The 113,782-nt window shown below is 67.6% G+C and carries 107 protein-coding genes, 1 tRNA gene, 1 other RNA gene and 1 pseudogene (1 of these 110 cut by a window edge); 48 read left to right on the top strand and 62 right to left on the bottom strand.

Annotated elements, in window-relative coordinates; genetic code table 11:
• Positions 1 to 143: 143 nt before the first annotated feature.
• Positions 144 to 312: pseudogene (locus ABGB19_RS24275) on the top strand (helix-turn-helix domain-containing protein); the annotation flags it as partial.
• 56 nt (positions 313 to 368) lie between these two features.
• Here the strand turns inward: ABGB19_RS24275 and ABGB19_RS24280 are convergent.
• The 6 genes from ABGB19_RS24280 to ABGB19_RS24305 form a co-directional block, all read right to left on the bottom strand.
• Positions 369 to 764 carry a nitroreductase family deazaflavin-dependent oxidoreductase gene (locus ABGB19_RS24280; RefSeq protein WP_347688656.1) on the bottom strand — a complete coding sequence of 132 codons (396 nt, stop codon included), beginning with the start codon at positions 762 to 764 and terminating at the stop codon, positions 369 to 371.
• Positions 765 to 866: 102 nt separating this feature from the next.
• Positions 867 to 1,937, bottom strand: a complete 1,071-nt coding sequence (locus ABGB19_RS24285; protein ID WP_347688551.1) for an NAD-dependent epimerase/dehydratase family protein — start codon at positions 1,935 to 1,937, stop codon at positions 867 to 869.
• 77 nt (positions 1,938 to 2,014) lie between these two features.
• On the bottom strand, positions 2,015 to 3,130 hold the full coding sequence (locus ABGB19_RS24290; RefSeq protein ID WP_347688552.1) for an NDMA-dependent alcohol dehydrogenase: 1,116 nt from the start codon (positions 3,128 to 3,130) through the stop codon (positions 2,015 to 2,017).
• Complete coding sequence (locus ABGB19_RS24295; protein WP_347688553.1) at positions 3,127 to 3,327, bottom strand: ferredoxin; 201 nt, start codon at positions 3,325 to 3,327, stop codon at positions 3,127 to 3,129. The genes ABGB19_RS24290 and ABGB19_RS24295 overlap by 4 nt, the downstream gene beginning before the upstream one ends.
• Positions 3,328 to 3,376: 49 nt before the next feature.
• A complete protein-coding gene (locus tag ABGB19_RS24300; protein ID WP_347688554.1) occupies positions 3,377 to 5,725 on the bottom strand; it encodes a CoA transferase in 2,349 nt (782 codons plus the stop codon).
• 217 nt (positions 5,726 to 5,942) lie between these two features.
• Complete coding sequence (locus ABGB19_RS24305) at positions 5,943 to 6,632, bottom strand: TetR/AcrR family transcriptional regulator (protein WP_347688555.1); 690 nt, start codon at positions 6,630 to 6,632, stop codon at positions 5,943 to 5,945.
• 301 nt (positions 6,633 to 6,933) lie between these two features.
• On the opposite strand from ABGB19_RS24305, the gene ABGB19_RS24310 reads away from it, so the two are divergent.
• The 6 genes from ABGB19_RS24310 (at position 6,934) to ABGB19_RS24335 (ending at position 13,646) form a co-directional block, all read left to right on the top strand.
• Positions 6,934 to 8,160 carry a cytochrome P450 gene (locus tag ABGB19_RS24310; RefSeq protein WP_347688657.1) on the top strand — a complete coding sequence of 409 codons (1,227 nt, stop codon included), beginning with the start codon at positions 6,934 to 6,936 and terminating at the stop codon, positions 8,158 to 8,160.
• Between the two features lie 224 nt (positions 8,161 to 8,384).
• Complete coding sequence (locus tag ABGB19_RS24315; protein ID WP_347688556.1) at positions 8,385 to 9,590, top strand: amidohydrolase family protein; 1,206 nt, start codon at positions 8,385 to 8,387, stop codon at positions 9,588 to 9,590.
• A 23-nt stretch (positions 9,591 to 9,613) separates the two neighbouring features.
• A complete protein-coding gene (locus ABGB19_RS24320) occupies positions 9,614 to 11,137 on the top strand; it encodes an aldehyde dehydrogenase family protein (RefSeq protein WP_347688557.1) in 1,524 nt (507 codons plus the stop codon).
• A gap of 68 nt (positions 11,138 to 11,205) precedes the next feature.
• Positions 11,206 to 12,378 (top strand): CaiB/BaiF CoA-transferase family protein, encoded by a 1,173-nt coding sequence (locus ABGB19_RS24325; RefSeq protein ID WP_347688558.1) that lies wholly within the window; start codon positions 11,206 to 11,208, stop codon positions 12,376 to 12,378.
• A gap of 111 nt (positions 12,379 to 12,489) precedes the next feature.
• Positions 12,490 to 12,921 (top strand): signal peptidase II, encoded by a 432-nt coding sequence (locus tag ABGB19_RS24330; RefSeq protein ID WP_347688559.1) that lies wholly within the window; start codon positions 12,490 to 12,492, stop codon positions 12,919 to 12,921.
• Complete coding sequence (locus ABGB19_RS24335; protein ID WP_347688560.1) at positions 12,918 to 13,646, top strand: prolipoprotein diacylglyceryl transferase family protein; 729 nt, start codon at positions 12,918 to 12,920, stop codon at positions 13,644 to 13,646. The genes ABGB19_RS24330 and ABGB19_RS24335 overlap by 4 nt, the downstream gene beginning before the upstream one ends.
• Here ABGB19_RS24335 and ABGB19_RS24340 read toward each other — a convergent pair.
• The 14 genes from ABGB19_RS24340 to ABGB19_RS24405 form a co-directional block, all read right to left on the bottom strand.
• Positions 13,636 to 14,595 (bottom strand): LamG-like jellyroll fold domain-containing protein, encoded by a 960-nt coding sequence (locus tag ABGB19_RS24340; protein WP_347688561.1) that lies wholly within the window; start codon positions 14,593 to 14,595, stop codon positions 13,636 to 13,638. The genes ABGB19_RS24335 and ABGB19_RS24340 overlap by 11 nt on opposite strands.
• Entirely contained in the window at positions 14,592 to 17,168 is a 2,577-nt protein-coding gene (locus ABGB19_RS24345; protein WP_347688562.1) for a hypothetical protein, read from the bottom strand. The genes ABGB19_RS24340 and ABGB19_RS24345 overlap by 4 nt, the downstream gene beginning before the upstream one ends.
• A gap of 136 nt (positions 17,169 to 17,304) precedes the next feature.
• Positions 17,305 to 17,685 (bottom strand): helix-turn-helix transcriptional regulator, encoded by a 381-nt coding sequence (locus tag ABGB19_RS24350; protein WP_347688563.1) that lies wholly within the window; start codon positions 17,683 to 17,685, stop codon positions 17,305 to 17,307.
• Between the two features lie 82 nt (positions 17,686 to 17,767).
• Positions 17,768 to 18,115 carry a hypothetical protein gene (locus tag ABGB19_RS24355; protein WP_347688564.1) on the bottom strand — a complete coding sequence of 116 codons (348 nt, stop codon included), beginning with the start codon at positions 18,113 to 18,115 and terminating at the stop codon, positions 17,768 to 17,770.
• A gap of 121 nt (positions 18,116 to 18,236) precedes the next feature.
• Positions 18,237 to 19,748, bottom strand: a complete 1,512-nt coding sequence (locus ABGB19_RS24360; protein ID WP_347688565.1) for a long-chain fatty acid--CoA ligase — start codon at positions 19,746 to 19,748, stop codon at positions 18,237 to 18,239.
• A 2-nt stretch (positions 19,749 to 19,750) separates the two neighbouring features.
• Positions 19,751 to 20,527, bottom strand: a complete 777-nt coding sequence (locus tag ABGB19_RS24365) for an alpha/beta hydrolase (RefSeq protein ID WP_347688566.1) — start codon at positions 20,525 to 20,527, stop codon at positions 19,751 to 19,753.
• On the bottom strand, positions 20,524 to 21,603 hold the full coding sequence (locus ABGB19_RS24370) for an alpha/beta fold hydrolase (RefSeq protein WP_347688567.1): 1,080 nt from the start codon (positions 21,601 to 21,603) through the stop codon (positions 20,524 to 20,526). Before ABGB19_RS24370 ends, ABGB19_RS24365 begins: the two co-directional genes overlap by 4 nt.
• The gene (locus ABGB19_RS24375; protein WP_347688568.1) at positions 21,600 to 21,914 is read right to left on the bottom strand and encodes a hypothetical protein; all 315 of its coding nucleotides are present in this window, start codon (positions 21,912 to 21,914) and stop codon (positions 21,600 to 21,602) included. Before ABGB19_RS24375 ends, ABGB19_RS24370 begins: the two co-directional genes overlap by 4 nt.
• Positions 21,915 to 21,995: 81 nt before the next feature.
• A complete protein-coding gene (locus ABGB19_RS24380; RefSeq protein ID WP_347688569.1) occupies positions 21,996 to 23,372 on the bottom strand; it encodes an MFS transporter in 1,377 nt (458 codons plus the stop codon).
• Positions 23,373 to 23,562: 190 nt separating this feature from the next.
• A complete protein-coding gene (locus tag ABGB19_RS24385; protein ID WP_347688570.1) occupies positions 23,563 to 24,396 on the bottom strand; it encodes an NAD(P)-dependent oxidoreductase in 834 nt (277 codons plus the stop codon).
• 9 nt (positions 24,397 to 24,405) lie between these two features.
• Entirely contained in the window at positions 24,406 to 24,864 is a 459-nt protein-coding gene (locus tag ABGB19_RS24390) for a carboxymuconolactone decarboxylase family protein (RefSeq protein WP_347688571.1), read from the bottom strand.
• Positions 24,861 to 26,240 (bottom strand): NAD-dependent succinate-semialdehyde dehydrogenase, encoded by a 1,380-nt coding sequence (locus tag ABGB19_RS24395; RefSeq protein ID WP_347688572.1) that lies wholly within the window; start codon positions 26,238 to 26,240, stop codon positions 24,861 to 24,863. Before ABGB19_RS24395 ends, ABGB19_RS24390 begins: the two co-directional genes overlap by 4 nt.
• 45 nt (positions 26,241 to 26,285) lie before the next feature.
• Complete coding sequence (locus ABGB19_RS24400; RefSeq protein ID WP_347688573.1) at positions 26,286 to 27,917, bottom strand: NAD(P)/FAD-dependent oxidoreductase; 1,632 nt, start codon at positions 27,915 to 27,917, stop codon at positions 26,286 to 26,288.
• A 52-nt stretch (positions 27,918 to 27,969) separates the two neighbouring features.
• The gene (locus ABGB19_RS24405; protein WP_347688574.1) at positions 27,970 to 28,905 is read right to left on the bottom strand and encodes an alpha/beta hydrolase; all 936 of its coding nucleotides are present in this window, start codon (positions 28,903 to 28,905) and stop codon (positions 27,970 to 27,972) included.
• A gap of 184 nt (positions 28,906 to 29,089) precedes the next feature.
• Here ABGB19_RS24405 and ABGB19_RS24410 point away from each other — a divergent pair, with 184 nt between their 5' ends.
• Positions 29,090 to 30,898, top strand: a complete 1,809-nt coding sequence (locus tag ABGB19_RS24410; RefSeq protein ID WP_347688575.1) for a helix-turn-helix domain-containing protein — start codon at positions 29,090 to 29,092, stop codon at positions 30,896 to 30,898.
• A gap of 22 nt (positions 30,899 to 30,920) precedes the next feature.
• Here ABGB19_RS24410 and ABGB19_RS24415 read toward each other — a convergent pair whose 3' ends face one another.
• The 4 genes from ABGB19_RS24415 to ABGB19_RS24430 all read right to left on the bottom strand — a co-directional run bounded on the left by ABGB19_RS24415 (position 30,921) and on the right by ABGB19_RS24430 (position 35,212).
• Positions 30,921 to 31,991 (bottom strand): alcohol dehydrogenase, encoded by a 1,071-nt coding sequence (locus tag ABGB19_RS24415; protein WP_347688576.1) that lies wholly within the window; start codon positions 31,989 to 31,991, stop codon positions 30,921 to 30,923.
• Positions 31,992 to 32,085: 94 nt separating this feature from the next.
• Complete coding sequence (fabG, locus tag ABGB19_RS24420) at positions 32,086 to 32,814, bottom strand: 3-oxoacyl-ACP reductase FabG (protein ID WP_347688577.1); 729 nt, start codon at positions 32,812 to 32,814, stop codon at positions 32,086 to 32,088.
• Complete coding sequence (locus ABGB19_RS24425; RefSeq protein WP_347688578.1) at positions 32,808 to 34,037, bottom strand: CaiB/BaiF CoA-transferase family protein; 1,230 nt, start codon at positions 34,035 to 34,037, stop codon at positions 32,808 to 32,810. The genes fabG and ABGB19_RS24425 overlap by 7 nt, the downstream gene beginning before the upstream one ends.
• Entirely contained in the window at positions 34,034 to 35,212 is a 1,179-nt protein-coding gene (locus ABGB19_RS24430; RefSeq protein WP_347688579.1) for an acyl-CoA dehydrogenase family protein, read from the bottom strand. The genes ABGB19_RS24425 and ABGB19_RS24430 overlap by 4 nt, the downstream gene beginning before the upstream one ends.
• Before the next feature lie 91 nt (positions 35,213 to 35,303).
• On the opposite strand from ABGB19_RS24430, the gene ABGB19_RS24435 reads away from it, so the two are divergent.
• A complete protein-coding gene (locus tag ABGB19_RS24435; protein ID WP_347688580.1) occupies positions 35,304 to 36,200 on the top strand; it encodes a LysR substrate-binding domain-containing protein in 897 nt (298 codons plus the stop codon).
• 5 nt (positions 36,201 to 36,205) lie between these two features.
• Here ABGB19_RS24435 and ABGB19_RS24440 read toward each other — a convergent pair whose 3' ends face one another.
• From ABGB19_RS24440 to ABGB19_RS24465, 6 genes are all read right to left on the bottom strand, one after another.
• Positions 36,206 to 36,577, bottom strand: coding sequence for a DUF732 domain-containing protein (locus tag ABGB19_RS24440; RefSeq protein ID WP_347688581.1), 372 nt, complete (start codon positions 36,575 to 36,577; stop codon positions 36,206 to 36,208).
• Positions 36,578 to 36,673: 96 nt separating this feature from the next.
• Positions 36,674 to 37,069 (bottom strand): hypothetical protein, encoded by a 396-nt coding sequence (locus tag ABGB19_RS24445; RefSeq protein WP_347688582.1) that lies wholly within the window; start codon positions 37,067 to 37,069, stop codon positions 36,674 to 36,676.
• Positions 37,070 to 37,169: 100 nt separating this feature from the next.
• Entirely contained in the window at positions 37,170 to 38,006 is an 837-nt protein-coding gene (locus tag ABGB19_RS24450) for a hypothetical protein (protein ID WP_347688583.1), read from the bottom strand.
• A gap of 12 nt (positions 38,007 to 38,018) precedes the next feature.
• The gene (locus ABGB19_RS24455; RefSeq protein ID WP_347688584.1) at positions 38,019 to 39,581 is read right to left on the bottom strand and encodes a sigma-70 family RNA polymerase sigma factor; all 1,563 of its coding nucleotides are present in this window, start codon (positions 39,579 to 39,581) and stop codon (positions 38,019 to 38,021) included.
• 155 nt (positions 39,582 to 39,736) lie between these two features.
• Positions 39,737 to 40,555, bottom strand: coding sequence for a hypothetical protein (locus tag ABGB19_RS24460; protein WP_347688585.1), 819 nt, complete (start codon positions 40,553 to 40,555; stop codon positions 39,737 to 39,739).
• A gap of 171 nt (positions 40,556 to 40,726) precedes the next feature.
• A complete protein-coding gene (locus ABGB19_RS24465) occupies positions 40,727 to 41,032 on the bottom strand; it encodes a DUF732 domain-containing protein (protein WP_347688586.1) in 306 nt (101 codons plus the stop codon).
• A 113-nt stretch (positions 41,033 to 41,145) separates the two neighbouring features.
• On the opposite strand from ABGB19_RS24465, the gene ABGB19_RS24470 reads away from it, so the two are divergent.
• The 4 genes from ABGB19_RS24470 to ABGB19_RS24485 all read left to right on the top strand — a co-directional run bounded on the left by ABGB19_RS24470 (position 41,146) and on the right by ABGB19_RS24485 (position 46,136).
• The gene (locus ABGB19_RS24470) at positions 41,146 to 42,426 is read left to right on the top strand and encodes an acyl-CoA dehydrogenase family protein (protein ID WP_347688587.1); all 1,281 of its coding nucleotides are present in this window, start codon (positions 41,146 to 41,148) and stop codon (positions 42,424 to 42,426) included.
• Positions 42,427 to 42,472: 46 nt separating this feature from the next.
• Positions 42,473 to 42,661 carry a hypothetical protein gene (locus tag ABGB19_RS24475; RefSeq protein WP_347688588.1) on the top strand — a complete coding sequence of 63 codons (189 nt, stop codon included), beginning with the start codon at positions 42,473 to 42,475 and terminating at the stop codon, positions 42,659 to 42,661.
• 158 nt (positions 42,662 to 42,819) lie between these two features.
• On the top strand, positions 42,820 to 44,433 hold the full coding sequence (locus tag ABGB19_RS24480; RefSeq protein WP_347688589.1) for a hypothetical protein: 1,614 nt from the start codon (positions 42,820 to 42,822) through the stop codon (positions 44,431 to 44,433).
• Between the two features lie 59 nt (positions 44,434 to 44,492).
• Positions 44,493 to 46,136 (top strand): alkaline phosphatase D family protein, encoded by a 1,644-nt coding sequence (locus ABGB19_RS24485; protein ID WP_347688590.1) that lies wholly within the window; start codon positions 44,493 to 44,495, stop codon positions 46,134 to 46,136.
• A gap of 77 nt (positions 46,137 to 46,213) precedes the next feature.
• On the opposite strand, the gene ABGB19_RS24490 is transcribed toward ABGB19_RS24485, so the two are convergent.
• Positions 46,214 to 46,954, bottom strand: a complete 741-nt coding sequence (locus ABGB19_RS24490) for an SDR family NAD(P)-dependent oxidoreductase (RefSeq protein WP_347688591.1) — start codon at positions 46,952 to 46,954, stop codon at positions 46,214 to 46,216.
• A gap of 14 nt (positions 46,955 to 46,968) precedes the next feature.
• On the opposite strand from ABGB19_RS24490, the gene ABGB19_RS24495 reads away from it, so the two are divergent.
• Together ABGB19_RS24495 and ABGB19_RS24500 are read left to right on the top strand one after the other, a co-directional pair.
• The gene (locus tag ABGB19_RS24495) at positions 46,969 to 47,382 is read left to right on the top strand and encodes a DUF2254 family protein (RefSeq protein WP_347688592.1); all 414 of its coding nucleotides are present in this window, start codon (positions 46,969 to 46,971) and stop codon (positions 47,380 to 47,382) included.
• A complete protein-coding gene (locus ABGB19_RS24500; RefSeq protein ID WP_347688593.1) occupies positions 47,379 to 47,534 on the top strand; it encodes a hypothetical protein in 156 nt (51 codons plus the stop codon). Before ABGB19_RS24495 ends, ABGB19_RS24500 begins: the two co-directional genes overlap by 4 nt.
• Before the next feature lie 21 nt (positions 47,535 to 47,555).
• Here the strand turns inward: ABGB19_RS24500 and ABGB19_RS24505 are convergent, their stop codons facing one another.
• Genes ABGB19_RS24505 through ABGB19_RS24520 form a run of 4 tightly spaced genes read right to left on the bottom strand, consistent with a single transcriptional unit; the run spans position 47,556 to position 52,532 of the window.
• A complete protein-coding gene (locus ABGB19_RS24505) occupies positions 47,556 to 49,175 on the bottom strand; it encodes an ABC transporter ATP-binding protein (RefSeq protein WP_347688594.1) in 1,620 nt (539 codons plus the stop codon).
• A complete protein-coding gene (locus tag ABGB19_RS24510; RefSeq protein ID WP_347688595.1) occupies positions 49,172 to 50,053 on the bottom strand; it encodes an ABC transporter permease in 882 nt (293 codons plus the stop codon). The genes ABGB19_RS24505 and ABGB19_RS24510 overlap by 4 nt, the downstream gene beginning before the upstream one ends.
• Complete coding sequence (locus ABGB19_RS24515) at positions 50,050 to 51,015, bottom strand: ABC transporter permease (RefSeq protein ID WP_347688596.1); 966 nt, start codon at positions 51,013 to 51,015, stop codon at positions 50,050 to 50,052. The genes ABGB19_RS24510 and ABGB19_RS24515 overlap by 4 nt, the downstream gene beginning before the upstream one ends.
• Positions 51,015 to 52,532, bottom strand: a complete 1,518-nt coding sequence (locus tag ABGB19_RS24520; RefSeq protein ID WP_347688597.1) for an ABC transporter substrate-binding protein — start codon at positions 52,530 to 52,532, stop codon at positions 51,015 to 51,017. Before ABGB19_RS24520 ends, ABGB19_RS24515 begins: the two co-directional genes overlap by 1 nt.
• A gap of 137 nt (positions 52,533 to 52,669) precedes the next feature.
• On the opposite strand from ABGB19_RS24520, the gene ABGB19_RS24525 reads away from it, so the two are divergent.
• Positions 52,670 to 53,215: a hypothetical protein gene (locus ABGB19_RS24525; RefSeq protein ID WP_347688598.1), complete on the top strand. Its 546-nt coding sequence runs from the start codon at positions 52,670 to 52,672 to the stop codon at positions 53,213 to 53,215.
• A 97-nt stretch (positions 53,216 to 53,312) separates the two neighbouring features.
• Positions 53,313 to 54,350, top strand: a complete 1,038-nt coding sequence (locus ABGB19_RS24530; RefSeq protein ID WP_347688599.1) for a DUF4185 domain-containing protein — start codon at positions 53,313 to 53,315, stop codon at positions 54,348 to 54,350.
• Between the two features lie 4 nt (positions 54,351 to 54,354).
• Here ABGB19_RS24530 and ABGB19_RS24535 read toward each other — a convergent pair whose 3' ends face one another.
• Positions 54,355 to 55,098 (bottom strand): 3-oxoacyl-ACP reductase family protein, encoded by a 744-nt coding sequence (locus ABGB19_RS24535; RefSeq protein WP_347688600.1) that lies wholly within the window; start codon positions 55,096 to 55,098, stop codon positions 54,355 to 54,357.
• A 112-nt stretch (positions 55,099 to 55,210) separates the two neighbouring features.
• Here ABGB19_RS24535 and ABGB19_RS24540 point away from each other — a divergent pair, with 112 nt between their 5' ends.
• From ABGB19_RS24540 to ABGB19_RS24550, 3 genes are all read left to right on the top strand, one after another.
• Positions 55,211 to 56,287 carry a dihydrodipicolinate reductase gene (locus ABGB19_RS24540; RefSeq protein WP_347688601.1) on the top strand — a complete coding sequence of 359 codons (1,077 nt, stop codon included), beginning with the start codon at positions 55,211 to 55,213 and terminating at the stop codon, positions 56,285 to 56,287.
• Between the two features lie 63 nt (positions 56,288 to 56,350).
• Complete coding sequence (locus ABGB19_RS24545) at positions 56,351 to 58,117, top strand: Hsp70 family protein (protein WP_347688602.1); 1,767 nt, start codon at positions 56,351 to 56,353, stop codon at positions 58,115 to 58,117.
• A 27-nt stretch (positions 58,118 to 58,144) separates the two neighbouring features.
• Positions 58,145 to 59,923, top strand: a complete 1,779-nt coding sequence (locus ABGB19_RS24550; protein ID WP_347688603.1) for an acyl-CoA dehydrogenase family protein — start codon at positions 58,145 to 58,147, stop codon at positions 59,921 to 59,923.
• 4 nt (positions 59,924 to 59,927) lie between these two features.
• Here ABGB19_RS24550 and ABGB19_RS24555 read toward each other — a convergent pair whose 3' ends face one another.
• Entirely contained in the window at positions 59,928 to 61,019 is a 1,092-nt protein-coding gene (locus ABGB19_RS24555) for an SAM-dependent methyltransferase (protein WP_347688604.1), read from the bottom strand.
• Between the two features lie 117 nt (positions 61,020 to 61,136).
• Here ABGB19_RS24555 and ABGB19_RS24560 point away from each other — a divergent pair, with 117 nt between their 5' ends.
• Positions 61,137 to 61,880 (top strand): SHOCT domain-containing protein, encoded by a 744-nt coding sequence (locus tag ABGB19_RS24560; RefSeq protein WP_347688605.1) that lies wholly within the window; start codon positions 61,137 to 61,139, stop codon positions 61,878 to 61,880.
• Between the two features lie 20 nt (positions 61,881 to 61,900).
• Here the strand turns inward: ABGB19_RS24560 and ABGB19_RS24565 are convergent, their stop codons facing one another.
• Together ABGB19_RS24565 and ABGB19_RS24570 are read right to left on the bottom strand one after the other, a co-directional pair.
• Positions 61,901 to 62,530, bottom strand: a complete 630-nt coding sequence (locus tag ABGB19_RS24565) for an MBL fold metallo-hydrolase (RefSeq protein ID WP_347688606.1) — start codon at positions 62,528 to 62,530, stop codon at positions 61,901 to 61,903.
• Complete coding sequence (locus ABGB19_RS24570; RefSeq protein WP_347688607.1) at positions 62,527 to 63,621, bottom strand: S-(hydroxymethyl)mycothiol dehydrogenase; 1,095 nt, start codon at positions 63,619 to 63,621, stop codon at positions 62,527 to 62,529. Before ABGB19_RS24570 ends, ABGB19_RS24565 begins: the two co-directional genes overlap by 4 nt.
• 81 nt (positions 63,622 to 63,702) lie before the next feature.
• Between ABGB19_RS24570 and ABGB19_RS24575 the strand changes: the two genes are divergently transcribed.
• From ABGB19_RS24575 to ABGB19_RS24590, 4 genes are all read left to right on the top strand, one after another.
• Positions 63,703 to 64,482, top strand: a complete 780-nt coding sequence (locus tag ABGB19_RS24575; RefSeq protein WP_347688608.1) for a class III extradiol ring-cleavage dioxygenase — start codon at positions 63,703 to 63,705, stop codon at positions 64,480 to 64,482.
• A gap of 81 nt (positions 64,483 to 64,563) precedes the next feature.
• A complete protein-coding gene (locus ABGB19_RS24580) occupies positions 64,564 to 65,640 on the top strand; it encodes a class I SAM-dependent methyltransferase (protein ID WP_347688609.1) in 1,077 nt (358 codons plus the stop codon).
• Positions 65,641 to 65,688: 48 nt separating this feature from the next.
• The gene (locus ABGB19_RS24585) at positions 65,689 to 66,513 is read left to right on the top strand and encodes a serine hydrolase domain-containing protein (protein ID WP_347688610.1); all 825 of its coding nucleotides are present in this window, start codon (positions 65,689 to 65,691) and stop codon (positions 66,511 to 66,513) included.
• A 109-nt stretch (positions 66,514 to 66,622) separates the two neighbouring features.
• A complete protein-coding gene (locus ABGB19_RS24590) occupies positions 66,623 to 67,135 on the top strand; it encodes a DUF3145 domain-containing protein (RefSeq protein WP_347688611.1) in 513 nt (170 codons plus the stop codon).
• On the opposite strand, the gene ABGB19_RS24595 is transcribed toward ABGB19_RS24590, so the two are convergent.
• Together ABGB19_RS24595 and ABGB19_RS24600 are read right to left on the bottom strand one after the other, a co-directional pair.
• A complete protein-coding gene (locus ABGB19_RS24595; RefSeq protein ID WP_347688612.1) occupies positions 67,107 to 68,015 on the bottom strand; it encodes a diacylglycerol kinase in 909 nt (302 codons plus the stop codon). The genes ABGB19_RS24590 and ABGB19_RS24595 overlap by 29 nt on opposite strands.
• Positions 68,012 to 69,592, bottom strand: a complete 1,581-nt coding sequence (locus ABGB19_RS24600; protein WP_347688613.1) for an FAD-binding oxidoreductase — start codon at positions 69,590 to 69,592, stop codon at positions 68,012 to 68,014. The genes ABGB19_RS24595 and ABGB19_RS24600 overlap by 4 nt, the downstream gene beginning before the upstream one ends.
• A gap of 59 nt (positions 69,593 to 69,651) precedes the next feature.
• Here ABGB19_RS24600 and ABGB19_RS24605 point away from each other — a divergent pair, with 59 nt between their 5' ends.
• Both ABGB19_RS24605 and ABGB19_RS24610 read left to right on the top strand, forming a co-directional pair.
• A complete protein-coding gene (locus ABGB19_RS24605) occupies positions 69,652 to 70,230 on the top strand; it encodes a TetR/AcrR family transcriptional regulator (protein WP_347688614.1) in 579 nt (192 codons plus the stop codon).
• Entirely contained in the window at positions 70,227 to 71,768 is a 1,542-nt protein-coding gene (locus tag ABGB19_RS24610; RefSeq protein WP_347688615.1) for a glycerol-3-phosphate dehydrogenase/oxidase, read from the top strand. Before ABGB19_RS24605 ends, ABGB19_RS24610 begins: the two co-directional genes overlap by 4 nt.
• A 50-nt stretch (positions 71,769 to 71,818) precedes the next feature.
• On the opposite strand, the gene ABGB19_RS24615 is transcribed toward ABGB19_RS24610, so the two are convergent.
• The 7 genes from ABGB19_RS24615 to aceE form a co-directional block, all read right to left on the bottom strand.
• On the bottom strand, positions 71,819 to 73,240 hold the full coding sequence (locus tag ABGB19_RS24615) for an acyl-CoA carboxylase subunit beta (protein WP_347688616.1): 1,422 nt from the start codon (positions 73,238 to 73,240) through the stop codon (positions 71,819 to 71,821).
• A gap of 16 nt (positions 73,241 to 73,256) precedes the next feature.
• Positions 73,257 to 74,519: a 3-oxoacyl-ACP synthase KasB gene (kasB, locus tag ABGB19_RS24620; protein WP_347688617.1), complete on the bottom strand. Its 1,263-nt coding sequence runs from the start codon at positions 74,517 to 74,519 to the stop codon at positions 73,257 to 73,259.
• Positions 74,520 to 74,541: 22 nt separating this feature from the next.
• Positions 74,542 to 75,792: a 3-oxoacyl-ACP synthase KasA gene (kasA, locus tag ABGB19_RS24625; RefSeq protein ID WP_347688618.1), complete on the bottom strand. Its 1,251-nt coding sequence runs from the start codon at positions 75,790 to 75,792 to the stop codon at positions 74,542 to 74,544.
• Positions 75,789 to 76,091, bottom strand: coding sequence for a meromycolate extension acyl carrier protein AcpM (acpM, locus tag ABGB19_RS24630; RefSeq protein WP_347688619.1), 303 nt, complete (start codon positions 76,089 to 76,091; stop codon positions 75,789 to 75,791). The genes kasA and acpM overlap by 4 nt, the downstream gene beginning before the upstream one ends.
• 61 nt (positions 76,092 to 76,152) lie before the next feature.
• The gene (locus tag ABGB19_RS24635; protein WP_347688658.1) at positions 76,153 to 77,082 is read right to left on the bottom strand and encodes an ACP S-malonyltransferase; all 930 of its coding nucleotides are present in this window, start codon (positions 77,080 to 77,082) and stop codon (positions 76,153 to 76,155) included.
• Between the two features lie 151 nt (positions 77,083 to 77,233).
• Complete coding sequence (locus ABGB19_RS24640; RefSeq protein ID WP_347688620.1) at positions 77,234 to 78,511, bottom strand: PucR family transcriptional regulator; 1,278 nt, start codon at positions 78,509 to 78,511, stop codon at positions 77,234 to 77,236.
• 127 nt (positions 78,512 to 78,638) lie between these two features.
• Entirely contained in the window at positions 78,639 to 81,428 is a 2,790-nt protein-coding gene (gene aceE / locus ABGB19_RS24645) for a pyruvate dehydrogenase (acetyl-transferring), homodimeric type (RefSeq protein ID WP_347688621.1), read from the bottom strand.
• Between the two features lie 251 nt (positions 81,429 to 81,679).
• On the opposite strand from aceE, the gene ABGB19_RS24650 reads away from it, so the two are divergent.
• From ABGB19_RS24650 to ABGB19_RS24665, 4 genes are all read left to right on the top strand, one after another.
• Positions 81,680 to 82,180 carry a hypothetical protein gene (locus tag ABGB19_RS24650; protein WP_347688659.1) on the top strand — a complete coding sequence of 167 codons (501 nt, stop codon included), beginning with the start codon at positions 81,680 to 81,682 and terminating at the stop codon, positions 82,178 to 82,180.
• 105 nt (positions 82,181 to 82,285) lie between these two features.
• A complete protein-coding gene (locus ABGB19_RS24655) occupies positions 82,286 to 82,711 on the top strand; it encodes a DUF3052 domain-containing protein (RefSeq protein ID WP_347688622.1) in 426 nt (141 codons plus the stop codon).
• 93 nt (positions 82,712 to 82,804) lie between these two features.
• A complete protein-coding gene (locus tag ABGB19_RS24660) occupies positions 82,805 to 83,269 on the top strand; it encodes a peroxiredoxin (protein ID WP_347688623.1) in 465 nt (154 codons plus the stop codon).
• A 47-nt stretch (positions 83,270 to 83,316) separates the two neighbouring features.
• Positions 83,317 to 83,388 (top strand) — tRNA-Val (locus ABGB19_RS24665).
• A 1-nt stretch (position 83,389) separates the two neighbouring features.
• On the opposite strand, the gene ABGB19_RS24670 is transcribed toward ABGB19_RS24665, so the two are convergent.
• Positions 83,390 to 83,785, bottom strand: coding sequence for a VOC family protein (locus ABGB19_RS24670; RefSeq protein WP_347688624.1), 396 nt, complete (start codon positions 83,783 to 83,785; stop codon positions 83,390 to 83,392).
• A gap of 544 nt (positions 83,786 to 84,329) precedes the next feature.
• Between ABGB19_RS24670 and ABGB19_RS24675 the strand changes: the two genes are divergently transcribed.
• On the top strand, positions 84,330 to 85,775 hold the full coding sequence (locus tag ABGB19_RS24675) for a cellulase family glycosylhydrolase (protein WP_347688625.1): 1,446 nt from the start codon (positions 84,330 to 84,332) through the stop codon (positions 85,773 to 85,775).
• Positions 85,776 to 85,884: 109 nt separating this feature from the next.
• Entirely contained in the window at positions 85,885 to 86,853 is a 969-nt protein-coding gene (locus ABGB19_RS24680; protein WP_347688660.1) for a cobalamin biosynthesis protein, read from the top strand.
• Here the strand turns inward: ABGB19_RS24680 and ABGB19_RS24685 are convergent.
• Genes ABGB19_RS24685 through ABGB19_RS24695 form a run of 3 tightly spaced genes read right to left on the bottom strand, consistent with a single transcriptional unit; the run spans position 86,807 to position 88,825 of the window.
• Complete coding sequence (locus tag ABGB19_RS24685; protein WP_347688626.1) at positions 86,807 to 87,628, bottom strand: SURF1 family protein; 822 nt, start codon at positions 87,626 to 87,628, stop codon at positions 86,807 to 86,809. The two genes, ABGB19_RS24680 and ABGB19_RS24685, sit on opposite strands and share 47 nt — an antisense overlap.
• Entirely contained in the window at positions 87,628 to 88,122 is a 495-nt protein-coding gene (locus ABGB19_RS24690; RefSeq protein WP_347688627.1) for a low molecular weight protein-tyrosine-phosphatase, read from the bottom strand. Before ABGB19_RS24690 ends, ABGB19_RS24685 begins: the two co-directional genes overlap by 1 nt.
• A 22-nt stretch (positions 88,123 to 88,144) precedes the next feature.
• Positions 88,145 to 88,825, bottom strand: a complete 681-nt coding sequence (locus ABGB19_RS24695) for an HAD-IA family hydrolase (RefSeq protein WP_347688628.1) — start codon at positions 88,823 to 88,825, stop codon at positions 88,145 to 88,147.
• 55 nt (positions 88,826 to 88,880) lie between these two features.
• Between ABGB19_RS24695 and cobC the strand changes: the two genes are divergently transcribed.
• The 4 genes from cobC to ABGB19_RS24715 are packed head-to-tail and all read left to right on the top strand — an operon-like array spanning position 88,881 to position 92,914.
• The gene (cobC, locus tag ABGB19_RS24700) at positions 88,881 to 89,903 is read left to right on the top strand and encodes an Rv2231c family pyridoxal phosphate-dependent protein CobC (RefSeq protein WP_347688629.1); all 1,023 of its coding nucleotides are present in this window, start codon (positions 88,881 to 88,883) and stop codon (positions 89,901 to 89,903) included.
• Positions 89,904 to 89,963: 60 nt separating this feature from the next.
• Positions 89,964 to 91,082 (top strand): Nif3-like dinuclear metal center hexameric protein, encoded by a 1,119-nt coding sequence (locus ABGB19_RS24705; RefSeq protein ID WP_347688630.1) that lies wholly within the window; start codon positions 89,964 to 89,966, stop codon positions 91,080 to 91,082.
• A 3-nt stretch (positions 91,083 to 91,085) separates the two neighbouring features.
• Positions 91,086 to 91,823 (top strand): C4-type zinc ribbon domain-containing protein, encoded by a 738-nt coding sequence (locus tag ABGB19_RS24710; protein ID WP_347688631.1) that lies wholly within the window; start codon positions 91,086 to 91,088, stop codon positions 91,821 to 91,823.
• Positions 91,820 to 92,914, top strand: a complete 1,095-nt coding sequence (locus ABGB19_RS24715) for a bifunctional RNase H/acid phosphatase (protein WP_347688632.1) — start codon at positions 91,820 to 91,822, stop codon at positions 92,912 to 92,914. The genes ABGB19_RS24710 and ABGB19_RS24715 overlap by 4 nt, the downstream gene beginning before the upstream one ends.
• Here ABGB19_RS24715 and ABGB19_RS24720 read toward each other — a convergent pair.
• Positions 92,905 to 93,477 carry an XRE family transcriptional regulator gene (locus ABGB19_RS24720; RefSeq protein WP_347688633.1) on the bottom strand — a complete coding sequence of 191 codons (573 nt, stop codon included), beginning with the start codon at positions 93,475 to 93,477 and terminating at the stop codon, positions 92,905 to 92,907. The two genes, ABGB19_RS24715 and ABGB19_RS24720, sit on opposite strands and share 10 nt — an antisense overlap.
• Before the next feature lie 47 nt (positions 93,478 to 93,524).
• Between ABGB19_RS24720 and ABGB19_RS24725 the strand changes: the two genes are divergently transcribed.
• Together ABGB19_RS24725 and ABGB19_RS24730 are read left to right on the top strand one after the other, a co-directional pair.
• Positions 93,525 to 94,478 carry an NAD(P)/FAD-dependent oxidoreductase gene (locus ABGB19_RS24725; RefSeq protein ID WP_347688634.1) on the top strand — a complete coding sequence of 318 codons (954 nt, stop codon included), beginning with the start codon at positions 93,525 to 93,527 and terminating at the stop codon, positions 94,476 to 94,478.
• Entirely contained in the window at positions 94,465 to 95,091 is a 627-nt protein-coding gene (locus tag ABGB19_RS24730) for a class I SAM-dependent methyltransferase (RefSeq protein ID WP_347688635.1), read from the top strand. Before ABGB19_RS24725 ends, ABGB19_RS24730 begins: the two co-directional genes overlap by 14 nt.
• On the opposite strand, the gene ABGB19_RS24735 is transcribed toward ABGB19_RS24730, so the two are convergent.
• The 5 genes from ABGB19_RS24735 to ABGB19_RS24755 all read right to left on the bottom strand — a co-directional run bounded on the left by ABGB19_RS24735 (position 95,092) and on the right by ABGB19_RS24755 (position 98,397).
• On the bottom strand, positions 95,092 to 95,808 hold the full coding sequence (locus ABGB19_RS24735; protein WP_347688636.1) for a 2OG-Fe(II) oxygenase: 717 nt from the start codon (positions 95,806 to 95,808) through the stop codon (positions 95,092 to 95,094). It abuts the gene before it with no gap.
• A 148-nt stretch (positions 95,809 to 95,956) separates the two neighbouring features.
• Positions 95,957 to 96,856: a GAF and ANTAR domain-containing protein gene (locus tag ABGB19_RS24740; protein ID WP_347688637.1), complete on the bottom strand. Its 900-nt coding sequence runs from the start codon at positions 96,854 to 96,856 to the stop codon at positions 95,957 to 95,959.
• Positions 96,857 to 97,001: 145 nt separating this feature from the next.
• Positions 97,002 to 97,493, bottom strand: a complete 492-nt coding sequence (locus tag ABGB19_RS24745) for an isoprenylcysteine carboxylmethyltransferase family protein (protein WP_347688638.1) — start codon at positions 97,491 to 97,493, stop codon at positions 97,002 to 97,004.
• Entirely contained in the window at positions 97,494 to 97,931 is a 438-nt protein-coding gene (locus ABGB19_RS24750) for a VOC family protein (protein ID WP_347688639.1), read from the bottom strand.
• 10 nt (positions 97,932 to 97,941) lie between these two features.
• Positions 97,942 to 98,397: an AraC family transcriptional regulator gene (locus ABGB19_RS24755; protein ID WP_347688640.1), complete on the bottom strand. Its 456-nt coding sequence runs from the start codon at positions 98,395 to 98,397 to the stop codon at positions 97,942 to 97,944.
• 60 nt (positions 98,398 to 98,457) lie between these two features.
• Between ABGB19_RS24755 and rnpB the strand changes: the two genes are divergently transcribed.
• An RNA gene (gene rnpB, locus ABGB19_RS24760) (RNase P RNA component class A) lies at positions 98,458 to 98,862 on the top strand.
• Positions 98,863 to 98,961: 99 nt separating this feature from the next.
• Here the strand turns inward: rnpB and ABGB19_RS24765 are convergent.
• Together ABGB19_RS24765 and ABGB19_RS24770 are read right to left on the bottom strand one after the other, a co-directional pair.
• Positions 98,962 to 99,300, bottom strand: a complete 339-nt coding sequence (locus tag ABGB19_RS24765) for a hypothetical protein (RefSeq protein ID WP_347688641.1) — start codon at positions 99,298 to 99,300, stop codon at positions 98,962 to 98,964.
• Positions 99,301 to 99,616: 316 nt separating this feature from the next.
• A complete protein-coding gene (locus tag ABGB19_RS24770) occupies positions 99,617 to 101,101 on the bottom strand; it encodes a CYTH and CHAD domain-containing protein (RefSeq protein WP_347688642.1) in 1,485 nt (494 codons plus the stop codon).
• Positions 101,102 to 101,197: 96 nt separating this feature from the next.
• On the opposite strand from ABGB19_RS24770, the gene ABGB19_RS24775 reads away from it, so the two are divergent.
• Entirely contained in the window at positions 101,198 to 101,977 is a 780-nt protein-coding gene (locus ABGB19_RS24775) for an enoyl-CoA hydratase-related protein (RefSeq protein WP_347688643.1), read from the top strand.
• On the opposite strand, the gene panB is transcribed toward ABGB19_RS24775, so the two are convergent.
• Positions 101,974 to 102,846: a 3-methyl-2-oxobutanoate hydroxymethyltransferase gene (gene panB / locus ABGB19_RS24780; RefSeq protein WP_347688644.1), complete on the bottom strand. Its 873-nt coding sequence runs from the start codon at positions 102,844 to 102,846 to the stop codon at positions 101,974 to 101,976. The genes ABGB19_RS24775 and panB overlap by 4 nt on opposite strands.
• A 162-nt stretch (positions 102,847 to 103,008) precedes the next feature.
• Here panB and ABGB19_RS24785 point away from each other — a divergent pair, with 162 nt between their 5' ends.
• From ABGB19_RS24785 to ABGB19_RS24795, 3 genes are all read left to right on the top strand, one after another.
• On the top strand, positions 103,009 to 104,400 hold the full coding sequence (locus ABGB19_RS24785) for a wax ester/triacylglycerol synthase family O-acyltransferase (RefSeq protein ID WP_347688645.1): 1,392 nt from the start codon (positions 103,009 to 103,011) through the stop codon (positions 104,398 to 104,400).
• A gap of 45 nt (positions 104,401 to 104,445) precedes the next feature.
• Positions 104,446 to 105,957: an alpha/beta hydrolase gene (locus ABGB19_RS24790; RefSeq protein ID WP_347688646.1), complete on the top strand. Its 1,512-nt coding sequence runs from the start codon at positions 104,446 to 104,448 to the stop codon at positions 105,955 to 105,957.
• Between the two features lie 63 nt (positions 105,958 to 106,020).
• Entirely contained in the window at positions 106,021 to 107,505 is a 1,485-nt protein-coding gene (locus ABGB19_RS24795; protein WP_347688647.1) for an alpha/beta hydrolase, read from the top strand.
• 6 nt (positions 107,506 to 107,511) lie between these two features.
• Here the strand turns inward: ABGB19_RS24795 and ABGB19_RS24800 are convergent, their stop codons facing one another.
• Positions 107,512 to 108,318 (bottom strand): hypothetical protein, encoded by an 807-nt coding sequence (locus tag ABGB19_RS24800; protein WP_347688648.1) that lies wholly within the window; start codon positions 108,316 to 108,318, stop codon positions 107,512 to 107,514.
• 189 nt (positions 108,319 to 108,507) lie between these two features.
• Between ABGB19_RS24800 and glnA the strand changes: the two genes are divergently transcribed.
• The 4 genes in view from glnA to ABGB19_RS24820 are tightly spaced (at most 38 nt apart) and all read left to right on the top strand, a layout consistent with a single transcriptional unit that may run on beyond the window.
• Positions 108,508 to 109,848, top strand: coding sequence for a type I glutamate--ammonia ligase (gene glnA, locus ABGB19_RS24805; protein ID WP_347688649.1), 1,341 nt, complete (start codon positions 108,508 to 108,510; stop codon positions 109,846 to 109,848).
• A 38-nt stretch (positions 109,849 to 109,886) separates the two neighbouring features.
• A complete protein-coding gene (locus ABGB19_RS24810) occupies positions 109,887 to 112,847 on the top strand; it encodes a bifunctional [glutamine synthetase] adenylyltransferase/[glutamine synthetase]-adenylyl-L-tyrosine phosphorylase (protein WP_347688650.1) in 2,961 nt (986 codons plus the stop codon).
• 18 nt (positions 112,848 to 112,865) lie between these two features.
• On the top strand, positions 112,866 to 113,501 hold the full coding sequence (locus ABGB19_RS24815) for a PaaI family thioesterase (protein ID WP_347688651.1): 636 nt from the start codon (positions 112,866 to 112,868) through the stop codon (positions 113,499 to 113,501).
• A 7-nt stretch (positions 113,502 to 113,508) separates the two neighbouring features.
• Positions 113,509 to 113,782 carry the beginning of a TIGR03619 family F420-dependent LLM class oxidoreductase gene (locus tag ABGB19_RS24820; RefSeq protein WP_347688652.1) on the top strand. 584 nt of this gene lie beyond the right edge of the window, so the window shows 274 of its 858 coding nt (coding positions 1–274); it begins with the start codon at positions 113,509 to 113,511; the stop codon falls past the right edge of the window.

Below are 113,782 nucleotides of genomic sequence, written 5' to 3' on the forward strand. Positions count from 1 at the left end.
GAGATATCTGAGGCCTCCATCGTGGTCTCCAACAACCGCAACGCACGCTGCCGAAACTCCGGCGAATACTGACGGGGCATTCTTCCAATCCTCCTATAGGGATCGGAACAAAACCTGGGGTACTTCACCTTGACACTCCCTGAATGCGGGAGTTGAGCGTGGCTGGGCCGCGGTATCAGGTCGTGTTGGCGGTGATCAGCGATGGGTTGTCGATCTCGCAGGTCGCTTCGAAGGTAGGGGTGTCGCGTCAGACGCTGCATTTGGTGGTTGGCCCGTTATGAGGCCGAGGGCGTTGAGCGCTTGGTGGACCGGGTCGCACCGCCCGTGCTTGCGTCGGGGACGGCATTCGAATCGAACGACTGATGACGTCACGGCGTGTGGGCGGTTTTCGTCAGCACCAATGCTGCTTCGTTGTAGGGGAACAGACGATAGAACAGCCGTGACGCCGGGGTGATGAGAGTTGCGGCCTCAGCCTTGCTGACGATATGCGGGTTGCCCAAACTGACAGCCCTGCCCCGCTTGTGCAGGACTGTCGGTCCGCCGGCCAATACGTTTTTGAGCCAGTCCGATCCAAGCCCATAGCCGATGAGAATGACGAAGCCGTCTTGGGTCTTGAAAATCAACAGGGGTGTTCGATGTCGCTTGCCTGACTTGCGTCCGGTGTGCTCCAGCGTTCCCAAGCCGGGAAGCCACGGTGTAAGCGAGCGAGCCACAGGATTTGTGACGCGACGATTGAAGTTTGCGACAGCACGAGGCACTCGCATGAATGTCCTTTCCTCACCGTCCTGAGTTCCTTGAAACCCGCCCCTGATGACCGCATTGCGCCCTTGGCAACTCTCCACGGCGCGAACACTATGGCGTCGGGTTCACGCTTTGGGCCGATCCCATGCAGGCTCGCCCAACTTGGCGCGTATTGCACCCCACGGGTCGGCGTACTGACCCGGTGCCTTCCGGTAGGGCGACCGTCGAGCCGTGACCAGTCGCACGATCGGAGCGACGAGCCGGCCCGGGTAGCGCATCCACCGGTACTTCTCCGCCAACTCGGCCGTCATGTCGGACCACGAATGATGCTGAAACCGCAACGCCTCCTGGGCGCGGGTGGTGTCAATCCAGTCGGTGACGAACCAGTCGTCGTCGCTGTTCGGATCGCCGTGCCGGCCCGGCGGCATGGCGCCCGGCATGCCCAGAGCCGCGACGAGGTCCGCGGTGACGGCGTCATAGGTCAGTCGGTGGGAATCGTCACCACCGATCAGCAGGATTTCGTGAGCGACGTCGGCGGTGGTCGCCGCAGCAAACGCCCATGCGACGTCCCGAACGTCGACGGTCTGCACCCGACCGTCGCTGGGCAGCGCGGCCTTGAAGTACATCGCGTCGGTGGTGACCGGGAGTGCCGCTAGATCCGCGGTGAGCACGGCCCCGAGTCGCAGGACCACCCATTCGAGCTTCGAGCCCCGGACGATCTCCTCGGCCTCGGCCTTCTGGCCGCTGTAGACGTCGTAGGGCCGCATCGGATCATCTGCGGTCAGGGGAGTGGTCGTGCGGTGCGGATTCCGGGGACCGAACACGGTGATGCTCGACGCATGGACGAATCGCGGCGGTTCATGTTGTCCCTCCGCAACGCGAACCAAGTGTGCGGTGGCGTCCACGTTCACGCGTCGCGCGACTTCGGGTATCGGGTAGATCGCCGGTGCGATGACCGCTGCGAGATGGACGATTGCGTCTGGGGCGGTGTCGGAGACGAGACGTTGCACCTGTGCGGAATCGGTGAGGTCGGCCCACCGGGACTCGACGCCTTCCGGTAGTTTCTCAGCCGCCTTCCGGTTGGCGGGCGTATCGAGGTCCGTCGCCACCACCCGGCGGCCGAGTTCGGCCAGTCTGCGGACGGTTGCCGAACCCACCAGACCGAAGCCGCCGGTGACGAGGACGGTGTTCGACATGATTCTCCCGGTTGTGCCACTCGTTTGTTGGGCGCCCTTTCGCGGCAAGGAAAACCGCGGGTTCGCCCCCGCTGGTCTCAGTGCTCGTGGATGATCACGCCGCGGATGTTGCGGCCGGCGAGCATGTCGTCGTAGGCCTCATTGATGTCGTCGAGCTTGTACTCGGTGGTGACCGTTTCGTCGAGCAACAGCTTGCCGCTGCGATACAGGCTTGTCAGTCGAGGGATGTCGGCCCGCGGGTTGGCTTCGCCGTACAGGCTACCCAGGAGGCGTTTTTGGAACAGCGTGAACAAGGTCAGCGGCAACGTCGGCGTCACGTCGGACATCGATGCCAGGGCGGTGACCACCACGGCGCCGCCCTTCCGCACCGCATCGAGCGCGTCATTGATCATCGCGCCTTCGAGCACGCCTGGTGTGAGGATGGCCGAGTCGGCCATGACTCCACGCGTAATGTCGCCGACTAGTTGGGTTGCTTCCTCCATCGAGTCGGCAAAGTGAGTGGCTCCGAACTGAAACGCTTTGTCGCGCTTGCCCGGCTCGATATCGACGACGACGATGTGCTCCGCTCCTGCCAGTCGCGCGCCCTGAATGGCACCGCTGCCGATCCCTCCGCACCCAACCACGACAACCACGTCGCCGGGACTGACATTCGCGGTATTGACGGCCGAACCCCAGCCGGTGGTTACGCCGCAGCCGAGAAGACATGCGCGCGACAGCGGCACATCGTCGTCGATCTTGACCACCGAGGCCTCCGACAACACGCCCCACTGCGCGAAACTGCCGACGCCTGAGAGGGCTCCGATGCCTCGTCCTCTGGCTCGGCGCCGGAAGGTGCCATCGGCCTGGACTCCCGCGAGGATGGTGGCGCCGAAATCGCAGAGGTTCTGACGACCGGTGGCGCACCAGCGGCAGCGACCGCACGCCGGCAGGAAAGACGTGACCACATGGTCTCCGACCGCTACATCGCGCACGCCCGGACCAACCTCGTGAACGACGCCCGCTCCTTCGTGTCCACCTATCAGGGGAAAGTTCACCCCGAACATGTCGCCGGTGCGGATGTGGTGGTCGGAATGGCACAGACCGGTGGCTTCGAACTCGACGAGCAGTTCACCTTCCTGCGGCGGATCGAGTTCGATCTCTTCTACCGACCACTTCTCGTTCAGCCCCCACAGGACGGCTCCCTTGGTCTTCACGGCGACTCCTTGACGATATGTATGGCACGTTCAGGGCAATTCGCGATTGCGTTGTGCGCCCGGTCCTCCCATTCGGGAGGAATCTCCTCCACGGTGACGAAGGCGGTCCCTTCGTCGTCGATGTCGAACAGCTCGGGATACGTTGCTTGACAGCGGCTGTGGCCTTGGCACATTTCCGCGTCGACTTGAAGTTTCACGCCTCTCTTCTCCCAATACATCCGCTGTCCGCATTTACAGCAGATCCGTCTAGCCCAATCCGCCCGGTCTAGTTCCGATGACTCCTTTTTCTGTGAGCGCTGCAATCGATGCGGCGTCGAGGCCGAGTAGGTCGCCGAGGATGCTCGCGTTGTGTTGCCCCAACGTCGGCGCCGTTGTGCGATACCACTTGTCAACGCTGTGGTACTTGAAGGGGATCGCCGGCACGTGATGCCGTCCGACGATTGGATGGTCGAGGCCTTCGAAAAAGCCTCTTGCGGCCAGCTGAGGGTGCGTCGAACCGACCCTGGCGTCTGTCAAATCCGCGGCCGGGACACCATATTTGACGAGTAACTCTGCAGCAGCCGAGGAATCGTGCTGGCAAGCCCATTGCTCGAGATGCTTGTCGATCACGTCATGTGCCCGCGCACGCCCTTCGTGGGTGTCGAGCGCGGGATCATTCGCCCAATCCGGTTCGCCAAGAGCTGATTTGAACAGGGCCCATTGCTTGTCGGTGGCGACCGAAATCGCCAGCCATCGCTCGGTCCCCGCGCATGGATAGAGCCCCTGTGGGGCGGCGTCACGGCTGCGATTTCCCAGCCGCGATATCAGGTTCCCGTAGGCGGTGAATTCGACAACCTGCTCGGCTGCTGCGTTGAGCGCGGACTCAACCATCGATACTTCGATGAGGGCCCCCTGGCCGGTCTCGTCGCGTCGCCGGAGCCCGGCGAGCATGGCGAATGCGGAGTGCATTCCGGCCAGTGGGTCACACGGGCCACGGGGAATTCGCGGCTGGTCGTACTCGTGGCCGGTCACCCACGCCATTCCGGTCATCTGTTCCATCGTTTGTGCGAAGCCCACGTTGTTGCGCCATGGTCCGTCGAGCCCGAACGCGGGCATACGGACCATCACTATTCGGGGGTTCTGCTCACTGACGGCCTCCCACGTGATGTCGAAATTGTCGAAGACGCGCGGCGAGAAGTTCTCGACCAGAATGTCCGAGCATTTGACCAGTCCGAACAACAGTTCCCGCCCTTCGGAACAGGACAGGTCGAGGGTGAGTCCTCGCTTGTTGGTGTTGGTCGCCAGGTACATCCCCGAGCGCTCCCACCACTGAGACTGATCGGCGAACGCCGCGGCTGCCATCCGCGCGCCGTCAGGGTGGCCTGTTGACTCCAGGTGAATGACGTCAGCGCCCAGTGCGGCGAGAATGTGGGTGGACGACGGCCCCGCCCACCATGCCGTCGCGTCGAGGATTCGTACGCCGTCCAGCGGAAGTCGCGGAGCACGGTCGGTCGCGGTCGCAATCCTGCTGTGCGCGGGCACTTTCGTCATTTCCCCGAGCGAAGGAGCACCGGCGGTTGGGGTGGGTCGTCGGCCATTGATCTGATAGGGCGCCAACGGGTGAGTGAAGCCGCCGTCGGCATAGGTGCCCCACACGCCGCGCGCCGCGAACTGAGGGTGGTCCAACACCGTCTGGCCATTGTTGACCGGCGAGACGGGGATCCGCAGATCGGAGGCCAACGCGACGATCTCGTCTGTGGAATGTCTCGTCGCCCATTCCCGCACAATCTGATTCCACTCATCGCGGCGTTCCCACCGGGTCGTGGCGAAGGCCCAGGCCTGGTCGTCATCGAGCAGGTCCAGTCGGCCGATCATCGCCAGGAACGACTCGAATTGCTGGCGGGTATTGGTGTTGAAGCCCACCCACCCGTCCGCAGTCGGTTCGATTGAGGGGATCTCCACCTGTCGAGCCGGCCCGGTCAAAGGGGGACGACCGGCCAGCTCGTGGTAGATGTCAGCGAAGCCGCTGGCGCTGAGGTGGCAAGCCTCCAACAACGAGCAGTCAACGATCTCACCCGGTCCACCGAATTGAGCGCGACGCAACGCGCCGAGCGCCCCGACGGCGGCATAACTGGCCATGACCCACTCGAAGACTCGACCACCCGCTTGAACGGGCGGTTGGTCCGGACGACCTCGTATCGCCAGGGTTCCGCTCTCGGCCTGGATTGTGAATTCCGTTGAGGGGCGGTCTCGGTACGGCCCGGTCAACCCGTACGCAGACAACGCCACGATCACCAGGTGCGGCGCACGCCGTAAGAGGGCCTCGCGGTCTAGTGCCTTCGGGCCGAGAGAATCGACGAACACGTCGGCCGAAGCGATCAGCGCCTCCATGCCGGGCAGCGATGTGCCGACGACTGAACGTTTGCCGGCGTTCAGGAATTTGAATAGCGCGTCGGCGTCATGTCGGTCACCAGATATCCTGTGGCGCAGCGGGTCCCCTTCGGGCGCTTCTATCTTGATGACCTCTGCTCCGAGGTCGGCGAACAATTTGGTGCAGTACGGACCGGTGATTTCCGTCGCCCACTCGACAACCCGAACCCCACGCAGAACGTTCATCGCCTTGCGACCTTCCGCGTCAGCGCTTTCGGAAGAGAGCTACTTGCGCCGATGTGTACACACACGCGACCTTCTGTCCTCACGCTCGCGCCGTTCGAGCAAGGTGTTCTGCATCTGCATGGCTGCAGCCTGGCTGGCAACGACGCTAGCGACGGGGAAGCGACGGTGTCAAGTGTGACTCGATAACAAACGGCCGCGGTTGAGTCCGGCGGAGCGTTCAGTCGGCCGAACGCACCTTCGGGGGCCGTCCTACCCGTCCACCTCGCTTGGCGGGTGGCTTCGTAGTTGACGTGCTTACGCCTTTGGCGAGGATCTGCGAACCCAGTTCGATCTGCGCGCGGATTTCTGATTCGTCCGTGCCGAACCAGCGTGGCCCGAGACTCGTTGTGAAGATGATGAAGTTGGCCAGCAACTCGGCGAACAGGTCGGCGTCGACCTCGGCTCCGATCTGCCCTGCAGCCTGGTAGTGGCGAACGCCTTCGGCGATGACGGCTGTACGGCGTGCGTGATTGGGTTGCAGCACGCGCCGTGAGAAGTCCGGATCCGACAACGCCCGACCGGAAATGTCCCAGCCGGGTACGCCGGTGTTCCGGTCATCGGTCCTAAGTCTTGCAAGGAATAGCTGCTCGATGTAGTCCTCGAACCGAGCCGGCAGGGCCGCCACGACCTGCTCTTCGGCCTCACTGACGAGGTCCGCGATCTGTCGAGAAACAACTTGCTCAAAAATCCCCCGCTTGTCCCCGAAGTAGTGGAACAGCATTGACTCCGAGCAGTCGGCGCGACGGGCGATCGCCTTTGTCGCCGCAGCCGCGTATCCCGCTTCGGCGAAGACCTCGGCAGCCGCTTTAAGGAGGGCTCGTTGTTTGCCGTCCTTGTCGCGAATTCGCCGTCGCGCGCCTGTCGTCATCCCACATACTTTAGCGAGCGCTCGTCGACGGAGGTGAAGCTTGTATGCGCGCCGTCCACATCCCCGGGTAGTTATCGAGTGCCACTTGACTCCGGGTGACCGACGATTTACTGTGCTGCCAAAGCAAGATTCGGCGTGTGCGAGGAAACCGAGGGCCGGCGTAGATGGCACATCGACCGTGGCGCGATCGCGGTGTGGCTGGAATGTGGACGGCCGTTCGGTGGGGGCTGTCTGATCAGGCTGACCGCTGTCGTTGTCCCGAAGTCGGCCTGCCCGCGTCCGGGGGCGGAAAGGACTATCCATCTTGAGCAAATCGCCGGAGGAACACGCCCGGAATCTCGATCTTCGTCACGAAGATTTCAACGATCAGGAGTTCCTCTACGAGGTCTACGCAGTGATGCGGGAGAACGCACCGTTCAGTCACCAGGAGGTCCCTTTCCTGGGCCCCACGCCGGGGGGCGCCTGGGTCGCCACCCGCTACGACGACTGTTACGAGATCTTGCGTGATTGGCGCAGCTTCTCAAGCAAACCCATTGGGCTGGAAGGTAACCCGATGTCATTTGGCGACATCGTGATCACCTTGGATCCTCCACGGCAGCAGCAACTTCGCAAAGTCCTCAACCCGTACTTCTCTCCGGGCCGCATGAAAGAGCTGGAGCCCCAGGTGCGCGCCGTCACCGATGGGTTGATCGACAAGTTCATCGAAGCTGGCCGCGGTGATCTCGCCGACGTCGCATGGCAGCAACCTGGGATCGTGTTCTTCCGGTACCTACTCGGCATGCCCGTCGAGGACGTACCGCTCTATATCGAGACAGCTGATCTGGCAATCAACGGTGAGAGCGAAGAGATCCGAAACGGATCGATGACGAATCTCTACCTCCGGGTACGCGAGGAGATAGACAAGCGTCGTAGAGAACCGCCGCGTGACGACCTCATCGACGTTCTGCTTGGCGCCGAGATCGATGGCGAGAAACTGAGCTTTGACGACGTTGTCGCGAATGTAATGCTTCTTGTGCAGGCCGGACTCGAAACAACTTCTAGTGCAATGTCATTCGCCTTATTCTATCTGGGCACCCATGCTTCAGAGCGTGACCGACTCGTGCGCGAAGCCCAGTTGGTGCCCACGGCGATAGAGGAATTCATCCGGTTCGCCGGTTCGGTCCACGGACTGCATCGCTCAGTCGCCGAAGAGGTTGAACTGAGCGGCCACAAGTTCTGTCCCGGCGAGACAGTCGTCGTGAACTATGCGGCCGCCAACCGCGACGCGCGCGAGTTCGATGAGCCGAACAAGTGCCTCCTCGATCGGCAGACGAACCGCCACCTCGGGTTCGGCGCGGGCGTCCACCGCTGTCTAGGCTCCAATCTCGCCCGACTCGAGTTCCGGGTGGGCGTCGAACAGACCCTGAATCGGATACCCGACTACATCATCCCCCCGGGGGCGAAAGTCGATTTCCACGGTAACTCGGTCACTCGCGGCTACCGCGCCCTGCCCGTCGTCTTCACCCCGGGTGCCCGCGTCGCCCAGTGAGGGGCGGGCGCCCGCCCATACCATCTCGCGGCCAACGTAATAGCGGATTATCAAGAGATGCTTGACCAGTTATCAAGTGCTACTTGACAACATGTCCGAGCCGCTTCTAGCATCAGGTCAGCCGGCAATCGGTATCCATCTTGCACGACGCCGCGCCCCTCGCTGCACCCGTTGCTCGCCCGCCAGGCCCGATGAACCGGTTCGGAGAAATCAGGGAGGAACCTGTGGACAAGCAAGATCTTCAATGGATGATCTCCGTCGATGACCACATCATCGAGCCGCCGAACCTATGGGTCGACCGCGCGTCGGCGGCCGACCGCGATCGAGTGCCACACGTCGAGCGCATCGACGGCGTCGATACGTGGGTCTACGACCAAGCGCGCGCGTCGGTGATGGGCATCTTGGTGGCGGCTCACCAACGACCGGCCGAGTATTCCCCGCTTCCGGTTAATTACGACGAGATGCCTCGTGCATACTTCGACCCGGTCGCCCGGATCGCTGACATGGACGAGGATCATGTGATCGCGGGATTGAACTTTCCGTTCTTCCCCCGGTTCTGTGGGCAGATGTTCGCCCACCTCGGTGACCGCGACCTAGCTCTCAATTGCGTGCGCGCCTACAACGACTTCGTCATCGATGAGTGGTGCGCTGCGGCGCCGGGCCGCTATATCCCGATGATCATCATTCCGTTGTGGGATACCCAACTGGCCGTCGATGAGACGCTACGGTGCGCCGACAAGGGCGCCAAAGCCATCGCCTTCGCGGAGAACCTGCACCCGCTCGGATTTCCGTCCATCCACTCTGGAGCATGGGACGGTTTCTTCGCCGTGGTGAACGAGACGAAGATGCCGCTGTGCACCCACATCGGATCGTCCTCGGTCAGCCCGAACACGGCACCTGACGCACCTTTTGGGGTTCAGGCGGTCAACATCAACCTCAATCTTGCGAACTCAACCACCGATTGGCTGTTCTCGGGCAAGCTGCAGAAGTACCCCGACCTGAAGATCGTGCTCGCCGAGGGCGGCATCGGCTGGATTCCATACCTCATCGAGCGTGCTGAACATGTCGCCGCCGACTACCAATATCTGCGCGCCAACAACTGGGCGGTTGACCCGGCCACGATGCGCTTGACACCTGTACCCACCGATCCTGACATTTTTCCGGAGTCGCCGCGCCAGCTGTTCCGCGACCACATGTACGGCTGCTTCATCGAAGACGACTTCGGGGCGGCGAATCTCGACTCCATCGGCGTAGACAATGTGATGATCGAAACCGATTATCCGCACACCGACAGCCTCTGGCCCAACTCCCTTCGGGCCGCTCACAAGGCGCTCGACGGACGGTCCGACCTCGACAAGTACAAAGTGCTGCAGGGGAATGCTCGCCGGGTGTTCGACTTCGAGCCCGCCCCGTATCCGACGCTGACGTAGTCAACGGCTGACGGATTCGTTTGATGCGGGAATATCAGAGCTTCATCGACGGTCAGTGGTTGAGCGACAACGCTCTCGGCACCATCGATGTTATCGATCCGTCCAATGAAGAGCTGATCGGCCGTGTCGTCGACGGTGGACCGAAGCAGGCGGGCATGGCGATCGAGGCGGCCCGGCGAGCTTTCGACGAAGGTCCGTGGCCGTGGAAGTCGGTTCGGGAGCGGGCAAAGATCATCAAGCGGTTCGCTGAAATCCTCGACGAGCGCAAAGCGGAACTTCGAGAGCTAGTCGTCGCCGAGATCGGCTCGACCGGCTTCATCACCGACCTCATTCAGGTTGGCGGCGCCATCGAGGCGGCACACTACTACGGCGAGTTCGTCGAACACGATGTGACGTGGGTGGAGACACCGGGTGGGCCCATGGTTTCGCCGACTGGCCTGGGCGGCGTGACGGTGGTCCGCGAACCCGTCGGGGTGGTCGGAGTCATCACGCCGTTCAACTTTCCTTTTTCGATCAACATTCAGAAGTGCCTGGCCGCTTTGGCCGTCGGCTGCACTGTGGTGCTCAAGCCCCACCCGTGGACTCCAATGAACGCCCTGGAGTTGGCCAAGGTTGGTGCGGAAGCGGGCCTCCCACCCGGAGTGTTCAACGTCGTTGTGGGCGGTGCCGACACCGGAGAGGAGCTGTGTACGCACCGAGGCGTCGACATGATCGGCTTCACCGGTTCGACGGCGACCGGTCGACGCATCCGCGAACTATCGGCGGCAACCATGAAACGCGCACAGCTGGAACTAGGCGGCAAGAGCGCGCACATCGTTCTGGAAGATGTCACCGAAAGTGACGTTGCAGGAATAGGATTCGGGCAGGTGCTGATGCATGCCGGACAAGCATGCACCGTCACGTCGCGACTTCTGTTGCCCGAGCATCTGCTGGACGCGTATGTCGAGGGCCTCAAAGCGATGGCTCCGATGATCACGGTCGGGGACCCGCGTGATCCCAGCACTGTCGTCGGTCCGCTCATCAGGGATCAGCAGCGTCAACGAGTCGAGTCCTTCGTGATGGCCGGGGTGCAGGAAGGCGCGCGGCTGGTGGTTGGCGGAAAACGCCCCGAACATCTCGAACGCGGCTTCTATTACGAACCGACGGCGTTCGTCGACTGCCGCAGCGACATGCGTTTGTGCCAGGAAGAGGTGTTCGGGCCTGTGCTGGCGGTGATGACCTACCGTTCCGAAGACGAAGCCATCCGCATCGCGAACGACTCCATCTACGGTCTGGCAGGTCTGGTGATGACCCGCAACGCCGCCAAGGGATTCAACGTCGCGAGGCAGGTCAGAACGGGCACCATCATGGTGCAGACGGTCGCGCCCGGCGTCGACCTCGGTGCCAATCCGGGTGGTGGACAGGGCCCCGGCTGGTCTCTACCTGCGCGCGGCATGTTCAACGGCGGGGGGCCCTTCGGCGGCTTCAAACAAAGTGGACTCGGCCGAGAGCAGGGACGTTGGGGCTTCGAGGAATACACCGAGCTGAAATCGATCACCATGATGTAGCCGCGCCGCACTTCTGAGGACGCGCCGCGCCTGGTTGCGTTCGGACTAAGGTCTGGAAAGGTCGCGTTATGGAACTTCTCAAGGATGTCCGGGTACTCGAGGTGTCGCTCTTCTCCGCGGATGCTCTGGGGGGACATCTGGCGGATCTCGGCGCGGAGGTGATCAAGGTGGAGCCGCCTGGCGGCGGCGGTTTCCGCGGTTCGGCGGTTTCCGGCGGTGAGCTGCAGGACTCTCACTGGAACCGCGGCAAGAAGAGTGTGGCAATAAATTTGAAAACGACTGAGGGTCAAGATGCGCTTCGTCGCCTGGCCGCGACATCGGCGGTGGTGATCGACGGACTACGTTACGGAACCGCGCACCGGCTCGGCTTCAGCTACGACGACATCGTCGCAGTCAACCCGACGGTTGTCTACTGCGTTCTCAATGGCATGGGCAGCTATGGGCCCTACACCCGATTAGCGACACACGGGCTGTCCTTCGACTGTTTCGCCGGCTTGAGTCCGCCGATAATCGAGGAAGATGGAACGCCACGCCTTTCGGGGGCAGCCACCGGAACGACGGGTGTTCTGGCGGGACCGCTGTACGCAGCGATGGGCGTACTCGCCGCGTTGCACGCCGCTGGGCGCGACGGCAAGCCGCAGTACATCGAAGTAGCGCAGGTCGATGCGGCGATCAACTGGAATTTTCAGCACCTGACGGCGTTGGCGAACGGTCAACCGGCCTACGGTGAGGGAATCCGTGCCTCGCTTCGCTACCAGTATTACGAAACGAGCGACAACAACTACGTGGTCTTCAACGCCTTGGAGGACAAGTTCTGGCTGAGATTCTGCGAGTCACTCGACAAAATGGATCTCTACGAACCGGGGCGCCAGAAGCCGGGGGAGGATGTCGAGACAGAGGCCTGGCTGCGCAAGGAGTTGACGGCGATCTTCAAGCAACGCACACGCGAGGAATGGACCGACTTCTTCATTGCGACCGATATCGGGGGAGCGCCAGCCTTTTTGGGAGCAGACCTGTTCGACGACGATCACGCGAAGGCTCGTCGACTCGTCTACGAGCAGGCCCGGCCGGACGGGACCTCGCAGCGATTGATGGGAACGTGCATAAAGACCAAACCCGACGAAGGTTTTGCACCGCCGGCAGCGCCGCGCGTTGGGCAGCAGACGGAGGAGTTACTCACCGCCCTGGCCGGTTACGATGCGGCCGGAGTTGAGCGTCTTCGTTCGTCGGGTGCAATCTGAACACCGGCGCATGCCCGTAGCGGGCGTTCTGGCGGTACTCGCAGAAATTGCCGATCGATCCGTGCACGGCGCGATACGTTGTCCTGGGACCAGAGAGATCGGACACGCCGGATGTCGTTGGTGCAGTTCACCGCAGCCGCCGTGATGACTCTCGCCCTGATCCTCGACCAAGTTTCGAAGGTTGCCGCCCAGGCGCTCCTGCCCGAGGCAGCGCCACGACCGGCGAATGGCCCGCTGCGGCTCGAGGTCGTCCGCAACCACCGAGTGGGCCTCGGCCGGATCACCGTCCGGCGCCATCTCCGAGTGGCACTAGGCGTCCTCGCCGCCGCAGCAGGCCTCCTGCTCGTTGTCCTTGCGCCGCTGTCCTCGGTGTCGGCGCTCGGGCTCGGTCTGGCGATCGGTGGGGCGGCTGGCAACCTGACCGACCTGCTGACCCGCGGACACGTCGTCGACTTCATCTCGATCGGCCGGTGGCCGACCTTCAACCTCGCCGACTTCGCACTCTGTTGCGGCGTGGCGCTGGCACTGATCGGGTTGACGTGACAGCACCGCAGCGGACCCACTCGTCCCGCTGGCTCGGCCGGCCCTACCTCTTCAGCGTCGGACGCTTCCGCGTGTCCAGCTATGCCGCGCTGTTGTACCTCGGCTTCGTGCTTGGCACGGTCGGCGGCGCGTGGGAAACCGGCCTGGATAACACCCGTTTCGCCGCATGTGCGGTGGTGCTGCTCGTGCCGGCCCTACTCGGGGGCCGACTGTGGTACCTGGCTCAACACGGCCGTACTACGAGCGGCGCGGGCCTGTACGGCGGTCTGGTGCTCAGCTTCCTTCTGTCGTGGCCCGTCGTGCGGCTGGCGGGGCTGGACTTCTGGCGGTTCTGGGACGGCGCGGCCGTCGTGCTCCTCGTCGGCATGATCGTCACCCGCTTCGGTTGCCTGATGACCGGATGCTGCGCGGGCCGTGAGACGCAAGGCTCTTGGGGCGTGTGGCTGCCCGACTCCTCCGGCGAGTGGAAGCGCCGCTACCCGACCCAACTCCTCGAATCCGGCGTCTCCGCAATGATATTGGTCGTCGGCCTCGCTCTGTACACGCCCTCTGGTCCGCCGGGCGTGTTGTTCTTCGGCTCGGCAGCGGCCTACGGTTGCGCGCGCGTGGTCCTGGAGTCGCTGCGTGCCGACGCCCACGTCTCGGCGCGGTCGACACGGATGAACGTCGCGTTCTCCGCCTTGTTGGCAACCGGCGCACTCATCGCCCTGCTTCTCACGCGCTGAGCGCAATCGCCCGATGGTCATCGACCGTCGCCTTGGGCATGTACTGGCCGTACAACGCCACCTCGTCGAGCGAGCCGTTGAACGTCGTCAGATTCAGCCCCGTCGTCACGGCGAAGCGCAGCGGTTGCTGGCCGGCCAGTTTGAGCGTGCACTTTCCGTTCGCGATCGCCATCTGGTCGTCGACGTACAACTCCGCTTTCTCCTGACCGAGGGTCATGTTGTAGGTCAGCACGACGTAATGCCAACCGGCCGCGGTGGGGTGCTTCACCTCGAGCGCGGTGCTCATCCCGCCGAACATCCCCTGCACCAGCAGGACCGAAGCGCCTGACTCCAGGACCGTCCTGGCGCGCAGCCGGAAACCGCGCGTCAGCAGGGTGTCGTTGAACGGTGGGGTTTCGAAGTAGCCCACCACCGTTCGCAACGGCGTGTCCGGCGCGTCGATTTTCAGCCAGAGCTCGAGCGCGACCTCGTCCAGCTGCAGCACCGGCTGGAAGGGCACCTCGACGTATCCACCGTCGAACCGCGCGGCTCCGTCGTCCCCCTTGGCCAGGGCGCCCTTCACTTCGAGTTCGACAGCCCCCGGCGACATGTAACGGCCGTTGAGATTGGGCGTATTGCTGAGATTCTGGGCCAGCGGTTGCGGTTTGAGCAACTCGGCCTGCGCTTCTCCGAGACGCCAGTAGCCGACCAGGCCGACAGTGTCGAGAACCGTACTGGCATAACTGCGTTTGAGCTCTACCTCGATTGCCAAGCCTGCGGACGCTTCGATTCTCGGGTCCGGCTTCTTCGTCGCGCTGCCCGGACCGGTCCCTTGGGGTGGGGTCTCGGGGGCCGGCGTCGCCACGTCGTCGGCGGCCGGGGCCAGGACGGTCCCGCAGCCGGCGGTCGCAAGGACAAGCACGATGGGTACGGCCAGGACGGCCAGCGCAACCCACACCGCCTCGGTCATGACGCATCCCCCTCGCCGGAAAGCTCCGCTGGGCGCCGTTCGACGGATTCGCCGAAATCGAAGGCGCCCTGCCGGATTTCTCGCACGGTCCCGTTCTCATCGATGGCAAGAAACGTGGGCCAGATGCGCACACCGAAGAGGTCGGCGATCGCGTCGTCCGCATCGGCCACGATCGTCATCTCGGGATGTCGCTGCGAGAGTTCTTCTGCCTCTTCGTCATCGCCGTCCAGCACCACCACCAGCCCGGGCGCTTCCGCCGGAAAGGCACGCCACGCGTCGGCGGCTGCGGCGAGTTGCTGCTCTGAAGTGTGCGTGCGCTGCATGACGAACATGAGGCCCTCGCTCGCCTGCGGCAATCGCATCGGCGGGCAGGGCCGGCCCCGGCGCCGCTGTATGACGATCGGGGGTGCCTTGGCGCCCACCGTGATGCCGGTACCGAGCCGGCGGTAGGTCGGCGGGGGGCTCGGCCGCAGGTGATCGTCGAACACTCGGCCCAACTCTTCTGCGCTGATCTCGCCGTCGTGCGACCACGTGAATGCGCCGTTGGGGGTGATCAGTCGCCACGAGGTGGCGTCCGGAGGTATCGCCAGCCGCCGCGTCCACGATCGATCGACGTCGTCCACCAGCTCGACGGCTGCACCGATCCGCTGCGCGAGCATCTCGGCCTGCGCGGCCGAATCCGCCTGCAGCGCATCCTCGCCGACCAGCAGCAGCACGGTCAATCCGGCGTCGTCACGGGACGTGGCGTCGAGACCGGCGGCCAGCGTGTCGGCAGTCTCGCGGTCGAACCGGCCTCGCGCGTAGACCACCACGGTATTGGCCGCGGCCGGATCGACCTCCGTCGTACCGACGTTCATCACCGCCGTGGTGTCGGTGCCCGACCGCACGGTCTGCAGCAGCTTGCCGGCGACGGAGAGCGGGTGCCCATAGCGGGTGCAATGCCTGGTGTTGAAGACGACCCGTCGGCCGGTCACGCTGTCGATCTGAAACCCGTGAATCTCCAGGCACAACGAGCCCGGCCGGTCCAAGCCGGGCAGCGGATTTCCGCCCTCGCCGGGTGTCGTCAGACCCCACTTCGAGACGGTGGCTTTGGGCCTGGACAGGGTGTAGCGCTGGTGTACCGTCGCCGACTCCTGGCTGCCCCCGTCGTTTCGCCAGCTCCAGACGAAGCGTTCGATCCAACCGCCGGGCGCCCAGGAGTGGAAGGCGGTAAAGCTCTGTCCGCCCGCAGATTTGGCGAAGTCGATGACCGGGGGTTTGCGAGGGGACAGCGTGACCCTGCCGCGAAGCACGACGGCGTCGGCCCGGAACCTCGCCGACCTCATGCTCACGTCGGCCGCGCCGTCGAGGGTCCTCAGCTGCTCGACGAGAGTCTCCCGGAACGGCGTCAGGTCGACCCAGACGTTGTTGAGTTCCTGGAGGTAGCCCGCAACCGTGCTGGCGAACCGTGCCTCGATCTGCTGTTTGGTATCCGGCGCCAACAGCCCGACGGGCGACGGCAGGTCCGAGATGGTCACGGCGACGTGGTAACTCGGCAGGAATTCGAAGACGTCGACCAGTTTGCCCTCCGCGACGTCGTCGAGGTGGTGCAGGCCGTCGTTGACATGCTTGGTGAAGGACACCGTGGTTCGGTGCTTCAGCGAGAACGTGACCACCACCGAGCCGTCTTCGTCGGTGATGTCGCCGAAGGCGGTCAACGTGATCGAACCGAACGGGTCGTTGTTGCCCTCCCAGGCCGCGTCGATCTTCGTCGCCTTCACCGTGAAGCGCAACGTCTTCGTCACCTGCCACCACAGCGCCGTCATCACCACCGGAACCGTCACCTCGACCGGGTGGTACAGCGCGTCCAGGATCGGCTTCAGCTTCTTCTTCAGCGCATCGGTGCTCAGCGCGACCGCGACATCGTGACCGTCGAGGAAGATCGTGTCCATCGAGGAGATTTGCCCCACGGGGGTGGCGCCGGCCAGGCTGACGGGCAGCGCCACCGCTTCCCCGGCATTCGACCTGAGGCTGCGCATCTGTCCCGGGCGGAAGCGCTTGTACACCTTGTGCGGAGCCATCTCGAAGCGGCGCTCGAGCAGATCGGCGACGAGTCGGTCGATTCTGGAGCGCACGTCGGGATCGTCGACGCCGCTCACCGTCCCGGAGAACCGCACCGTGTCCCTGAGCGCTCGGGCCCACAGGTAGTCGTCGGCCGCCTTCGCCCATCCGGCGCAGCGAGGGTCGATCGGCTCGATCTTGTAGGTGGCACGCACGGTGCCGTGAATGGCTTGCGGCAGATACGCGGAGTCGGCGTCGGTGTCGCAGTGTGCCCGCACGTCGACGATGAGGTCGAAGCGGTCGGTCGCACCGTCGAGTAATTCGACCCGGGGGACGCCGAGTTGGGCGTGCACCCAGCCGAGCACACCGTCGTCGGAGTCGCCGGCGACGAGATGCAACGACGTGGTGTGAGGGTGGCTCGGCAGTCCCTGAGAGTCGCCGGCGTTCTGGTGGAGCGTCGCCATCAAGCGGTTGACGACGCTGCCGGACACCTGCAGAACGGCTTCGAAGTCTCCGGTCAACTCATTCGCCACGACGCCCCCCGAGGCAGTGCCCAGCCGCTCGATCCGTGCTCAACGGTAGCCAGAATCGATTGAGAACGTCGGCGATTGACGGGTTCGGGGGTCGGCGGTCGGCTTCGCCGCACGTCACCCGCTTCGCTGCGCTTCGTTACGTGCTCGAGTCCGACCCACCCCCGGCGAGGTAGCTCGAGTACACGGCGAGCAGCGCCTCCTTCTGCGCCTGGGTAAGCCGCGGCTCGGACCGGATCGCCGCGGTGACCGCATCGACGCCGGCGCCAGGCTTGGCGGCGTCGGCATTCGGACGCCCCTGCGCCATGAGCTCCTCGAGGGGCACCGACAGCGCGTCGGCCACCGCCGCGAGCACCCGCAGCGACGGTTCGTGGATGCCGCGCTCGACTTGGCTGAGATAGGCGTTCGACACCTGCGACATCCGGGCCAACTCCCGTAGCGACAGTCGCGAAAGTTCGCGCTGGGTCCGGATGTACGAACCGATCGTTGCCTTCGCGGCGGACCACTTTTCGTCGGGCATTGAGGTGTCCTCTCGAATCCGAAAGGGGGCCAGTGTCATCGACTGGCCCCCGATCGGGTGATGCGTTCAGAGCGCGGCTCGGTCAGGCGTTGGCCTTACGCGCCGAATTGGACTTCTTGATGGGGGTCGGCGCGGCGGCGGCCGACTCCACGACCGGCGTGAGAACCTCCGAGATCCTAGTATGGAAGTCCAGCCACGCGTGCGCCCACTCTTTGTTGTTCTCGGCGATCGAGTGGAACACCTCGGCCGGGTTCCCGACGAGCGACTCGAAGGGCTCGACCACGTCCTGGACCGCGCGCGGCGCCTCCTGCTTGCGGTCGAGGTACCCGGTCGCCTGCTTCACCAGTTCGACGACCGTGTCCTGGCCCTCGGCGACGATCTTCAGCTGGAACTCGTTGATCTTGCTGGCGGCGTCAGTGACATATGACATCTGTTTTCCTCCTGTGAGTTATCGGGGTGACACTCTGCTTGACTGTCATGCTCAGTAAATCATGCATATGCGTGGGATACCAAGCGAACCGGCTGTGAGTGTGCTCACGCCGTGGGGCGCCTCAGCCCGTCGGCCTCCCCACGGACGCGGAAACGTCTGCGGGAGGCTCGATTTCGCGCTTCAGTATCTTGCCGGTAGGGCCCTTGGGCAGCGCGTCGACAAGCCACACCAGCCGCGGGTACTTGTAGGCGGCCACCCGGGCCTTGACGTAGGCGCGCAGTTCGTCAGCGGTCGCGACGGCGCCGGGACGAAGCGCGACGGCGGCGGCGACCTCTTCGCCGTGCGTGGCGTGCGGCACCCCGATCACAGCCGCCTCGCGGACGGCGGGGTGTTCGTAGAGGACCTCTTCGATTTCGCGCGGATAGACGTTGTAGCCACCGCGGATGATCATGTCCTTCTGCCGGTCGACGATGTAGTAGAACCCGTCCTCGTCGCGGGTCGCCAGGTCGCCGGTGTGAAACCAGCCGTCGATGATGGCGGCCTCGGTGGCCTCCGGGCGGTTCCAGTAGCCCTTCATCACGTTGTGCCCGCGGATGACGATCTCTCCGATCTCGCCCGGCGCGGTCGCAGTGCCGTCCGGGTTGACCAGATCCATCTCGACCCCGTCGAGCGGCAGCCCGATCGACCCCGGCTTGGACCGCCCGGGGCGGTTGTAGGACGCGGTCGGCGACGTCTCGGACAGTCCGTACCCCTCCAGGATCGGCGCCCCGAAGGTCTGCTGGAAGCCGTTGAGAATTTCGACCGGCAGTGCGGCACCACCGGATACGCAGATCCGCAGCGTTGAGGTGTCGACGCCGGTGGCGTCCGCATGCAGCAACGCGACGTACATCGTCGGCACTCCTTCGAAGACGGTCACCCGGTGGCGCTCGATGAGTTGGAGTACCGCCGTGGGCTCGAAGCGCGGAACCAGCGACACGCATGCCCCGACGGCGATCGACGCGTTCAGTCCGTTGCTCTGGCCGAACGCGTGGAACAGCGGCAGGGTCCCGAGCACGACGTCGTCGTGGTTCAGGTCGAAGAGGTCGGCGAAGACCGTGGCGTTGCGATGCAGATTGGCATGGGTGAGCTGTGCGCCTTTCGGGGCGCCGGTGGTGCCCGAGGTGTAGAGGATGACCGCGGTGTCGTCGTCCTCGCGGTCGACGACCTCCGGCGCGCTCGGCCACTGTGCCGCCGCGGCAAGGGTGTCGTCGTCGACGGTCACGACGTCGGTGCCGGTCGCCTCGGCGGCGGACTCCGCTTCGGCGGTGACGGTGCTCCACACCAGCGCCAGCTTCGCGCCGGAATCGCTGAGGTGGTGCTCGATCTCGCGTGCCTTGAGAAGCGGATTCATCGGCACCACCGTGGCCCCCGCGCGCAGCACCCCGTAGTAAAGGATCGGAAACTGCACGACGTTCGGCAGTGCGATTCCCACCCGGTCGCCGGCTTCGATGCCGCGCTCGCGCAACCAACCAGCCGCACGAGCGGTCAGCGCGTCGAGTTCGGCGTAGGTGACGAGGGCGTCGTCGAGGCGGATCGCCGCCCGGTCGGGATGACGCCGGGCGGATTCGGTCAGGATGTTGGCGAGGTTGGTCATGATCAGCTTCCGGATATGAGATAGGCCGCCCGCAGCAGCGGCGGCGGTTGAAACGGTTTCCACTCATCGGCGGGTTGAGCGAGACGGTCCGCGATCACCCACAGTGCCGCAGGGTGATAGGCGATGCCGAGGTGGCTGGCGAGAACGGCGATGTTCTCCGACTGGGGCGACGGCTCGTCCAGGCAGGTTCGCCAGGCAACGATCCCGTCGAGCGGGGTGTAGATCGATGTTGCGGGGACCGGAAGCGGTCCCTCCCCGCGTTCGAGTGGCAGATTCAGCGGCTCGATGTGCTCGTGGGCGTAGAGATGGAACAGCCGATTGGCCCGGCTCTGCTCGTGTCGCGCCAGCCGGATCGGGCTGCCCAGAGTGATGACCTGTCGAACCGCCTGCGGGTTGCGGCGGGCGAGCTGGCGGGCGTAGATGCCGCCCAGACTCCACCCGATGATCGTCACCGGGCACTGATGGTGGTTCGTCAGATAGTCCAGCCGCGCCCGAATGCCATGTACCACTTTGCTTGTGGGGCCGATGTTGAAGCCGAGCTGCCACCCGTAGGTGCGGTAGCCGAGCCCTTTGAGGATCGTCCGCAACGGGATGGTGGAGATGTCGGTTCCGTGCAGTCGGGGGAGCACGAGAACAGGATGGCCGTCGCCGCGCGGCAGGGCGGCCAGCAGCGGCATCGAGTAGGTCAGCAGCGAGTAGTCGTAGACCGCGCGCGCAGGATCGGTGAGGTACAGCAGATAGCCCGGTGCGGCGTGGCCGCGGTGCGGTGCGGTGATCACTGCGGTATCTCGCTTCGGCGGGTGAGGAACTCGACGATCTCGGGTGTGGTCTTGGCGGCGGCCCGGCCGACGAGCAGTCCGACGTGGCCCGCATCGAGGCGCACCTCGTGTTTGTCGGGAGAACCGACGAGCTCGATCAGTGGTGCGGCGGAGGCTTCGGGCACGATGTGGTCGCGGGCGGCCAGCACGTTGAGGAACGGCACAGTGATCGCCGAAAGGGTGACGCGGTCGCCGCCGAGGACCAGCGTGTCGTTGACGAGGGGGTTGTCCTGCACCATCTGCGCCAGTTGCTTTGCGACACCGCCGGGCAACGGCACGTGGTCGCCGGCCCATCCGGCCATCGCCTGATGCGCCGCCACGTAGTCCTCACCCCACATCCGGTCCCACAGATCCACGAGCTGGGTCATCTGTGCGGTCGGCTTGAGAACCTGGAAGGCCTGGCGGATGATCTGCGGCGGCAAATTGCCGTCCGCGTCGAGCATCGTCTCGACATCCAGCCCGTCTCTGCCGATCACACCGGTCAACGGTCCCAGGTGCTGCATGTCCACCGGTGTGGCCATCACGCTCAGGCTGCGCAGCGGCGCGTCGAGATGGTGCGCGGCGTACAGCAGCGACAGCACGCCGCCGAAGCAGTAGCCGAGAAGATTGACGTGGTCGGTGCCGGCCAGTCGGCGCACCCGCTCGACCGCGGCAGGCAGGTAGTCGTGGACGTAGTCCTCGAGCTGGTTCGCCGCGTCACGCTCGTCGGGTACTCCCCAGTCGAGGAGGTAGACGTCGAAGCCCGCGGCAAGCAACCGTTCGACGAAGCTGTTACCCGACTGCAGGTCGAGAATGTAGCTGCGGGAGAACAGGCTGAACACGATGAGCAGGGGCGGCGAGAACCGCACCTCGTCGTTACGGTAGTGCCACAGCTCGGACCGGCCACAACGCCACACCACGTCCTTGGGGGTGGCGCCCACCTTGGGGCGCGACAGACCCGCTGCCATCCGAATTCCGTTGCGCGCGCGTAGCGCATTGCGTTCGACCTCCAGCAGGACGCGCTCGAGGAGGCCGGAAGAACTCACTGCCGTCGTCATTGCCGAGCACCCTCCGCGCGGGCCCTACGGGCCTGTTCGAGCTCGAGCTGCAGCGTCAGGCGGCGCACATCCCGGTCGAGCGTTCCAATCTGCTTGCGCAGCCGGTGTACATCGGTGCCCGCGGGCAGGTTCACCAGGTGCCACACCCGGGCGGCGAGTCCGTTCACGCCGTCGCCCACCGCACGCCGGACACCGAACAGCGCCGCCGCGATTTGCGCGAACTCGCCGCTGTGGACCACTTTCTCGGCTACCGGCGCCAGCATCTGCTCCACCGTGTCGTAGGACTTGCGCCACTGCGGTTGGCTCGTCATCGGTCTCGCCTGCCAGCCATGGGTGTCTTCTTCCTGATTGTCTCGAAAATCGTTGAGGCGTATTGCACCGCGAACGCGGGCCTACGTGGCCAGGGCCCCGGCGCCGACCGGCACAGCGGGCTCGGCCGGCACAGTGGGCTTGACCGGTGTCGCCGGAACGGCCCTCGCGTGGTGCCCTTTCGGGACCATCAAGGTCAGGGCGACGCCCACGACGGCCAGGCCGGCCAGCACGTAGAAGACTGCGTTCACGCCCAGGCCGGCGGCCAGGAACAGTCCGCCCAGCAGTGGGCCGCTGACCCCGCCCAGTCGGCCGAATCCCGCCGCCCATGCGACCGCCGCACCCCGCATCTGGGTGGGGAAGTGGTTGGCCACCAACCCGTAGATGAGGATCGACGTTCCGGTGGTGCCGAATCCGACAACGGCGACGAACGCCAGCCGAACGGCCAACGGGAGGTCCAGTGTCAGCAGGGCGATGAACGCCGCACCGATCAGGAAGCAGACCGCCACAACGGGTTTGGGACCGAACCGGTCGGCGCACCGGGAGCCGGCCACCGCGCCGATGATGGCACCGCCGCTGAGCACCAGGAGAAAGGCCAGCGATCCCTTGGCGTTGAACCCCGCCTGTTCCATCAGCACCGGCAGCCAGGTGTTGAGGTAGTAGTTGAGGAACTGGGCGAGGGCACCCATCAGCCCGACCACCACCGTCGACAACAGGAAGCCGCGGCTGAACAGCCCTGCGACACCGACCCGCTGGGTGTTCTCCGAAACGGGGACGCTGTCGGGCATCGGGACGCCGGTTCGCTCCGAGACCACCCGGGCCTCGTCGATTCGGCCGCGGGCGACCAACCAGGGCACCGACTCCGGCATCTTCACGATCGCCAGGGGCAACAATGTGAGTATCGGCAGTGCCCCAACCATGAACAGCCCGCGCCAGCCGATGGCGCCCAGGAGCAGGATCGCCAGGAGCGCGCCGAGCAGGCTGCCCAGCGGCACCCCGGAGTACGTGATGGCGCTGCACAGGTTCTTCTTGCCGGGCGGAGCGATCTCGGTGACCAGCGTGGCGGTGGTGGCGATCAGCGCACCGATACCGAGGCCGGTGAGGAAGCGCATCACGCCGAAGGTGGTCGTAGTGCTCATCAACGCGGTGACGAACATGCCGACGGAGAACCACGCGTAGGAGATGAGCATGACCTTGCGTCGACCGAGGATGTCGCCGAAAGCCCCGGCGAGCAGGGCGCCGACCATCATCCCCAGCAGCGCATAGCTGCCGAGGGTGCCGGCCATCGCCGGCGTGACCTCGCCGAGCTGGCTCGGGTCCTTCAGAAAGGTCGACACCACGGCGCCGTAGACGACGAGGTCGTACCCGTCGAAGATCAGGCCCACGGTGGCGAGCGCGACGACCCACAGCACCGTTCGTCTGCGGCGGGTGTCCTGGTCGGTGGCTACGGGGAACGTCATGTCAAGTCTCCTTCGTGCGGACTTCCGTGGTGCGGTTCACGTTCTGAATCAAGGGTGAGGGGAGCAACCCGCGAGGCGGTGTTCCGATGTGAAACACATGGGTTGGGGATCGGGTGGCCGGCTTGCGGTCGGTGCGCGCACGCTCACACCGAACCTGTTGCTGGGCAACAGGTTCGACAGCCGGTCGGCGCTACGCTTGTGGTCCCGCTTTGCCCATGGAATCGAACAACTGCGTCGAGGACAATGCGTTGAAGGGCAGACTGATGTTGTGCGAAAGCCCTTGGTTGTAGGTCGCCTTCAGATCTTTCTGTAAGACCGACAACGCAGTTTCTGGCGTCCACTGGGAGATGTCAGACCAGTTTCTGACCACCCAACTGTCGCCGGTACTCACCTTCAAGAGGTTGAACAGTTCCTCTTGCGGCAGGTCGTAGTGTTTTCCGAACTTGAGACCCTCGGCGACGGCGTTCATGGTGATGCCCAGGATCATGTTGTTGACCAATTTCGCGACTTGGCTGTTCCCGGGTTGCTCGCCGTAGAAGAAGACGTGCGATCCGATCGCGTCGAAATAGGGCCGACAAGACGTGACGATGCTTTCGGGACCCGCTGTCATGATCGACAGGGTGCCGGCTCGAGCACCCGAGGCGCCGCCGCTCACCGCCGCGCTGATCAGGTTCAACGCGCTCTCGTCTTCGACTTTCCTGCCCAGTTCGTTCATCGTCTCCGGGTCCAGCGTGCTCATGACGATGATCGTCTTGCCCTTGGGCTGCGCGGACAGCAGACCGTTTTCACCGAAGATGATCTCGACATTCTGCGCGTGGTCGCGAACCATCGAGATGATCGCGTCGTCAGCCTGCTCCGCCACCTCTGCGAGCGTGTCCACCATGGTGATGCCGGCTGACTCCGCTTTCTCGTAGACGCCCTTGTAGGCGTCGTATCCGATGACGTCGAAGCCGGCCTTCGTCAAGTTGACCGCCATCGGGAAGCCCATTGTTCCCAGTCCGACAAATCCTATCGCCGTACTCATCGCCGACCCTCAGTCCGTGGTGTCCGGCGTCAGACCCCGCTCCGCCATGACCTGCTTGACCAGGGTCAGGGCGTTGAGCACGCGGGGGAACCCGACGTAGGGGATGCAGTGAATCAGCGCGCCGACGATCTTCTCCTTGGTCAAGCCCACGTTGAAGCCGACGTTGATGTGCAACTTCAACTGGGGCTCGGTGCCCAGTCCGACCAGGGTGGAGATGGTGACGAGGGTCTGCTCCTGCTGGGTCAGGCTGGTCCGCGAGTAGATGTCCCCGAAGGCGAAAGAGACGATGTAGTCGGGCAGGTCCGGGTCCAGCGTCTTGTAGGACTCCACGAGCTTGGCGTGATCGAAGGTATCGGCCTGCTCGGTGGAGACGAGGTCCATCATGCGGTCCAGGCCGCGCTGATAACGATCGCTGACCATCGCGGTGCTCCCGTTCGGTGTGTCGTCAGTATCGGTCGTGGTGGTCATCGCTGTTGTCCTTTCGGGTTTCTCACGAGCTTCTTGTTGGCGAATTCGTCGAATCCGAACCGGGCCAGCTCTCGGCCGACGCCGGAGCCCTTGACCCCGCCGAACGGCAGGTCCGGAGAACTCTTGCTGGTGCTGTTGATCCACACCATGCCGGTCTCGAGCTCCTCGGCCACCCTGTCGGCCCTTTCCGGGTCGGAGGTGAACACGCTCGACGCGAGGCCGAACGGGGAATCGTTGGCCAGATCGATCGCCTCGCCGACGGAGCCGGCGCGGTAGACGACGGCCACCGGGCCGAACAGCTCTTCGCTGTAGGCACGCATCCCCCTCGTGACGCGTGCCAGGACAGTGGGGGCATACCAGGCCCCGTTCGGGCGGTCGCCACCCAGCAGGACCTCGGCTCCGTGCGAGATCGCCTCTTGCACCAGCTCGTCCAGCTCCTTGGCGCCCGAGTCCGACGCCAGCGGTCCCAGCTTCGTCTCGGGGGCGGTCGGGTCGGCAGGCTGCCAGCCCGCCATCCCCTCGACGAGCTTTGAAACGAACTCGTCGTACACCGCATCTTCCACGATGAACCGCTTCGACGCTGTGCACGCCTGCCCGCCGTTGGCAAGCCGGCCGACGACGGCGGCCTTGGCGGCCGCGCCGACATCGGCGTCGTCAAGCACGATGAACGGGTCCGAGCCGCCGAGCTCGAGCACGACCTTCTTCATGTGACGGCCGGCGACCTCGCCGACCGCGGAACCGGCCTTCTCGGATCCGGTGATCGAGACGCCCTGGACGCGTGGATCTGCGATGGCATCCGCGACCTGGACCGAGGAGATGAACGCGTTGACGTACACACCCTCGGGCAATCCGGCCTCCGCGAGAACCCGTTCGACAGCCAGAGCGGACTGGGGACAGTTGCGCGCGTGTTTGAGGATGATCGTGTTGCCCAGGGCGATGTTCGGGGCGGCGAAGCGCGCGACCTGGTAGTAGGGGTAGTTCCACGGCATGACTCCCACCAGCGGGCCGATCGGCTCGGTGCGGACGACGGCGGTGCCGGGTCCTGCGATGGTGAGTGGTTCGTCGGCCATGAATTCGGCCGCGTGGTCCGCGTAGTACTGGTAGATCGACGCGACGAGTTCCACCTCGCCCCTGGCCTGTGCGATCGGCTTGCCCATTTCGAGGGTGATCAGCTCGGCCAGCTCGTCGGCCTGTTCCCGGTGGATCTGAGCGGCGCGAGACAGGACCGCTCGGCGCTGGTCGAGCGGCGTGGTCCGCCAGGACCGGTATGCCGCCGCGCTGCGCCCGATGAGATCATTCAGCTCGCCGTCCGTGATCTCCGGATATTGCGCTAACTGTTCCCCGGTGGCCGGGTCGATGGTGGTGTACACACCCATGGGTGCTCCTTGTGTGAGTCGTCTTGTTAGGTAATGGATCTGGCGTCAGGCCGCGACCATGTCGGCCGACCTCACCTCGAAGCCGCGGAACCCGTCGGCGCTGACGTCGGCCAAGATCGCGCGGTAGTTACCCAGGCCGCCGAGGTAGAACAAGACGCTGGGCTTCTTGCCCGGGATGTTCGCGCCGAAGATCCACGAGTCGCCCTTGGTGAACAGGGTCGCATTGGCCACCCCGGTGCAGGTCTGCGTCCATTCGGCCTCGGCCTCCGGTGTGGGCTCGACCGATTGCACGCCGTTGCGTTCGGCGAAATCGATTGTGTCGCTGATCCACTCGACCTGGGTTTCGATGGTGGGCGGCAGGTTCGTGAACGGGCCGTTGGGACCCAGCACCATGAACCAGTTCGGGAAATTCGTTGTGGTGACGCCCAGGTAGCTGGTCGGCTGGCCGTTCCAGTGGTCGTTGATGTGCAGGCCGTCGCGGCCGCGGATTTCGATTCGCCGGTAGTTGCCGTCCACGGCGTCAAACCCCGTGGCGAAGACCAGCACGTCGAGTTCGTGCAGGACTCCGTCCTCGGTCACTACACCCTTGGCGGTGACCTCGCGGATGGGGTTCTCCTTGATGGCGACGGCCTCCACGTTGGGCCGGTTGTAGACCTTGTGGTAACCGTCGTCGCACAGCGGACGCTTGGCGAACAACCCTGTGGGCATCAGTTTGCGGGCCGTCTCCGGGTCCTCGATGATCTCGGCGATCTTGGACCGGATGAAGGAAGCGGCGGCCTCGTTGGCCTGCTCGTCGGTGGCGATGTCACCGAAAGTGCCGAACATGAACCGGAATCCGCCGCCGTGCTGCCAGGCCTTCTCGAAGATCCGCTGCCGCTCGTCGGCGGAGACACTCATCGCCGGCACGGTGCTCTCTTCGAAGCCGAAGGCGAAAGCCGAACTCTTGGCCTGAGCCCAGATGTTGTCGTAATCGGCCTTGATCGCATCGATCTGCTCCTGGGTCGCGGGGCGGTTGCCGACCGGGACCGAGTACTGCGGTGTCCGGACGAACACGGTCAGGTGCTCGACCTGCGGCGCTAGCGCCGTGATCACCTGCTGGCCGGTGGAACCGGTGCCGATGACGCCGACGCGGCGGCCGGTGAGGTCCTTGCCCTCGGGCCAGGCGGCGGTGTGGATCATCTCGCCCTCGAAGTTGTCCAGACCGGGCAGCTTCGGGAAGTTGATCGCCGACAGCAGACCGACGGCATTGATGACGTACGTGGCCCGGTACACCTCGCCCTCGGCGGTGGTGACCTCCCATGTGCCCTCGTCGTCTGAGTAGATCGCGGAGGTGACCTCGGTGTTGAACCGGAAGTGGCGGCCCAAATCGAAGCGGTCGACGACGCTCTCGAGGTACTCCAGGATCTCGGGCTGGGTGACGTAGGTGGTCTTCCAGCTGCCGTCGGCCAGCAAATCGCGGTCGAAGGAGTACCGGTAGAGATGGCTCTCGGTGTCGGACAGCGCGCCCGGGTAGCGGTTCCAGTACCAGGTGCCGCCGGGTCCGCCTGCCTTGTCGAACCCGACCACGGTGAGGCCGAGTTCGTTGTGCAGCTTGTGGACGGCATAGATGCCGCCGAACCCGGCGCCGATGACGACGGCGTCGACGGTGTGGGGCGCGGTGTGGGTGGTCGTGCTCATCGGGGTGATCTCCTTGTTGTTGAAGAGGGAATTGGATTGGGGTAGTAGGGGGTCAGTTGCGGTACCAGGTGGCGAGCTTGTCGAACTCCTCGGCGACGATTGCGGAACGTCCGGCCAGGAACGGGTAGACGTGCTGCTGGCCCTCACCGATCGACAGGGTGACGTCGACGCCTGCCGCCCTCGCGCGCTCGACCAGCCGGGTGGAGTTGTCGAGAAGCGACTCGACGCTTCCGGCCGTGACGTAGAGCCGGGGGAAGCCGGTGAAGTCCGCGTAGAGGGGGTTCGCCAGCGGAGCCTTCGGGTCGACGGTGTCGCCGAGGACGCCGGCGATCATGCCCTCGAGCAGCTCCGGGGTGATCAGCGCGTCGGTGTCGTTGTTGGTAACCAGCGTCTCGCCCTTGTTCTCCATGTCGAGCCACGGGGAGAACGCGACGACGCTGCCGGGCCCCGGCCTGCCCTGAGCTTTGAGTGACAGCGCGATGGCGATGGCGAGGTTGCCGCCGGCGGAATCGCCGATCGTCGTGATGTCCTGCGGCGCGATTCCGGAGGCGACGAGCGCGTCGAATGCGGCCACCCCGTCCTCGACCTGTGCGGGGTGCTGGAATTCGGGTGCGCGCCGGTAGTCCAGCACGAAGCTGACGGCACCGACGGCCCTGGCGACGTGACCTGCCAGCTTGCGGTGGCTGGCGGCCGAGCCGACGGCGAATCCGCCACCGTGGGTGTACAGCAGCACCTTGGACTTGTCCGCGCCCTCGGGGAGGCACCAGATGCTGGGGACGCCGCCGACGGTGTCCTCGCGGTACGTCACACCCTGCGGTTCGACCGTGGGCTGGTGCCACTCGTCGAACAGGGAGCGCAGCAGGCGGATGCCGAGGTCCGGCGTGGCCGCCATGATCGCCGACCAGTCGGCGTACAGGTCGCGCAGCACGTCCTGGCTCGCTGGGCCGGCGTGGGTGCCGGCGGTCTGTTCGGAGGTGGAGGTGGTCATCTGTTGCCTTCGTTCCGTGTGTCGTATCCGCCGCGGTCTGCTCGTTGTGCGAGCTGCCACGGTGTCTGAATTCACGGTATGAGCGGGTACGGAGTCCAAAGCGTTCCAATGTGAAACACCTGCGGCCCCGGACCGGCAGCGCCGGATAGTGGACGCCTGCTGGTTATCGGCTGACAATGGGCTGGTGACGGCGAGGTCACCTCGCGAGGACGAGGTACGGAGCGTCCGCGAGCGGTTGATCGCGGACGGCCTGTTGCGCGCCGACATTCCGCCCACGCTGGTCGCCAAGGAGATCGAGCAGAGCTGGCGCCGATCGGTCTCGTCGCATATCGATCCCGACGCCGGGCCGCAGATCGTCGGGGAGATCGATCCTGACAGCACGATCCTGCGGGCCGCGGGTCGGGTGATGGACCAGTGGCAGACGAACCTCGCCGAGTCGCGGCTGACGTTGTTCCTGGCCGACGAGGCCGGCCGCATCGTGTCCCGCCGCATCGTCGACCCTCAGGACGAGCGGACGATGGATCGGGCGAACGCCGTCGAGGGTTTCGACTTCTCCGAACAGTCACTGGGCACCAACGGGCTCGGCACTCCCATCGAGGCGCGCGGGGTCGTCTTCGTCCGTGGCGCCGAGCATTTCAACTCCGCGCTCGCCCAACTGGCGTGCGCGGGCGCCCCGATCAAACATCCGATCACCGGCCGGATCGTGGGTTCGCTGTCGCTCACCTCCCATGTCGACGGCGCTAGCCCGCTGATGGTTTCCATGGCGCGCCAGGCCGCGCAGCAGATCGCTGAAGCGCTCGAAAGCATGGCCGACGCAAGGGACTTGGAACTGGCGCGGACTTACCGCCGATTCCGCTCCTCGAAGCGCCCGGTGCTGGTGATGAATTCGGGCACCGTCATGACAGACCTACCCGCGTTGGCCCGCGTCGACGCCGAGTCCTACGCCGAGCTGTGGGAGAGGCTGCGTCTGAATCCATGGGATCACAACGAATTGCGCTTCGAGGTGCCGATGCTGGGCAGCGAGGTCATGGTGCAGCGCTTCGGCCGCCCCGGTCAGGACGCCATCTTCGCGCTGGAATTCCTGGAGCCGTCGGAGCCGGGTGACGGCGGGCCCGTCCGCGGCGCAGAGCCGGTGGTGGCCGATCTGCACGAGGTGTCCGACGGTGCGGCCGCACACCGCCCCCGCCCGCGCCCGTACGACGAGGTTCAACGGCAGCTCACCGCCGTCGCCGCCGCGGACGGGCTCATCCGGGTCGTCGGCGGCCCCGGCAGTGGCAAGCGCTTCCAAGCTTCTCGATGGCTGCGGGCGCGCACCGGTCAGGAGCCCAGGGTCGTGGCCGCCCGCGACCTGCCCGCAGATGACGGTATCTGGGGCGACGGTGTAGCCGCGCTGCGCGAGGGTCGCGGGATCATCGTCGTGGGAGGGGAGAAACTGTCCCCGGAGTCGAGGGAACGACTCGACGAGTTCGCCAGACTTCCCCGTCCCGGCGTCGACCCGGGCGTCCGCGTCGTCCTCACCGAGCGCGTCGGCGCGGGCGGCGACCAGGTGGACGACGCCATGCCGGTGCGCGTCCCTTCCCTCGCGGGCCTGCGCGGCGAGCTGCTCGACGTCGTGAGCGAGGTTGCCGCCAAACTCTTCCCCGGCGAACCGACGCCGCGCTTCTCGCCCGCGGCGCTTCAAGGCCTGCTGGCGTGGCCGTGGTCCGGCAATGTCGCAGAGTTGACCAGAGTGGTCGCCGCCCTGCCGGATCACGCGCGCCGAGGTCTGGTCCAGGCCAAGGACTTGCCGATGCCGATGCAGCAGGCGCCCCGGCATTCACTGAGTCGCTACGAGCAGGGCGAGCGCGACGCCATCGTGAGCGCCCTGCAGGAGGCCGGCGGGAACAAGGCCCGCGCGGCGGACATCCTGGGCATCGGGCGCACTACCCTCTACCGCAAGATGCGGTCCTTGAAGATCGATGCCGACGAGCGAATGATCGCACCGGGTAGGTGATCTCGGCCCATCGGCCGGTCGCTCACGCGCTGCTCGGGGAGGCCTGCAGGACGATGCGGCCGGCGACCCCGCCGTGCACCAACTTGTCCAATGCGTTGTTGACCGAGGTGGCGTCGAGCGGTTCCTCGATGATCGGGATGGCGGGTAGCGCACCCTGCTTGGCCAGCGCTGCGACCGCACGCAGTTCGTCGAGACTCCCGACGAAGCTGCCGCTGATGGTCAGCATCTTCAGCGCCATCAGCGCGGTCGGGATGACGAACTCACCGCCGAACAAGCCGACCTGCACCAGGTGTCCGCCTTTGCGCAGGCTGTCGAACGCCGCGCGGGCGGTGGTGTCGTTGTTGACGAAGTCGATGACGGCCTCGACCGGCCCCCCGCACGTCTTGACGATCTCCCTGGCCGTGTCGTCGCCGGACAGGACAGTGTCGGACGCCCCGAGTCGGATGGCGATGTCAAGGTTGCCCGGTGACACGTCGACGACACAGATCCGGTTGTGGCCCAACGCTTTGAGCGTGGCCACCGCCGTCAACCCGACTCCGCCCGCGCCGATCACGACGATCGGCTGGTCGGGCGGTAGGGGCAGCACCTTATTGGCGGCGCTGTAGGCCGTCAGCCCGGAACAGGCCATCGTCGCCGCCCAGGACGGATCCAATCCGGCGATGTCGATTAGGTACTTGGCATCCGGCACCAGGATGTGGTCGGCGTATCCGCCGCGTCGTGCCACGCCCAGGTTCTTCCCGGCGGCGCAGTAATTGTCCCGTCCCGCTTGGCAATGGTGGCACTTTCCGCAGCCGACCCACGGGTAGATCAACCGGACGTCACCGACCTTGACGTCGACGACGTCGGGACCGACTTCTTCGACGACCCCCACCACCTCGTGGCCCATCACCAACGGATATGTGACGCCGCGATCGGAAAGGCGCATCTTGCCTCGGCGGCCGAGGTCGTAGCCGCCGTCGCGCAGATGGGTGTCCGTGTGGCAGACCCCGCAGCGGATCACCTTCAGCAAGACCTCCGTCCCGCTGGGTTGTGGTGTCGGCAAATCGAGTTCGGTCACGGTCGAACTGCCCTCCGTGACGGCGAATGCGCGCATGTCAGCTCCTGTCTTCCGCGGATGCGGGTTGTAGTCGTTCGCCGATCGTGACTGTTCACAGGCGTAACCCGGTGTTCCACTTTGAAACACCGACCTACATGTAGCGGCCGCCGGTGACCTCGGCGACGGTGCCCGTCATGTACGACGAGAGATCCGAGGCGTAGAACAGGGCGACAGAGGCGACTTCGTCCGGCTCGCCGGCGCGTTGCATGGGAATCTCGCTCATCTTCTGGTCCCAGGCCTTCTGCGGCATCGCCTCGGTCATCGCAGTGCGGATGAGGCCGGGTTGAATGACATTGATCCGCACGCCCAGGTGCGCCACTTCCTTGGCCGCCGCCTTGGACAGACCGACGATGCCCGCCTTCGCGGCGGAGTAGTTCGTCTGGCCGATGAACCCGACCTTGGCGGAGATCGACGACATGTTGATGATCGAGCCGCCGCCGGTTTCGCGCATGATGGCCGCGGCCTGTCGTGTCCCGTTCCAGCAGCCCCGCAGATGCACGTCGATCACGTCGTCGAATTGCTGCTCGGTCATCTTGCGCATGGTGGCGTCGCGGGTGATTCCCGCATTGTTGACCATGATGTCGAGCGAACCGAAAGCGGTTGTCGCAGTGACGAGGAGATTGTCGACGTCCGCGGCGGAGGTGACGTTGCACCCGGTTCCGAGTGCGTCGGCATTCAACGAGGCCGCCGCCTCCTTGGCCCTGGCTTCGTCGAGATCACCGATCACGACGTGTGCTCCGTGCTCGGCGAAGGTCCGGGCGATCGCGAACCCGATTCCCTGTGCGCCTCCGGTGATCACGGCGGTGCGTCCGTTCAGCATGAGAGTTCCTTTTCGGTGGGTGCAGGCTCGACGGTGTCGGCTTGGTGGGCGACTCCGCGGGTCACGGCGTCAGCAGCGGCGGCCTCATCGAGGCCGGATTCGACCAGCAGGGCAAGCGTGTGTTCCCCTAACGCGGGCACGTCGCCCATCGCCAGGTCGGTGTCGGAGAAGGTCGCAGGGGGCAGCAATGCCCGGACGCTGGCGTTCTCGGTTCCGATGGTGCGCCAGCGGTTTCGCTCGCGAAGCTGGGGATGGTCCACCACCTGGCTGAGCTCCTTGACCTGCGCGGCGGGAATTCCCGCCGCGGCCAATCGCGCATCGAGGTCGACGGTGGACCATCGCTGCGTCCGTGCGCCGACCTCGGCGTCGCACTGCGCGCGGTTGCGCACGCGGTCGACATTGGTGGCAAAGCGCGGGTCGTCGGCCAGTTGCGGGGCGTCGAGGACGTCGGTGACCAGCGCGCGCCAGCCAGAATCGTTCTGCACCCCGATCAGCACTTGCCCGTCGCTGGTGGGGTAGGCGTCGTAGGGCGCGATCGAGGTGTGGCTCAACCCCATTCGCGGCGGCGGCGCGCCGGCGTGCATCTGCGTGTACAGGGCGTGGCCCATCCATTCGACCGTCGCGTCGAGCATCGACACGTCGATCGTCGCTCCTTCGCCGGTGCGCAGCCTGCGGAGCAGTGCGGCCAGCACCGCCTGTGCGGCGTACATGCCGGACGCGATGTCGGCGGTCGGGATGCCGGTCTTGGCGGGGTGATCCGGGGTTCCGGTGATCGAGATGAGGCCGGCTTCGGCCTGGATCAGCATGTCGTAGGCCTTGCGCTGCTCGAACTGGCCGCCGACGCCGAATCCTGATATCCCCACCGCGATGAGTTCGGGTCTCTGCGAACGCAATTCGTCGGCGCCCAGTCCCAGGCGGTCAGCCGCTCCCGGTGCGAGGTTCTGCAGGAAGACATCGGCGCGGCCGATCAGGCGCCGCACGATCGAGCGCCCCTCCGCGGACTTGAGGTCGACGGCGATCGACTCCTTGCCGCGGTTGAGCCAGACGAAATGGGCTCCGGTGCCGTGGACGACGTGGTCGTATCCCCGGGCGAAATCACCGCCGTCGACGCGTTCGACCTTGATCACCCGCGCGCCGAGGTCCGCGAGGTTGCGGGTGGCAAGTGGTGCCGCCACGGCCTGCTCGATGGCCACGACCGTGAATCCCTCGAGCGGCAGGCTCACGATGGTTTCCTCTTGGCCTGGCGTACCAGCCCGCCACCGATGATGAGCCGCTGGATCTCGCTGGTGCCCTCGTAGAGGCGCATCAGACGGACGTCGCGGTAAATGCGTTCGACGGGAACCTCACGCATGTAACCGGAGCCGCCGTGTACCTGGACGGCGAGATCGGCTGCCTTACCTGCCATTTCGGTGCAATACAGCTTGGCGACCGACGGTGCGATACGCCGATCCTCACCGGTGACGTACATCCGTGCCGCATCCCGCGCCAGCGCACGGCCGGCCATCACTCCGGTCTGCTGGTCGGCGATCATCGCCTGCACCAGCTGGAAGTCGCCGATGGCCGTGCCGCCCTGGGTGGCCGTGGCGGCGTAAGACACCGACTCGTCGAGAGCACGCTGGGCGCAGCCCACCGCCAACCCGGCCATGTGGATGCGGCCCCTGGCCAGCGAGGTCATTGCGGCGCGGTAACCGACGTCGCCGTCGCCGCCGACGAGGGCCTCGGCCCCGACCTGCACCGCGTTGAACGTGACGTCAGCGGTGCGCGATCCCTCCTGCCCCATCTTCGCGTCCTTCGGACCGACCTCGATGCCCGGGGCGTCGGCGGGAACCAGGAACACCGCGATGCCGGTGCTCTTCGCCGACGCCGGCGCCATGCGCGCGAACACCACGAACAGGCCGGCTTCGGTGGCGTTGGTGATGAACTGCTTGCGACCGTCGATGATCCAGCCGCCGTCTGACTGCGTGGCAGTGGTGCGCAGACCCGATGGGTTGGACCCGGCCCCGGGTTCGGTGAGCGCGAACGAGGCCACCACCTCGCCGGACGCTATTCCCGGGAGCCAGCGCGCCTTCTGCTCGTCGGTGCCGAAACCGACCAGCACCTGGCCGGCGATGCCGTTGTTGGTGCCGAACATCGACCGCAGCGACAGTGAGGTGTAGCCCAGTTCCATGGCAACGTCGACGTCCTGCACGAGATCCAGGCCGAGCCCGCCCCACTCCTGCGGAATCGCGTAGCCGAACAAGCCCATCTCGGCGGCCTGGGTGCGCAGGTCGGATGGAATCGCGTCGGAAGCCATGATCTCCAGCTCGCGCGGAACGACGCGGTCACGCACGAAGTGGTTGATCTGCTTGAGAACGTCGGCGAAGACGTCGGCGGGAACATCGGGATTGCCGGAGTACATGTCACTCACTATCGGTGACAGATTGAGTACAGTCCAATACTTAATCGCTCTTTCTGTGATACCAATAGTGAAAGGAACGGTCGGAGACGGTATGGACGTGCACCAGCTGAGGGCATTCCTGGCGGTGGCCGAGGAGCTGCACTTCGGCCGTGCGGCCGAACGACTGCACGTGGCGCAGCCGCCGCTGAGTCGCACCATCAAACAGCTCGAACGCCAACTCGGGACGCAACTTTTCGATCGCAACACCCGATCGGTGCGGCTCACGGCCAGCGGGCAGGCGCTCGTCGCGCCTGCCAAAGAGGTGCTCGCCGCGCTGCGGCGCGCGGACACCGCGGTGCGATCAGCAGACGAGGGAGCGGCCGGATTGGTGCGGATCGCCTTCGCGGGTATGTCGACGCATCCCCACGTCGCCCGGTTGGCTCGCGTCGTGCGATCTCAGCGACCGGGCATCGAGCTCGAGTTGTCCAGTCAGAACTTCGCGCAGCCGGCAATGAGGAAACTCATCCAGGGCGACACCGACATCGCCCTGGGGCGCTGGGACGTCATCCCCGCCGAGGTGTCGTCGCGAATCGTGATGCGCGACGAACTGGTTCTCGCACTGCCGGACACCCATGCGCTGGCGGCCATGCGCCAGGTCTCGATCGCTGACTTCGCTGACGACGGGTTCGTCTCGCTGCCGCCGGAGGAGGGCTCAGTGCTGTCCGATCGGTTGCGCCGACTCGCCCACGACTGTGGTTTCGTGGCCGATGTGGTTCAGGTGGCGCCGGACACTCAGACCGCGTTGGCGTTGGTCAGCGCCGAGGTGGGTTGTCATCTGACCTTTGCGTCCGTGGCGCGCAACGCAACTGATCCGGGCGTGGTCTTCGTGCCGCTTGACGGGGCGGCGACTCCCGACCTCGATGTGGACCTGCGGGCCGTATGGCGGCGAGACGATCGAACGCCGGCGGTGCGCTCGGTCCTGGACTGTCTGTTCACCCTCGATGAATAGGGTCCTCACCCCATCGTCGGGCAGTACCGCTGCTCGGCGGTATTGATGAAGAACGTCACCTGGTCGTCGGTGAAGTCGGGTTCGCTGTTGCGCACCAACTCCTGCGGCGCGTCGGCCGGCAGGTTCTCCTTGATCATGTCGCACACGCCCTGAGCCACCGCGACGGCGTAGTCGTCGCTGTCGATCGGCAACCCCGCGTTGTGCACCGCGGTGAGGAAGTCACCGCCGTCCGCGGCCATGGCCGGCGCTGATGCCGATGCGGTCGCGGGGGCCGGCGACGCGGCGGGTGAGGACGTACTGGCTTTCTCATCACTGCACCCCGCCATCGCGAGCGCGAGCAGGCACACCGCCGCCATCGACGTTCCCTGAATTTTCATGCTATGCACTCCTTATGTCTGTTTATGTCTGTTCGTGGTCCTTCGGGCGCCCAGTCCGCACCAGGCGCCCGAAGGCAATCGATGAGTGCGGGTGGGTCAGAACCGGGGCAGCAGCCGCAGGAAGGGAAGGCGCAGATCCGGACCCGGCGGCAGCGGCTGCGGATTGAGGGAGACGCTGTCGCCACGATCCGGACCGGGAGGCAGGGGCTGAGGATTCAGGGCGACGCTGTCGCCGAGGTCCGGGCCCGGCGGCAGCGGCTGAGGGTTCAGGCTGACCGTGTCGCCGCGGTCGGGACCCGAAGGGAATGGCGCGTCCCACGGCATCTGCAGCGAATACCGCGGCTGGTCGGGGGTGAACGGTACTGCGGGGTCGAAGGTGTCTGCCGCGGCGTTCCCGACGGCGCCCAAGCCGGCGAGTGCTGTGCCTGCGCCCAAGGCGACCAGCACGCCGAGCCGGCGCAGACCGGTCTTGTAAGTGGCGGTGAGGGACATGGTGTTCTCCTATCGGTGCTCGCCGCTCCGATTGAGCGACGTTCACTGGTAAGGGCCACATCACATCGATGCCGTCACACTTTTTTCGAGTTTCCTCCGCTCACCCCAAGAATTCGGTCGAGTCGATCTGCAGCGAGTTGTCCGGTGCCGGCTCGAATTCCGTTGCGGGGTCGTAGATAGGAGCGGGGCCGTCGAGGAACTCGGTCGCGGAGATGTCGGGCATGCTGGGATCGAAGCCGATGGTTTCGGGTCCAGGCTCACCCACCTGATACGACAGCGACGTGCCGCTGTCGCCCGCACCGTCGGTGAACACGGACGCCGGCTCAATCGACGGGCTACTCGCCGGGGCCGGTTCACTGCCCGCGCCACCAACAGGTTCGACGTGCTCGACGGTCTCGGGCTGGTCAAGACCACGCGGTTCCGACCGGTCGGGCGATCGCTCGGAGAAGGGGAACGAGACGCTGGTGTCATCGCGGGCCTCGCTGAACGGCCTTGCGAAATCGAAATCGGCCGGCGGTTCACTCGGCGGGGCATCCGGCGCCGGCGGGCCCACCTGACTGACGCTTTCCGCCCAGTCGAAGTCCTCGGCTTCCAATGAGCTCAAGCGAGCGACATTCGAGACTTGATCCGCGTCCTCGAGCGCACCGGCAACGGATCTGGCAGCCCACTCGAAGCTGAAGTCGTCGAAGTCGCCGAGACTCTTTGCGAACGGCGAGTATTCAGGTTCGGCGGGTGGATCCTGCTGACGGTTGTCCGAGCCCTGATTCTCCCAGAACTCGATATCGGCCGCGTAGGCCGCGGCCAGTTCGTCGGCCTGCGCGCGGTCCGCATCTCCCTTGGGCTGTTGCTCCCCATACTCCTCGTCGAACTCGTCCTCGTGCGAGTCACCGCCCGACTTCGGCTCGTCGTAATCCGTGCCATCCTCATCCCACGGCATGGCTCCTCCTCATCACCTGGGTGGCGGTATCAGTCCCGGGTCCGGCGCCGGCGCAACGGTTGTCGTCGGGATCAGTCCGGAATCTCCGAGGCCGGGCTGGGGTAGGGGTTCGTTGGGCGGCGCCGGCTGGGGGGCGGGCAGCCACGACGAATCACCGGGCGGCGGCGGAGCCGGTGCGGGTAGTTGATTGGGCAACAGCGGTGGCGGCGCCAACACATTCGGCAGCAGCGGCACCTGCGGCACCAGCACATTCGGCAGTGGCGGCGGCAGTGGCGCGGCGGGTGCCGGCTGCGGCGCCATGACATTCGGTTGTTGCGCCGGAAGCGGTTGCGGCGCAGTCCCTGCGCTCGGAGCCTGGGGCGCGACCCGCGTCGGTGGCGGCGCGCCCGGCCGGTTCGTCGCTGCCGCAGGTGCGCGTGCGGGCGGGGCGCCCGGCGGAGCGACGGCCGGCGGTGGGCCGACTGGTGCCGGGACACTCTGCGGCGCAGCCGGTTCTGTCCCGCTGCTCGGGTCGACCGCCACGCCGGGCAGGTACATCCACGAGATCGTCAGCACCAGCACGGCCAACGGAACCCCGGCGAACAACCCGATCAACAGGACGAACCTGTGCCTGGCCTTCCCGTCGTCTTCCTCGGAAGGGGCGCTTCCGTGCACCTTGCGCGGTTGCGGTCTCACCGGTGCTTCGTCTCGGCGCCAACGAATCTCGGGGCGAACCGGTTGCGTGAGTGGAGCGACGCTCATCATGCCGGTACCCGAGCAGGTCAGTTGCACCTCGCGCAGTGTGCGGTCGCGTAGCCACGCCGGGGCCGGGATGAAGATCGGTGCGGCACCGAGCAACGCGACCGGGTTGACCATCCGCCGCCGCTCCGAATCACAGAACTGACATGACTCGATGTGATGCGCAATGCGTTTGCGCATCAGAATCGTGAACTGCCCGTCCCAACCCTTGAGCACCGCCGCCAACTCCGGGCAGCGATGGGGATTGGATCGCGCGCGGCGGGCGACAAGCAGTGCGCCGAGGCACTTTTCGATAGTTTCGCGCAGCCGGTAGACCATCGTGTTGGCGTTGGTCTGACTGACGCCCAGGGCCTCGGCCAGCTCGGGTCCGTCTAGTCCGTGTCGATAGGCCAGTTCGAGCACGCTGCGGTCACGGTCGGACAGTCCGCCCGCGGCCTCGGCGATCAGGTTGGCGAGTTCCGAGCGCCCGGCCATGGTGTCCGGGCCGGCGTCGCCCGACGCGATGTCTGGCAGGTCGTCGGACAACTGCTCCTTGCGTCGGTCGCGGATTCGGCGCAGCGCCTGATGACGGGCGATTCCGTAGAGCCAGGCACGGAGCCGGTCGGGGTCGCGCAGATCGCCGAGACAGGTCGCGGCGGTGCAGAACGCGTCCTGCACACAATCGGCGGCGGCATCTCGATCGGCCAGCATCCCGGCGCAGAAGTCGTGCAGCCGGTTGGCGTAGCGGTCGTACATGACGGCGAAGGCTTGGCGGTCACCGGCGACTGCCGCGCGGACGAGCTCTGCGTCGGTGCTGCGTGGGCCGACGAGATTCCATTTCGGTACTGCTGCGGTCATGACACTCCACCCGATGTCGACCGGTATTTCGCCACGCTAGACCTGCGAACGCAAAGGCGTGAACGCATTGAATCGATTCGAGTTGCCCTCTTTGATCTGGCAACGACTTCCGGGCACAGGGTGACCTGTGCCCGGAAGCTGCGGTTCGGCGACTGCTAGCAATTTCGGAGGCCGGCGGGGTCAACGCAGTCCTGGAGATCCGGTAGGCGGATCGTGGCGGACCCGGCATCCTGCTTGGACGTGCCGAAATCGCTCATGTCCGGCTTGGAGCCACCTGCCCCGCCGGTGGGCTCACCGCCCTTGTCCTGACCGCCGGTGCCCTCGCCCCCCTTGTCCTGGCCGCCCTGGCCGCCGTCGCCCTGGCCACCTTCGCCGCCCTTGCCGGCTTCGTCGCCGCCCTTGTCCTCACCCTCGTTCGCGGGCGGCTGCCCGGGCGTGAGGATCGGAATCGGTATCCCCTCGATGCGGATCTGCGGTGCCGCAGCGGGTGCGGGTGCCGGTGCGGGCGGCGGGGGGGCCGGGACAGGCCGCGGCGCGGGCCGAGGGGCCGGCGCCACGACGGGAGCCGGGCCGCGGTTGGCCGGCGGAACGATCACCGTCTGGGTCGGCGCACGGCCCGGCACCACGATGGTGTTGGGAGCCGGAGCCGGCGCGGGAGCCGGGGCCGCGGCTGGGGTGCTGGTCTCCGGAACCATGTACACCGACGGGCTGGGCTCGGACGCGGAATTGCTCAACACGAAGGTCCCCAGCAGGGCGCCGCCGACCACCGCGGCCAACAAGCCCGCGACCATCGCGCCCTTGTGCAGCGATGTCGAGCTCGACGCGGCGACGGGTGCCGGGGCGGGCATGAACTGCGGGCGGTAGTCGTCGTAGTAGGCCGGTCGCGCGGCGGGCGCGGCGTTGGGCCGTCCGTACTGGCGGTCCGCCTCCGACCAGGCGTAGGTCGCGGGCTCGGGGGTGTAGGTGGTGGTCATTTCCTGCTCCTTGAGTGTGGTCGCCGCCCGTTTGTGGGCCGCTTCTATGGGTTGGGGCCACCACCCCACCCATGTCGCACACTTTTTCCGGCAGATTTTTCGAAGGTTTTTCCGAGCACTCGACCGCAGGTCAACCTGGGCCGGCACGACCCGCGGTCACACTGCGACGTACTAGGTCTGCCGCGGTTCCGGGCAGAAGTACAGCCGAGCGCCGGCCACGATGAAGTTCGACAGAGTCTGGTCTTTCGTCGCCTGGTCCAACTTCTCGGCCACGGTGGTCACATCGACGCCACGATCGAACTGCTCGCACACGTCCCGGGCGAGGGCAATCAGAGTGGCGCAGTCACCGCTGAAACCCACACCGGCCATGTTCTGGCAGAAGTCGTCGTCAGGTGATGCGGCAGCGCCTGGAGCTGCGATGAGCGCACCGGCGACAGCCGAGGCCAACAGGGCCGTGAAGCGTGCGAGCGTGGTCATAACGCGTCCTTCCTATCGCGCGACTACCCCATCCGGGGCAGCGGCACGCAGGAAGCGATGCGGATCGAGACACGAGCGTTACCGACGCGGCAGTGTGGTGACAGACTGCCAGCATGGCGTGGGATTTCAGCACCGAACCGGAGTTCCAGGACAAGCTGGACTGGGTCAAACAGTTCTGCGAGGACAAGGTCGAACCGCTCGACCACGTCTTCCCCTATGCGGTGCGCTCACCCGACCCGGCGGTGAAGGCCTACGTGCGTGAGCTCCAACAGGAGGTCAAGGACCAGGGGCTGTGGGCGATCTTCCTGGACAAGGACCTCGGCGGCCCGGGCTTCGGACAGCTCAGGCTCGGCCTGCTCAACGAGATCATCGGACGCTACCCCGGGGCTCCGCACATGTTCGGCGCCTCGGCACCCGACACCGGCAACATGGAGATGCTTGCGGCCTACGGCACCGACGAGCAGAAGAAGCGGTGGTTGGAGCCGCTGCTCAACCAGAACATGTTCTCGGCCTACTCGATGACCGAACCGCAGGGCGGCAGCGATCCCAACCTGTTCAAGACCCACGCCGTCCGCGACGGTGACGAGTGGGTGATCAACGGCGAGAAGTGGTTCACCTCGGCCGGGCGGGTCGCCGACATCCTGTTCGTCATGTGCACCAACGGCATGTTCGTGGTGCCGCGCGAGACGCCGGGCGTGGAGATCAAGCCCGAACCACGCAACCACAACCACATCGTCTACCGCGACGTACGGGTGCCGCTCGACCATCTCCTCGGCCCGGAGGACGGCGCGAAGACCCTGGCGCAGCGCCGGCTCGGCGGCGGTCGCATCCACCACGCCATGCGCACCATCGCGCAGTGCAACCTCGCGTTCGACATGATGTGCGAACGCGCGCTGAGCCGCGAATCGCACGGCAAGGTCATCGCCGAACACCAGATGGTGCAGGAGAAGATCGCCGAGTCCTACGCGATGATCAAGATGCTGCGCCTGTTCGTCCTCGAGACGGCGTGGAAGATCGACAACACCTCGACCCAGGAAGCGCGCACCGAGATCGCCGCCGTCAAGTTCACGATGGCCAAGGTCCTGCGCGAGGTGTCGTTCAACGCGCTGCACATCCTCGGGTCGCTGGGCACCACCGACCTCACCCCGATCCAGGCGATGTACGCCGCCGCCCCGACGATGGGCATCGCCGACGGCGTCGACGAGGTGCACAAGGCCACGGTCGCGCGCCGCGTGCTGCGGGACTACCGACCGCACGAGGGCGATTTCCCGACCGAGTTCCTGCCGTACAAGCGGGAGGAGGCCCGCGCGAAGATGCAGCCGCTGCTCGACGCCCGGCCCGAGTTGGCGAGGGCGGCCGAGTCCTACGAGAAGCACTTCGCGCGTCGTCGCTGACGGACGCAGCGGCCCCTGCGCCTGCTGCACGCCCTAGGCTGAGGTCATGCGTATCGCGATCGTCGTGCTCGGTGTGATCGTCGCGCTGTTCGGCCTGCTGTTCACCCTCCAGGGCATCGGGGTCATCGGCGGCAGCCCGATGAGCAACACCACTACCTGGACCGTGCTCGGCCCGATCATCGCGCTGATCGGTATTGCGCTCGCGGTTGGAGCGGGCCGCACGCGGCGGCCCTGAGCCGCCGACAAACGCGATTGAATCCTGGGCCCCTGAGCTGTAACACCTAGGTCAGCTCAGCGATGAACCATCTGAGACCAAAGCGTCGGGGGTTCTGTTATCGCTGGGCCGGGGGAGTGGCGGATCACCGCCGCTATGAGGAAGGGAGTCGACGCACGATGGGTGCACCGCTGGATGGATTCGGCAGGCGAGGCGTCGCCGTGCTGGCGTCGGGAGTGGTCATCTCCCTGACCGCATTGACCACGGGGCTGTCCCCCGCCGTCGCGCAACCCGATTCCGACGACGTCGTGACCACAACGGTGGTGCCGGAGCCCGAGTACACCGCGCCGGAGCCCGATGAGACCGCGGAGCAGACGGCCACGGTTCCCGAGCCCGTCGTGCCCGAGGCGCCGCAGACCCAGGCCCCGCAGATCCAGGCCCCGCAGTCTCAGGCGCCCGCCGCCGAACCCGAGCCGGCCCCCGAGCCCGCTCCCGCGGACGAGCCCGAGCCGCAGACGCAGGCCCCCGCTCCCAAGACCAGCACGGTGGTGCAGACGGCCGAGCCGTCGACCCCCGCCGCCGAGCCGTCGACGGCGACCGAGCCCTCGCCCGAGGCGACGGCCGGGCCGGGCACCGCGACCAAGGCGCCTGAGTCACCGTCCGTCGCGCGCGACGCCGACGAGCCGACGAGCTCGACCGCGCCGTCCGCGGCGCTGACCTCGGGCACCGCCGAAAAGCCGGCCCCGAGCGGCACCGAGACCAGCGCGTCGCCGACCGCGGAAGACAGTGGCGAGTCCGAGACGCCGACGGTGTCGATCGAGCAAGCGGCCAAGGAGATCGAGACGCAGACGCCCGAAACGCTCGAGGCGCCTGCCGAGGACATCCAGCTCGCGAAGAACGCCAAGCCCATCGTCGAGGAGGAGCCCGCGCCGGCGCCCGAGCAGGACGTGGCGGCCTTCTCCAGCTCGATCGAGAACACTCTGAAGATCCCCGGCCTCGACGCTGGGGTGAGCGCGAAGAGCGAAGTCGGCGTCGAGGGCGCCGACGTGGAACTGGTCAGCAACGTGCGGCAGTGGCGGCCGGACTGGATCGAGTACGACGAGTTCTACCGCCCGGTCATCCTTAACCCGTTCCGGGCTCCGGTGCGGCTCGTCTACATGTACGAGATGGCGCCCCGGATCGTGTTCATCCCGCCGCTGGCGCGGATCGTGCTTCAGGCGGCGCAGTTCGCGGCCTACAGCTTCACCGCCGCCGTGCTCGCCCCGATCAATGCGCTCAACGCGGCGATCGACACGGTGCAGGCACTGACCAACATCGCCGTGGGCAGCTTCTTCGGCGGCGGCTTCTTCCCGGGTGTGGGGCTGCCGTTGCCGCCGCCCCCGCCGCCGGTGCTGCGCTACGACAACGTGCCCGTGCTGGTGAACTACTCGAACGCCCGCTACGAGCCGTTCCGGGTGCGCCAGATCGTCGACGTCGGCGACGACCGAATCTACGGTGCGCGCAAGGTACTGCTCGACGGCGCGACGCCGGTGTGGGGTGAGTGGACCCAGACCGCAAGCGGCGAACGGCAGTTCGAGGTGCACAAGACCCAGCAGTTCCCCGGTCTGAGCGAGCCTGCGGAGGCTCCGCTGCCCGGCGACTACCGGCTGCGCCTGGCCGCCGACGAGTCGTCCACCGGCGGCCTGACCGGACGAGACATCTTCCTCATGGTCGCGGCCGGCGTGATCGGCACGCTGGGCTTCGGCGCCATAGGCCTGGCGTTCTTCCTCGGACGTCGGCGGACCGAAGTCTGACGGGTCGCCGACGCGCCGAAGGAGGTGCGCGAGCGTCAATAACCGGGCATGATGGGGTGATGCCCGAGGTGCGTGTTGGGCCCCTGCTCCGCCACGTCGGCGAAACCGATGCGACCGTCTGGGTCGAGACGGACGAAGCTTGCCGTGTCGAGGTTCTCGGCAACAGCGCCAACACCTTTGAGGTCGAGGGCCATCACTTCGCGATCGTCTGTGTGACGGATCTCGACCCGGACTCCGAACATCCCTACGAGGTCCGCCTCGACGGTGCGAAGGCGTGGCCGCCGCGCGACTACGAGTTCCCGCAGCCACGGATCCGGCTGGTGCCCCGCGACGGGTCCCTGCGCCTGCTGTTCGGGTCGTGCCGGGCCTCGGCGCCGCACCGCCCGCCCTACACCTACCAGCACTGGTGGCACCCGAAGGGCAAGGGCATCGATGTGCTGCGCACCTACGGCATGCGGATGCTGCGGCAGCCGTCGGCGCTGTGGCCCGACGCGCTACTGATGATGGGCGACCAGCTCTACGCCGATCAGGTCAACGATACGATCAAGGAACTCGTCGCCGAGCGCGAGGTCCACGCCAACGGACCCGTCGAGGTGCTCGAGGACTTCGAGGAGTTCTGCATCGGCTACTGGGACGCCTGGAGCGACCCCGTGGTGCGCTGGATGCTGTCGACGCTCCCGACGTCGATGATATTCGACGATCACGAGATCAACGACAAGTGGAACACCTCGCAGGCGTGGCTGGAGGAGAAGCGCAGGACCGACTGGTACGAGACCCGGATCATCGGCGGGTTGATGGCCTACTGGATCTACCAGCATCTGGGCAACCTGTCGCCGCAGGAACTCGCCGAGGACGAGACGTTTCAGCAGGTGCTGGCCAGTCGCCATGGCGGCGAGCCAATCAGGCTGCTTGCCAAGCGCGCCGAAAGCGACGACGGCACATCACGGTTCAGCATGTGCCGCGACCTCGGCCCGGCCCGGCTCATCGTCGCCGATGCCCGCACCGGCCGGCAGTTGCGACCCGGGAGCCGTCGCATCATGACCGACGAGGAATGGGACTGGATCACCGCCAAGGTCGACGGCCACTACGACCACCTGCTGTTCGCCAGTTCGCTGCCGATCCTGTTGCCCTACGGCATGCACCACATCGAGGCCTGGTCCGAGGCCGTCGGTGACGGCGCCTGGGGACGACGGCTGACCGGACTCGGCGAAAAGGTGCGCATGACAGCCAACCTCGACCACTGGGCGTGTTTCCAGCACAGCTTCCGGCGGCTCGAGGATCTGGTGGTCAACGCCGCGACCGGTGAGTGCGGTCGAGCGCCCCAGTCGATGGTCCTGTTCGGCGGGGACGTCCACCACTGCTGGGTGTCGGAGATCGAGCTACCGGAGGATGCCCCGAGCACTTCGACCAAGGTATGGCAGGTGGTGTGTTCCGGGTTGCGCAAGGAGGTGTCCGCGGTCGAGCGAATGGTGCTGCGGCTCGGGCACACTCGGGCGGCCGAGACCGTCGGCAAGTTGCTGGTGAAGACCACCGATGTGGGCATGCCGCGGCTGAGGTGGCGGCCGGTCACGATGCCTCACTTCCGCAATCAGGTCGGGACACTCGATATCGCAGGCGGCGAGATGGGCGTGCGGATCGAACGGATCACCGGCGGTTGGCGCAAGCCGCGCCTGATCACGGTCATCGAACACAAGCTGCTCTGAGTCCTACCCCCGAAATTGCAGCCAGGGCTGTGGTTTCCGACGGCTCACAGCCCTGTCTGCAATCTCGGCGTTAGCCGCTAACCCGCGCCCTTGCCGTTGTCGACCCGATACACCGCGCCGTGGATCGCGGCCGCGTCGTCGCTGGCGAGGAACGCGATCGCCTTGGCGACATCGAGGGTCTGCATGAAGCCCCGCGGCGATGCGATGCGCATGATGAGGTCCCAGTCGGCGTCCGGGGGTGCGGTGAACTCCGTGGTCTGCGCGGTCGGCATCCCGCCGGGGCAGACGGCATTCACCCGGATCTTGTCCTTGGTGTACTCGACCGCCAACGCGCGGGTCAGCCCGACGAGGCCGTGCTTGGCCGCGCAGTATCCGGCCGAGTACACCTCGCCTTCCACGCCGGCGATGGAGGTGACGTTGACGATGTTGCCCGCGGTCTCGAGCAGGTGGGGCAGCGCGGCACGGCAGAGGTAGAACGGGCCGTTGAGGTTCACCGCGAGGTCGCGGTCCCACTCCTCGTCGGTCATCGTGGTGGTGTGCCGCATCTGGTGGAAGCCGGCGACGTTGACCAGAACGTCGAGCCTGCCGAATGCCTCGACGCAGTCGGCCACTGCTTGGCGGCAGGCCTGCGGCGAGGTGACATCTACCGGCGCGTAGCGTCCGCCGGGCACCGCCTCGAACACCGACGCCATCTTCTCCGCGTCGCGGGCGATGCCGAACACCGTCGCGCCGCGCTCGGCGAGGAGTTGGGCGACCGCCGCGCCCAGCCCGGCCGACGCGCCCGTCACCAATGCGACTTTGCCGCTGAGTTGAGTCATGGCGAGACCCTCTCATGCGATGTCTCACGGAGCCATCCTCGGGTAACTGTCGGGCGGAAGGTGGTGGCGATGGCGTCGAACAACAACTGGCGAGCACTCAGTATTCGGTATTCGCCTCGGCTGTCTTGTTCCTCGCTCACCTGGTTCGCGGCATCAGGGTCGAGACGATGATGTCCACAGTTCGCGCCGACGCCTCATCGGCGGCCAGACGGTTCGAGGTGGTCGATCCTTCCGACTCGCCCGATCACATCCCCTCCGCGCCCGAACACGCCTCGCTGATCACGGCTCGCTCAGACGGCTTCCTTGCGGGCCTCGACGAGGAGGAGTTGGTGTTGGCGGCCAAGGACGTCAACGCGCTGGTAATGGGATCGGTTGCCCGGGGCATGGCTCGTCGAGGGGACGCCTGCGCGACGTGGCCTGGCAGGTGAAGACCATCGAGGACCGGACTGCGATCACCAAGCAGTTGGAGGCACTTCGGCGCTCCGCCGGCGGGCAGGACGTCTACCCCGGCGCGCGCCCGCGACTCGCGGAGGCGGGCCGCGCGGTCGAGGCCGCGTTGTCGGGAAGCCGGCTGCATTGACGTCAGCGCCGGCTGCGACAGCTAACGGGACACCGCCGAGTGGGGCCGCTCCGGAGGGACCGCGGCCAGCAGCGCGCGGGTGTAGTCGTTCTCGGGCGATGCGAACAGATCCGCCGCCGGCCGGTACTCGACGGCCGAGCCGTCGCGCATGACCAGCACGTCGTGGCTGACCTGCTGCACGATCGCGAGGTCGTGCGCGATGAACAGGTAGGTCAGCCCGAGCTCCCGTTGCAGTGACACCAGAAGGTCGAGCACCCGCGCCTGCACCGAAACATCCAGTGCCGCAGTCGCTTCGTCGAGGATCAGCAAGTCGGGTTCACCCGCCAGCGCGCGGGCGATGCTGACCCGCTGACGCTCGCCACCGGAGAGTTCGTGCGGGTAGCGGGACGCGAACGACGTTGGCAGGCCCACGAGTTCGAGCAGCTCGGCTACTCGCACCGCACGGGCGCGCTTGCCTTTGACCAGGCGGTGCACGGACAGCGGTTCGCCGACCGCGGCGCCGACGCGGGCGCGGGGGTTCAGCGACGAGTACGGGTCCTGGAAGATCAGGCTGATCCGCCTGCGCAGCGCCTTCTCCGACGAGCCGCGGATGTCGAAGATGTTCGTCTCGTCGAGCGCGGCGGTGCCGGCCTCGGGCCGCAGCAGTCCGGTGAGCGCGGCGGCGACCGTCGACTTGCCCGAACCGGATTCGCCGACCAGGCCCAGCGTCGTGCCGCGCCGGATCCGGAACGACAACTCCTTGACCGCGTGCACGGTCGACTTGCCGACCGGGGTGTCGACGTCGAACCGGACATCGAGGCCCTCGACATCGAGCAGCACCGGCGCATCGGTCACCGGCGGCGGGCCCGGCCGCCCGACCATTGGTCGCGCGGCGAGCAGTTCGCGTGTGTAGGCGTGCGCGGGCCGGTCGAAGACCTCGGTGACGGGCGCCTGCTCCACCGCCTCGCCGTTGCGCAGCACCGTGACGTCGTCGGCGACCTGGCCGATCACGCCGAGGTCGTGGCTGATCCACACCACCGCGGTGCCGAAGTCGCGCTGCAGGCCGGCCACCAACTCGACGATCTGCGCCTGCGTCGTGACGTCGAGCGCGGTCGTCGGCTCGTCGGCGACGAGCAGTTGCGGATCGCAGGCCATCGCGATCGCGATCATCACGCGCTGCTTCTGCCCGCCGGACAACTGATGTGGATAGGCGTGCAACCGCGCCTGCGGGTCGGGCAGGCCGACCGCCTCGAGCAGTTCGACGGCGCGCCCGCGGGCCTGCCGCCGCGTCATCCGGCGGTGCGCCTCCAGCGATTCGGTGATCTGGCGCTCGAGTGTGAGCAGCGGGTTCAGCGAGGTGCCCGGATCCTGGAACACGAAGCCGATCTCGCCGCCGTGCACCCCGCGCAGCACGCGGCTCGAGGCCCCGACCAGCTGTGTCTGGCCGGAAGTGCTTGTCAGCGTGCTGGTCCCGGCGACCGTCGCACCCGGAGCGTCCAGCAGGCCCGTCGCGGCGAGGACGGTCATCGACTTGCCCGATCCGGATTCGCCGACAATGCCGAGGGTCTGCCCCCGCTCGACGTCGAACGACACGCCGTGCACGATCTCGCGCCTGCCGATCTGCACCCGCAGGTCGCGCACGGAGAGCACCGGGACGCTCACTGCTGCATCCCTTTTCGGCGAGCCTCGATCATCGTCCGTTGCTTGGGATCCAGCACATCGCGCAGGCCGTCGCCGAGAAGGTTGAACGCGAGCACCGCGACGAAGATCGCCGCGCCGGGGAACACCGCCATCCACCACGCCAGCGTCACGAAGCCCTGGGAGTCGAAGATCATCCGGCCAAGCGACGGCTGCGGCGGCTGGATGCCGAGCCCCAGGAACGACAGCGCCGCCTCGGAGAGGATCGCGAACGCCAGTGACAGCGACGTCTGCACGATCAGCGGTCCGGCGATGTTGGGCAGGATGTGCCGGGCCAGGATGTACAGGTGGCCGGTGCCCATGCTGCGCGACACCGACACGAACGGTTCGACCCGCACGCTCATGGTGCTGGCGCGCGCAACCCGGGCGAAGATCGGCGTGTAGACGATGCCGATCGCCAGAATCGTCGTCGTCACACCGGGACCGAGGATGGCCACGATCGCCAGCGCGAGCAGCAGCACCGGGAAGGCGAACATCACGTCCACCACCCGCATGAAGACGGTGTCAAGCCAGCCGCCGCGGTAGCCCGCCACGACGCCGACGGTGACCCCCACGACCACGGCGAACGCCACGCTCACCACGGCAACGCGCATGGACGCCTGGGTCGCCACCAGCACCCGCGAGAACACGTCGCGGCCCAGTTCGTCGGTGCCGAACCAGTGCGCACCGCCCGGCGGCTGCAGCGCGTTCGGCACGTCGATGTCGTTGACCCCGTACGGCGCAAGCCAATTCGCGGCCACGGCGACGACCACGACCACCGCGAGCACCGCCGCGCTGACCACGGTGACCGGATTGCCGAGCAGCAGTCGCAGCGACGAGACGCGCGTGTCGTCGACGGTCATGACAGCCTGATCCTGGGGTCGACAACGGCGTAGAGCGCGTCGACGATCAAGTTGATGAGCAGGAACAGCGCCGCCACCAGCAGTACGGTGCCCTGGATCACCGGATAGTCGCGCGCCGCGACCGCGTTGTACACCAACCGCCCCAGACCGGGCCAGGCGAACACCACCTCGACGACGATCACACCGCTCATGATCGTCGCGAGCTGGATGCCGGTGATGGTCAGCACCGGGATCAGCGCGTTGCGCACGGTGTGGCGGATCGTGACCACCCGCGGCGCAAGGCCTTTCGACCGGGCCGTGCGCACGTAGCCCATCGCGGCGACCTCGAGCACCGCCGAGCGCACGTAGCGCGTCATGATCGCGCCCGCCACCAATCCGACCGTCAGCGCGGGCAGCACGAGGTGGCGCAGCCAGCCGGCCGGATCGTCGAGCAGCGGGCGGTAACCGGACGTCGGCAGCCAGTGCAACGTCGAGGCGAACAGCGCGATGAGCAGGATGCCCATCCAGAAGTCGGGGATCGACACCCCGAACTGGCTCGCGACGCGGATGATCGCGTCGCTGAACTTGCCCTCGCGCAGGGCGGAATAGATGCCCGCGGGCACCGCGATCAGCAGTGCGATGACGATGCCCGCCAGCGCCAACGACACCGTCGCCGGAAGTCGTTCGAGCAGGATGACCGTCACCGGGTCGCCGTTGCGGAAGCTGACGCCCAGGTCTCCGGTCACCGCATCGGCGAGGTAGGCGAAGAACTGCTCGACGATCGGCTTGTCCAACCCGCTCGCCGAGCGCAGCGCCGCGTAGGCCTGCGGTGTGTAGCGCGTGCCCAGCGCGATGCGCACCGGGTCGCCGGGCACCAGGTGCACCAGTGCGAACACGACGACCAGCACACCGAGCAGCACCACCGCGGAGTACGCCAGCCTGCGCAGCAGGAACCGCGCGACGGGATGAGTCAGCAGGCGCATCACGGGCTTTCGTCTCCGCCCAGGCGCGCGGTGCGGAACCGGACCGCGCCGTCGCGGCGGGCCTCGTACCCCGTCAGGTCGGTCACCCAGGCCTGGATCACCGACGGGTTGTACAGGTACAGGTAGCTCACCTGGTCGGCGATGATGGTGGCGGCCTTGTCGTAATCCTGTTTGCGCGCTTGGGGATCGATCTCGATGCGACCGGCGTCGAGCAGGCGGTCCACCTCGGGGTCGGAGAACTTCTGCGCGTTGCTGGTGCCCTCGGTGTGGTGCTGGGCGTAGTAGAAGTCGTCGGGGTCGATGTTGCCCAGCCAGCCCATCATCAGCATGTCGAAGTTGCCGGAGTTCTGTTCGTCGAGCCAGGTGGCGAAGTCGACGGTGCGGATGTTGACCGTGATGCCCAGGGGCGCAAGGTTGTCGGCGATCACCTGAGCGGCGGTCACCGTCTCCGGGTACTCGTTGGTGACCAGCATGTCCATGTCGGTGTCGCCGATGCCGGCCTCGTCGAGCAGGCGCTCGGCCGTGTCGATGTCGTAGCGGTAGCGGCGGTACTCGGTGTACCAGAGGTTGCCCGCCGGAATCGCGAGTTGGTTCGCGGCCGCGGTGCCGTAACTGGTGGCGGTGACGATTGCGTCGCGGTCGATGCCGTAGGCGACGGCCCGGCGCACCCGCACGTCGTTCCACGGCTCGCGCGCCTCGTTGAGCGCCAGGTACCAGTAGTCGTTGCTCGCGGTGACGGCCAGGTGCAGCGAGTCGTCGTCGCGCAGTTGGGCCACCCGCTGCGTCGGAATCGAGTCGGTCCAGTCGATCTCGCCCGCCTGCAAGGCCGACAGCGCAGTGGAGGGTTCGGAGATGAACCGGAACATCACGCCGGCGACCTCCGGGGCGCCGTTCCAGTACGACGGGTTGGCCCGCAGCGTGATGGAGTCGCCGCTCTTCTGCGAGGCGAAGGCGAACGGCCCGGTGCCGACGGGGTTGGTCGCGATCCGCCCGGTCTCGACGTTGCGGCGCTGCACGATCGCCATGCCCTTGAACCCGCCGAGGTTGGTCAGCAGGTTCGGGGTCGGCTGTTTGACGCGGATCACGACCGTCAGCGGGTCGGTGGCGCGCACGTCGGTGACGGCGCTGAACTTGTCGACGTTGGCCAGCTGCTCGTCGATGATGCGCCGATAGGAGAACACCACGTCGTCGGCGGTCAGCGGACTGCCGTCGTGAAACGTGACGCCGGGACGCAGCCGGAACGTCCACGCCAGTTGGTCGGGGGTGACACTCCACGACTGTGCGAGCGCCGGTCGCATCTCGAGGTTCGCGTCGGGTTCGACCAGCGTGTCGAAGACGTTCTCGAGCACTTCGAACGAGAAGTACGCGCTGGTCTTGTGCGGGTCGAGCTGATCGGGCTCACCGGCGATGGCGGCGATGAGGTTGTCCGACGACGCACCGAGGTCGACGCGCTCGCCGACCGTACAGCCCGTCAGCGCGGCGACGGCGACCGCGAGCGCCGCCACCAGTCGTTTCATCGCCACCATCCCCAGCCTCGTCGACCGTTTCTACCCGTTGGCGGCGCTCGGCGAAACCCGGAGCCGGGCAAAGCGGTGACGAGCCGATGTGCACACTGGGATACTCAGCACACCGCTGACGCCGGGAAGGGACGACGTTGAGGAAGACGATCACACGGACGCTGACCATCGCCGCTCTCGTCGTCGGCGTGGTGTTCGGCGCCGCGGGCACCGCGCAGGGCCAGGGCGACGTGAAGTCGCCGGACACTCCCGAGGGCATCTACACGGTGCGGGTCGGCGACCAAGCCGAAACCACCTGGGAGATCTACCCCATCTGCGTTCCGACCGTCGGGGACCTGCGCGAACCGCTGATCCTGCCGGTCGCGTGCCGGCTGAGGGTCACGCCGGCAGGCCGAGGCGGCGCGGAGGCCGTGCAGATCGGCGGTCGCTGGACGTTCCAGTCGAACACCTTCGACGCCGTGCGCAAGTGTCCCGACGGCACCGAGGCTCAGCAGAAGGAGATCTACTCCTTCGACGGCGCCACCCTCGTTGGCAGCCTGCAGGTCATCCACGGTGCGGTCTGCGGTGAGCAGCCCGGCATGGTCGAGATCCCGTTGACCATGTCGTTCAAGGAGCCGCTGGCCATCCCCGTCACGCCGTACCCGTTGATCTGCGAGCCCGGCGGCCTGCGGCGCTGCTTCTAGGTTGACCGGCGACCCCGGCATCGGCCGCGGCGCGGGACGCGGCCTTCGCCAGGTCCGACGTCCGACGGTGCCGCTGCTCAGCGGCAAGGTGGTCGACATGACCGGCCCAGGACGGACCGACCGCTTCGGGGTCACCTGCGCCGATCTCGGCGCATCGGTCGTCGCGCCGAACGGCAAACTCGTGTCCGTGTTCGGCGACACCTTTTCGGGAAGCAAAGTCGGCGAAGGGGATTGGCGCTCGCCCGTCGTGCTGATCGGCACCGGCGACGCCGACCACGAGGTCGTCTACGAACGTGCGGGCGGCAGCGACCCCCACTACGCCCGGCAACTGTGGCACTACGTCCACGACCACGAGAGCATCGGCTGGACCCGCAGCGGCGTCAGCACGGTGATCCCCTCGGATCTGCTGACGGTGGACGGCTCGATCTACCTGCACGCCATCGTCAACCGCGGCTTCGGCACCGTCGTCTGGACCGAGATCCGGCGTTCCGACGACAACGGCGTCACCTGGACGCGCCTGGGGGAGCGGGCCAGGTTCCCGGCGGATCTGCACGGCGGGCACGCCCAGTGCTGGGCGTGGGACCACGACCCCGACGACGGGTGGGTCTACATCGCCGCCACCGGATTCCAGCGGGACAAGGGCATCATCCTGATGCGGGTGCGGCCGCCGGACATCGGCGACCGGACGCGCTACCACGCCTGGGGCTTCGACGGCCGGCACTGGGCGTGGGGCGCGACGGCGACCCCCATCACGCCCGCCGACGAGCGGTGGGGTGAGCTCGCGTTCCGGCGCGTCGAACGCGGCAAGTGGGTGCTCGGCGGCTTCCTCGCGTCGCGGTACGCGCTCGGCTACCGGGTGGTGGCGTCGCCGGTGGCCAACATGCACACCACGCCCCTGCAGACGCCCGTCGTCGGGTCGGCCTGGCACACCGAGGACCATTTCGACAACCGCGTCGCCCAGCTCTACGGCGGCTACCTGTTGCCGGGCTCGCGGTTCGACGTCGACGGCGGCGTCGGGCTGGTGGTGTCGCAGTGGCACACGTCGAGCGGATGGCCGTACCGCGCAATGCAATTCAAGGCGACATTGCGGGACAGCGCCAAATCCGTGCCGCCGCCGGATCCGATCAACCTGTAGGACGCTAGACGGTGAACCCGCCGTCGACATCCCAGTGCGCGCCGGTGATGTAGCCGGCTTGCGGTCCGGCCAGGAAGCTGACCACACCGGCGACGTCGCGCGGATGCCCGTAGCGGCCGAGTGCCATCACCTGTCTTGCGCCCTCGGCGAACTCACCCTCGTCGGGATTCATGTCCGTGGCGATCGGACCGGGCTGCACGTTGTTGACGGTGATGCCGCGCGGGCCGAGTTCGCGCGCCAGTCCACGGGTCAGGCCGGCGACCGCGCCCTTGGTCATCGCGTACACCGACAGGCCGGCGACCGGCACCCGGTCGGCGTTGATGCTGCCGATGTTGACGATCCGGCCGCCGTCGCCGAGTTGCGGCACCGCGCGTTGGATGGCGGCGAACATGCCACGGATGTTGACGGCCACCAGCCGGTCGAACTGCTCGAGCGGGAACGACTCGACCGGCTCGATGTGGGCCACCCCGGCGTTGTTGACCAGGATGTCGAGGCCGCCGAGCGCGGTCAGCGCTTCGTCGACCGAGCTGGCGACCTGCTCGGGATCGGCGCTGTCGGCCTGGATCGCGACGGCGGTGCCCCCGTCGGCGGCGACCTCGGCGGCCAGTTTCTCCGCCTCCCGCGCCGAGGCCCCGTAGGTGAACGCGACCGCGGCCCCGTCGGCGGCCAGGCGGCGCACTATCTCGGCGCCGATACCGCGGGACCCGCCCGTCACCAGTGCTCGCCGTCCGGTCAGTGGTGCGGTCATCGCGTCTCCTTCGAGTCGGTGCGTACGCCTGCTCCGAGTCAATCCGACTTTCGGCCGATTCATTCCCGCGCCGCCCCTATGGTGTAGGCCGGGGCCTAGTGAAAGGTGACCGTTGAGCGTCAAACGTGTGGTGGTGTGGGGCACCGGCTTCGTGGGCAAGATGGTGATCCCCGAGATCGTCAGGCACCCGCTGTTCGAGTTGGTCGGCGTCGGGGTGAGCAACCCGGACAAGGTCGGCCGTGACGCCGGCGAGATCTGCGGACTGGACACCACCCTGGGAGTGACCGCCACCGACGACGTCGACGCGCTCATCGCGATGAAACCCGATGCACTGGTGCACTACGGCCCGACGGCCAACCACGCCGAGGACAACATCGCGTTGATCACCCGGTTCCTGCGGGCCGGCATCGACGTCTGCTCGACCGCGATGACGCCGTGGATCTGGCCCACCATGCACCTGAACCCGCCGAACTGGATCGAACCCATCACCGAGGCATGCGAACTCGGGGAGTCATCGTGCTTCACCACCGGCATCGATCCCGGCTTCGCCAACGACCTGTTCCCGATGACGCTGATGGGCCTGTGCTCGGAGGTCCGCAAGGTCCGCGCCTCGGAGTTGCTCGACTACACCAACTACGAAGGTGACTACGACCGCGAGATGGGCATCGGCAAGCCGCCCGAGTACCGGCCGTTGCTCGAGAACCAGGACATCCTTGTCTTCGCCTGGGGCGCAACGGTTCCGATGATTGCACACGCCGCCGGCATCATGCTCGACGAGATCACCACGACGTGGGACAAGTGGGTGACGCCGACCGAACGCAAGACGGCCAAGGGCGTCATCGCACCGGGCAGCGTGGCCGCGGTCCGGTTCACCATCAACGGCGTGTACAAGGGCGAGACGCGGATCCAACTCGAGCACGTCAACAGGATCGGCAACGACGCCGCGCCCGACTGGCCGTCGGGCAACGAGAACGACGTCTACCGCGTGGAGATCGAGGGCACGCCCAGCATCTTCCAGGAGACGGCGTTCCGGTTCACCGACGGCTCCGGGCGCGACGCCGCGGCCGCGGGTTGCCTGTCGACCGGACTGCGCGCGCTCAACGCCGTTCCGGCCGTCAACGACCTCTCGCCGGGATGGGTGACCGCACTGGATCTGCCCCTGATCCCGGGGGCGGGCACAATTCGCTGAGTAACACGAACCCCGTCCGATGAGATTGACTACCGGATAGGGTTCCCTTCGAGACGGGGAGAGATGACTGACGGGGTAGGGCTGTCGGTTGGTGCGACCAACCTGACGGCCGTCGTGGTGGGCAGGACCGCGCTGACGCGGTCGCCGGTGTTGACACGGTTCGCACACCGGGCGCCCGAGGTCGGTGTGCCCAGCGAGAACCCCAACCTCAACGAGCGTGGGCTGATCCTGACCGACTTCGTCGACCGCGTCGGCGACCCGGTGGGCATCGTCGCCGCCGACGGGTCCACCCACCGCGCCGATGGGGTGCTGGCCGACGCACTGCGGGCGCTGCTGCTCGCGGTCGGTAGCGGGCGCCCGCCCGCCGACCCCGTCGCGGTCACCCACCCGGCGCACTGGCGTCCCGCGGCCGTCGAGGCGCTGCGCGGTGCGCTGGCCACGATGCCGGAGTTCGCCCGCCCCAAGCCCGCTCCCGTCGTCTCGGACGCCGTGGCCGCGCTGACCGCCCTGCAGAACGACCCCGGCCTGCCGACGCACGGCATCATCGCGCTGTGCGATTTCGGTGGCACCGGAACCAGCATCACGCTGGTCGACGCGGGCAACGGGTTCGCCCAGGTGGCCCCGACCGTCCGGCACACGGACCTGTCCGGCGACCTGGTCGACCAGGCGCTGCTGACCCACGTCATCGACGATCTGTCGTCGGCGGGCACCATCGACCTGTCCGGCACCTCGGCGATCGGGTCGCTGTCCCGGCTGCGCGCGCAATGTCGCGGCGCCAAGGAGCGGCTGTCCACTTCCGGTTTTACCACCCTGGTGGCCGAGCTGCCCGGGCACCGCAGCGACGTCCGGGTGACCAGGACCGAACTCGACGAGGCGATCCGTCAGCCGCTCGCCGACTTCGCCGAGGTGCTGGACGACACGCTGCAGCGCAACGGTATTCGCGGAGCGGATCTGGCCGCGGTGGCCTCGGTCGGTGGCGGGGCGCGCATCCCGATCATCACCACCACCCTGTCCGAACGCTTCAGGGTTCCGGTGATCACCTGCGGTCAGCCGGAGCTTGCCGCCGCGATCGGTGGCGGCCTGGCCGCCGTGCGCGGAACGGTCGAGGAGGGCATGACCGCGATGTCGGCGGCGCCCGAAGCGGCGGCCGCCGCCGCGGCGGCGACGGCCATGGCGCCCGAAGTCTCGGCCCCGGCCGACGAGATGGCCCAGTCGGGCACCTTCCGGGCCTTGGCGTGGTCGGACGCCGACGATGTCCCCGACGTGGCGCCGACCGACCCGTACGACTACGCCTCGGCGGGCGCAGGCGGCGCGGGCGACGTGCGACCCCACATGCAGTTCGAGGGCGAATCCTGGGACGACGTGCCGCCGCGGCCCGTGCCGTGGTACCGCAACCCCGCGGTGGCGATGGGCGCCGGCGTCCTGGTCGTCCTGGCCGCGCTGATCGCCGCCGTGGTGTGGGTGATGAGCGGCGACAGCAGCAGTCACCAGCCCGCGTCGACCACCGCGCCGCCGATCACCGCGACGCCGCGACCCGCCACCCAGACACCGAGCTCTCCGCCGCCGACGAGCGAGGCGCCGCCGCCACCGCCGCAAACGGTGTATCAACCGCCGCCGCGGGTGACCCGGACGGCGACGGCGCCTCCGCCGTCGCCCGAGCCGCCGCCACCTCCGCCCCCCTCGTCGGAACCGCCGCCGCCGTCCGAGCCGCCGCCATCTGAGCCGCCGCCATCTGAGCCGCCGCCGTGGAGTCCGACGGCGCCCTATCCGACGATCCCGGGGCTGCCGTGGGTGCCGGCACCGCAGTTGCCGGTCGCACCGGGTCCGTAACCTCGCCGCGCGCCCTACGCTGGCGCCATGACGCAGACGGACGGCTTGCTTTTCAACCCGAACACCTACGACCCCGAGCAGTTCGACGGCGTCACGCGCCGGCTGCTGCGGGCCACCATCGACTGGTTCGAGGGGCGGGGCAAGAAGCGGCTCCTCGACGATGACCTCGCCGCACGGTGGCCCGCCGAGTTCATCGAGTTCGTCAGGCGCGAGAAGCTGTTCGCGACCTTCCTCACGCCCTCGGAGTTCGCCGACGCTTCGGACAGTCCGCCCGCCACACGGTGGGATGCCGCGCGCAACGCCGCGCTGTCGGAGATTCTCGGGTTCTACGGCCTGACCTATTGGTACACCGAGCAGGTCACCATCCTCGGCCTCGGGCCGATCTGGCAGAGCGACAACGACGCCGCCAAGCGCAGGGCCGCCCGCGACCTGGATGCCGGACACGTCATGGCGTTCGGGCTGTCCGAACGTGCACACGGTGCCGATGTCTACAACACCGACATGGTGCTCACACCCGCCGGTGAGGCGGATCGTGCCGAGGGCATCGTGTACCGGGCGTCGGGGGAGAAGTACTACATCGGCAACGGCAATGTCGCGACCATGGTGTCGACGTTCGGGCGCCGCGGCGACATCGACGGCAGCTCGGAAAAAGAGCGGGCCTACGTGTTCTTCGTCGCCGACAGCCGGCACCCCGATTACCACCTGATCGACAACGTCGTGCACATGCAGATCTACGTGAGTACCTTCCGGCTGGAGAACTATCCGGTGCGCGCGGAGGACATCCTGCACACCGGTGAAGAGGCTTTCGCCGCGGCGCTAAACACCGTCAATGTCGGCAAGTTCAACTTGTGCACGTGCACGATCGGCATGACCGAACATGCCTTCTACGAGGCGATCACCCACGCCAACAACCGTATTCTCTACGGCAGGCCCGTCACCGAATTCGGGCACGTGCGGGCGAATTTCGTCGACTCGTACGCCCGACTCGTCGCGATGAAACTGTTCAGCCAGCGCGCCGTCGACTACTTCCGCAGCGCCAGCCTGGACGACCGCCGCTACCTGTTGTTCAACCCCTTGACCAAGTCGAAGGTCACCATGGAGGGAGAGACGGTGGTGGGACTGCTGCACGACGTGATCGCCGCCAAGGGCTACGAGAAGAACACGATGTTCCGCGAGGTCGCTCAGCTCATCGGCACGCTGCCGCGACTCGAGGGCACGGTGCACGTCAACGTCGGCCTGGTGCTCAAGTTCATGCCGAACTACATGCTCAACCCGACGCACTATCCGCCCGTCCCGGCTCGCAATGATGACGCCGACGACACCTTCTTCTGGCGCCAGGGCCCGACCCGGGGTGCCGCGAAGGTCCAGTTCGCCGACTGGACAATGATTTACGAAAGCTACCGCCGCATCCCCAACGTCGCGCGCTTCTACGAGCAGGCGCAGGCCTTCCGCGGACTGCTCACCTCCGCCCCGCCGGACGCCGCGCAGCAGAAAGACCTGGACTTCATGCTCGCCGTCGGACACCTGTTCTCGCTGATCGTGTACGGCCAGCTGATTCTCGAGCAGGCCGAACTGCTGGGGCTCGACTCCGAATCGGGGCAGGACATCGTCGACCAGATCTTCGACTTCCAGGTCCGTGACTTCAGCACCTACGCCGTCACCCTCCACGGCCGGTCGAGTTCGACTGCCGAGCAACAGGAGTGGGCAGTCAATGCGATCCGCAAGCCGGTGTCCGACGCCGGCCGGTTCGACCGCGTCTGGCGGCGGGTGGAGGCCTACGACGGCGCCTACGAGATGCGGCCCTGACGCGCTAGGACCGCCCCTTGGGCCGCTTGACCAGTACCAGGTTCGCCATCGGGAGCTGCATCTGCTCGGGGGCGGCGGCGAGGCGGGCGGCGATGCCGGCCTCGAGGCGGTCGAAGAACTCCGTCGACCGAGGGTCGGTGGCGCCGCCGGCGAGCGTACCGGCCAACGTGGCGAACACCGCCGCCCGGCAGAACGCCGCCCACTGGGTACCGAAAAGCGCTGCGTCCTTGTCCTTCTGGTACTGACCCCAGAAGCGGTCCTCGGCGTCGAACACCTCCAGATGCTCGACCTCCAGCTGCTCGAAGCGCCCCTTGGGCGCGAACGGCGCCAGGAAGTCGGCCTTGCGTCGACCCACGATGGGAAGGCACATGCGGTGCATCTCGTCGGCGGTCAGCAGCTCCTGTGCGGTCAGCTCGTCGAGTGTGTCGGCCAGCGCGCCGAGCAGCGGGCGGTAGCCGAACTCGCCGTCCTCGCCGAGCGCCATCGTCATCACCACCATGCGCCCGTCCTTGCACAGTTCACGGCCGCGGAACGCGATGAACTCGTGCCAGTCGTGGGCGGCCTGCCTGGCGTACGCGTCACGGGTCGCGTCGTCGGCGCTGTAGGCGACCTGGACGTGGTCGGGGACCGGCTGGGGAACGCGGCTGAGCCACTGGATCGCCCAGGAGCTCCAACCGAGATTCACGCTGTTCGACGGCACGATCTGGCTGTAGAAGGACCGGCCCACCGCCGAGGCGAACGACGCCTCGTCCTTCTGCAGATAGCTGTCCGGATCGTCGGTGAGCGTCTTGAACATCGCGGTGAAATCGTTGTCGGGCACGTCGGTGTGCACCACCAGCACCGAATGGTCGGCACGGGTCCGCTTGCGCAGCACGGCAATCGCGGCGCAGACCGGCATCAGCGAGTTGTGGCCGGTGGACGCACCGTAGTCGGCGATCACGATCGGCTGCGGCGGCGAGGGCAGCGGTACGACGTCCGCGGCCTCCTCGAACAGCTGGATCGCGCGCCGCAGCCCGGCGGCCTGCAGACGCGAGCTGGCGGTGTACGACCCACTCTCCAAAGGTTCGGGCCGCACGACGATGCTGGACTCCGGCATCGCGACCTCCGAGACGTGCGGGCGGACAGATCGGTTGTCTTCGACCGTAGTCCTCGCGCGGCGACCGCGCCGCCGAAGGTACCGGTAAGGGCGGCGGCCGTGACAGACTTTCGAACCATGAGCGGAAGGGTCGCCCCGCGCCTCGCCGTCGTCGTAGCCGTCCTGACTCTGGTCGCCGCACTCGTCGGCTTCGTCGTCACGCTGGTGCTCAACGCGTTCGTGCTCGACGAGTACGACGCCTACGGTGAGGTGCCCATCCCGGGCTCCGGCGAGATAGACCTGCCGGCGGGGGAGGTGACGGTCAGTTTCCACACCATGATCACGGGACGCTCGAGCAGCGGATTCCCGATTCCGTCGATCAGGGTCAACATCGAGCCGCCTGCGGGTGTAGCCGATCCCGAGGTCACCGAAAGTGTCAGCGGCACAACCACAGTCAACAGCGACCTGCATGTGCGGGTGTGGGTGGTGCAGATCGCCGAGGAGGGGACCTACCGGGTGTCGACCGACGGCGACGTCGGCGGCTACATCCGCCCGTCGCTGGCGTTCGGTCACGACAGCTCCTATGGTGCGCTGCCGTGGCTGTTCGGCGGGCTGGCCGCGGCGGGCGTGGTGGGGTTGGTGGCGGCGTTGATGTGGTCGGCGCGGGCGAGTAAGAAGGCCAGACCGCTCGCGCCGCATGAGCTGCTGACCTCCGAGGGACCGACGACGTTGCAGGCGGTTCCGACGGCGTCGGCCGGGTTCGTGCCGAATGACCAGGCCATCCGGCTGGAGCAGCTCAGGCAGTTGGCGGCGCTGCGGGACTCCGGCGCGCTGACCGACGACGAGTTCGAAGCCGAGAAGCGCCGCATCCTCAACAGCTAGGGCTCGCCGCAATGGTGGCGCTAGTGGCCGCGGGCGACCCAGTCGTCGTAGTTCACGATCTCGTCGCCGATGGTCGTCGAGTCGCCGTGACCGGTGTAGACCACGGTGTCGCCGGGCAGCTTGCCCAGCCGGCCCGAGATCGACTCGAGAATGGTCGGGAAGTCCGAGTACGACCGGCCGGTCGCGCCGGGGCCGCCCTGGAACAGCGTGTCGCCGGAGAACACCGCGTTCAGGTCGGGCGCATGCCAGCACACCGATCCCGGCGAGTGGCCCGGCGTGTGCAGCGCCCGCAGTTCGGTCCCCGCCACCTGCAGCGTGTCGCCATCGGAGACGGTTCGGAACTCCTCTTCCGGGTGCGTCATTCGCCACAGCACATCGTCAGCGGGGTGCAGCAGGACGGGCGCGTCGAGTGCGTCGCCCAGTTCGGGCGCGACGGTCACATGGTCGTTGTGCCCGTGCGTGCACACGACCGCCACCACGTGACGGCCGCCGACCGCGTTGACGATCGGGCCGGCATCGTGCGCCGCGTCGAACACCACCACCTCGGAGTCGTCGCCGACGATCCAGATGTTGTTGTCGACTTCCCAACTGCCACCGTCGAGTTCGAACGTCCCGCTGGTGACCACTCGCTGAATCGGTCCGCCGTTCACAGCAGCACCACCGATCGCAACACGTCACCGCCGTGCATCCTGTGGAACGCCTCCTCGACGCCGTCGATGCCGATCCGCTCGGTGACGAACTTGTCCAGCGGCAACCGCCCCTGCAGATAGAGGTCGATCAACGTGGGGAAGTCGCGCTCGGGCAGGCAGTCGCCGTACCACGACGACTTCAGCGACCCGCCGCGGGAGAAGAAGTCGATCAGCGGCATCTCCAGCGTCATGTCCGGCGTCGGCACGCCCACCAGCACAACGGTTCCCGCCAGATCACGGGCGTAGAACGCCTGCTTCCACGTCTCGGGCCTGCCGACGGCGTCGATCACCACGTCGACGCCGAAACCGTCGGTGAGGTCCTGGATGGTCTCGACGAGGTCTTTTTCGGCGAGTTCGGCGCTGTTGATGGTGTGCGTGGCGCCGAAGTCGCGGGCCCAGTCCAGCTTCTTGTCGTCGGTGTCGACGGCGATGATGCGCCGAGCGCCGACCAGGCGAGCCCCCGCGATGGCCGCATCGCCCACGCCGCCGCAACCGATCACCGCCACGGTGTCGTCACGTCCCACCGCGCCGGTGTTCACCGCCGCGCCAAGGCCCGCCATCACGCCGCAGCCCAACAGTCCGGCCACCGCCGGGTCGGCCGCGGCGTCGACCTTGGTGCACTGGCCCTCGTGCACCAGCGTCTTGTCGGCGAACGCGCCGATGCCCAGCGCGGGCGTCAACTCGGTGCCGTCGGTCAGCGTCATCTTCTGTGCGGCGTTGTGGGTGTCGAAGCACAGGTGCAGACGGCCCCGCTTGCAGGCGCGGCACTGGCCGCACACCGCGCGCCAGTTCAGGACGACGAAATCGCCGGACTCGACGTTGGTGACGCCTGCGCCGACGGATTCGACGGTGCCCGCGGCCTCGTGTCCGAGCAGGAACGGGAACTCGTCGTTGATGCCGCCCTCCCGGTAATGCAGGTCGGTATGGCACACCCCGCACGCGGTGACGTCGACCACCACCTCGCCCGGACCGGGGTCGGGAATGACCACGTCCACGACTTCGACCGGTTCGCCCTTCTTCCGTGAGATCACACCGCGCACCGTTTGGCTCATGCGTACAACCTAATGGGTGCGCCAACGATTGGAATAGTGTCCATACGTATGTCCGGTTCGCGGCGCGGGAACACTGGAGCCGTGGCCGACGAGCTTCCCGCGCTTTACCTGTCCCACGGCGCACCGCCCCTGGTCGACGATGAACCCTGGGTCGGTCAGCTCGCCGACTGGTCCCGCGAACTGCCGCGCCCGGCCGCGATCCTCGTCGTCTCGGCGCACTGGGAGAGCGCGCCGCTGAGCATCGGGTCGACCTCACCGGACACCCCGCTGACCTACGACTTCTGGGGCTTCCCCCAGCGCTACTACGAAACCCGGTACGACGCACCCGGGGCGGTGGACCTGGCAGCGCGGGTCGAATCGGCGATGCCCGACGACGAACCCGTCCGCCACGACCCGGACCGCAGGCTAGACCACGGCGCCTACGTACCGCTGACCGTGATGTACCCGGAAGCCGACATCCCGACGCTGCAGATCTCGATGCCGACGCTGGACCCGCAGCGGCTGCTGGCGCTCGGCAGGCGGCTGCGGCCGTTGCGCGACGAGGGCGTGCTGATCATCGGTTCGGGGTTCACCACTCACGGCCTGCCGTTCCTCGACGACCCGACACCGTCGGCAGTGCCGCCGGACTGGTCGACGGAGTTCGACGCCTGGACTGCCGAGGCGTTCGCCGCCGGGGACGTGGACGCGCTGATCGACTTCCGCAATCGTGCGCCCGGCATGCCGTACGCGCATCCGACGATCGAGCATTTCTCGCCGTTGTTCGTCGCGCTCGGCGCTTCGAGCGACCCCGGCCAGTCCCCGCGCCAGGTGATCGACGGCTACTGGATGGGTCTGGCGAAGCGTTCGATCGAGCTGATTTAGCCGTTGAACCGCGCGGCGTCACCGCCCGTTGTGCAATGGACGGCAGTCCGGCCGCCCGAAAGAAAGTACGAGGGAAGCGCAATGACGGATATCGACCACAGAGAAGACGTCGACACCACCGAAGAGTTCGCCGGGCGGATCGTCGGCGCGATCGACGACGCCAGCCTGGCCATCCTGCTGTCCATCGGACACCAGACCGGCCTGCTGGACACGCTGGCCGAACTGCCGCCGGCCACCAGCGCTCAGATCGCCGACGCGGCCGGGCTCCACGAGCGCTACGTGCGGGAGTGGCTCGGCGGGACGGTGACCGCCCGCGTCGTCGATTACGACCCGGCGGCGCAGACCTACACGCTGCCCCGGCACCGCGCCGCGGTGCTCACCCGGGCGGCCGGACCGGACAACCTCGCGCGCGTCGCGCAGTTCATCCCGCTGCTCGGTGAGGTCGAGCAGAAGATCATCGGCTGCTTCCGCACCGGCGGCGGGCTGTCCTACAGCGAGTATCCGCGATTCCACACCCTGATGGCCGAGGAGAGCGGAGAGGTGTTCGACGCCGCGCTCGTCGACGTCATCCTGCCGATGGCCGAGGGGCTGCCGGAGTTGTTGCGCGCCGGCGCCGACGTGGCCGACATCGGTTGCGGCAGTGGCCATGCGATCAACGTGATGGCGCAGGCGTTCCCGGCGAGCCGGTTCACCGGCATCGACTTCTCCGACGAGGGACTGGCCACCGGGCGGGCGGAGGCCGCGCGGCTGGGCCTGACGAACGCCACCTTCGAAGCCAGGGACGTCGCCAAGCTCGACGCCTCCGAAAGCTACGACGTGATCACGGTTTTCGACGCCATCCACGACCAGGCGGCGCCCGCCACGGTGCTGGAGAACATCCACCGCGCGCTGCGCCCGGGCGGATATCTGCTGATGGTCGACATCAAGGCGTCGAGCCGGCTCGAGGACAACGTGGCGGTGCCGCTGGCCACCTATCTGTACACGGTGTCGACGATGCACTGCATGAGCGTGTCGCTGGGCCTGGACGGCGCCGGTCTGGGGACGTGCTGGGGTCAGCAGCTCGCCACCTCGATGCTCGCCGACGCCGGGTTCGCCGACGTGACGGTGCGCGAGATCGAATCCGACCCGATCAACAACTACTACATCGCGCGCAAATAGGCGGCCGGCGGGTAGGAGCGAAGCGACTGGGGGTTAGGGTCGGGCGCGATGAGCGCCCTCGATGTCATAGCCGACTGGCCGGTCCCGACCGCCGCCGCGGCGGTGGTCGGCCCGGCCGATGTGCTGGCGGAGCACGGTGACGTCGGCCGCCGGTTCGCGTTGGCGTCGGTGACCAAGCTGGTGGTCGCCCGCGCGGCGCAGATCGCTGTCGAGGAGGGCGCCGTCGGCCTCGACACCGAGGCCGGTCCGCCCGGCGCCACGGTCCGGCACCTGCTCGCCCATGCGGCCGGTTACTCGATGCACTCGGCGAAGACGATGGCCGAGCCGGGGAAGCGGCGGGTGTACTCGAACTACGGCTTCCAGGTGCTCGCCGAGACGCTCGAGAAGGCGTCGGGTATCGAGTTCGGACGGTACCTCGCCGAGGCGGTGTTCGAACCCCTCGGCATGACCGACAGTTCGCTGGACGGCGGCGCCGAGGCTGCCGGTTACGGCGCGAGGGCGACGGTCGCCGACCTGGCCCGGTTCGCCGGCGACCTGTTGCGTCCGGTCACGGTGTCGGCGCAGATGCACGCCGAGGCGACCACAGTGCAATTTCCCGGACTGAACGGCGTGTTGCCCGGCTTCGGCTCGCAGCGGCCCAACGACTGGGGCCTGGGTTTCGAGATCCGCGACGGCAAGTCGCCGCACTGGACGGGATCGGCGAACAGCGGCCGGACGTTCGGACATTTCGGCCAGTCAGGGACGTTTTTGTGGGTCGACCCGGAGGCCGACATGGCGCTGGTAGTGCTGACCGACCGCGATTTCGGGGACTGGGCGTACGAGCCGTGGCCGGCGTTGTCTGACGAAGTCCTGAGAGAATTCGAAGCAGACTAGCGCAACAGCCGCCTCACAGGGCACAATAGACACGCACGACACAGCTGTAATTTCGGTTTCGCCAGGCCGCTTGGGGAAGACGTCCCTCGTGGAGCCGAAGGAGTAGCAAATGCGTGCGTCGAACCAGTTCGCCGAAGCGACGACGGGCGTGGTCTACATCCATGCCTCACCCGCTGCGGTGTGCCCACATGTCGAGTGGGCGTTGTCGTCGACCCTGTCGGCGCGCGCCAACTTGAAGTGGACCCCGCAGCCGGCCATGCCCGGGCAGCTGCGTGCGGTCACCAACTGGGTGGGCCCGGTCGGCACCGGCGGCCAGTTGGCCAGCGCGCTGCGGTCGTGGTCGGTGCTCCGCTTCGAGGTCACCGAGGACCCGAGCCCCGGCGTGGACGGCCACCGCTGGTGCCACACCCCCCAGCTCGGATTGTGGAGCGGGCCGATGAGCGCCAACGGTGACGTGATGGTCGGCGAGATGCGACTGCGGACCCTGATGGCCGAGGGCGCCGACATGCTCGCCGCCGAACTCGACACGGTGCTCGGCACGGCATGGGACGAGGCGTTGGAGCCCTACCGCGACGGCGGCGACACCGCCGAGGTCAGCTGGCTGAGCCGCGGCGTGGGGTGAGAATCTTCAGCGCGCCCGGAACCGCCGACACCTCGACGGGCAGCGGGCAGACGTACTCGCCGTCGGCATAGGCGTTGATCCCGGGGCACTCGACCGTGATGGTCTTCGCGCGCTCGGTGCGGACCTCGTCGAGGTCGACGTGTGTGCCCTTGAACACCGTCGGGAACAACCGGATCAGCTTCGTGCGCGACGCCGAGGCCACCATCGTCACGTCCAGCAGCCCGTCGGCCGGATCCGCGCCGGGGCAGATCAGCATGCCGCCGCCGTAGCTGCGGGTGTTGCCGAACTCGGCCATGGTCAGCTCGGTCACCAGTTCGCGTCCGTCGAGCGTCAGGCGAAACGGCAGCAGCCGCAACTGCGACAACTCGGCGATCATCGCCAGGTTGTAGCGCATTCGGCCGTGCGGCCACGTCATCCTGTTGGTCCGGTCGGTGACGAGCGAATCGAAGCCGGCGGCCATCACCGTGCCGAACCACTTGTCGGTACCGTCGGCGCCCCTGATCCGGCCCAGGTCGATGGTCCGGACATCGCCGTCGACGACGACGTCCGCGGCGGCTTCGGGATCTTTGGTGGGAATGCCGAATTCGCGGGCGTGGTCATTGCCGGTACCCGCCGGGATGATGCCGAGCGGGATGTCACCCTGGGCGAGTACCTGTAACGCCAGCGAGATGATCCCGTCGCCGCCGACGACCACCAACGCGTCCATACCCCGCTCGAGGGCGCCCTCGACGAGTCGTCGTGCGTGGTCGGAGTCCGTGCCTGCGATCGCCACGACGTCGACGCCGCGCTTCTGCAGGCGCGCGATGGCGCGTTCGGCGGCGTGCGGTGCGCTGCCGTGCCCCGAGGCAGGGTTGGTCAGGACCGTGACCCGTTCCGTCATGGAATCAGCTTGCCCGGGTTGAGGATTCCCGCCGGGTCGAGGGCCGACTTGACCGCGCGCAGCATCGCGACACCGAGGTCGCCTACCTCGTCGTGCATCCACGGCCGGTGGTCGGCGCCGACGGCGTGGTGGTGCGTGATGGTGCCTCCGGTGCGCATCATCGCTTCGGACGCCGCGGATTTCGCCTTCCGCCACTGTTCGATCGGGTTGCCGCGTTGGGCGGCGACGACGGTGAAGTACAGCGACGCCCCGGTCGGATACACGTGCGAGATGTGGCACAACACCAGCGCGGCCGTGCCGGACTCGGCCAGCGCCGACGTCAGCGCCTCGGTGACAGCCGCTTTCAGGGCGGGCACGTTCGACCAGTTCGTCGCGGTCTCCAGCGTTTCGCACAGCGCTCCCGCCGACAGCAGGGAATCGCGAAGGTAGGGCGCGGAGAACCGGCCGTGCTCCCACGCCATCGCCGGACCCTCGCCCAGCGATGTGCCGCCCGCGGCCTGCAGTACCGCGCGCGTCTCGGCGTGCCTGCTGGCGACGTGTGCGTCGGTGCCCTCGAAGGCCGTGATCGCCAGACATCCTCCGGTGACCTGCTTTTCGCCGATGCTCTCGGTCGTCGCCAGGTTCACCCCCGTCTCGGCTTCGTCGGACAACCGGATCACCGTCGGCCCCGTTCCGGTCTGCACGACGGCTCGCAACGCGTCGGCGCCCGTCGCGAAGTCGGGGAACGACCACGCCTCGTAGCGGGTGGCCGTCGGGACGGGATGCACCCGGACTCGCACGCGGGTGATGATCCCGAGTACACCCTCCGAGCCGATCAACAGCTGGCGCAGGTCGGGGCCCGCCGCGGACTCCGGCGCGCGGCCGAGGTCCAGCACGCCGACCGGGGTCACCGCGCGCAGCCCGCGGACCATGTCGTTGAACCGGCCGTAGCCCGCCGAGTCCTGTCCCGACGAGCGGGTCGCGGCGAAACCGCCGATGGTGGCGAACTGGAAACTCTGCGGGAAGTGGCCCAGCGAGAAGCCGCGCTCGCCGAGCAGGCGTTCGGCGTCCGGACCGGTCAACCCGGCCCCGAGGTCTGCTTCGCCGGACACCTCGTCGAGCGCGTGCAGTCGGTCGAACCGCCGAAGGTCCAGCGAGATGACGGCGGAGAAGTCGTCGCGGATCGGGTCCAGGCCGCCGACCACGCTGGTGCCCCCGCCGAAGGGGACGACCGCGATGCGGTGCGCTGAGCAGTGCGCCAGGATCGCGGCGATTTCTTCCTCGGTGCCGGGCAGCAGCACCGCGTCGGGTGCGTCCTGCACACCGGTGTCCCGGCGACGCAGCAGGTCCAGCGTGGACTTGCCGCCGGCTCGCAGCAGCCGGCCGCGGTCGTCGGTGTGGCAGTAGTCCGAGCCCACGATGCCGATCAGCGCCTCGCGGTCGGTGTCAGGCAGCGACGACGGCCGCAACCGCACGTCGTCGGCCTGCAGTTCGGGACCCGCCGAAGCCTGGAAGCCGAGCGCCTGCTCCAGCAGTGCGCGGATGCTCTCGGACAGCGGTTTCGCCTCATCGGGGTCGCCCCAGGCGTTCCACTTCATAGGGGGCAGGAGTGCTGTTCGGTGGGCGTCCCGGCGCGTCATGCGTTACAGTATTACACATGTCGTCAATCCGTAACTCTGAGCCGAGTGTGGAGGACCGCGTGCTCGACGCCGCGGCGGCCTGCGTGCTGGCAGTCGGGGTGAAGCGGGTGACCCTGACGGACATCGCGCGGCGTGCGCGAATGAGCCGCCCGACGATCTACCGCCGCTGGTCCGACACCAACGGGGTGCTCGCGGCGCTGATGACCGCCCGCATCGCCGGGGTGCTGGACGCGGTGCCGAACTACGGAACCGATCGGGAAGCACTGGTTCAGCGGGTGGTCGCGGTGGCCGAGCACCTGCGCAATGACGAGGTCGTGATGTCGGTGCTGCACGATGCACCCGAGTTCGCGATGGTCTACATCGCCGAACGCCTGGGCACCAGCCAAATGATCCTCATCGACGCCTTGTCCGACGCGATCAGGCTCGCGCAGGAAGGCGGCAGCGTGCGCGAGGGCGATGCGCATGAGATGAGTGCGATGTGCCTGCTGATCACGCAGTCGACGATCCAGTCGGCGCAGATGGTCGAGAAGCTACTGGACCGCGAGGCGCTCAACGTCGAGCTGGCCCGCTCGTTGAACAGATACCTGCAACCGTGAGCGGCCCAACAGCATTGAACGGCGTGCGGCGGGCGAGCGAGCTCGCCGCGCTGGCCGACGGCGAACGACCGGACGTGATCGTCATCGGCGGCGGCGTCACCGGGGCCGGCATCGCGTTGGACGCTGCGACCCGCGGCCTGACCGTCGCGCTGGTCGAAAAACACGACCTGGCGTTCGGCACCAGCCGGTGGAGTTCGAAGCTGATCCACGGCGGCCTGCGCTACCTGGCGTCGGGCAACGTCGGGATCGCCCGGCGCAGCGCGGTCGAACGCGGAATCCTGATGACGCGCAACGCACCTCATCTGGTGAAGGCGATGCCGCAGCTGGTGCCGCTGCTGCCGTCGATGAACCGCGCGTCGCGGGCCCTTGTTCGGGTGGGCTTCGCCGCCGGGGACGGGCTGCGCAAGTTGGCGGGCACGCCGGCGACGACGCTGCCGCGGTCGCGGCGGATCGACGCGGCCCGCGCGGTCGAGCTGGCCCCCACCGTGCGGCGCGACGGTCTCGACGGCGCCCTGCTGGCCTACGACGGCCAGTTGATCGACGACGCCCGTCTGGTCGCCGCCGTCGCGCGTACCGCGGCGCAACACGGCGCCCGGATCCTGACCCGCGTGGCAGCGTCGGCGGCGACAGCCACTTCGGTGACGCTGACCGACCGGCTGTCCGGTGACTCGTTCGACATCACCGCCCGCGCGGTCATCAACGCCTCGGGCGTGTGGGCGGGGGAGGTCGATCCGTCTCTCAAACTGCGGCCCAGTCGCGGGACGCATCTGGTGTTCGACGCGTCGGCATTCAGCAACCCTGTTGCTGCGCTTACTATTCCGATACCCGGCGAGATCAACCGCTTCGTGTTCGCGATGCCCGAGCAGTTGGGCCGGGTGTATCTCGGGTTGACCGACGAGGACGCCCCCGGACCCATTCCCGATGTGCCGCAACCGGCCGACGAGGAGATCTCGTTCCTGCTCGATACGGTCAACACCGCGCTCGACGTCGCCCTGAGCCGGGCCGATGTGGTCGGCGCCTACGCCGGTCTGCGGCCGCTCATCGACACCGGAGCGGGGCGAACGGCCGACGTGTCACGCGAGCACGCGGTCACCGAATCGCCGTCGGGGGTCATCAGCGTCATCGGTGGCAAGCTGACCGAGTACCGCTACATGGCCGAGGACGTCGTCGACCGGGCGATCGCGTTGCGGGGGCTGACCGCGACGGAGTGCCGGACGCGCAACCTGCCGTTGGTCGGTGCGCCGTCGAATCCCGTTGCGACGCTGCGCTCCCCGGTCGAACTGCCGGGATCGCTGGTCGCCCGCTTCGGCGCAGAAGCCCCGAACGTGATCGCCGCGGCGAGTTGCGAGCGGCCTACCGACCCGGTGGCCGACGGGATCGACGTCATCCGTGCGGAGTTCGAGTACGCAGTGACGCACGAGGGCGCGCTGACCGCCGACGACATCGTGGACCGACGCACCCGCATCGGCTTGGTGCAGGCCGACCGTGAGCGGGTAGTGGCCGTCGCGGAAGAACTCTTGGCGAGATCAGACTTATGACACGAAAACGCAGCGGCCGGGTGCGAGAAGTCTGATCTCGTCAGACGAAGTTACAGCGGGATGTTCTTGTGGCGGCCGCGGCGCGCGGGGGCCTGGGCCAGCGCCTGGGTCAGCTTGCTGCGTGTGTGCGACGGGTCGATCTTCTCGTCGACCACGCCGATCTCGATCGCCGAATCGACACCGCCGGCGAGCCTTTCGTGCTCGGCGGCCAACTCCTCGTGCAGCGCCTCGCGCTCGTCCTCGGGAGCGGCGGCCAGCTTCTTCTTGTGCAGAATGCCGACCGCGGCCTTGGCGCCCATCACCGCGACCTCGGCGTCCGGCCACGCGTACACCTTGGTCGCGCCGAGTGAACGCGAGTTCATCGCGATGTAGGCGCCGCCGTAGATCTTGCGGGTCACCAGCGTGACCCGCGGAACCGAGCACTCGCCGAACGCGTGCAGTAGCTTGGCGCCGCGGCGGACGACGCCGCCCCACTCCTGGTCGACACCGGGCAGGTAGCCGGGGACGTCGACGATGTTGACGATCGGGATGCCGAACGCATCGCACAGGCGCACGAAACGCGCTGCCTTCTCTGCGCTTTCGGAGTTCAGGCAGCCGCCGAGGCGCAGCGGGTTGTTGGCGATCACGCCGATGGTCCGGCCGGCCAGCCGGCCCAGCCCGATGACGATCGACGGCGCCCACTTGCCCTGGAACTCATCGAAGGGGGTTCCCTCGTCGAGCAGCGCCTGCACGATCGGGTGCACGTCGTAAGCGCGCCGCGCCGACTCCGGCAACAGGGCGTGCAGGTCCGTGTCGCCCGCCTCGGCCTTGGCGCGGTCGAAATGGCCCTGCTGACAGAACAATCCGACCAGGCGACGGCCGCGCTCGTAGGCGTCGAGTTCGTCGTCGGCGACGATGTGGCACACACCGGACTTCTTGTGGTGGGTGTCGGGGCCGCCGAGCGAGGCCATGTCGACGTCCTCACCGGTCACGCTGCGCACCACGTCGGGGCCGGTGACGAACACCCGGCTCTCCGGCGCCATGACGATCACGTCGGTCAGGGCCGGGCCGTAGGCGGCGCCGCCCGCGGCGAAGCCGACGACGACGGAGATCTGCGGGATGTACCCGGAGGCGCGGATCATGGCCTCGAACACCAACCCGACGGCGTGCAGGGCCTTGACGCCCTCGGCGAGCCGGGCGCCGCCCGAGTGCCAGATGCCCACGATCGGGCTCTGCTCCTCGATGGCCTGGTCGTAGGCGTTGACGATGTGGGCGCAGCCCTCGACGCCCATGGCGCCGCCCATGACGGTGCCATCGGTGCAGAAGGCGATGGTGCGCACGCCGTTGACGGTGCCGGCCGCGGCCAGCACGCCGGAGCGGTCACGCTCGTGCAGCAGTTCGACGCTGTCGCCGTCGAAGAAGGTGCTCAGGCGCAGCAGCGGATCGCGCGGGTCGAGGGACTCGCTGATGGTCTCGGGCGCGGTGATCGTCATCCAAATCTCCTGTGGGTCAGTATTTCCCGAAGGCGAGTGCGACGTTGTGCCCGCCGAATCCGAACGAGTTGTTGATCGCGTACTGGTAGTTGCCCTGCCGCGGCTCCCCGGCGACCACGTCCAGATCGATCTCCGGATCGAGATTGCGCAGGTTCAGTGTCGGCGGGATGATGCCGTCCCGCAACGCCAGCACGGTCAGGATGGACTCGACGGCACCGACGGCGCCGACCGAGTGGCCGAGTGCAGCCTTGGGTGCGTAGACGGCCGGCTTGTGGCTGCCCATCGCGTTGTTGATGGCCTTGCCTTCGGCCACGTCGCCGACGCTGGTGCCGGTGGCATGCGCGTTGACGTGGTCGATGTCGGTGGGCTGCAGCCCGGCCAGCTGGATGGCCCGCGTCATCGCGTGGCCGGCCTGCTCGCCGTTGGGGTCGGGTGCCACGATGTGGTAGCCGTCCGACGTGATGCTGGCCCCCATGATGCGGGCCAGGATGTTGGCGCCGCGGGCCTTCGCGTGCTCCTCGGTCTCGATGACCAACAGCGCGCCGGCCTCGCCGAACACGAACCCGTTGCGGTCCTTGTCGAACGGGCGGCAGGCACCGGCGGGATCATCGTTGGTGGTGGACAACACGATTCGCATCTGGGCGAAGCCGGCGATCGGCACCGCCTCGATCTTGGTCTCGACGCCACCGCAGATCGCGACGTCGGCCTCGCCGAGCACGATGTTGCGCCATGCGTGCGCGATGCCCTCCGAGCCCGACGCGCAGGCCGACACCGGGGTGACCACCCCGGCGCGGGCTTTGCGCTCCAGTCCCACCGCGGCCGCGGCCGCGTTGGGCATGTACATCTGCACGGCCAGTGGGGAGACGGCGCGCAGGCCCTTGGCCCGCATGCCGTCGTAGCTGAACACCAGCTCCTCGGTGGAGCCCATGCCGGTGCCGATCGACACCATCAGGCGCTTGGGATCGACGTCGGGCGAACCCGCGTCCTCCCAGACCCGCCGCGACAGCACCGTCGACATCTTCTGCAGATACGACAGGCGACGCAGTTCCACCCGCGTCAGTTCGTGGTCGAAATCCTCGAGGAGATGACCGCCGATACGCACCGGCAGGTCATACTCCTCGACGAACGGGTCCTCGAGCTTGCGGATACCGCTCTGGCCGTCCAGCAGCTTCTTCCAGGTGTCGTCGGCGCTGGTCGCCACCGCGGTCGTCATCGCGATACCGGTGACGACCACGTTGGGGAAACCGTTTCCCGTGCAGAGCCGGGTCAACCCTGTCATCGAACTACGAAAAACCCTTCGCTCAGTAGCGCCCGAAGGCCAGGGCGACATTGTGTCCACCGAAGCCGAACGAGTTGTTGATGGCGTACTGGAAGTCGCCGTACCGAGGCTCGCCCGCAACAACATCGAGATCGATCTCGGGATCGGGGGTCTCGTAGTTGAGCGTGGGCGGGATGACGCCGTCGCGCAGCGCGAGCACCGTCAGTGCCGATTCCAGCGCACCGACCGCACCGATGGAGTGGCCGAGCGCCGACTTCGGCGCGTACACCGCAGCGTGCTCGACACCGGCGACGCGAATCGCGTTCGCCTCGGCGACGTCACCGATCGAGGTGGCCGTCGCGTGCGCGTTGACGTGCTGGATGTCCTTGGGGTCCAACCCAGCGGTCTCCATCGCCCGCTTCATCGCCTGACCGGCCCGAAGACCGTCAGAGGCCGGCGCGACCATGTGGAACGCGTCCGACGTGATGCCGGCCCCCATCAGCCGGGCCAGCGGCGTGGCGCCGCGTGCCTTGGCGTGCTCCTCGGTCTCGATGACCATGAGCGCGCCGGCCTCGCCGAACACGAACCCGTCGCGGTTCTTGTCGAAGGGCCGCGACGCGCCCGCGGGGTCGTCGTTGTTGGTCGACATCGCGCGCATCATCGAGAACGCCGCGATCGGCAGCGCCTCGATGCCGCCCTCGACACCACCGACGACGGCGATGTCGGCGTCACCCATCACGATCTGGCGCCATCCGTGAGCGATGGCCTCCGAACCCGACGAGCAGGCCGACACCGGCGTGATGACGCCGGCGCGGGCACCCAACTGCAGGCCGATGACGGCCGCAGCGCCGTTGGGCATGATCATCTGCACCGCGAGCGGAGACACCTTGCGGGGGCCGCCCTCGTTCATCGCGTCGTAGGTCTCGACGATCTTCTCGCCGCCACCCAGACCGGTGCCGACGACCACGGCGAAGCGATCCGGGTCGACCTCGGGCGAACCCGCGGTCTCCCAGAGCTGGCCACTGAGGTACTTGGCCATGCGCTGGACATACGACATCCGTCGCATGTCCAGTCGCGTCATGTGGTCGTCGATCGCGTCGACGAGGTGGCCACCGATGCGGACCGGAAGGTCCCACTTGGTGACGAACTCGTCCTCGAGGACGCGGATGCCGCTCTCGCCGGCCAGCAGACTCTTCCACGTGCTCTCGATGTCCGCCGCGACCGACGTGGTCGCCGTGACGGCGGTCACGACGACGTTCGGGAAACCGCCGTTAGCAGTGGAAGGTCTACTCATGCCCGATCGGCTTCAATCTGCGCGCGGATTGCGGCCGCGGCTTCGGGGTTCTCTTCCTCGAGCTTCTGGATGTAGGCGACGACGTCACCGACGGTGCGCAGGCCGGCGAGGTCCTCGTCGGGGATCTTCACGCCGTACTTGTCCTCGGTCTGCACGGCGATCTCCACCATCGACAGCGAGTCGATGTCCAGGTCGTCGACGAAGCTCTTCTCCGGGGTGACCTCGGACGGCTCGATACCGGTGACCTCTTCGATGATCTCGGCGAGACCGGCGATGATTTCATCCTGACTGGCGGGCACGGTGGCTCCTTCTACTTCGGTTGTTACTTAACTGAATTGACGCTTTATGCGGTTGTACTGGCTAAAGCTCGGCGAGCCCGTCCAGATCAGCGGGGGACTTGACGGCGTGCGTCGGCACCCCCCGAAGTTCACGTTTGGCGATGCCCGTCAGCGTCCCCGCGGGCGGGAACTCGACGATCGCCGTCACATCTGCTTGTTGGAAGGCCTGACGCATGGTCTCGGTGCACAGGTCCCAGCGCACCGGCCGGGTCATCTGCGCGACCAGCTTGGTCATCGCGTCGGCCGCCGAGGCCACCGGCTGACCGTCGGCGTTCGACAGTAGCTTCGCGGTGGGCTCGGTTGTCGTTACACCTTCGGCGGCGGCGGCGTAGCCGTCCAGCGCCGAGGCCATGTACTGGGTGTGGAACGCGCCCGCGGTGGCGAGCTTTCGCACCCGTGCCTTCTCGGGCGGGTCCTCGACGAGCTTGTCCAGCGCGGCGATCGCACCGGCGGCGACGATCTGTCCCGCGGCGTTGCGGTTGGCCGGCACCAGGTCGAGCGCCTCCAGCCGGGCAAGCACGTCGGCTTCCTCACCGCCGAGCACCGCGGCCATCCCGGTCGGCTCGGCCGCACAGGCCTTGGCCATCTCACGGCCGCGGGTGGCGGCCAGCTTGACGGCGTCGTCGGCGGAGATGACCCCGGCGATTGCGTAGGCAGCGATCTCGCCGACCGAGTGACCCGCCACTAGGACTTCCTGGCCTGCCAGCCCTGCGATGAGCCCGCGCCGGTTCAACTCCTCGTGGGCCAGCAGCGTGGCCGCGACGACGAGCGGCTGGGTGACGGCGGTGTCGGTGATCTCATCGGCGGTCGCGGTGCTGCCCAGCGTGGCCAGGTCCAGCCCGCTGATCTCCGACCACGCGGCAAGCCGCTCGGCTGCGCCGGGCAGCTCGAGCCATGCGCTGAGCATGCCAGGGGTCTGGGAGCCCTGTCCGGGCGCGAGGAGCGCAAGCACAGTCTTCTGGGGCACGTGTTTAAGAGAACACTGTGAAGACGGTTTTGCGCCGTGTAAGAGATTATGAACATCGTCTTATGTTTTTGTGGAACCTCCACAAAACCGCATGTGATGCGACACTACCGATACCACTCCGCTACCTTGCCCGCCCTCAGGGAATGCCCACGGATGTGGGGCGCGTCACCGGACGCGCCGTAATCGTGCTGTTTACCGTGCTCGTCTGGTACGGCTGACGGCCGAGCCTGCCGATGGTGGCCGCCACCCGGAGGACATACGCGTCGCGCGGCAGAGTGGGATCGCGGCCCGTGAAGTCGGCGATTCGTTTGAGCCGGTAGCGGACCGTATTTGGATGAACGAACAATTTGCGGGCGCAGGCCTCGATGGCACCACCGGAGTCCAGATAGGCGTCGAGCGTGTCGGTCAGCGCCGGGCCGGCGTCCGCCAGCGGCCGCATCACCTCGCTCTCCAGCGCCGTAATCGCCGTCACGTCGCCCAGCAGCGCGCGCTCGGGCAGCAGTTCGCGCGCAGCGACCGGCCGGGGCGCGCCACTCCAGCCGGCGACGGCGTTCATCCCCGCGATCGCCTCGGTGGCACTGCGGTGCGCCGTCGCCAGGGTGGTCGCCGTCGGGCCGATCACCACGGGGCCGTCGGCGAACACCGTGACCATCTCGGTGAGGAACCGATCGGTCGGCGACAGCGCGCCCGACACGATGGCCACCAGCCAGTTGCCGTGCACGTCGGACAGGGCGGCGCGGCCGTTGCGGGCGACGACGTCGTGCATGTCGTCACTCGCCAGATCGATGCGGTCGGGTTGCGGCAACCCCACGATCACCGTGGCGGGCGCGGTGGCGTCCCAGTTCAGCGCGGCGGCCTGCGACTGCAACTCCGGGCCGGTGTCGCCGCGCACCACGGCGTCGACGACGTTGGCCTCCATCCGGGTGTCCCAGGCGCCGCGCGCCTCCGCCTGGTCGGCGTAGGCCGACGCCGCCGCGAACGCCAGGTCGCGGCTGTAGCGCAGGATGCCCGCCGTCAGCGCGGTGAGCTGCTCCTCGGAGCGGGCCAGCAGCGGCACCACCTCCTCGAAGAACTCCATGGTGACGCGGACCATCTCCACCGACTGGCGCAGCGCGATGCGCCGCCGCAGGTCCTGGGGCACCACCTCGAAGGCCTGGGCCGTGTAGCTGACGTTGCTCTGCGGGTCGCGCATCCACTCGACGAAATTCACCACCGCCGTCTGCACCACCAATTGCACGCTGGCCCGCTGCGAGGCCTCGAGTTCGGCGAAGAACGGCAGCCTCTCCTCCATGGCGCGCACCGCCTCGGTGGCCAGCCGGCCGGAATACTGCTGCAGGCGGCGCAGCACGGCGTCGGGCACGGTCTCCAGCACCTCGACCGTCGACTTCGGCGGAACGAACCGATTGTCAGGCATCAATAAAGGCTACGCCACTGAGATGGAGGAATCCTCCAAGCCGTGCTGGCCGAGCGCTCACCCTTGTACGGTTTCGGGGCCGGAAACCGGACAACGGCGTGCGCTCGCGGGATCCGGCAGTGGGCAGCTAGGCGACGCCCGGGTCCGACGTCTGCTCGGGCGCGGCCATCACGTCGTCGATCTCGTACTGCTGAGCCGCCTTGACCGCGACGGACTGGTCGATGTTGCCGTCGCGCGCCAGCCCCTCCAGCACGGCGACGGCGATCGACTCGGCGTCGGTGTTGTAGTAACGCCGCGCGGCCGGCCGGGTGTCGGAGAACCCGAAGCCGTCGGTGCCCAGCGTGATGTAGGTGCCCGGGACCCATGGCCTGATCTGCTCGGGCACGCCGCGCATCCAGTCCGAGACCGCCACCACCGGGCCGGCCGCATCGGCGAGCACCTTGGTGATGTACGGCGTGCCTGCCGACCGGTCCGGATGACGCAGCGTGTGCTTCTCGATCTCGACGCCGTCGCGGTTGAGCTCGCCCCAGCTGGTCACCGACCACACGTCGGCGGCGACGTCCCACTCCTCGGCGAGCATCTCGGCCGCCTTGAGCGCCGACGGCATGCCCACACCCGACACCAGGATCTGCGCGACGTTGGACCGCTTCTCCGGCGCCGCCTGGTAGCGGTAGATGCCGCGCAGCAGCCCCTCGACGTCCAGGTTCTCGGGCTCGGCTGGCTGCACGTACGGCTCGTTGTAGATGGTCATGTAGAAGTACACGTTCTCCGGGTTCTCGCCGTACATGCGGTGCAGCCCGCTCTCGATGATGTAGGCGATCTCGAACGCGAATGCGGGGTCGTAGGCGACGACCGCCGGGTTGGTCGCTGCCAGCAGCAGCGAATGCCCGTCGGCGTGCTGCAGGCCCTCGCCGACCAGCGTGGTGCGGCCCGCCGTTGCGCCCAGAATGAAGCCGCGGGTCATCTGGTCGGCGGCCGCCCAGAGGCTGTCACCGGTGCGCTGGAATCCGAACATCGAATAGAAGATGTAGATCGGGATCATCGGCTCGTTGTGGGTCGCATACGAGGTACCCGCCGCGATGAACGAGCCGACCGAGCCGGCTTCGTTGATGCCCTCATGCAGGATCTGACCGATTTCGCTCTCCTTGTACGCCAGCATCAGCTCGGCGTCGACCGAGGTGTAGAGCTGGCCGTTGCGGTTGTAGATCTTGAGGTTCGGGAACCACGAGTCCATGCCGAACGTGCGCGCTTCGTCAGGGATGATCGGCACGATGCGCCAGCCGATCTCCTTGTCCCGCAACAACTCTTTGAACGTCCGCACCGTCGCCATGGTGGTGGCGACCTCCTGCTTGCCCGAACCCTTCTTCAACGCCTTGTAGGTGTCGCGGCCGGGCAGCGTCAGCGCCTTGGACTTCGTGCGGCGCTCGGGCAGGAAGCCGCCGAGCGCGCGGCGCCGGTCGAGCATGTAGCGGATCTCGGGTGCCTCCGGCCCGGGGTGGTAGTACGGCGGCAGGTAGGGGTTCTCCTCGAGCTGGGCGTCGCTGACCGGAATGCGTTGCGCGTCGCGGAAGTACTTCAGGTCTTCCAGCGCAAGCTTTTTCATCTGGTGCGTGGCGTTGCGGCCCTGGAAGTGGGCGCCCAGCGAGTAGCCCTTGATGGTCTTGGCGAGGATGACCGTCGGCTGGCCCTTGTGCTCGATCGCCGCGCGGTAGGCGGCATAGACCTTGCGGTAGTCGTGGCCGCCGCGTTTGAGGTTCCAGATCTCGTTGTCCGACATCTTCTGCACCAGCGCCTTGGTGCGCGGGTCGCGGCCGAAGAAATGGTCGCGGACGTAGGCGCCGTCGTTGGCCTTGTAGGTCTGGTAGTCCCCGTCGGGTGTGGTGTTCATCAGGTTGACCAGTGCGCCGTCGCGGTCGGCGTGTAGCAGGGCGTCCCACTCCCGGCCCCAGACCACCTTGATGACGTTCCAGCCCGCGCCGCGGAAGAACGACTCCAGTTCCTGGATGATCTTGCCGTTGCCGCGGACCGGCCCGTCGAGGCGCTGCAGATTGCAGTTGACGACGAACGTGAGGTTGTCCAGACCCTCCAGTGCGGCGACGTGCGCCAGGCCCCGGCTCTCGGGCTCGTCCATCTCGCCGTCGCCGAGGAACGCCCATACGTGCTGATCGGAGGTGTCCTTGATGCCGCGGTCGTGCAGGTAGTGGTTGAAGCGGGCCTGATAGATCGCGTTCATCGGGCCCAGGCCCATCGACACCGTCGGGAACTCCCAGAAGTCCGGCATCAGCCGCGGGTGCGGGTAGGACGGCAACCCGCCGCCGGGGTGGCTGTGCTCCTGGCGGAAGCCGTCGAGTTGATCGGCGGTGAGCCGGCCCTCGAGATAGGCACGTGCGTAGATGCCCGGCGAGGCGTGACCCTGGATGAACACCTGATCGCCGCCGCCGGGGTGGGATTTGCCACGGAAGAAGTGGTTGAAGCCCACCTCGTACAGGGCGGCCGACGATGCGTAGGTCGAAATATGGCCGCCCACACCGACTCCCGGCCGCTGGGCGCGGTGCACCATGATCGCGGCGTTCCACCGGATCCACGTCCGGTAGCGACGCTCGACGTCCTCGTCACCGGGGAACCAGGGCTCCAACTCGGTGGGGATCGTGTTGACGTAGTCGGTCGACGTGAGCGCCGGGATGGCGACGCGCTGTTCGCCGGCGCGCTCCAGCAGGCGCAGCAACAGGTACCGCGCCCGGGCCGGGCCGGACCGTTCCAGCAGTTCGTCGAACGACTCGAGCCATTCGCCGGTCTCTTCGGGATCGATGTCGGGCAGGTACGACGCGACGCCTTCTCGAATGACCCGGACCCGGTCGGGTTCGGCTGCGGTGGTGGAGTTTTGAGCCAGGTCCTGGCGCGCGAACTCGGTGGTCAACTTCCGCTCCTTGGTAGGCGGTATCGGATGCTGACGTGATCGGCGGAGATGTTTTCACTGCTCCTCACGTGCACTGCAGGTTCCATCCTTCTCCAATCCTGCCCCACTTGCACCGTCGGGGGTGGCGACTGAATGAACCTCCGAGCGCCGAAGCGAACCGGTAACGTCTGCAGACCGTGGTGAACGGGGCGCAGTCGAACAAGCGGCTGCGAATCGCAGCGCTGGTGGTGGGCAGCGTGGCCGTCGCGGCCATGGTCGTCGTCGGCTGTAGCAGCGTCACGGAGGGGACCGGCAAGGTGGACGCCGCCGAGGCGCCGGTCTACCGGGCGTCGGTGTCGGCCTCGATCGAGGAGTCGATCGCCAGTTCCAGCGCGCGGGAGTCCGAGCGGCAGGCGTCGCTGACCACGGAGGCCATCCACTCGTCGTGCGAGACGCTCAGTTCCAGCAGCGTGGACGCCATCACCGCGGTCAATGCCTATGTCGACGCCTTCAACGCCAGCGCAGCGGACGCGACCGCCAAGGCCCGCCCGGCGGTCGACGCCCTCAACCAGAGCGCCGACCTGGTGGCCCGCAGCGTGACCGACCCGCTGACCCCCGAACTCAGGGATGCGCTCAACGGATGGGTCGACGCTGCCAGGGACGTCGCGACCGCGATCGCGGGCAACTACGGCCCCGACGAATTCAACGTGGCGATCACCCGGCTGAACGACACGAAGACCAGCGCGCTGAATCTGTGCGACGCCTCATATTGACCAACCTGCCGCCAGGCATCTACTCCTGCGCGTCGGCGTGCGACGATAGGGCTCGAACACCTCACTGCGCGTCCTGCGCTCGAGCCGGCTGAAGGAGGACCAACCGTGGTCGCGGCGGACGACGCCCCGAACTACGCCCGCAGACTGGGCATCCAAAAAGATCAGGTTGTGCAGGAGTTGGGCTGGGACGACGACGTCGACGACGACATCCGGGCCGACATCGAAGAGGCGTGCGGCGGCGAGTTGCTCGATGAGGACGCCGACGAGGTCATCGACGTGGTCCTGCTGTGGTGGCGCGACGACGACGGCGACCTGGTGGATGCGCTGATGGACGCCATCACCCCGCTGGCCGACGACGGCGTGATCTGGGTGGTGACGCCGAAGACCGGCAAGCCGGGCCACGTCCAACCGGCCGACATCGCCGAGTCGGCTCCGACGGCGGGCCTGATGCAGACGTCGTCGGCCAACCTCGGCGACTGGATCGCCAGCCGGCTGGTGCAGCCGAAGTCGAAGGCAGCGGGCCGGCACTGATGAGCGCTTGCGCGAAGAAGAAACCAGCACTGATGAGCGCTTGCGCGAAGAAGAATCGGGACTGATGAGCGCTTGCGCGAAGAGGAGACAACAATGATCGAGGTCGGAACCGAGGCGCCGGACTTCACGCTCAAGGATCAGAACGGTCAGTCCGTCACGTTGAGCAGCTTCCGGGGCGCCAAGAACGTGCTGCTGGTGTTCTTCCCGCTCGCCTTCACCGGAATCTGCCAGGGCGAGCTCGACGAGATCCGTGACCGGCTGCCCGAGTACGAGAACGACGACACCGCGACGCTGGCGATTTCGGTCGGCCCGCCGCCCACGCACAAGGTCTGGGCGACCGAGAGCGGCTTCTTGTTCCCGGTGCTGTCGGACTTCTGGCCGCACGGAGCGGTCGCGACCGCCTACGGCGTCTTCAACGAGGACGCGGGCATCGCCAACCGGGGGACGTTCGTCGTCGACCGCGCCGGCATAGTGCGTTTCGCCGAGATGAAACAGCCGGGCGAGGCGCGCGACCAGACGCTGTGGACGGACGCGCTGAAGGCGCTGCAGTCGGGCTGAGGTGATTTCCCGTCGCAGGTCGGCGGCGTGTAGCTTGCCCTTTGCAGGGGCGCGTAGCTCAGTGGTAGAGCTCTGGTTTTACACACCAGCGGTCGGCGGTTCGATACCGTCCGCGCCCACTCATCCCGGCGGGGCGAAGAACTCCAACGCGATGCCGTCGGGGTCCCGGAAGCTGAGGCCCGAGCCGTACGGTGCGTCAACGATCCCGCCGTGCGCGATGCCCAGGCCGTCCAGGCGCTTCGCCCAGTCCTCCAGTTCCGCCCGGCTCGCGCACCCGAAGCCGACGTGGTCGAGGCCGGAGCGGAACTCGGTGAACTCCTCGTCGGGCACCGGTCGGTCGTGCTGATGGATCCCGAACAACGTGCCGTTCTCGAACTGCCAGACGATGTGGCGAAACCCCGCGTCGGTGTGTTCGTCGAGCGCCGGATCGGTACCGATCAGCGATCGGTACCACGGGCCGCTCACGTCGAGATCGCGCACCGTGACGGCGACATGGTTCAGCGCAGGGAAGGCCATGAAGACTCCTCGTTTCGTGGTGTTGATGATCATGCGCCATCGAGCGGATCCCGGCGGCGCTTCGACTGCCGAGTTCAGAGAACAGTTGTTCTCTGAATCGGGCGTCCACATCTCCCGGTCGCCGCAACCTTCGCTTTGCGGATCTGCGGTTGTTCCCGTCTCAGCGATATCCAGCAAACGAAAGTTTGCACGGAAGCAACCATGACTAGTTTCTTAAACTAACAATCCAGTTCGTTTGCTGACTCCGCGCCTCCGGCATCGAGAACACCATTCGCAGAAGCTCAATATCAGCATACATGCAGCTGGAGAACACTCCGGATCGAGAAGTTTGGTTAACCGGCGGGGTTGCCGGGAATGAATTGATTTGTATCGATGAGCCCGGACGAGGGCCGGGTAAGCAAGGAAACACGGAAGAGGGATACCGGTGCGGCAAAGGAACAACGGGGGGCCGATGCGGCCCATGGTCAAGATCGGATTGGTGGTCACGGCTTCTGCAATGGTCTGTGCGGGAGCAATCACACTATTTGCGCAGTCGTCAAACGTCGTGGCGTTGCCGTTCGTCAATGCGGCGGCGATCAACGTGTCGAACACGACGGTCGGATTCGCTGATTCCGACCTCTACGGCATGACGCCCGAGGAAATCGACAGAACGCTCGACGAGATGCAGGCGATGGGCGTCCAGAATGTCCGCATCCTGATCCCGTGGGCCGGGATCGAACTCGAGGACGACTACTTCTACTGGGACACCGTCGACTATCTGGTCAACGCGGTCGACGAACGCGATATGGGCATCCTCGCGGTGCTGAACTCGACGCCCTCATGGGCGGTGGAGCCCGGCCAGCCGGCGGTCATCAGCCCGCCAGCGGACTACGAGCAGTACGCCGAGTTCGTCGGCCTGGTGGCCGAGCGCTACGCCGGCCAGGTGTCGGCGTACGAGGTCTGGAACGAGCCGAACGCCTACTTCTTCTGGTCCCCGGCGCCGGATCCGGTCGCCTACACCGAGCTGCTGCAGACCGCCTACCCGGTGATCAAGGCCGCCGACCCGGACGCCACGGTCATCGGCGGTGTGGTCGGCTGGGTCAACGACGTCGAGGGGCTCGCCATCAGCCCGGCCAACTACGTCGAAGCCATGTACGAGGCGGGCGCCCAGGGCTATTTCGACGCGCTGTCGTATCACCCGTACCACTACACGCTGCCGTTCTCGCAGGGTGAGCCGTACGGCGACATCTCACCGATCAACCAGCTCGAGTTGATGCGCGAGCTGATGGTCGCCAACGGCGACGAGGACAAACTGATCTGGGCGACCGAGTACGGCGAGCCGACCTCGGTGGTCGACGAGGCGACACAGGCCGCGTTCATCTCGGACTACCTGAACACCTGGAGTCAGTTCGACTACACCGGGCCGTCGTTCATCTACACCACGCGCGACCGCGACACCGACAGCACCGTGGTCGACGACACCCTGGGTGTGCTGCGCGACGACTTCACCTGGAAGCAGGCGGCGTACGTCATCCAGCAGTGGACGGCCACCCATCCGCAGGAGGTGCCGGACTCGGTGACCCTGACGGCCCTCACGACCGAGATGGAGGGCACGACGGGCGAGACGATGCCGGTCGCCACCATGGAGGCCACCGAGGTGCCGGAGAGCACGTCGGTGACCACTGAGCCGACCACCGAGACGGCGACCGCGGAGCCGACGGCGGAAACCGAGGCCATCATGCTGCCGGCGGAGACGTCCATCACGGAGGTGGATCCGGCACCGGTGCCCGAAAGCAGCACGGAGCCTACAGATACCGCGACGGACAGCACCGACACGGCGCTCGACACCACCGATGCGACCGGCACCACGGACACGACGGTCACGGACGGGACCGACACCACGGACGGCACTGCCGATACGACGGGCGCCGACGGCACGTCGGGCACGGATTCGACCGACAGCACGAATTCGACCAGCAGCAGCAGCGATACGTCGGACGCTGCCGCATAACCGAGGGGACGTCACGGCAGGTGGGTCATCCGGCTCACCTGCCGTGGCGCTGTTCGGACCACCTCATGCCGACCGGGTCACGGCGTTGTGAGACGCTCCCGGGGTGTCTGTGCCGGCGCCTCGCGGGCGCGTCGTCGGGATAGCGGCCGGCTATCTGGCCGACCTGTGTCTCGGTGATCCACGCCGCGGCCATCCCGTTGCCTTCTTCGGCAGCGCCGCAAGCTTGTTGGAGCGCGTGAGCTACGCGGACACGCGCTGGGCGGGTATCCGGCATTCCGGTGTGCTGCTCGGCGCGCTGGCGGTGCTCGGCGTCGCGGTGGAGCGGGCCGCGGCCCGGCATGGCACCGTCACGACCGTGACGGCGACGGCGGCGACGCTGTTCGTGGCGCTCGGCGGCACGTCGCTGGCCCGCACGGGGCACAGCATGGCCGCGCCTCTGCGCCGCGGCGACACCGCCGCGGCCCGGCGGCTGCTGCCGTCGTTGTGCGGGCGCGATCCCGCCGTCCTCGACGAAGCCGGCCTGACTCGTGCGGCACTGGAGTCGGTGGCGGAGAACACCTCCGACGCTGCGGTGGCGCCGCTGCTGTGGGTCGCCGTCGGCGGTGTGCCGGCGGTGCTGGTGTACCGCGGCGCGAACACCCTGGATGCGATGATCGGCCACCGCTCACCGCGCTATCTCCGATTCGGCTGGGCCGCAGCCAGATTCGATGACCTCGCGAACTTCGCCGCGGCCCGCGTGACGGCCTTGCTGGTGGCGGCGTGCGCGCCGATGGTCGGCGGATCACCGGTCGCGGTGCTGCGGGCGTGGTGGCGCGACGCGGCCCGGCACCCCAGCCCGAATGCCGGCGTCGTGGAGGCCGCCTTCGCGGGTGCGCTCGGGCTGCGGCTGGGCGGGCCGACCCATTATGCGCACGAACTCGAGATCCGCCCGACGCTCGGCGACGGCCGGGCGCCGCGGGTCGACGACCTCGCCCGGGCGGTGCGCCTGTCGCGCGCCGTGCAGGCCGCCGCGGCCGCGCTGGCGATCGCGCTCAGCGGCGTCGGCCGTAGCGGTCGGCGAGCTTGTCCTGCGTCGTGACCGGGGCTTCGGGCTGGACCGCGGCCTGCGCGGCCTTTTCCTGCCGGCGCTGCCGGATTTCGGCATAGACGAAGTAACCCAGGCCGATCGGCGCGATGATGCCGAACGCGATCCACTGGATGCCGTAGGACAGGAACGGTCCGGCGTCGAGATGCGGCAGCCCGATCACACCGAGGCCACCGGGCTGGTCTTCGGTCAACTGCAGATACGACCCGGCCAGCGGGACGCCGGTGACCGCGGCGATCTGCTCGGTGTTGATCGAGTAGACCTGTTGGGCGCCGTCCTGGCGGAACGGCTCCTTACCCTGGGCGAGCGGTTCGGAGTCACGCAACCGAGCGACGATGGTCACCGAGCCGTCGGGCACCGGCGCGATCGCCGGAACCCGCGACCCCTGCTCGGGCCGGACGTATCCGCGGTCGACGAGCACGGTCGGCCCGCCGTCGACTGCGAACGGCACGAGCACCTCGAACGCCGGTTCGCCCTCGACCACCCGCAGCCGCGCCAGCACCTCGGCGTCGGGCAGATAGCGCCCGGTTGCCGTCACCCGCCGCCACTGCGCATCGGGCGCCGACGAATCCTGCTGCGGTAGAACCGAAGTCAGCGGAACAGGTTCGGCCGTCAGCGAGTCGGCGATCTGCGCGTTCTCGCGCGAGGTCTGGGTGTTCTTGCCCAACTGCCACGGTGCGAGAACGGTGAAGCACAGATACGCGAACGCGACGACCACGACGAACAGCGCCAGCCACGCAGGCCGCAACAGGAACGCCCACCGTCGCATCAGCTGGCCATACCCCGCGTGGCGAGCTGCTGGTCGACCCACTCGTGCAGACCGGGCAGGGCCGCTTCGATGACGCGGTACACATCCTCGAAGTCGGACTGGTCGCCGTAGTAGGGATCCTCCACGTCCAGCGCGTGCGCGCCCGACCGCGGGTCGAACGACCGCAGCATCCTGATCCGATCGGGTGACACCCCGAGGTCGACCAACATGCGGACGTGGTTGCGGCCCAACGCGATCACCAGATCAGCGGACATGTGGTCCTCGTCGACCTGCGCGGCACGGTGCGCGGTCGGGTATCCGTGTTCGCGCAGCACGTGACTGGCCCGACGGTCGGCGGGCTCACCGGCATGCCAGCCTCCGGTTCCGGCGCTGGTCACCCGGACCGCCTGCGCCAGGCCGCGCTTCTCGATCTGATGGGCGAACATCTTCTCGGCGATCGGGGAGCGGCAGATGTTGCCCGAGCAGACGAACGTCACATGCAGCTGTTCAGACACCGGGACCGCCCGGCCGGCGGCCTCAGACACCGAGCACCTCGCGCAGCGCGGCGACGGTCGGCACGTGCGCCGCGGCGGTCACGGCGTCGGGACCGTCGAAATCCCCATGGCCGTAACCCCACTGGACCACCACGGTGTCGATGCCGTGCGCCGCCGCGCCCTCGACGTCGTGCGACCGGTCGCCGACCATCAGGACCCGCTCCGGCAGCGAGCCGAGCTGGGCCAGCGCGTGTGCAACCACATCGGCCTTGGCGGCGCGGGAGCCGTCGACGCTGGCGCCTGCGATGACCTCGAAGTGCCCGTCCAGGCCGAAGTGGGCGAGGATGCGTTGCGCGGTCGGCTCGGCCTTAGAGGTGGCCACGGCGAGCCGGACGCCCGCGGCGCGCAGGTCGGCCAGAAGCTCGGGGATGCCCTCGAAAAGCCCGTTGATGGCCCAGCCGCGCGTGAGGTAGTCGGCCCGGTACGCCGCGATGGCGTCGTCGGTGCGCTCGCCCAGACCGAGTTCGCGCAGCGTGTGGTGCATCGGCGGGCCGACGACCATGCTCGCGAGGTCACCGTCGGGGACGACCGCGCCGACCGAGCCAAGCGCGTGGCGGAAGCTCGACACGATGCCATGCGCCGAATCGGTCAGGGTGCCGTCGAGGTCGAAGATCACCAGCTGCGGGCGAGTTGCCGCAACCGTCGGGGCCAGGGCATCGGTCACGCCCTAATTGTCCCCGATCGCAGAACGGGCGCCCGCGGCGCACTACTGTCGTGATGTGGCGAGTCCTTTGCGTGCGGCCGCGCGCTACCACGGCGATCAGGCCGCGGTCCCCGGAATGCTGGACTTCGCCGTCAATGTCCGCGCCGCCGAGCCGCCGTCCTGGCTGGTCGAGCGCCTGGCGGACCGCCTGGCCGACCTGGGCCGCTACCCGAGCGCGGCCGACGAGCAGCGTGCTGTCGCCGCGGTCGCCGCCCGGCACGCACGCCCCGCCGACCAGGTCGCCCTGCTGGCAGGGGGCGCCGAAGGGTTCGCGCTGCTGGCAAACCTGCGCCCGCGACGGGCCGCGCTGATCGCGCCGTCGTTCACCGAGCCGGAAGCCGCCCTGGCGGCCGCCGGCGTGCCGTTCGACCACGTGGTGCTCGATCCGCCGTACCACCTTGCCGCCGGCATAGTGCCCGAGGGCGCGGACCTCGTCGTCGTCGGCAATCCCACCAACCCGACATCCGTACTGCACACTCGCGAACAGCTGTTGGCGCTGCGTCGTCCCGGCCGCGTCGTGCTGGTCGACGAGGCGTTCGCCGACGCGGTTCCCGGCGAGCCGGCCTCGCTGGGCGCCGAGGCCCTGCCCGACGTGGTGGTGCTGCGCAGCCTCACCAAGACGTGGGCGCTGGCGGGCCTGCGGGTCGGTTACGCCCTGGGCCCGGCCGACGTGTTGGAGCGGATGACCGCGCGGCGTCCGCACTGGCCCCTCGGGACGCTGCAGCTCGATGCGATCGCGGCGTGCAGCACACCGGCAGCGGTGAACGAGGCCGACCTGGCCGCCCGTCGGCTCGTCGAACTGCGCGCCGAGATGGTGGCCGCGCTGACTAGGATCGGCGTGCGTGTCGTCGACGGTTGCGCCCCGTTCGTGCTGTTCTCCGTACCGGACGCCGAGCTGATGCGTAAACACCTCGAGCACAAGGGCATCGCGGTGCGACGCTGCGACACGTTCGTCGGCCTGGACGGCCATTTCCTGCGCGCCGCGGTAAGGCCGGAATGGCCGCAGCTCGTCGAGGCGATGGCCGAGGTGCTGCGATGAGCGCTCGCGCGAAGAGCCGAGGGCTGCGATGAGCGCTCGCGCGAAGAGCCGAGGGCTGCGATGAGCGCTCGGGTCTCCGACATCATCGACGTCCTCGAGGCGGCGTATCCGCCGGCGCTGGCGCAGTCCTGGGACTCGGTCGGCCTGGTCTGCGGGGATCCGGCCGAGACCGTGGACACGGTCACGGTCGCGGTCGACGCCACGTCGGCCGTCGTCGCCGAGGTGCCCGAGCGTGGCCTGCTGCTGGCGCACCATCCGCTGCTGTTGCGCGGTGTCGACACCGTCGCCGCCAGCACCGCCAAGGGCGCGCTGCTGCACCAGATGATCCGCACCGGCCGGGCGCTGTTCACCGCCCACACCAACGCCGATTCGGCATCTCCCGGGGTGTCCGACGCTCTGGCGCAGGCGTTGGGTGTGGCCGTCGAGGAGGTTCTCGAACCAATCAGCGCCGGACCCGACCTGGACAAGTGGGTGGTGTTCGTGCCCGCCGAGAACGCCGACGCGGTGCGGGAGGCCCTGTTCGCCGCGGGCGCGGGCCGAATCGGCGACTACTCGCACTGCAGCTGGACGGCCACCGGCACCGGCCAGTTCCTTGCTCACGACGGTGCGTCGCCCGCCATCGGGACGGTCGGGTCGGTGGAACGCGTCGCCGAGGACCGGGTGGAGGTGATCGCGCCCGCCCGGCTGCGTGCCCCGGTGCTCGCCGCGATGCGCCAGGCGCACCCCTACGAGGAACCCGCGTTCGACATCCTCGCGCTGGCCCCGATACCCGGTGACGTCGGGCTGGGCCGGGTGGGTTCGCTTCAGCGGCCGGAACCGTTGTCGGCGTTCGTCTCTCGCGTGCACGACGCGCTGCCCGGCACATCGTGGGGGGTGCGCGCCTCGGGTGAGGCCGACGCACCGGTGTCTCGGGTGGCGGTGTGCGGCGGAGCGGGCGACTCGTTGCTCGATGTCGTCGCGCGCGCCGACGTCCAGGCCTATGTCACGTCGGATCTGCGGCACCACCCGGCCGACGAGCACCGTCGGGCCTCCGGGGTGGCGCTGGTCGACGTGGCGCACTGGGCCAGCGAGTACCCCTGGTGCCTACAGGCGGCGGACCTGCTGCGCGGGCATTTCGGCGATGCGCTGCCCGTGCGGGTGTCGGCGGTGCGCACCGACCCGTGGAACGTCGAAAGATGAGGCATGAAAGCTGAAGTAGTCCAACAACGCTCGTTGCTCGAGCTGGCCCAACTCGACGCCGGGCTGAGCCGCATCGAACACCGCGCCAAAAACCTGGCCGAACAGCAGCGGGTCGAGGAGATCCAGGCGACGCACCGCGAGGCCAACGACCGGTTGGCGGCGCTGCAGATCGCGATCGAGGACCTCGACGCCCAGGTCGCAAAATTCGAATCCGAGATCGACGGCGTGCGCCAGCGAGAGGAGCGTGACCGCAACCTGCTGGCCGGCGGAACCGTTGACGCCAAGCAGCTCACCGAGTTGCAGCACGAGCTCGAGACGCTGGAGCGCAGGCAGGCCGCGCTGGAGGACTCGCTGTTGGAGGTGATGGAGCGCCGCGAGGAACTGCAACGCGACCAGGGCAGCGAGTTGACCAAGATCGACGAGCTGCAGAACGAGTTGGGCGTCGCCCAGGCCGCGTGCGAGGGGGTGCGCACCGAACTCGACCAGCTTCGTCACCAGAACAGGTCCCGCCGTGACGAACTGGTCTCGGGACTCGACGCCGACCTGGTCGCGCTCTACGAGCGCCAGCGGGCCGGCGGCGGAGCGGGTGCGGGCCAGTTGTTGGGCCGACGGTGCGGCGCCTGCCGGATCGAGATCGACAAGGGCGAGCTGGCGAGGATCTCGGCGGCGCCCGACGACGAAGTGTTGCGCTGCCCGGAGTGCGGCGCGATCCTGCTGCGCGTCAAGGGGACCGGCGAGTGAGAGTGATCGTCGAGGCCGACGGGGGATCGCGCGGCAACCCGGGCCCGGCGGGGTACGGGTCGGTGGTCTGGTCGGCCGACCGCGACGTGGTGCTCGCCGAGAGCAAGGAGGCGATCGGCCACGCCACCAACAACGTCGCCGAGTACCGCGGGCTGCTCGCCGGATTGACCGAGGCCGCGAGCCTGGGTGCCACCGAGGTCGACGTGCTCATGGACTCCAAGCTCGTCGTGGAGCAGATGTCGGGTCGCTGGAAGGTCAAGAACCCCGACCTCGCCGCAATGCACCAGCAGGCCAAAGCGATCGCGGCCCGGTTCGACCGCGTCACCTACAGCTGGATCCCGCGGGAGAAGAACAGCCACGCCGACCGGCTGGCGAACGAGGCGATGGATGCGGCGACCGAACTGGCAACGGCCACAGAAGAAGTCAAACCCAAACAGGCCGCCAGCCCCGCCGGCTGGACAGGTGCTGTCGGCGCGCCGACGCGTTTGCTGCTGCTGCGGCACGGCCAGACCGAGCTGTCGGTCAACCGCCGCTACTCGGGTCGCGGCAATCCGGCGCTGACCGACCTGGGCCGGCGCCAAGCCGAGGCCGCCGCACGGTATCTCGGAGGCAAGGGCGGCATCGCCGCGGTTGTCACCTCCCCGCTGCAGCGGGCCTACGACACGGCCGCCGCCGCGGCCAAGGCGTTGGGTCTGGACGTCTCCGTCGACGACGATCTGATCGAGACCGACTTCGGCGCTTGGGAGGGCCTGACGTTCTCCGAAGCGGCCGAACGGGATCCCGAACTGCACCGGCGATGGCTGCGTGACACCAGCGTTTCCCCGCCGCAGGGAGAGAGTTTCGACGCCGCCGCCGAGCGCGTCGGCAGGGCCAGAGCGCGCATCATCGCCGAATACGGAGGCGAGACCGTGCTGATCGTGTCGCATGTGACGCCGATCAAGACGCTGCTGCGGACGGCGCTGGACGCCGGGGCGGGCATCCTGTACCGGCTCCACCTCGATCTCGCGTCGCTGTCGATCGCCGAGTTCTATCCCGACGGCGCGGCATCGGTGCGACTGGTCAACCAGACGGCGTATCTCGATCAGCCGTGAAGATGGAGTCGCTCGCCGTGTGGCCCGAAGATCGTGATCGCCTCGACCGGGCCGTCGACCACGCCGAACCAGTGCGGTGTCCACGTTGAGAACTCAACGGCCTCACCGGGTTTCACCGTGAAGTCTCGTTCGCCGAGGATCAGGCGCAGCTGACCCGACAGCACGTACATCCAGTCCCAGCCCTCGTGAACCGGCAGTTCGACGGGTGGCGTGCGGCGGCGGGCGCTGATGCGGACCTTGAACGCGTGCAGTCCGCCGCCGGCCTGCCGGGTGAGCGGCCAGTAGGTGATGCCGTTCGCGGTGTGCGAACCCGTGCGTACCCGGGGGTCCTCGGCTTCCGGTGCTCGAAGGAGCTCGTCGGTGCTGACCGCCAGCGCGGCGGCCAGTCGCGGCAGGTGGTCCAGCGCGAGTCGGCGCTTACCCGATTCCAGCCGGCTCAGCGTCGACACGTCGATGCTGGATCGGCCCGCGACCTCCTCGAGGGTGAGGCCGCGCTGCATGCGCAGTTCGCGCAGCCGACGCCGGACTCTCGCGTCGACGCCGTCGTCGTCTTTTGCCTGCATGGCAAGAAAGCTTGGCAGTTTGCCCTCCCGCCTGCAAGGTGGTGGACATGAGAGACGACTGGGATTGCATCATCGTCGGCGGCGGTGCGGCCGGGTTGAGCGCCGGTCTGGTGCTGGGCCGGGCCCGGCGCCGAACCCTGCTGATCGATGCGGGCGCACAGAGCAACTTGGCTGCGCACGGCATCGGCGGCCTGCTGGGCCACGACGGCCGGCCGCCCGCCGAACTATACGAACAGGGACGGCGGGAACTGTCGGTGTATCCGAGCGTAGAGGTGCGCACCGGTGCGGTCGTGAGCGGTGATCCGGTCGACGGCGGCTATGTGCTGGAGCTTGCCGACGGCCGTCGTGAGCGCGGCAGGCGGGTGCTGCTGGCCACCGGCATGGAGTACCGACCGCCGGTGCTGCCCGGGCTGCGGGAACTGTGGGGGCGCTCGGTGTTCCACTGTCCGTTCTGCCACGGGTGGGAAGTCAGGGATCGGCCGTTGGGGGTGTTGGCCCGCGGTGAGCGCGCGGTGCACTCTGCGCAGTTGTTGCGCAACTGGAGCGACGACATTGTGGTGCTGACCGACGGGCCCGACGATCTCGACGACGACCAGCGCGCCCGGTTGGCCGCCGCGGATATCGTGATCGACCGGCGCGAGATCGCCGAATTGGTCTCCCGCGACGGCGAACTGGAGGCAGTCGTCTTCGTCAACGGCGATCGGTTGCCGCGGTCGGGCCTGCTCGTCGCGACGAGTCTGCATCAACGTTCGGCTCTGGCCGAGCAACTCGGTGCGGCCTTCGCCGAGCCGACCCCGATTGCGCAGGATCCGGTCCAGGTGGATGCGCTGTACCGCACCACCGCTCCGGGAGTTTTCGCGGCCGGCGACGCCGGCGCGCAGATGCCGCAGGTGGCTGCGGCGATCGCCGCGGGCTCGCTGGCTGCCGTCGCGGTGGTTCAGAGCCTGCTGGGCGACGACGATGGAGCCGTCTCGGAAGGGAGAGATCGTGTCAACGCCTGATGCCAAACAGCACTGGGAAGAGCACTACGCAGAACGCAAACGGGTGTGGAGCGGACGCGCCAACATCCGACTCGTGGAGGTGGCGGCGACGTTGACGTTCGGCACCGCAGTGGATCTGGGCTGCGGAGAGGGCGGTGATGCGATGTGGCTCGCCGAACGCGGTTGGCGGGTCGTCGCCGTGGACATCTCCGACACCGCGCTGGCCCGCGCCGCCGAGGATGCACAGGCACGCGGGGTGGCGGACCGAATCGACTTTCAGCAGCACGACCTGTCGGAGAGCTTCCCCGACGGAACCTTCGATCTGGTGTCGGCGCAGTTCCTGCACTCGATGCTGGCGCTCGATAGGACCGCGATCTTCAGGAAAGCGGCCGCAGCGGTGCGGCCCGGCGGCGTGTTGGTGATCGTCGACCACAGCGGGCCACCGCCCTGGGCCTCGAAACTCGACCATCACCACCACACCTTCATGAGCCTCGACGAGGTGCTTGCGGCGCTCGATCTCCAGAGCGCGGAATGGGAACGGACGCGGGTGGAGACGGTCGGTCGCGATGTCACCAATCCCGATGGGGAGGCGACGACATGGGTCGACAACGTGATCGTCCTGCAGCGGCGTTAGTCACTTCGCGTCGTGGAAGATCAGGCCCAGCGTGTAGCGCTCGCCGGACCGGACCACTGAGACGCCGTGGCGCACCGGTGCGGCCGACCATCCACGGGCGGAGCTGACCGGTCGCTCGCGGGTGGTGAATGCGAATCCGTGGCCGTGCGGGAGAAGGGTTGCGGTGCCGCGGGATTGGGCGCGGGGCCGCTGCTCGACGAGCAGGAACTCGCCGCCGGTGTGGTCGACGCCGGGCTCGCTGAGGCTGATGACCACTTGAAGCGGAAACACCAGGTCGCCGTAGAGATCTCGGTGCAGGGCGTTCCAGTCACCCGGCCCGTACTTGAGCATCAGGGCCGTCGACTTGGTCTGGCCCGCGGCGCGGCACATGTCGAGCCATTCGTCGAGGGTGTCCGGCCACGGCGCTTCGCGACCCAGCTTGGTCCACCAGTCCCGGGCGATCGGCAGCAGCCGCGGATACAGCGCCTGGCGCAGTTCCTCGATCGGTTCGGGGTAGGGCTGGTGGAAGTAGCGATACTCGCCGTCGCCGTACCGGTACCTGGCCATGTCGACCGTCGTGCGGAACATGTCGTCGTCCTCGTAGAGGCGGCGGATTTTCGCGGCCTCGGCCTTGGTGAGCAGACGCGGGAGTAGGGCGCCGCCGAACTGGTCGAGCTCGGCGGCGATCGCGTCCCAGTCGCCCGAGTTCACACGGCTGAGCCACTTGGTCTGCGTCATCAGGTCAACCTTGCGCCTTCGCGCTCGTCGCCGCGCCTTTTGCACACACCTGGTAGACGCCGCGGACCGGCGACTTGTGAGGTTTGAGGTCGGACCGTCGCCGCGCGCGGTCGGGCGTTCGGGGAGTTGCACCTCAGCGCCCAGCTATTCAGTCCAGGAGTGCGGGTTCCCTGACGAGAATTTCGGCGATCTGCACCAGCTTCATGTTGAGTTCTTGGGAGGTGCGGCGCAACGTATCGAACGCTTCCTCGGCCGACATGCCTCGTCGACTCATGAGAATGCCCTTTGCCTGTCCGATCACATCGCGGCTGTCGATCGCCCTGTGCAATTGGGCTTCTCGCAAGTTCGAAGTGGTCACCGCCTCTGTGGTGGCCAGTGCGAGCGAGGCATGCGTCGCCAGAAGCAGGAGCAGATCTCTGTCGACGTCGGCGAGCCCGCAGGCCGACCGTGAGTAAAAGTTCATCGCTCCCGCCAACCGCGGGGGAATTGGCGCTGGAATAAGCGACAGCGACAACACCGCGCATATGCCCGTCTTGCTCACCGCCGGGGCTAACCGGGGCCAGGGCGAGGCTTCCCCGCCGAGATCAGGACACTCAGCCACGGCTGGCCCGGAAGCCTGCGCAGCCGTGACACACGGACCTTCGCCGAATTCGTATTGCATTTCGTCGATCATCCGAGCCACCGAATCGGTGGCTACGGGCGTGTGGAACGCGCCGTCGGGTGTTCTCAGAGTCACGCTGATTACATCGGCCTGCGGAGTTACGGCGGCTGCTGCTTTGACGATTTGGTCGAGGACGTCTTCGACGGTTTCTGCGTCTAGCAGGGAACGGGTCAACTCGGCGAACTGACATGCCAACGGGCCCAGCGGATAGCCGAAACTCCGTGCCGCTAACCCACCCAGTCGCTCGGATTCGCGCGCGTTGGCAGCGAACCGCTGCCGATCTCGCGTCCAGTCCAGCTCGGTCGTGGGTCGGCTCGGATACCGCGAGACGGTTTCGGGCGCTATGAAGTGACCTTGATAGAGAGAGTTCGATTGTGGATCGTCCATGTGCCCGTCCGCCTTGCTGGCCCCGGGTCGGTCGCCCACGATCCGGTTTCAACGGTACGCTCTTCGTCGCGGAATTGACGGCGATGCAAATTCTAGCTTGGGCGCGGTCCGGCGCACGGTGATCAGGGTGTCGACGCCTCACGCTTCAAGGCGTCCACGGCGTGAGGCGCGGTGTCCATCCGGGCACGTTGCGCCGGTACTCCTCGTATTGCTCACCGTAGCTGCGCGCCAGCGTGGGCTCTTCGTACCACCGCACGAAAGATGCCGTGGCGATCCATCCGACGATCGCGTACGCGACGAGCCAGAGGCTGTCGAACAGCAGTGCCTGACCGAGGATCGCCGTGAGCAGGCCGACGTACATCGGGTTGCGGACAAAGCGGTTGAAGCCGCTCACGACGAGCCGCTCGGTGGGCGCCACCGGCATCGGTGTCCCGCCGGCCTTCACGAACTGGGTGAAGGCATGAATCGGCGGGATGAGCCCGAGAACGACGAGCAACACCCCGAGCACGATTCGCAGTGGCGGGCTGGACCCGGGGATCGCCCAATGGGTGATCAGCCACGGGCCCAGCCCGACGAACGTGCCGGGGGCGACCACGAAGAACGCCGCCGACGTCAGCGCTGCCGTCGGAGTCCTCACCTAGCCAGTATTGACTCCGAGCTCCGCCAGCTGGGTCAGTCTCACGCTGTTGCCGGACGGGTCGCGGAACCCGGAGTCGATGCCGTACGGCATCTGGTGCGGCTCCTCGGTGAACTCGACGCCGCGCGCCCGCATCTCCTCGAACGACGCCTGACAGTTCTCCGTGGTCAGGAACACGGTGCCGGCGAAGCCCTTCGCGGTGAGGTCGAGCACCTGCTTGCGCGTGTTCTCGTCCATCACCGGCTCGCCGGGCACCGCCATCAAGACGATCGACACATCGTCCTGGCCGGGCGGGCCTACGGTCAGCCAGCGGAAGGTGTCGTCGAGATCCGGCAGCGAAACATCCTGTCGCACTTCCATTCCGACCTTCTCGGTCCAGAACTTCAGTGCCACTTCTTGGTCGTGTACCCATAGGTGGGCGCTCGCGATTTTGATCATGAGCAAGACGTTACGGTCGCCGGCCGGGACCCGTCTTCTCCCCGTGTGCTGTCTTCGGCACCCGGCTGTCGGCCTGCGGACGGGTGTCGCGCCTGAGGATGCAACTCGGCACCGGGGCGGTCATCGCCGCCGGCGGCAGGCTCGCCCGGTACGCGGCAGGCGGCAGCCCGTACACCCGCGCGAAGCTGGAGGTGAACGACCCGACGCTCTGCAGTCCCACCATGATGCAGATGTCGGCCACGGAGCGATCGGTGTAGCGCAGCAGCGCGGCTGCGCGCTCGAGCCGGCGCGTCTGGAGGTACGCGCGCGGCGATTCGCCGAAGGTGCGGGTGAACATGCGGCTGAAGTGTGCCCGCGACAGACCGGCCGCGGCGGCGAGGTCGTCGACGGTGATGGCCTCGGCGTACCGGGCGTCGACCAGATCCTTCGCGCGCAGCAGATAGCGGGCCGGCGGTACCTGCGCCATGGCCACAAGTATGTCGTGCTCGCGGAACAGCGGCGACACGCGATACGTTGTTACCGCGGATGAGTTGGCTGGGCGGCCGCGGAGTCGAGGTTCACCTCGGTTTCGAGGAAAGTCCGGACTTCACAGAGCAGGGTGATTGCTAACGGCAATCCGAGGTGACTCGCGGGAAAGTGCCACAGAAAACAGACCGCCACCGGTGACGGTGGTAAGGGTGAAACGGTGCGGTAAGAGCGCACCAGCGCTCCGGGTGACCGGAGTGGCTAGGCAAACCCCACCCGAAGCAAGGCCAAGAAGGCCGCAACCTGGTTGCGGTCGCGCAGGCGCCCGAGGGTTGCTCGCCCGAGCCTGCGGGTAGGCCGCTCGAGGCACCCGGCAACGGTGTGTCCAGATGGATGGTCGCCGCTTCGCCGCCGTGGTCAACGCGGCGGCGAGGAACAGAATCCGGCTTACAGGCCAACTCATCCGCCCCGCGCGTTGACTCGCACATTCAGCTGGTCGGCGAGTTTGGGCTCTTGCAGCGCCTGACGTTGTCGCCTGGCGCGAAGATCACAGCTCGTGACCCACCTACACGCAAACCCAAGCTGTGTCGATGCTGAACCTGTAGCAAACGGCGGTCCTAGTGCCGATGCTGTTATATCGCCACTGGTCTTGGCGACCGTTGACAAAGGGCAACGTGCAGCTATAGCCCGGCCCGACGGTCGTGCCTCTGCGCGCCCACGTCCCGTTGGCGTAGTCGCAGTTGGCTTTTTCATTCGCGATTTGGTCCTCGATATCACGCGGCGGCCTGGCGCCGGCTTCCGCCGGATCGATTGCGACAGAGCCGAACACAGCGGCCGCCGCGAACAGAATTCCGGCCAGTGCGGCGCGTTTAGCGGTGGGCTTCACCGCGGTGTTCGTGTGCATTTTGGGTAGTCCTCTTGATTCGACGGGGTCAACAGCTCATAAGGCCAATGGTCGCGACCAAGCAGCGAGTCGGTAATCGCCGGGAAGCCAGATTTCCATCCCGACACGGAAGGGTCTCCTATCCGCAGGGCAAACCATCACCACCCGTGCCACCGGCTGACCGTCCGCAGCAGATTCGACAAGGCCGTCGGTGACCAACACGGCCACGCTGTGACCTGCGAACACACAACACGGCCAACGCAGCTTCAGGCTGTAAACGCCCAGGTGACAGAATCCGGCTTACAGGCCGACTCATCCGCCCCGCCGGGGCGGGCGGTCAGCGTTCCTTGCGCACCGCCTTGTGCAACTTGCGCAGGGCGTCGTCCAACTGCTCCCGGGAGCGCTGCGCGAGGTCGTCCTCCATCCGGTAGAGCAGGCCGTAGGTGAACGTGTCCTCGCCCGCGGCGTGCGCGGCCTCGGCCTGGTGGCTCAGATGGGTCCGGCTGACCACGCTGTCCTGGTGGTCACCCAGCAGCGACTGGATGGTCTTCGCGCGATCCGACACCTTGTCCTTTCCGGTGGCCGCCGCAGTGTAACGAAGACGCTTGGCTCCCTTGCGGATTCGGTGCAGCGCCTCGTCCTTGTCGTCGTCGGCGCCCGCCGCTGCCGCTGCCTTGGCGGCCTTGCGGACGCGTTTGTAGGCCGAGTCGATGCTGGCTGGCGCCCGCTCCTGGTCACCGGGCCCCGTCGGCGCGGCGGCGACCAGCCCCTCCAGGGCGTCGAGCAGCCGGAAATAGCGCTCCGTACGCATTGCGATCAGCGACCGCCGCAGTCCCGACGCGTAGCGCCGCTTGGCGCCGTCGACCAACCGCTCGCGCACCTGCCCGCGAACCAACTCCGCGGGCAGCTCGTCGAGCGCGCGTTCGTAGCGCTCGGCGAGCACCTCCGCGTCGCGAGCCACCCCGAGGATCGCGGCGAGTTGCCGCAGCTCGTCGAGAATCCAGGCGTCGTCGGAGATGCCGAACGCCTCGCGCGCCGACTGCAGCAGGCTGCGGATCTTGCGCGTCGTCACCCGCATCTGGTGCACCGAATCCCACACGTCGGCGCGCACCGCCCTGTCCCACTCGATCAGCGCTTCGACCTGCTCGGCCACCGCGCGGTGCATGGGGTCGAGCGGCTCGGTGCCCTCGTCGGGCGCCGACGTCTCGGCCAGAACGCGGGCGAGTTTCGATCCGCTGGCGGCCGGCACCGCGCCCGCGTCCAGCAGTCGGTTCGACAGCCGGTCGAGCAGGTCGCGGTCGCCGCCCCCGCCCTCGACCAGTTCCAGTTCCCACTCGCGCCAGGCCTGCTCGGGGTCTTCGGGATCGGCCGCGGCGGTCACCTGGTCGTCGCAGAACTCGGCTATCGCCGTGCCGTCGGCGCTGTAGAGCATGTCGACGGTGCGGTCGGTCGTGATGCGCGCGACGGGCGCGAGCGGGCGATCCCGCACGATGGCCAACACGATGTCGCGCAACTCGTCGGGCACCTCGTCGGTCTCGCCCAACGGCTGCCTGACCTCGGTGCGGGCATCCGGACCGGCCGGCAGCTTGAGATGCCATCCGGCATCGGGACCGCCGGTGCGACGGCGCAGCGTGATCCGGTGGGCGGCCAGGTCGTGATCGGCGGTGTCGAAGTAGACCGCCTCGAGCCGGTAGGAGGGCGATCGTTCGACGCGGGAGACCGCCGACAGGCCATCGAACGACGGCGACACGGTGGATTCGACGACGTCGAACTTGCGCTCGACCTCCAGGTGACGCGACTTCTGGTCATTCGATTTGCCCATAGCGAGGACAGACTGCCACACCCCGGTGAACAACGAGGGTCGGGGAGACGGGTGGTACCGGGCGGGCTTACCACCGGGCGACGTTAGAGTCCACGTGTGACCGATTACGAAACGCTGAGGTTCGAGCAGTCCGGCCCCACCGCGCGCATCACGCTCAACCGGCCGGATGCGGCAAACGGCATGAATGACACCATGACTCGCGAACTGGCCGACGCCGCTAAGCGCTGCGACACGGATGCGACCAAGGTGGTGCTGCTCACCGGCTCGGGCCGCTTCTTCTGCGCCGGAGGCGATTTGAAGTCGTTCGCGTCGGCGCCCGACCGCGGGGCCCACATCAAGGGCGTCGCCGACGATCTGCACCGGGCGATCTCGACCTTCGCGCGGATGAACGCGGTGCTGATCACCGCGGTCAACGGCACCGCGGCGGGGGCGGGCTTCTCGATCGCGGTCACCGGCGATCTGGTGCTGGCGAACGAGTCCGCATCGTTCACGATGGCCTACACCCGCGTCGGGCTGAGCCCCGACGGCAGCTCGTCGTACTACCTGCCGCGGCTGATCGGCATCACCAAGACCAAGGAACTGATGCTCACCAACCGCACCCTGTCGGCACAGGAGGCGTCACAGTGGGGGTTGGTCACCGAGGTGGTGCCCGACGCCGAACTGGCCGACCGGGCCGACAAGCTGGCCGGTCAAATGGCCGCCACCGCAGCGGGTTCCAACGGGGCGGTCAAGGAGTTGCTGCTCGGCACGTTCAAGAACGGTCTCGAGGAGCAGATGGAACTCGAGAGCCGATTGATCGCGCGCAGTGCCCGCTCCGCCGACGGCCGCGAGGGCGTCGACGCCTTCATGGCCAAGCGCAAGCCGGAGTTCGGCTAGAACGAGTGCTCGTCGGCGGGGAACACCCCGCTGGCCACCTCTTCGGCGTACTGCGTTGCGGCGCGGCGCAATTCCTCGCCGACAGCGCCGAACCGCTTGACGAACTTCGCGGTCTTGCCGCTCGTCATGCCTGCCATGTCCTGCCATACCAGCACCTGGGCGTCGCAGTTGGGGCCCGCGCCGATCCCGACGGTGGGGATGGTCAGCTTGCCGGTGATCTGGGTGGCCAGCTCGGCAGGCACCATCTCCATCACGACGGCGAACGCGCCGGCTTCGGCCACGGCGATGGCGTCGTGGATGGTCTGCTCGGCGGCGTCACCGCGGCCCTGCACGCGGAAGCCGCCCAGCCCGTTGACGCTCTGCGGGGTGAACCCGATGTGCGCCATGACCGGGATGCCCGCCGCGGTGAGCATGGCGATCTGCTCGGCCACCCGCTCGCCGCCCTCCAGCTTGACCGCTTGCGCACCGGTCTCCTTGAGGAACCGGGTCGCGCTGGCCAGCGCCTGCTGGGGGCCCGCCTCGTAGCTGCCGAACGGCATGTCGGCGACCACCAGCGCGTGCGGGGCCCCGCGGACCACGCCGCGCACCAGCGGGATGAGTTCGTCGAGGGTGACCGGCACGGTGGTGTCGTAGCCGTACACCACGTTGGCCGCCGAGTCGCCGACCAGCAGCACCGGAATCCCGGCGTCGTCGAAGACGCGGGCGGTGGAGTAGTCGTAGGCCGTCAGCATGGCCCACTTGTGGCCCTCGGCCTTCCACTTCTGCAGATGCAGGGTGCGGACCTTGCTGCGCGCGGTGTTGATTCCCCGGTCGCTTCGGTCCTGCCCGCCGTTACGCTCGGCAGCACCGTAAACGGTCTGCTCAGACATCGATGTCTCCCACAGGGGTGAGTCGGGTCGAATCCTCGAGGCCGATTGCGGTCCCCGGGTTCGTCTGACGCCTACCAGTCTGCCACTTCGGGCGAACGAAGTGGAAAGCCGCGTTAAGTGGATTTCCTCACACCCGACCTCGGCACGCATAACATCGGCGGAATGCAACGGCTCAGCGGACTCGACGCCAGCTTCCTGTACCTCGAAACCGCACAGCAGCCGTTACATGTGTGCTCGATCCTCGAACTCGACACCTCGACGATGCCCGGCGGCTACACCTTCGACCGCTTCCGCGACGCGCTGAACGAGCGCATCAAGTCGATGCCGGAGTTCCGGGAGAAGCTGGCCGACAGCCGCTTCAACCTCGACCACCCGGTGTGGGTCGACGACAAGGACTTCGACCTCGACCGCCATCTGCACCGGATCGGGCTGCCCGCGCCGGGCGGCCGCCGCGAGCTCGCCGAGATCTGCGGCCACATCGCGTCGCTGCCGCTGGACCGGACCCGCCCGCTGTGGGAGAAGTGGGTGATCGAGAACGTCTCGGGCACCGACCCGCAGGACGGCGGCCGGGTCGTGGTGATGACCAAGGTGCACCACGCCGGGGTCGACGGGGTGACCGGCGCGAGCCTGATGTCACAGCTGTGCAGCACCGAACCGGACGCGCCTCCGCCGGATCCGGTCGACGGGCCCGGCGATGCCAGCTCGCTGGAGATCGCGGTGAGCGGTGCGGTCAAGTTCGCCACCCGCCCGCTCAAGCTGGTCAACGCCCTGCCGGTGACGGTGTCGTCGGTGGTCGACACGGTCCGCCGCGCCCGCTCCGGGCTCTCGATGGCTCCTCCGTTCGCCGCGCCGAGGACGGCCTTCAACACCAACGTCACCGGCCACCGCAACATCGCGTTCGCCCAGCTCGACCTCGAGGGCATCAAGACCGTCAAGAACCACTTCGGGGTCAAGGTCAACGACGTGGTGATGGCGCTGGTGTCCGGGGTGCTGCGCAAATTCCTCCATGACCGGGGCGAGCTGCCGGAGAGCTCGCTGGTCGCGATGGTGCCGGTCTCGGTTCACGACAAATCCGACCGGCCCGGCCGCAACCAGGTGTCGGGCATGTTCTCCCGGCTCGAGACCCACATCGCGGACCCAGCCGAGCGGCTGAAGTCCATCGCCGAAGCCAATTCCGTTGCCAAGCAACACAGTTCGGCCATCGGCGCGACACTGCTGCAAGACTGGACGCAGTTCGCCGCGCCCGCGGTGTTCGGCGTCGCGATGCGCGTCTACGCCGCCAGTCGGTTGAGCGGCGCCAGGCCGGTGCACAATCTGGTCGTCTCGAACGTCCCCGGCCCGCAGGTGCCGTTGTACTACGTGGGCTGTGAGGTCAAGGCCATGTACCCGCTGGGGCCGATCTTCCACGGCTCGGGCCTCAACATCACCGTGATGTCGCTGAACGGCATGCTCGACGTCGGCATCGTGTCGTGCCCGGAATTGCTGCCCGACCTGTGGGACATGGCCGACGACTTCTCGGCGGCCCTCGACGAGTTGCTGGCCGCCACGCGATAGCCGCCTAGCCAGGGCAGATGGGTGTTCATGGCAGCATGTTGAGCCATGAACCGCAAGATCGGCGTCCTCGCGCCCACGGTGCTACTTCTGGTCGCCGGTTGCAGCAACCTGGTCACCGGGCGCGCAATGGTTGCCGTGCCACCGCCGGGCACCCCGATCGAGTGGGCCCAGTGTCAGACCGAGGCCAGCGATGAGTCCCGCGTGCCGGCGAGCGCCGAGTGCGCGATGTTGTCGGTGCCGGTGGACTACGCGCAGCCCGACGGCGAGGTCGCCCGCATCGCGATGATCCGGTTCAAGGCCACCGGAGAGAAGATCGGCTCGCTGATCATCAACCCCGGCGGTCCGGGGGAATCGGGCGTGGAGGCGGCGGCCAGCGTCGTCGGTTCACTGCCGGAGTTGGTCCGGCAGCGCTTCGACCTCGTCGGGTTCGACCCGCGCGGCGTCGCGAACTCCACGCCCGCCCTGTGGTGCAACTCCGACGCCGACAACGACCGGCTGCGCGCCGAGCCTCAGGTCGACTACTCGCCGGAGGGCGTCGCCGAGATCGAGAAGGAGACCAAGGACTTCGTCCAGCGCTGCGAGGACAAGATGGGCAAGGAATTCCTCGCCAACATCGGAACCGTGAACGTGGCCAAGGATCTCGACGCGATGCGCCAGGCGCTCGGCGACGACAAGCTGACCTACCTCGGCTATTCCTACGGCACCCGGATCGGCGCCACCTACGCCGAGGAGTTCCCGGACAAGGTGCGCGCGATGGTCCTCGACGGCGCCGTCGACCCCAATGCCGACCCGACCGAGGCCAACGTCCGGCAGGCGGCGGCGTTCCAGACCGCGTTCAACGACTACGCCGCGGACTGTGCGAAGGACCCGTCGTGCCCGCTGGGCACCGATCCGGCCAAGGCCAACGACGTCTACCACAGCATGGTGGACCCGTTGGTGGACGCGCCGCTGGAGACGCGGGACCCGCGCGGGCTCAGCTACTCCGACGCGATCGTCGGCTCCATCCTGCCGCTGTACTCGCCGAATTTGTGGCGCCATCTCACCCAGGCGCTGAGCGAGATGAAGGACGGCCGGGGCGACACGATGCTGGCGCTGGCCGACCTGTACATGGGCCGCGACGAGCAGGGGCACTACAACAACTCGACCGACTCGCGGGTCGCGATCAACTGCGTCGACAAGCCTGCGGTGACGGACCGGGCGAAGGTCGCCGAGGAGGACCGCCGGGTCCGCGAGGCGGCGCCGTTCATGAGCTACGGCGAGTTCACCGGGCACGCCCCGCTGAGCACCTGCGCGTTCTGGCCGGTGCCGCCGACCAGCGAACCGCACGAGATCAAGGTCAGCGGGCTGCCGCCGGTGCTGGTGGTGTCGACGACGAACGACCCCGCGACGCCCTATGCGGCCGGCGTGGAACTGGCCAAGCAACTCGGTGGCACGCTCGTGACGTACGACGGCACCCAGCACACCGTGGTGTTCCAGGGCGACCAGTGCGTCGACGACATCGCCGCGCGCCATCTCGTCGATCTGACGTTGCCGTCGGCGGACACCCGCTGCTCCTGATCTGATCACAGCCTGATCACCGTTGCGTCGCGGCCGCAGACGCGCGGCTATCGGCGTGCCACCATGTCTGCCATGTGGCGGGTGGGCAGCGTGGCCGCGCTCGCGATCCTCGTAACCTCGGCGGTCGCGTGCCCCGCTGCGTCGGCGACGCCGCAGTGGTCCGGCTGTGAGCGGTTCGTCGACACGGCCGACATCCCCACCGCGCAGTGCAGCACCGTGGCGGTGCCCGTCGACTATGCGAAACCCGAAGGGGCGCAAGCACAGTTGGCGGTCATCCGGATACCCGCCACCGGAAACCGGATCGGTGTGCTGATGGTCAACCCCGGCGGTCCCGGCGCGTCGGCGGTCGAGACCGTCGCGGGGATGGGCGCGGCGCTGGCGGACACCGAGATCGGCCGCAGCTTCGACCTGGTCGGCTTCGACCCGCGCGGCGTCGGCCATTCGACACCCGAATTGCGTTGCCGGACCGACGCGGAGTTCGACGCGTTCCGCACCGAACCGCTGGCCGACTACAGCCCGGCAGGCGTCGCCCACATCGAGGGCCTGTACCGACAGTTCGTGCAGGCGTGCACCGACAGGGTGGGCACCGAGTTCCTGGCCAACGTCGGCACGGCGACCTCGGTGCAGGACATGGACGTCGTGCGCGCCGCACTCGGCGAGAACCAGATCAACTATCTCGGCTTCTCGTACGGCACCGACCTCGGTTCGGCGTACGCCGCGCGGTATCCGGACCGGGTGCGCGCGATGGTCTTCGACGGTGCGGTCGATCCGCGGCTCGACCCGATCACGGGCCGGATCCGCCAGATGGGCGGCTTCCAGAAGGCGTTCGACGACTACGCCGCCGACTGCGCGCTGTCGCCCGGCTGCCCGCTCGGCACCGACCCGGCGCAGTTCGTCGACCGCTTCCACCAACTGGTCAACCCGTTGGTGCAGCGGCCCGGCTACACGTCCGACCCGCGCGGACTCAGTTACCAGGACGCCATCACCGGAACGGTCAACGGGCTGTACACGCAGCGCTTCTGGAAGTACCTGACCAGCGGTCTACTGGGGTTGGCACGCGGCACCGACGCCGGCGACCTGCTGCTGTTGGCCGACGACTACCAGGGCCGCGACGAGGCGGGGCACTACACCAATCAGCAGGACGCGTTCACCGCGATCGGCTGTGTCGACGCGCCGTTCCCCACCGACCCCGCCGCATGGGTCGAGGCCGACCGCCGCACGCGCGAGGTCGCGCCGTTCCTGTCGTACGGCGGCTTCACCGCCTTCGCGCCGCGCGACGTGTGCGCGATGTGGCCCGTCCCGCCGACGTCCACGCCGCACCCCGCGTCGTCACCCGGCCCCGGCAAGGTCGTCGTGGTGTCCACCACCCGCGATCCCGCCACGCCGTATCAGGCCGGCGTCGACCTGGCCCGGCAGATGGGCGCGCCGCTGATCACCTTCGACGGCACCCAGCACACGGTGGTGTTCAACGGCGACGCCTGCGTGGACACCGCAGTGGTGAACTACTTCGTGGACTCGGTGGTCCCGCCCGACGGCCTGCGCTGCTGAGGTACCTCAGGGGATGACCCAGTGGCCCGGCGTGCCCTCGAAGAACGGGTTCTCGAAGCCCTGAACCGTCGGCAGCTTCCTCAACTCATCGGGTTCGATGCCGAAGAACGGGTTGCGGACGCCGTTGATGGTGGCGGAAACCCTGAGCTGCTCGGGCCGGATCTGGTCGCCCGGCAGGCCGAAGTAGTCGTCGACCTCCGGCACGCTCGGCCACACGTCGGGCACGCCCCACTCCGGGATCTCCCAGTGGCCGGGCGCCTCGTCGAAGAACGGGTTCTCGAATCCCTGGACCGTCGCCATCTTCTTGAGCTGCCCGGGCGGGATGCCGTAGAAGGGGTTCGGGACTCCGTTGATGAAGGCCGCGTTCTTCAGTTGCCCCGGCGGGATCCTGGCGCCGGGCAGGGCGAAGTACTCGCCTATCCCAGGCACGTTCGGCAGCAGGTCCGGCACGTCGACATCGACCACCGGGACCGGCGCCGGTGGCACGTTGACGGGTGGTCCCGGCGGCACCTGACCCGGCGGCAGGCCGACGTCGGGCACTCGCGGCACCTCGACCGGAGGCACGTTCACGCCGGGTCCCGGCGGCAACTGCCCCGGCGGCAGCTTCAGGTCCGGCCCACGCGGTACCTCGACCCGCGGAACCTCGACCCGTGGCACCTCGACCTGGGGCGCCGGTGGCCCTGGTACGGGTGGCACCGGCGGCACGGGAAACTTGGGATCGGCCTGGACTGCGCCGGCCCCGAGGCCGAGCGCTAGGAAACCGCCCACTGCCCCTGCCAGACTCGCTGTCACTGCCCGATTGCTGAGATTCACGATCGCTCCTTCGCCTCGCGCTCTGCGTGGTAAGGACGGCCTAGGCCGTACCGCGACCCCCCGATCGAGGCGTTGGGTATCCGTGGACGCGGCGCGCTAAACCCTCGGGCCCGGCAGCCGTAACCCGACCGTCCGAACTTCACCGTCGCGTGTAACACAGAATTAACAGCCGGTGCATACGCTGCGGACATGGATCGGCAGAAGGAATTCGTGCTGCGCACGCTGGAGGAACGCGATATCCGCTTCGTCCGGCTGTGGTTCACCGACGTACTCGGATACCTGAAGTCGGTCGCGATCGCCCCCGCCGAACTCGAGGGCGCATTCGAGGAGGGCATCGGCTTCGACGGCTCCTCGATCGAGGGCTTCGCCCGCGTATCGGAAGCCGACATGGTGGCCCGCCCCGACCCGTCGACCTTCCAGGTCCTGCCGTGGGCCGACGGCTCCGGCAAGCACCATTCGGCGCGGATGTTCTGCGACATCACCATGCCCGACGGCTCGCCGTCGTGGGCCGACTCGCGCCACGTGCTGCGCAGGCAGTTGGCCAAGGCCAGCGACCTGGGCTTCTCCTGCTACGTGCATCCGGAGATCGAGTTCTTCCTGCTCAAGCCCGGTCCGAACGACGGCTCGGAACCGGTCCCGGCCGACAACGGCGGCTACTTCGACCAGGCCGTGCACGACGCGGCGCCGAACTTCCGCCGGCACGCCATCGATGCGCTCGAGCAGATGGGCATCTCGGTGGAGTTCAGCCACCACGAGGGCGCGCCGGGCCAGCAGGAGATCGACCTGCGCTACGCCGACGCGCTGTCGATGGCCGACAACGTGATGACGTTCCGCTACGTCGTCAAGGAGGTCGCGCTCGGCGACGGGGTGCGGGCGTCGTTCATGCCCAAGCCGTTCGCCGAACATCCGGGGTCGGCGATGCACACCCACATGAGCCTGTTCGAGGGCGAGACCAACGCCTTCCACAGCCCCGACGACGTGCTGCAGCTCTCCGACGTCGCCAAGTCGTTCATCGCGGGAATCCTCGAGCACGCCAACGAGATCAGCGCGGTCACCAACCAGTGGGTGAACTCCTACAAGCGGCTGGTGCACGGCGGCGAGGCGCCGACGGCCGCGTCGTGGGGTGCGGCGAATCGTTCTGCGCTGGTTCGGGTTCCGATGTACACCCCGCGCAAGGCGTCGTCCCGGCGCGTCGAGGTGCGCAGCCCCGACTCGGCGTGCAACCCGTACTTGACGTTCGCGGTGCTGCTCGCGGCGGGGCTGCGGGGCATCGAGAAGAATTACGCGCTCGGTCCGCAGGCGGAGGACAACGTCTGGAACCTCACCCCCGAGGAACGCAGCGCGATGGGCTACAAGGAGCTGCCGGGCAGCCTCGGCGTCGCGCTCGAGCAGATGGAGAACTCCGAACTGGTCGCCGAGGCGTTGGGCGAGCACGTCTTCGATTACTTCCTGCGCAACAAGCGCGCGGAGTGGGAGAACTACCGCAGCCACGTCACGCCGTTCGAGCTCAAGGCCTACCTGTCTTTGTAGGTGACTGGTCGAGATACGGGCTGCGCTACCTTTCAGGGGTGGCCAAACCCGCGACGCAGCGCCCGAAGCTGCCCAGCGTAGGGCGGCTCGGGCTGGTCGAACCGTCCGCGCAGGCGGACCTGGATCGACTCGGCTGGAACACCGATGCGTGTGTCGAGCTGTTGTGGTCGCTGTCGCGCGCGCCGGACTCCGACACCGCACTGCGCACGGTGGTGCGACTGGCCGAGTCGCTGGGCACCGGGTGGGACGCGCTCAACAAGGCGCTGCTCGACGACCGCGGTCTGCGCGGCCGGCTGTTCGGGGTGCTGGGCTCGTCGATGGCACTCGGCGACCATCTGGTCGCGAACCCGGGCAACTGGCACCTGCTGGCCGGCGATGTGACGTTGCCGCCGGTCGACGAGCTGCGGGCCATGTTCGTCGGGCTGGCCGAGGAGACCGGCGACCCAACCGCGGCCGTGCAGCCGATGCGCGCGCTCTACCGGGACCGGCTGCTGGTGTTGGCGGGCCTGGATCTGGCCTCCGTCGTGGAGAACGAGCCGGTGCTGCCGTTCACCAAGGTGGGCGCTCATCTGTCGGATCTGGCCGACGCGGCGCTCGAGGCCGCGCTGCGTCTCGCGATGATGGCGGCGGGCGGCGACAACCCGCCCCGGCTGGCGGTCATCGCGATGGGCAAATGCGGTGCCCGCGAACTGAATTACGTCAGCGACGTCGACGTCATCTTCGTCGCCGAAACCGCCGACGCCGTCGCCACCCGGGTGGCCGGCGAGATGATGCGGTTCGCCGCCGACGCGTTCTTCGAAGTCGACGCCGCGCTGCGGCCCGAGGGTAAGCACGGCCAGCTGGTCCGCACACTGGACTCACACCTCGCCTACTACCAGCGCTGGGCCAAGACGTGGGAGTTCCAGGCGTTGATGAAGGCGCGGCCCGCCGCCGGCGACGCCGAACTGGGCCGGGCCTACATCGAGGCGCTGACGCCGATGGTGTGGACCGCCTGCGAGCGCGAGCATTTCGTGTCCGAGGTCCAGTCCATGCGCCGACGCGTCGAGGAACTGGTGCCCGCCGAACGGAGGGCGCGCGAGATCAAGCTCGGCACGGGCGGGTTGCGCGACGTCGAGTTCGCCGTTCAGCTGCTGCAGTTGGTGCACGGCCGCAACGACGAGGCGCTGCACGTGGCGTCGACGGTCGACGCGCTGGCCGCGCTGGGTGAACGCGGCTACATCGGCCGCGACGACGCCGCGAACCTCACCGCGTCTTACGAGTTCCTGCGGCTGCTCGAGCACCGGCTGCAGCTGCAGCGGCTGGTGCGGACCCACCTGCTGCCCGACGAGGACGACGACGAGTCGCTGCGGTGGCTGGCCCGGGCCGCGCACATGCGCCCCGACGGCAGGCACGACGCGCTCGGCGTGCTCCGCGAAGAGCTCAAACGGCAGACCCTGCGGGTGTCGCGGCTGCACGAAAAGCTGTTCTACCAACCGCTGCTGGAGTCGGTCGGCCAACCGGCCCTTGGTATTTCGGAGGGGATGAGTACCGAGGCGGCACAGCGTCAGCTCGCCGCCCTTGGCTATGAGGGCCCACAGAGTGCGCTGACTCATCTGGCCGCGCTGACCGGCAGCAGCGGGCGGCGCGGCCGGGTGCAACAGGTGTTGCTGCCGACGCTACTGGACTGGCTGTCGGACACGCCCGACCCGGATGCGGGCCTGCTGGCGTACCGGCAAATCAGCGACGCGCTGTCCGAACAGCGGTGGTACCTGTCGACGCTGCGCGACGAGGGCGCGGTGGCCAAGCGGCTGATGCAGGTGCTCGGCACGTCGGCCTACGTGCCCGAACTGCTGATGCGGGCGCCCGAGGTCATCCAGTCCTACGCCGACGGACCCGACGGACCCAAGCTGCTCGACGTCGATCCCGACGGGGTGGCACGAGCGCTGATCGCCTCGGCCGCACGGCATTCCGACCCACAGCGGGCGATCGCCGCGGCGCGCACGTTGCGCAGGCGCGAGTTGGCCCGCGTCGCGTCGGCCGATCTGCTCGGCATGCTCGAGGTGACGGAAGTCTGCACGGCGCTGACGTCGGTGTGGGTGGCGGTGCTGCAGGCCTCACTCGAGGTGATCATCCGTGCGAACACCACCGACCGTGGGCCGCTGGCCCGCATCGCCGTCATCGGCATGGGTCGGCTGGGCGGCGGGGAACTGGGCTACGGCTCGGACGCCGACGTGATGTTCGTGTGCGAACCCGAAGAGGGCGTCGAGGAGTCGGCGGCGGTGAAGTGGGCGGTCAACATCGCCGAGAAGGTGCGCACGCTGCTGGGCACCCCGAGCGCGGATCCGCCGCTGGAGGTCGACGCGAACCTGCGGCCCGAGGGCCGCAGCGGGCCGCTGGTGCGCACGCTCGGCTCGTACGAGGCCTACTACGCGAAATACGCACAAGTCTGGGAGGTGCAGGCACTGCTGCGGGCCCACCGCGTCGCCGGCGATCTGGACCTCGGCGAGCGGTTCCTGTTGATGATCGACAAGATCCGCTACCCACCGGGCGGGGTGTCGGTCGAGGCGGTGCGCGAGATCAGACGCATCAAGGCGCGCGTCGACGCCGAGCGGTTGCCTCGCGGCGCGGACCCCAACACCCACACCAAGCTCGGGCGCGGCGGCCTGGCCGACATCGAGTGGACCGTGCAGCTGCTCCAGCTGCGCTATGCGCACAAGGTGCCGACGCTGCACAACACCTCGACGCTGGCGACACTCGACGCCATCGGTGCCGCAGAGTTGATCGCCGAGGGGGACGTGGAGCTGCTGCGGCAGGCCTGGCTGACCGCCACCAGCGCGCGCAACGCGCTGGTGCTGGTGCGCGGCAAGCCTACCGACCAGCTGCCCGGGCCGGGGCGTCAGCTCAACGCGGTCGCGGTGGCCGCCGGGTGGGACACCGACGACGGCGGCGAGTTCCTTGACAACTACCTGCGGGTGACGCGGCGCGCTAAAGCGGTGGTGAAGAAGGTTTTCGGGGGATGAGGCGGAGCGGATGAGCGCATGAGTATGGATTTCGGGTTCGACGTGATCACCGAGGACGAGTACCAACGTCAGCGGGCGTTGTACGGCCCGCTGACCGAGGCGGTGCGCAAACTCATCGACGCGAGCCTGCACACCGAGGTCGACGAGGCCACCGTCCGGGACGCGCAGGCGCGGATCGAGGCGGTCGCCGAGATGCTGGGCGGCAAGCAGCGCGCGGTGACGTCGACCCTGCGCCACGAAGGCACCGGCCGACCCCTCGCGTGGGCGAATCCGGCTGTGGGACTGCGTAATGCGATCGCCCCGCCGATGGTCATCCATCACACCGACGACGGCCGGTGCTGGAGCGAGTTCACACTCAGCGGCGCCTACGAGGGACCGCCCGGGTGGGTGCACGGCGGCATCTGCGCGCTGGTGCTCGACCACCTGCTGGGCGAGGCGGCCAGCGAGGGCCTGACCCAGCCCAAGTTCACCGGCACGATCTCGCTGCGCTATCTGCGGGGCACACCGTTGGGGCCGCTGCGCGCCGAGGCTTTCGTCGAAAGGTCCGAGGGCGTCAAAACGTTCGCCCGCGGCTACCTGATGGACGCCGACGGCACCACGGTCGAGGCCGAGGGCGTCTTCATCCGGCCGGCCTGGGCCAGGGACGCGGGATGAAGTGCCCATGAAGTTCTATGTCAGCCTGGCGTTCCTGGACACCAACGAGGTGGTCGAGATCGCCAAGGCCGCGGACGATCTCGGATACGAAGGCCTAGGGATCCCCGATCACGTCGTCAACCTGGAGACCCTGAACACCCCCTACCCGTACACCAAGGACGGACGGCGGCGGTGGGAGGCGTTCACCGACTGGCCCGATCCGTGGGTGCTGATCGGCGCGCTGGCGACGGTCACCTCGCGCGTGCGGTTCGTCACCACGGTGTACCTGCCTGCGATGCGCG

Source organism: Mycobacterium sp. B14F4, assembly GCF_039871645.1.
In the GTDB taxonomy this organism is placed as follows: Bacteria; Actinomycetota; Actinomycetes; order Mycobacteriales; family Mycobacteriaceae; genus Mycobacterium.

Coding starts and splice junctions, on each gene's coding strand:
- ABGB19_RS24280 (WP_347688656.1), bottom strand. CDS start 764: ATGCGAGTGCCTCGTGCTGTCGCAAACTTCAATCGTCGCGTCACAAAT.
- ABGB19_RS24285 (WP_347688551.1), bottom strand. CDS start 1,937: ATGTCGAACACCGTCCTCGTCACCGGCGGCTTCGGTCTGGTGGGTTCG.
- ABGB19_RS24300 (WP_347688554.1), bottom strand. CDS start 5,725: ATGAACGTTCTGCGTGGGGTTCGGGTTGTCGAGTGGGCGACGGAAATC.
- ABGB19_RS24305 (WP_347688555.1), bottom strand. CDS start 6,632: ATGACGACAGGCGCGCGACGGCGAATTCGCGACAAGGACGGCAAACAA.
- ABGB19_RS24320 (WP_347688557.1), top strand. CDS start 9,614: ATGCGGGAATATCAGAGCTTCATCGACGGTCAGTGGTTGAGCGACAAC.
- ABGB19_RS24325 (WP_347688558.1), top strand. CDS start 11,206: ATGGAACTTCTCAAGGATGTCCGGGTACTCGAGGTGTCGCTCTTCTCC.
- ABGB19_RS24330 (WP_347688559.1), top strand. CDS start 12,490: ATGTCGTTGGTGCAGTTCACCGCAGCCGCCGTGATGACTCTCGCCCTG.
- ABGB19_RS24340 (WP_347688561.1), bottom strand. CDS start 14,595: ATGACCGAGGCGGTGTGGGTTGCGCTGGCCGTCCTGGCCGTACCCATC.
- ABGB19_RS24350 (WP_347688563.1), bottom strand. CDS start 17,685: ATGCCCGACGAAAAGTGGTCCGCCGCGAAGGCAACGATCGGTTCGTAC.
- ABGB19_RS24355 (WP_347688564.1), bottom strand. CDS start 18,115: ATGTCATATGTCACTGACGCCGCCAGCAAGATCAACGAGTTCCAGCTG.
- ABGB19_RS24360 (WP_347688565.1), bottom strand. CDS start 19,748: ATGACCAACCTCGCCAACATCCTGACCGAATCCGCCCGGCGTCATCCC.
- ABGB19_RS24370 (WP_347688567.1), bottom strand. CDS start 21,603: ATGACGACGGCAGTGAGTTCTTCCGGCCTCCTCGAGCGCGTCCTGCTG.
- ABGB19_RS24375 (WP_347688568.1), bottom strand. CDS start 21,914: ATGACGAGCCAACCGCAGTGGCGCAAGTCCTACGACACGGTGGAGCAG.
- ABGB19_RS24380 (WP_347688569.1), bottom strand. CDS start 23,372: ATGACGTTCCCCGTAGCCACCGACCAGGACACCCGCCGCAGACGAACG.
- ABGB19_RS24385 (WP_347688570.1), bottom strand. CDS start 24,396: ATGAGTACGGCGATAGGATTTGTCGGACTGGGAACAATGGGCTTCCCG.
- ABGB19_RS24390 (WP_347688571.1), bottom strand. CDS start 24,864: ATGACCACCACGACCGATACTGACGACACACCGAACGGGAGCACCGCG.
- ABGB19_RS24395 (WP_347688572.1), bottom strand. CDS start 26,240: ATGGGTGTGTACACCACCATCGACCCGGCCACCGGGGAACAGTTAGCG.
- ABGB19_RS24400 (WP_347688573.1), bottom strand. CDS start 27,917: ATGAGCACGACCACCCACACCGCGCCCCACACCGTCGACGCCGTCGTC.
- ABGB19_RS24405 (WP_347688574.1), bottom strand. CDS start 28,905: ATGACCACCTCCACCTCCGAACAGACCGCCGGCACCCACGCCGGCCCA.
- ABGB19_RS24415 (WP_347688576.1), bottom strand. CDS start 31,991: ATGCGCGCATTCGCCGTCACGGAGGGCAGTTCGACCGTGACCGAACTC.
- fabG (WP_347688577.1), bottom strand. CDS start 32,814: ATGCTGAACGGACGCACCGCCGTGATCACCGGAGGCGCACAGGGAATC.
- ABGB19_RS24430 (WP_347688579.1), bottom strand. CDS start 35,212: ATGTACTCCGGCAATCCCGATGTTCCCGCCGACGTCTTCGCCGACGTT.
- ABGB19_RS24435 (WP_347688580.1), top strand. CDS start 35,304: ATGGACGTGCACCAGCTGAGGGCATTCCTGGCGGTGGCCGAGGAGCTG.
- ABGB19_RS24440 (WP_347688581.1), bottom strand. CDS start 36,577: ATGAAAATTCAGGGAACGTCGATGGCGGCGGTGTGCCTGCTCGCGCTC.
- ABGB19_RS24445 (WP_347688582.1), bottom strand. CDS start 37,069: ATGTCCCTCACCGCCACTTACAAGACCGGTCTGCGCCGGCTCGGCGTG.
- ABGB19_RS24450 (WP_347688583.1), bottom strand. CDS start 38,006: ATGCCGTGGGATGAGGATGGCACGGATTACGACGAGCCGAAGTCGGGC.
- ABGB19_RS24455 (WP_347688584.1), bottom strand. CDS start 39,581: ATGACCGCAGCAGTACCGAAATGGAATCTCGTCGGCCCACGCAGCACC.
- ABGB19_RS24460 (WP_347688585.1), bottom strand. CDS start 40,555: ATGACCACCACCTACACCCCCGAGCCCGCGACCTACGCCTGGTCGGAG.
- ABGB19_RS24465 (WP_347688586.1), bottom strand. CDS start 41,032: ATGACCACGCTCGCACGCTTCACGGCCCTGTTGGCCTCGGCTGTCGCC.
- ABGB19_RS24470 (WP_347688587.1), top strand. CDS start 41,146: ATGGCGTGGGATTTCAGCACCGAACCGGAGTTCCAGGACAAGCTGGAC.
- ABGB19_RS24475 (WP_347688588.1), top strand. CDS start 42,473: ATGCGTATCGCGATCGTCGTGCTCGGTGTGATCGTCGCGCTGTTCGGC.
- ABGB19_RS24480 (WP_347688589.1), top strand. CDS start 42,820: ATGGGTGCACCGCTGGATGGATTCGGCAGGCGAGGCGTCGCCGTGCTG.
- ABGB19_RS24485 (WP_347688590.1), top strand. CDS start 44,493: ATGCCCGAGGTGCGTGTTGGGCCCCTGCTCCGCCACGTCGGCGAAACC.
- ABGB19_RS24490 (WP_347688591.1), bottom strand. CDS start 46,954: ATGACTCAACTCAGCGGCAAAGTCGCATTGGTGACGGGCGCGTCGGCC.
- ABGB19_RS24495 (WP_347688592.1), top strand. CDS start 46,969: ATGCGATGTCTCACGGAGCCATCCTCGGGTAACTGTCGGGCGGAAGGT.
- ABGB19_RS24510 (WP_347688595.1), bottom strand. CDS start 50,053: ATGACCGTCGACGACACGCGCGTCTCGTCGCTGCGACTGCTGCTCGGC.
- ABGB19_RS24515 (WP_347688596.1), bottom strand. CDS start 51,015: ATGCGCCTGCTGACTCATCCCGTCGCGCGGTTCCTGCTGCGCAGGCTG.
- ABGB19_RS24520 (WP_347688597.1), bottom strand. CDS start 52,532: ATGAAACGACTGGTGGCGGCGCTCGCGGTCGCCGTCGCCGCGCTGACG.
- ABGB19_RS24530 (WP_347688599.1), top strand. CDS start 53,313: ATGACCGGCCCAGGACGGACCGACCGCTTCGGGGTCACCTGCGCCGAT.
- ABGB19_RS24535 (WP_347688600.1), bottom strand. CDS start 55,098: ATGACCGCACCACTGACCGGACGGCGAGCACTGGTGACGGGCGGGTCC.
- ABGB19_RS24545 (WP_347688602.1), top strand. CDS start 56,351: ATGACTGACGGGGTAGGGCTGTCGGTTGGTGCGACCAACCTGACGGCC.
- ABGB19_RS24550 (WP_347688603.1), top strand. CDS start 58,145: ATGACGCAGACGGACGGCTTGCTTTTCAACCCGAACACCTACGACCCC.
- ABGB19_RS24555 (WP_347688604.1), bottom strand. CDS start 61,019: ATGCCGGAGTCCAGCATCGTCGTGCGGCCCGAACCTTTGGAGAGTGGG.
- ABGB19_RS24560 (WP_347688605.1), top strand. CDS start 61,137: ATGAGCGGAAGGGTCGCCCCGCGCCTCGCCGTCGTCGTAGCCGTCCTG.
- ABGB19_RS24570 (WP_347688607.1), bottom strand. CDS start 63,621: ATGAGCCAAACGGTGCGCGGTGTGATCTCACGGAAGAAGGGCGAACCG.
- ABGB19_RS24580 (WP_347688609.1), top strand. CDS start 64,564: ATGACGGATATCGACCACAGAGAAGACGTCGACACCACCGAAGAGTTC.
- ABGB19_RS24585 (WP_347688610.1), top strand. CDS start 65,689: ATGAGCGCCCTCGATGTCATAGCCGACTGGCCGGTCCCGACCGCCGCC.
- ABGB19_RS24590 (WP_347688611.1), top strand. CDS start 66,623: ATGCGTGCGTCGAACCAGTTCGCCGAAGCGACGACGGGCGTGGTCTAC.
- ABGB19_RS24595 (WP_347688612.1), bottom strand. CDS start 68,015: ATGACGGAACGGGTCACGGTCCTGACCAACCCTGCCTCGGGGCACGGC.
- ABGB19_RS24600 (WP_347688613.1), bottom strand. CDS start 69,592: ATGAAGTGGAACGCCTGGGGCGACCCCGATGAGGCGAAACCGCTGTCC.
- ABGB19_RS24605 (WP_347688614.1), top strand. CDS start 69,652: ATGTCGTCAATCCGTAACTCTGAGCCGAGTGTGGAGGACCGCGTGCTC.
- ABGB19_RS24615 (WP_347688616.1), bottom strand. CDS start 73,240: ATGACGATCACCGCGCCCGAGACCATCAGCGAGTCCCTCGACCCGCGC.
- kasB (WP_347688617.1), bottom strand. CDS start 74,519: ATGACAGGGTTGACCCGGCTCTGCACGGGAAACGGTTTCCCCAACGTG.
- kasA (WP_347688618.1), bottom strand. CDS start 75,792: ATGAGTAGACCTTCCACTGCTAACGGCGGTTTCCCGAACGTCGTCGTG.
- ABGB19_RS24640 (WP_347688620.1), bottom strand. CDS start 78,511: ATGCCTGACAATCGGTTCGTTCCGCCGAAGTCGACGGTCGAGGTGCTG.
- ABGB19_RS24650 (WP_347688659.1), top strand. CDS start 81,680: ATGGTCGTCGTCGGCTGTAGCAGCGTCACGGAGGGGACCGGCAAGGTG.
- ABGB19_RS24660 (WP_347688623.1), top strand. CDS start 82,805: ATGATCGAGGTCGGAACCGAGGCGCCGGACTTCACGCTCAAGGATCAG.
- ABGB19_RS24670 (WP_347688624.1), bottom strand. CDS start 83,785: ATGGCCTTCCCTGCGCTGAACCATGTCGCCGTCACGGTGCGCGATCTC.
- ABGB19_RS24685 (WP_347688626.1), bottom strand. CDS start 87,628: ATGCGACGGTGGGCGTTCCTGTTGCGGCCTGCGTGGCTGGCGCTGTTC.
- ABGB19_RS24705 (WP_347688630.1), top strand. CDS start 89,964: ATGAGCGCTCGGGTCTCCGACATCATCGACGTCCTCGAGGCGGCGTAT.
- ABGB19_RS24710 (WP_347688631.1), top strand. CDS start 91,086: ATGAAAGCTGAAGTAGTCCAACAACGCTCGTTGCTCGAGCTGGCCCAA.
- ABGB19_RS24720 (WP_347688633.1), bottom strand. CDS start 93,477: ATGCAGGCAAAAGACGACGACGGCGTCGACGCGAGAGTCCGGCGTCGG.
- ABGB19_RS24725 (WP_347688634.1), top strand. CDS start 93,525: ATGAGAGACGACTGGGATTGCATCATCGTCGGCGGCGGTGCGGCCGGG.
- ABGB19_RS24735 (WP_347688636.1), bottom strand. CDS start 95,808: ATGACGCAGACCAAGTGGCTCAGCCGTGTGAACTCGGGCGACTGGGAC.
- ABGB19_RS24740 (WP_347688637.1), bottom strand. CDS start 96,856: ATGGACGATCCACAATCGAACTCTCTCTATCAAGGTCACTTCATAGCG.
- ABGB19_RS24750 (WP_347688639.1), bottom strand. CDS start 97,931: ATGATCAAAATCGCGAGCGCCCACCTATGGGTACACGACCAAGAAGTG.
- ABGB19_RS24755 (WP_347688640.1), bottom strand. CDS start 98,397: ATGGCGCAGGTACCGCCGGCCCGCTATCTGCTGCGCGCGAAGGATCTG.
- ABGB19_RS24765 (WP_347688641.1), bottom strand. CDS start 99,300: ATGCACACGAACACCGCGGTGAAGCCCACCGCTAAACGCGCCGCACTG.
- ABGB19_RS24770 (WP_347688642.1), bottom strand. CDS start 101,101: ATGGGCAAATCGAATGACCAGAAGTCGCGTCACCTGGAGGTCGAGCGC.
- panB (WP_347688644.1), bottom strand. CDS start 102,846: ATGTCTGAGCAGACCGTTTACGGTGCTGCCGAGCGTAACGGCGGGCAG.
- ABGB19_RS24785 (WP_347688645.1), top strand. CDS start 103,009: ATGCAACGGCTCAGCGGACTCGACGCCAGCTTCCTGTACCTCGAAACC.
- ABGB19_RS24790 (WP_347688646.1), top strand. CDS start 104,446: ATGAACCGCAAGATCGGCGTCCTCGCGCCCACGGTGCTACTTCTGGTC.
- ABGB19_RS24795 (WP_347688647.1), top strand. CDS start 106,021: ATGTCTGCCATGTGGCGGGTGGGCAGCGTGGCCGCGCTCGCGATCCTC.
- glnA (WP_347688649.1), top strand. CDS start 108,508: ATGGATCGGCAGAAGGAATTCGTGCTGCGCACGCTGGAGGAACGCGAT.
- ABGB19_RS24815 (WP_347688651.1), top strand. CDS start 112,866: ATGAGTATGGATTTCGGGTTCGACGTGATCACCGAGGACGAGTACCAA.